123 protein-coding genes (2 of these 123 cut by a window edge) are annotated in these 115,343 nt (G+C 41.3%); 37 read left to right on the forward strand and 86 right to left on the reverse strand.

Annotation, left to right across the window (positions count from 1 at the left end; all coding sequences use genetic code 11):
• From mutS to WMO43_RS07200, 29 genes are all read left to right on the forward strand, one after another.
• Positions 1–1,101, forward strand: the final stretch of a protein-coding gene (mutS, locus tag WMO43_RS07060; RefSeq protein WP_353530791.1) for a DNA mismatch repair protein MutS. 1,530 nt of this gene lie to the left of the window's left edge; 1,101 of the gene's 2,631 nt are visible here — the last part of the coding sequence; its start codon lies off the left edge, out of view; it ends in the stop codon at positions 1,099–1,101.
• 95 nt (positions 1,102–1,196) lie between these two features.
• Positions 1,197–3,086 (forward strand): DNA mismatch repair endonuclease MutL, encoded by a 1,890-nt coding sequence (gene mutL, locus WMO43_RS07065; protein ID WP_353530708.1) that lies wholly within the window; start codon positions 1,197–1,199, stop codon positions 3,084–3,086.
• Complete coding sequence (gene miaA / locus WMO43_RS07070; RefSeq protein ID WP_353530709.1) at positions 3,086–4,039, forward strand: tRNA (adenosine(37)-N6)-dimethylallyltransferase MiaA; 954 nt, start codon at positions 3,086–3,088, stop codon at positions 4,037–4,039. Before mutL ends, miaA begins: the two co-directional genes overlap by 1 nt.
• Positions 4,036–5,352 (forward strand): methionine gamma-lyase family protein, encoded by a 1,317-nt coding sequence (locus WMO43_RS07075; RefSeq protein ID WP_353530710.1) that lies wholly within the window; start codon positions 4,036–4,038, stop codon positions 5,350–5,352. The genes miaA and WMO43_RS07075 overlap by 4 nt, the downstream gene beginning before the upstream one ends.
• Before the next feature lie 71 nt (positions 5,353–5,423).
• Positions 5,424–6,113, forward strand: coding sequence for a RadC family protein (gene radC, locus WMO43_RS07080; RefSeq protein WP_177962429.1), 690 nt, complete (start codon positions 5,424–5,426; stop codon positions 6,111–6,113).
• Positions 6,114–6,132: 19 nt separating this feature from the next.
• Positions 6,133–7,146, forward strand: coding sequence for a rod shape-determining protein (locus WMO43_RS07085; RefSeq protein WP_177962430.1), 1,014 nt, complete (start codon positions 6,133–6,135; stop codon positions 7,144–7,146).
• 8 nt (positions 7,147–7,154) lie between these two features.
• Positions 7,155–8,030 (forward strand): rod shape-determining protein MreC, encoded by an 876-nt coding sequence (gene mreC, locus WMO43_RS07090; protein ID WP_177962431.1) that lies wholly within the window; start codon positions 7,155–7,157, stop codon positions 8,028–8,030.
• Positions 8,031–8,032: 2 nt separating this feature from the next.
• The gene (gene mreD, locus WMO43_RS07095; RefSeq protein ID WP_177962432.1) at positions 8,033–8,551 is read left to right on the forward strand and encodes a rod shape-determining protein MreD; all 519 of its coding nucleotides are present in this window, start codon (positions 8,033–8,035) and stop codon (positions 8,549–8,551) included.
• Positions 8,544–11,390 carry a penicillin-binding transpeptidase domain-containing protein gene (locus tag WMO43_RS07100; RefSeq protein ID WP_353530711.1) on the forward strand — a complete coding sequence of 949 codons (2,847 nt, stop codon included), beginning with the start codon at positions 8,544–8,546 and terminating at the stop codon, positions 11,388–11,390. The genes mreD and WMO43_RS07100 overlap by 8 nt, the downstream gene beginning before the upstream one ends.
• Positions 11,391–11,409: 19 nt before the next feature.
• A complete protein-coding gene (locus WMO43_RS07105) occupies positions 11,410–12,090 on the forward strand; it encodes a septum site-determining protein MinC (protein ID WP_177962633.1) in 681 nt (226 codons plus the stop codon).
• 12 nt (positions 12,091–12,102) lie between these two features.
• Entirely contained in the window at positions 12,103–12,891 is a 789-nt protein-coding gene (gene minD / locus WMO43_RS07110; RefSeq protein WP_177962634.1) for a septum site-determining protein MinD, read from the forward strand.
• Positions 12,892–12,900: 9 nt separating this feature from the next.
• Complete coding sequence (minE, locus tag WMO43_RS07115; protein ID WP_177962635.1) at positions 12,901–13,176, forward strand: cell division topological specificity factor MinE; 276 nt, start codon at positions 12,901–12,903, stop codon at positions 13,174–13,176.
• Positions 13,177–13,183: 7 nt separating this feature from the next.
• The gene (locus tag WMO43_RS07120) at positions 13,184–14,308 is read left to right on the forward strand and encodes an FtsW/RodA/SpoVE family cell cycle protein (protein ID WP_353530712.1); all 1,125 of its coding nucleotides are present in this window, start codon (positions 13,184–13,186) and stop codon (positions 14,306–14,308) included.
• Positions 14,305–14,700, forward strand: coding sequence for a methylglyoxal synthase (locus WMO43_RS07125; RefSeq protein ID WP_177962637.1), 396 nt, complete (start codon positions 14,305–14,307; stop codon positions 14,698–14,700). Before WMO43_RS07120 ends, WMO43_RS07125 begins: the two co-directional genes overlap by 4 nt.
• Positions 14,684–15,673 carry a D-alanyl-D-alanine carboxypeptidase family protein gene (locus tag WMO43_RS07130; RefSeq protein WP_353530713.1) on the forward strand — a complete coding sequence of 330 codons (990 nt, stop codon included), beginning with the start codon at positions 14,684–14,686 and terminating at the stop codon, positions 15,671–15,673. Before WMO43_RS07125 ends, WMO43_RS07130 begins: the two co-directional genes overlap by 17 nt.
• Before the next feature lie 126 nt (positions 15,674–15,799).
• Positions 15,800–16,219, forward strand: coding sequence for a twitching motility protein PilT (locus tag WMO43_RS07135; RefSeq protein ID WP_353530714.1), 420 nt, complete (start codon positions 15,800–15,802; stop codon positions 16,217–16,219).
• A 180-nt stretch (positions 16,220–16,399) separates the two neighbouring features.
• Positions 16,400–17,767 (forward strand): biotin/lipoyl attachment domain-containing protein, encoded by a 1,368-nt coding sequence (locus WMO43_RS07140; protein WP_353530715.1) that lies wholly within the window; start codon positions 16,400–16,402, stop codon positions 17,765–17,767.
• Between the two features lie 15 nt (positions 17,768–17,782).
• The gene (locus tag WMO43_RS07145) at positions 17,783–18,481 is read left to right on the forward strand and encodes a YggS family pyridoxal phosphate-dependent enzyme (RefSeq protein ID WP_353530716.1); all 699 of its coding nucleotides are present in this window, start codon (positions 17,783–17,785) and stop codon (positions 18,479–18,481) included.
• Positions 18,482–18,496: 15 nt separating this feature from the next.
• Entirely contained in the window at positions 18,497–19,021 is a 525-nt protein-coding gene (locus WMO43_RS07150) for a cell division protein SepF (protein ID WP_177963346.1), read from the forward strand.
• A gap of 3 nt (positions 19,022–19,024) precedes the next feature.
• Positions 19,025–19,249 (forward strand): hypothetical protein, encoded by a 225-nt coding sequence (locus WMO43_RS07155; RefSeq protein WP_353530717.1) that lies wholly within the window; start codon positions 19,025–19,027, stop codon positions 19,247–19,249.
• 24 nt (positions 19,250–19,273) lie between these two features.
• Positions 19,274–19,777, forward strand: a complete 504-nt coding sequence (locus tag WMO43_RS07160) for a YlmH/Sll1252 family protein (RefSeq protein WP_353530792.1) — start codon at positions 19,274–19,276, stop codon at positions 19,775–19,777.
• An 11-nt stretch (positions 19,778–19,788) separates the two neighbouring features.
• Entirely contained in the window at positions 19,789–20,904 is a 1,116-nt protein-coding gene (aroB, locus tag WMO43_RS07165; protein WP_353530718.1) for a 3-dehydroquinate synthase, read from the forward strand.
• Positions 20,905–20,925: 21 nt separating this feature from the next.
• Entirely contained in the window at positions 20,926–21,477 is a 552-nt protein-coding gene (gene lspA, locus WMO43_RS07170) for a signal peptidase II (RefSeq protein WP_353530719.1), read from the forward strand.
• Positions 21,478–21,507: 30 nt separating this feature from the next.
• Positions 21,508–22,419 carry an RluA family pseudouridine synthase gene (locus WMO43_RS07175; protein WP_177963342.1) on the forward strand — a complete coding sequence of 304 codons (912 nt, stop codon included), beginning with the start codon at positions 21,508–21,510 and terminating at the stop codon, positions 22,417–22,419.
• Between the two features lie 106 nt (positions 22,420–22,525).
• Positions 22,526–23,155, forward strand: coding sequence for a cytidylate kinase-like family protein (locus WMO43_RS07180; protein WP_353530720.1), 630 nt, complete (start codon positions 22,526–22,528; stop codon positions 23,153–23,155).
• A 246-nt stretch (positions 23,156–23,401) separates the two neighbouring features.
• On the forward strand, positions 23,402–24,076 hold the full coding sequence (locus WMO43_RS07185; protein WP_353530721.1) for a TnsA endonuclease N-terminal domain-containing protein: 675 nt from the start codon (positions 23,402–23,404) through the stop codon (positions 24,074–24,076).
• Complete coding sequence (locus WMO43_RS07190) at positions 24,061–25,962, forward strand: TnsB C-terminal domain-containing protein (RefSeq protein ID WP_353530722.1); 1,902 nt, start codon at positions 24,061–24,063, stop codon at positions 25,960–25,962. The genes WMO43_RS07185 and WMO43_RS07190 overlap by 16 nt, the downstream gene beginning before the upstream one ends.
• The gene (locus WMO43_RS07195; protein WP_353530723.1) at positions 25,959–26,924 is read left to right on the forward strand and encodes an ATP-binding protein; all 966 of its coding nucleotides are present in this window, start codon (positions 25,959–25,961) and stop codon (positions 26,922–26,924) included. The genes WMO43_RS07190 and WMO43_RS07195 overlap by 4 nt, the downstream gene beginning before the upstream one ends.
• A gap of 13 nt (positions 26,925–26,937) precedes the next feature.
• Complete coding sequence (locus WMO43_RS07200; RefSeq protein WP_353530724.1) at positions 26,938–28,275, forward strand: hypothetical protein; 1,338 nt, start codon at positions 26,938–26,940, stop codon at positions 28,273–28,275.
• A gap of 350 nt (positions 28,276–28,625) precedes the next feature.
• Here the strand turns inward: WMO43_RS07200 and WMO43_RS07205 are convergent, their stop codons facing one another.
• Entirely contained in the window at positions 28,626–29,393 is a 768-nt protein-coding gene (locus tag WMO43_RS07205; protein ID WP_353530725.1) for a prepilin-type N-terminal cleavage/methylation domain-containing protein, read from the reverse strand.
• Positions 29,394–29,419: 26 nt separating this feature from the next.
• On the reverse strand, positions 29,420–29,869 hold the full coding sequence (dtd, locus tag WMO43_RS07210) for a D-aminoacyl-tRNA deacylase (protein ID WP_353530726.1): 450 nt from the start codon (positions 29,867–29,869) through the stop codon (positions 29,420–29,422).
• A gap of 99 nt (positions 29,870–29,968) precedes the next feature.
• Here dtd and WMO43_RS07215 point away from each other — a divergent pair, with 99 nt between their 5' ends.
• Together WMO43_RS07215 and WMO43_RS07220 are read left to right on the forward strand one after the other, a co-directional pair.
• Positions 29,969–30,700 (forward strand): tRNA 2-thiocytidine biosynthesis TtcA family protein, encoded by a 732-nt coding sequence (locus WMO43_RS07215; RefSeq protein ID WP_353530727.1) that lies wholly within the window; start codon positions 29,969–29,971, stop codon positions 30,698–30,700.
• A complete protein-coding gene (locus WMO43_RS07220) occupies positions 30,697–31,755 on the forward strand; it encodes a tyrosine-type recombinase/integrase (protein WP_353530728.1) in 1,059 nt (352 codons plus the stop codon). The genes WMO43_RS07215 and WMO43_RS07220 overlap by 4 nt, the downstream gene beginning before the upstream one ends.
• Positions 31,756–31,758: 3 nt before the next feature.
• Here the strand turns inward: WMO43_RS07220 and WMO43_RS07225 are convergent, their stop codons facing one another.
• Together WMO43_RS07225 and yneA are read right to left on the reverse strand one after the other, a co-directional pair.
• Positions 31,759–32,499 carry a lysophospholipid acyltransferase family protein gene (locus WMO43_RS07225; protein WP_353530729.1) on the reverse strand — a complete coding sequence of 247 codons (741 nt, stop codon included), beginning with the start codon at positions 32,497–32,499 and terminating at the stop codon, positions 31,759–31,761.
• A gap of 158 nt (positions 32,500–32,657) precedes the next feature.
• Positions 32,658–32,987 (reverse strand): cell division suppressor protein YneA, encoded by a 330-nt coding sequence (gene yneA / locus WMO43_RS07230; RefSeq protein WP_177963904.1) that lies wholly within the window; start codon positions 32,985–32,987, stop codon positions 32,658–32,660.
• A gap of 186 nt (positions 32,988–33,173) precedes the next feature.
• Here yneA and lexA point away from each other — a divergent pair, with 186 nt between their 5' ends.
• Positions 33,174–33,791, forward strand: a complete 618-nt coding sequence (gene lexA, locus WMO43_RS07235; protein ID WP_177963905.1) for a transcriptional repressor LexA — start codon at positions 33,174–33,176, stop codon at positions 33,789–33,791.
• A 141-nt stretch (positions 33,792–33,932) separates the two neighbouring features.
• Here the strand turns inward: lexA and WMO43_RS07240 are convergent, their stop codons facing one another.
• The 28 genes from WMO43_RS07240 to WMO43_RS07375 form a co-directional block, all read right to left on the reverse strand.
• Positions 33,933–35,156 (reverse strand): hypothetical protein, encoded by a 1,224-nt coding sequence (locus tag WMO43_RS07240; RefSeq protein WP_353530730.1) that lies wholly within the window; start codon positions 35,154–35,156, stop codon positions 33,933–33,935.
• A gap of 24 nt (positions 35,157–35,180) precedes the next feature.
• Complete coding sequence (locus WMO43_RS07245; RefSeq protein WP_353530731.1) at positions 35,181–35,681, reverse strand: RNA polymerase sigma factor; 501 nt, start codon at positions 35,679–35,681, stop codon at positions 35,181–35,183.
• A 144-nt stretch (positions 35,682–35,825) separates the two neighbouring features.
• The gene (gene rsfS, locus WMO43_RS07250; RefSeq protein ID WP_353530732.1) at positions 35,826–36,176 is read right to left on the reverse strand and encodes a ribosome silencing factor; all 351 of its coding nucleotides are present in this window, start codon (positions 36,174–36,176) and stop codon (positions 35,826–35,828) included.
• Between the two features lie 15 nt (positions 36,177–36,191).
• Entirely contained in the window at positions 36,192–36,770 is a 579-nt protein-coding gene (yqeK, locus tag WMO43_RS07255; RefSeq protein WP_177962565.1) for a bis(5'-nucleosyl)-tetraphosphatase (symmetrical) YqeK, read from the reverse strand.
• A 9-nt stretch (positions 36,771–36,779) separates the two neighbouring features.
• The gene (gene nadD, locus WMO43_RS07260) at positions 36,780–37,403 is read right to left on the reverse strand and encodes a nicotinate-nucleotide adenylyltransferase (protein ID WP_177962564.1); all 624 of its coding nucleotides are present in this window, start codon (positions 37,401–37,403) and stop codon (positions 36,780–36,782) included.
• Positions 37,404–37,412: 9 nt separating this feature from the next.
• A complete protein-coding gene (yhbY, locus tag WMO43_RS07265; protein ID WP_353530733.1) occupies positions 37,413–37,703 on the reverse strand; it encodes a ribosome assembly RNA-binding protein YhbY in 291 nt (96 codons plus the stop codon).
• Between the two features lie 10 nt (positions 37,704–37,713).
• Entirely contained in the window at positions 37,714–38,997 is a 1,284-nt protein-coding gene (obgE, locus tag WMO43_RS07270) for a GTPase ObgE (RefSeq protein ID WP_353530734.1), read from the reverse strand.
• Positions 38,998–39,071: 74 nt separating this feature from the next.
• Entirely contained in the window at positions 39,072–39,359 is a 288-nt protein-coding gene (rpmA, locus tag WMO43_RS07275) for a 50S ribosomal protein L27 (protein WP_177962561.1), read from the reverse strand.
• Between the two features lie 3 nt (positions 39,360–39,362).
• Entirely contained in the window at positions 39,363–39,692 is a 330-nt protein-coding gene (locus WMO43_RS07280) for a ribosomal-processing cysteine protease Prp (RefSeq protein WP_177962560.1), read from the reverse strand.
• A gap of 12 nt (positions 39,693–39,704) precedes the next feature.
• The gene (rplU, locus tag WMO43_RS07285) at positions 39,705–40,013 is read right to left on the reverse strand and encodes a 50S ribosomal protein L21 (protein WP_177962559.1); all 309 of its coding nucleotides are present in this window, start codon (positions 40,011–40,013) and stop codon (positions 39,705–39,707) included.
• A 201-nt stretch (positions 40,014–40,214) separates the two neighbouring features.
• On the reverse strand, positions 40,215–41,720 hold the full coding sequence (locus WMO43_RS07290; RefSeq protein ID WP_353530735.1) for a methyl-accepting chemotaxis protein: 1,506 nt from the start codon (positions 41,718–41,720) through the stop codon (positions 40,215–40,217).
• Positions 41,721–41,798: 78 nt separating this feature from the next.
• Complete coding sequence (locus WMO43_RS07295) at positions 41,799–42,065, reverse strand: hypothetical protein (RefSeq protein ID WP_353530736.1); 267 nt, start codon at positions 42,063–42,065, stop codon at positions 41,799–41,801.
• Entirely contained in the window at positions 42,055–43,269 is a 1,215-nt protein-coding gene (locus WMO43_RS07300; RefSeq protein ID WP_353530737.1) for a ribonuclease E/G, read from the reverse strand. The genes WMO43_RS07295 and WMO43_RS07300 overlap by 11 nt, the downstream gene beginning before the upstream one ends.
• A complete protein-coding gene (locus WMO43_RS07305; RefSeq protein WP_353530738.1) occupies positions 43,262–43,981 on the reverse strand; it encodes a TIGR03936 family radical SAM-associated protein in 720 nt (239 codons plus the stop codon). Before WMO43_RS07305 ends, WMO43_RS07300 begins: the two co-directional genes overlap by 8 nt.
• Positions 43,971–45,830: a TIGR03960 family B12-binding radical SAM protein gene (locus WMO43_RS07310; RefSeq protein WP_353530739.1), complete on the reverse strand. Its 1,860-nt coding sequence runs from the start codon at positions 45,828–45,830 to the stop codon at positions 43,971–43,973. Before WMO43_RS07310 ends, WMO43_RS07305 begins: the two co-directional genes overlap by 11 nt.
• 48 nt (positions 45,831–45,878) lie before the next feature.
• Complete coding sequence (hisIE, locus tag WMO43_RS07315) at positions 45,879–47,162, reverse strand: bifunctional phosphoribosyl-AMP cyclohydrolase/phosphoribosyl-ATP diphosphatase HisIE (protein WP_353530740.1); 1,284 nt, start codon at positions 47,160–47,162, stop codon at positions 45,879–45,881.
• A 2-nt stretch (positions 47,163–47,164) separates the two neighbouring features.
• The gene (hisB, locus tag WMO43_RS07320; protein ID WP_177963025.1) at positions 47,165–47,758 is read right to left on the reverse strand and encodes an imidazoleglycerol-phosphate dehydratase HisB; all 594 of its coding nucleotides are present in this window, start codon (positions 47,756–47,758) and stop codon (positions 47,165–47,167) included.
• A 14-nt stretch (positions 47,759–47,772) separates the two neighbouring features.
• On the reverse strand, positions 47,773–49,065 hold the full coding sequence (hisD, locus tag WMO43_RS07325) for a histidinol dehydrogenase (protein ID WP_353530741.1): 1,293 nt from the start codon (positions 49,063–49,065) through the stop codon (positions 47,773–47,775).
• 1 nt (position 49,066) lies between these two features.
• The gene (gene hisG, locus WMO43_RS07330) at positions 49,067–49,717 is read right to left on the reverse strand and encodes an ATP phosphoribosyltransferase (RefSeq protein WP_353530793.1); all 651 of its coding nucleotides are present in this window, start codon (positions 49,715–49,717) and stop codon (positions 49,067–49,069) included.
• 11 nt (positions 49,718–49,728) lie between these two features.
• Entirely contained in the window at positions 49,729–50,922 is a 1,194-nt protein-coding gene (hisZ, locus tag WMO43_RS07335; RefSeq protein ID WP_353530742.1) for an ATP phosphoribosyltransferase regulatory subunit, read from the reverse strand.
• A 109-nt stretch (positions 50,923–51,031) separates the two neighbouring features.
• On the reverse strand, positions 51,032–51,565 hold the full coding sequence (locus WMO43_RS07340) for a Holliday junction resolvase RecU (protein WP_353530743.1): 534 nt from the start codon (positions 51,563–51,565) through the stop codon (positions 51,032–51,034).
• The gene (locus WMO43_RS07345) at positions 51,565–52,209 is read right to left on the reverse strand and encodes a histidine phosphatase family protein (RefSeq protein WP_353530744.1); all 645 of its coding nucleotides are present in this window, start codon (positions 52,207–52,209) and stop codon (positions 51,565–51,567) included. Before WMO43_RS07345 ends, WMO43_RS07340 begins: the two co-directional genes overlap by 1 nt.
• Before the next feature lie 12 nt (positions 52,210–52,221).
• Positions 52,222–53,187, reverse strand: coding sequence for an RluA family pseudouridine synthase (locus tag WMO43_RS07350; protein ID WP_353530745.1), 966 nt, complete (start codon positions 53,185–53,187; stop codon positions 52,222–52,224).
• Positions 53,184–55,118 (reverse strand): YgiQ family radical SAM protein, encoded by a 1,935-nt coding sequence (locus WMO43_RS07355; RefSeq protein WP_353530746.1) that lies wholly within the window; start codon positions 55,116–55,118, stop codon positions 53,184–53,186. Before WMO43_RS07355 ends, WMO43_RS07350 begins: the two co-directional genes overlap by 4 nt.
• Positions 55,115–55,795, reverse strand: a complete 681-nt coding sequence (locus WMO43_RS07360) for an HAD family hydrolase (protein WP_353530747.1) — start codon at positions 55,793–55,795, stop codon at positions 55,115–55,117. Before WMO43_RS07360 ends, WMO43_RS07355 begins: the two co-directional genes overlap by 4 nt.
• Before the next feature lie 10 nt (positions 55,796–55,805).
• Complete coding sequence (locus WMO43_RS07365; protein ID WP_353530748.1) at positions 55,806–56,522, reverse strand: pseudouridine synthase; 717 nt, start codon at positions 56,520–56,522, stop codon at positions 55,806–55,808.
• Positions 56,523–56,529: 7 nt separating this feature from the next.
• Positions 56,530–57,168, reverse strand: a complete 639-nt coding sequence (locus tag WMO43_RS07370) for a M23 family metallopeptidase (RefSeq protein ID WP_353530749.1) — start codon at positions 57,166–57,168, stop codon at positions 56,530–56,532.
• Positions 57,169–57,171: 3 nt separating this feature from the next.
• Positions 57,172–58,620: an aminoacyl-histidine dipeptidase gene (locus WMO43_RS07375; RefSeq protein WP_353530750.1), complete on the reverse strand. Its 1,449-nt coding sequence runs from the start codon at positions 58,618–58,620 to the stop codon at positions 57,172–57,174.
• Between the two features lie 98 nt (positions 58,621–58,718).
• On the opposite strand from WMO43_RS07375, the gene WMO43_RS07380 reads away from it, so the two are divergent.
• A complete protein-coding gene (locus WMO43_RS07380; RefSeq protein ID WP_353530751.1) occupies positions 58,719–59,591 on the forward strand; it encodes a nucleoside recognition domain-containing protein in 873 nt (290 codons plus the stop codon).
• 12 nt (positions 59,592–59,603) lie between these two features.
• Here the strand turns inward: WMO43_RS07380 and WMO43_RS07385 are convergent, their stop codons facing one another.
• Genes WMO43_RS07385 through WMO43_RS07425 form a run of 9 tightly spaced genes read right to left on the reverse strand, consistent with a single transcriptional unit; the run spans position 59,604 to position 65,499 of the window.
• Positions 59,604–60,242, reverse strand: a complete 639-nt coding sequence (locus tag WMO43_RS07385) for an ATPase (protein WP_353530752.1) — start codon at positions 60,240–60,242, stop codon at positions 59,604–59,606.
• Between the two features lie 11 nt (positions 60,243–60,253).
• Positions 60,254–60,739, reverse strand: coding sequence for a pantetheine-phosphate adenylyltransferase (gene coaD, locus WMO43_RS07390; RefSeq protein WP_177963115.1), 486 nt, complete (start codon positions 60,737–60,739; stop codon positions 60,254–60,256).
• Position 60,740: 1 nt separating this feature from the next.
• Entirely contained in the window at positions 60,741–61,307 is a 567-nt protein-coding gene (rsmD, locus tag WMO43_RS07395; RefSeq protein WP_353530753.1) for a 16S rRNA (guanine(966)-N(2))-methyltransferase RsmD, read from the reverse strand.
• Positions 61,304–61,792, reverse strand: a complete 489-nt coding sequence (locus WMO43_RS07400; protein ID WP_353530754.1) for a CinA family protein — start codon at positions 61,790–61,792, stop codon at positions 61,304–61,306. The genes rsmD and WMO43_RS07400 overlap by 4 nt, the downstream gene beginning before the upstream one ends.
• A gap of 34 nt (positions 61,793–61,826) precedes the next feature.
• Positions 61,827–62,369, reverse strand: a complete 543-nt coding sequence (gene pgsA, locus WMO43_RS07405; protein WP_177963112.1) for a CDP-diacylglycerol--glycerol-3-phosphate 3-phosphatidyltransferase — start codon at positions 62,367–62,369, stop codon at positions 61,827–61,829.
• Positions 62,366–63,688, reverse strand: coding sequence for a 30S ribosomal protein S12 methylthiotransferase RimO (rimO, locus tag WMO43_RS07410; protein ID WP_353530755.1), 1,323 nt, complete (start codon positions 63,686–63,688; stop codon positions 62,366–62,368). Before rimO ends, pgsA begins: the two co-directional genes overlap by 4 nt.
• Positions 63,688–63,942 (reverse strand): DNA-directed RNA polymerase subunit omega, encoded by a 255-nt coding sequence (gene rpoZ / locus WMO43_RS07415; protein ID WP_177963110.1) that lies wholly within the window; start codon positions 63,940–63,942, stop codon positions 63,688–63,690. Before rpoZ ends, rimO begins: the two co-directional genes overlap by 1 nt.
• 2 nt (positions 63,943–63,944) lie before the next feature.
• On the reverse strand, positions 63,945–64,586 hold the full coding sequence (gene gmk, locus WMO43_RS07420; protein ID WP_353530756.1) for a guanylate kinase: 642 nt from the start codon (positions 64,584–64,586) through the stop codon (positions 63,945–63,947).
• Positions 64,587–64,620: 34 nt separating this feature from the next.
• Complete coding sequence (locus WMO43_RS07425) at positions 64,621–65,499, reverse strand: YicC/YloC family endoribonuclease (protein ID WP_353530757.1); 879 nt, start codon at positions 65,497–65,499, stop codon at positions 64,621–64,623.
• 159 nt (positions 65,500–65,658) lie between these two features.
• Here WMO43_RS07425 and WMO43_RS07430 point away from each other — a divergent pair, with 159 nt between their 5' ends.
• Positions 65,659–67,398 carry an Rqc2 family fibronectin-binding protein gene (locus tag WMO43_RS07430; RefSeq protein ID WP_353530758.1) on the forward strand — a complete coding sequence of 580 codons (1,740 nt, stop codon included), beginning with the start codon at positions 65,659–65,661 and terminating at the stop codon, positions 67,396–67,398.
• Between the two features lie 82 nt (positions 67,399–67,480).
• Here WMO43_RS07430 and WMO43_RS07435 read toward each other — a convergent pair whose 3' ends face one another.
• The 4 genes from WMO43_RS07435 to WMO43_RS07450 all read right to left on the reverse strand — a co-directional run bounded on the left by WMO43_RS07435 (position 67,481) and on the right by WMO43_RS07450 (position 71,938).
• Positions 67,481–67,681: an alpha/beta-type small acid-soluble spore protein gene (locus tag WMO43_RS07435; RefSeq protein WP_177962545.1), complete on the reverse strand. Its 201-nt coding sequence runs from the start codon at positions 67,679–67,681 to the stop codon at positions 67,481–67,483.
• Positions 67,682–67,811: 130 nt separating this feature from the next.
• On the reverse strand, positions 67,812–69,866 hold the full coding sequence (gene recG / locus WMO43_RS07440) for an ATP-dependent DNA helicase RecG (protein ID WP_353530759.1): 2,055 nt from the start codon (positions 69,864–69,866) through the stop codon (positions 67,812–67,814).
• 7 nt (positions 69,867–69,873) lie between these two features.
• A complete protein-coding gene (locus tag WMO43_RS07445; protein ID WP_177962547.1) occupies positions 69,874–71,565 on the reverse strand; it encodes a DAK2 domain-containing protein in 1,692 nt (563 codons plus the stop codon).
• Between the two features lie 13 nt (positions 71,566–71,578).
• On the reverse strand, positions 71,579–71,938 hold the full coding sequence (locus WMO43_RS07450; RefSeq protein ID WP_177962548.1) for an Asp23/Gls24 family envelope stress response protein: 360 nt from the start codon (positions 71,936–71,938) through the stop codon (positions 71,579–71,581).
• A gap of 213 nt (positions 71,939–72,151) precedes the next feature.
• On the opposite strand from WMO43_RS07450, the gene rpmB reads away from it, so the two are divergent.
• Complete coding sequence (rpmB, locus tag WMO43_RS07455) at positions 72,152–72,337, forward strand: 50S ribosomal protein L28 (RefSeq protein WP_177962549.1); 186 nt, start codon at positions 72,152–72,154, stop codon at positions 72,335–72,337.
• A gap of 87 nt (positions 72,338–72,424) precedes the next feature.
• On the opposite strand, the gene WMO43_RS07460 is transcribed toward rpmB, so the two are convergent.
• From WMO43_RS07460 to WMO43_RS07550, 19 genes are all read right to left on the reverse strand, one after another.
• Positions 72,425–72,565, reverse strand: a complete 141-nt coding sequence (locus WMO43_RS07460) for a hypothetical protein (protein WP_177962550.1) — start codon at positions 72,563–72,565, stop codon at positions 72,425–72,427.
• A 93-nt stretch (positions 72,566–72,658) separates the two neighbouring features.
• Complete coding sequence (locus WMO43_RS07465) at positions 72,659–73,075, reverse strand: GerW family sporulation protein (protein WP_177962551.1); 417 nt, start codon at positions 73,073–73,075, stop codon at positions 72,659–72,661.
• A 10-nt stretch (positions 73,076–73,085) separates the two neighbouring features.
• Positions 73,086–74,030, reverse strand: a complete 945-nt coding sequence (locus tag WMO43_RS07470; protein WP_353530760.1) for a DUF2953 domain-containing protein — start codon at positions 74,028–74,030, stop codon at positions 73,086–73,088.
• Complete coding sequence (locus WMO43_RS07475; protein ID WP_177962401.1) at positions 74,027–74,362, reverse strand: hypothetical protein; 336 nt, start codon at positions 74,360–74,362, stop codon at positions 74,027–74,029. The genes WMO43_RS07470 and WMO43_RS07475 overlap by 4 nt, the downstream gene beginning before the upstream one ends.
• A 63-nt stretch (positions 74,363–74,425) precedes the next feature.
• The gene (locus tag WMO43_RS07480) at positions 74,426–74,878 is read right to left on the reverse strand and encodes an NUDIX hydrolase (protein ID WP_353530761.1); all 453 of its coding nucleotides are present in this window, start codon (positions 74,876–74,878) and stop codon (positions 74,426–74,428) included.
• Between the two features lie 79 nt (positions 74,879–74,957).
• The gene (locus WMO43_RS07485; protein WP_496113291.1) at positions 74,958–76,439 is read right to left on the reverse strand and encodes a peptidoglycan D,D-transpeptidase FtsI family protein; all 1,482 of its coding nucleotides are present in this window, start codon (positions 76,437–76,439) and stop codon (positions 74,958–74,960) included.
• Positions 76,360–77,823, reverse strand: a complete 1,464-nt coding sequence (locus WMO43_RS07490) for an FtsW/RodA/SpoVE family cell cycle protein (RefSeq protein WP_177962403.1) — start codon at positions 77,821–77,823, stop codon at positions 76,360–76,362. Before WMO43_RS07490 ends, WMO43_RS07485 begins: the two co-directional genes overlap by 80 nt.
• A gap of 9 nt (positions 77,824–77,832) precedes the next feature.
• A complete protein-coding gene (locus WMO43_RS07495) occupies positions 77,833–80,046 on the reverse strand; it encodes a peptidase U32 family protein (RefSeq protein ID WP_353530762.1) in 2,214 nt (737 codons plus the stop codon).
• The gene (locus WMO43_RS07500; protein WP_177962405.1) at positions 80,043–80,501 is read right to left on the reverse strand and encodes a cell division protein ZapA; all 459 of its coding nucleotides are present in this window, start codon (positions 80,499–80,501) and stop codon (positions 80,043–80,045) included. Before WMO43_RS07500 ends, WMO43_RS07495 begins: the two co-directional genes overlap by 4 nt.
• 74 nt (positions 80,502–80,575) lie before the next feature.
• Positions 80,576–81,571 carry a Holliday junction branch migration DNA helicase RuvB gene (gene ruvB, locus WMO43_RS07505; protein ID WP_177962406.1) on the reverse strand — a complete coding sequence of 332 codons (996 nt, stop codon included), beginning with the start codon at positions 81,569–81,571 and terminating at the stop codon, positions 80,576–80,578.
• Between the two features lie 26 nt (positions 81,572–81,597).
• On the reverse strand, positions 81,598–82,212 hold the full coding sequence (ruvA, locus tag WMO43_RS07510) for a Holliday junction branch migration protein RuvA (protein WP_353530763.1): 615 nt from the start codon (positions 82,210–82,212) through the stop codon (positions 81,598–81,600).
• Between the two features lie 19 nt (positions 82,213–82,231).
• The gene (locus WMO43_RS07515; RefSeq protein ID WP_353530764.1) at positions 82,232–82,726 is read right to left on the reverse strand and encodes a Gx transporter family protein; all 495 of its coding nucleotides are present in this window, start codon (positions 82,724–82,726) and stop codon (positions 82,232–82,234) included.
• Positions 82,727–82,735: 9 nt separating this feature from the next.
• Positions 82,736–83,125 carry a NusG domain II-containing protein gene (locus WMO43_RS07520; protein ID WP_353530765.1) on the reverse strand — a complete coding sequence of 130 codons (390 nt, stop codon included), beginning with the start codon at positions 83,123–83,125 and terminating at the stop codon, positions 82,736–82,738.
• Between the two features lie 3 nt (positions 83,126–83,128).
• A complete protein-coding gene (gene miaB, locus WMO43_RS07525) occupies positions 83,129–84,583 on the reverse strand; it encodes a tRNA (N6-isopentenyl adenosine(37)-C2)-methylthiotransferase MiaB (RefSeq protein ID WP_177962410.1) in 1,455 nt (484 codons plus the stop codon).
• Positions 84,584–84,655: 72 nt separating this feature from the next.
• Positions 84,656–85,906 carry a glutamate-5-semialdehyde dehydrogenase gene (locus WMO43_RS07530; protein WP_353530766.1) on the reverse strand — a complete coding sequence of 417 codons (1,251 nt, stop codon included), beginning with the start codon at positions 85,904–85,906 and terminating at the stop codon, positions 84,656–84,658.
• A gap of 16 nt (positions 85,907–85,922) precedes the next feature.
• Positions 85,923–86,495 (reverse strand): 5-formyltetrahydrofolate cyclo-ligase, encoded by a 573-nt coding sequence (locus WMO43_RS07535; RefSeq protein WP_353530767.1) that lies wholly within the window; start codon positions 86,493–86,495, stop codon positions 85,923–85,925.
• Positions 86,461–86,682 carry a DUF896 domain-containing protein gene (locus tag WMO43_RS07540; protein WP_353530768.1) on the reverse strand — a complete coding sequence of 74 codons (222 nt, stop codon included), beginning with the start codon at positions 86,680–86,682 and terminating at the stop codon, positions 86,461–86,463. Before WMO43_RS07540 ends, WMO43_RS07535 begins: the two co-directional genes overlap by 35 nt.
• A 12-nt stretch (positions 86,683–86,694) precedes the next feature.
• Positions 86,695–87,540 (reverse strand): glutamate 5-kinase, encoded by an 846-nt coding sequence (proB, locus tag WMO43_RS07545; protein ID WP_353530769.1) that lies wholly within the window; start codon positions 87,538–87,540, stop codon positions 86,695–86,697.
• A 701-nt stretch (positions 87,541–88,241) separates the two neighbouring features.
• Positions 88,242–89,225 (reverse strand): RpnC/YadD family protein, encoded by a 984-nt coding sequence (locus WMO43_RS07550; RefSeq protein WP_353530770.1) that lies wholly within the window; start codon positions 89,223–89,225, stop codon positions 88,242–88,244.
• 862 nt (positions 89,226–90,087) lie between these two features.
• On the opposite strand from WMO43_RS07550, the gene WMO43_RS07555 reads away from it, so the two are divergent.
• Positions 90,088–91,083: an FAD:protein FMN transferase gene (locus tag WMO43_RS07555; RefSeq protein ID WP_353530771.1), complete on the forward strand. Its 996-nt coding sequence runs from the start codon at positions 90,088–90,090 to the stop codon at positions 91,081–91,083.
• On the opposite strand, the gene WMO43_RS07560 is transcribed toward WMO43_RS07555, so the two are convergent.
• The 7 genes from WMO43_RS07560 to rsxC all read right to left on the reverse strand — a co-directional run bounded on the left by WMO43_RS07560 (position 91,080) and on the right by rsxC (position 97,530).
• Positions 91,080–92,471 (reverse strand): MATE family efflux transporter, encoded by a 1,392-nt coding sequence (locus WMO43_RS07560; RefSeq protein ID WP_177963351.1) that lies wholly within the window; start codon positions 92,469–92,471, stop codon positions 91,080–91,082. The genes WMO43_RS07555 and WMO43_RS07560 overlap by 4 nt on opposite strands.
• Before the next feature lie 102 nt (positions 92,472–92,573).
• On the reverse strand, positions 92,574–93,365 hold the full coding sequence (locus WMO43_RS07565) for an RnfABCDGE type electron transport complex subunit B (RefSeq protein WP_353530772.1): 792 nt from the start codon (positions 93,363–93,365) through the stop codon (positions 92,574–92,576).
• Positions 93,366–93,377: 12 nt separating this feature from the next.
• Complete coding sequence (gene rsxA / locus WMO43_RS07570) at positions 93,378–93,953, reverse strand: electron transport complex subunit RsxA (protein WP_353530773.1); 576 nt, start codon at positions 93,951–93,953, stop codon at positions 93,378–93,380.
• Positions 93,954–94,643, reverse strand: a complete 690-nt coding sequence (rsxE, locus tag WMO43_RS07575; protein ID WP_177963354.1) for an electron transport complex subunit RsxE — start codon at positions 94,641–94,643, stop codon at positions 93,954–93,956.
• Positions 94,644–94,645: 2 nt separating this feature from the next.
• The gene (locus tag WMO43_RS07580; RefSeq protein WP_177963355.1) at positions 94,646–95,257 is read right to left on the reverse strand and encodes an RnfABCDGE type electron transport complex subunit G; all 612 of its coding nucleotides are present in this window, start codon (positions 95,255–95,257) and stop codon (positions 94,646–94,648) included.
• The gene (locus WMO43_RS07585) at positions 95,250–96,191 is read right to left on the reverse strand and encodes an RnfABCDGE type electron transport complex subunit D (protein ID WP_177963356.1); all 942 of its coding nucleotides are present in this window, start codon (positions 96,189–96,191) and stop codon (positions 95,250–95,252) included. The genes WMO43_RS07580 and WMO43_RS07585 overlap by 8 nt, the downstream gene beginning before the upstream one ends.
• Positions 96,192–96,207: 16 nt before the next feature.
• Entirely contained in the window at positions 96,208–97,530 is a 1,323-nt protein-coding gene (gene rsxC, locus WMO43_RS07590) for an electron transport complex subunit RsxC (protein ID WP_353530774.1), read from the reverse strand.
• A 223-nt stretch (positions 97,531–97,753) separates the two neighbouring features.
• Between rsxC and WMO43_RS07595 the strand changes: the two genes are divergently transcribed.
• Complete coding sequence (locus tag WMO43_RS07595) at positions 97,754–98,854, forward strand: ribonuclease H-like domain-containing protein (RefSeq protein WP_353530775.1); 1,101 nt, start codon at positions 97,754–97,756, stop codon at positions 98,852–98,854.
• A 161-nt stretch (positions 98,855–99,015) separates the two neighbouring features.
• Here the strand turns inward: WMO43_RS07595 and WMO43_RS07600 are convergent, their stop codons facing one another.
• The 15 genes from WMO43_RS07600 to scpB all read right to left on the reverse strand — a co-directional run.
• Positions 99,016–99,792: a CheR family methyltransferase gene (locus WMO43_RS07600; protein WP_353530776.1), complete on the reverse strand. Its 777-nt coding sequence runs from the start codon at positions 99,790–99,792 to the stop codon at positions 99,016–99,018.
• 16 nt (positions 99,793–99,808) lie between these two features.
• A complete protein-coding gene (gene rpsA, locus WMO43_RS07605) occupies positions 99,809–100,939 on the reverse strand; it encodes a 30S ribosomal protein S1 (protein WP_177963360.1) in 1,131 nt (376 codons plus the stop codon).
• On the reverse strand, positions 100,920–101,771 hold the full coding sequence (gene ispH / locus WMO43_RS07610; RefSeq protein ID WP_353530777.1) for a 4-hydroxy-3-methylbut-2-enyl diphosphate reductase: 852 nt from the start codon (positions 101,769–101,771) through the stop codon (positions 100,920–100,922). The genes rpsA and ispH overlap by 20 nt, the downstream gene beginning before the upstream one ends.
• The gene (gene cmk / locus WMO43_RS07615; RefSeq protein ID WP_177963362.1) at positions 101,768–102,439 is read right to left on the reverse strand and encodes a (d)CMP kinase; all 672 of its coding nucleotides are present in this window, start codon (positions 102,437–102,439) and stop codon (positions 101,768–101,770) included. Before cmk ends, ispH begins: the two co-directional genes overlap by 4 nt.
• Before the next feature lie 139 nt (positions 102,440–102,578).
• A complete protein-coding gene (locus WMO43_RS07620; protein WP_353530778.1) occupies positions 102,579–103,811 on the reverse strand; it encodes a BaiN/RdsA family NAD(P)/FAD-dependent oxidoreductase in 1,233 nt (410 codons plus the stop codon).
• Positions 103,804–104,730 (reverse strand): MurR/RpiR family transcriptional regulator, encoded by a 927-nt coding sequence (locus WMO43_RS07625; protein ID WP_353530779.1) that lies wholly within the window; start codon positions 104,728–104,730, stop codon positions 103,804–103,806. The genes WMO43_RS07620 and WMO43_RS07625 overlap by 8 nt, the downstream gene beginning before the upstream one ends.
• A 140-nt stretch (positions 104,731–104,870) precedes the next feature.
• Complete coding sequence (locus tag WMO43_RS07630; protein WP_177963365.1) at positions 104,871–106,289, reverse strand: oxaloacetate decarboxylase subunit alpha; 1,419 nt, start codon at positions 106,287–106,289, stop codon at positions 104,871–104,873.
• Between the two features lie 12 nt (positions 106,290–106,301).
• Entirely contained in the window at positions 106,302–107,450 is a 1,149-nt protein-coding gene (locus WMO43_RS07635; RefSeq protein WP_177963366.1) for a sodium ion-translocating decarboxylase subunit beta, read from the reverse strand.
• Between the two features lie 20 nt (positions 107,451–107,470).
• The gene (locus WMO43_RS07640) at positions 107,471–107,827 is read right to left on the reverse strand and encodes a biotin/lipoyl-containing protein (RefSeq protein WP_177963367.1); all 357 of its coding nucleotides are present in this window, start codon (positions 107,825–107,827) and stop codon (positions 107,471–107,473) included.
• 24 nt (positions 107,828–107,851) lie between these two features.
• Positions 107,852–108,556: an OadG family protein gene (locus tag WMO43_RS07645; protein ID WP_353530780.1), complete on the reverse strand. Its 705-nt coding sequence runs from the start codon at positions 108,554–108,556 to the stop codon at positions 107,852–107,854.
• A 13-nt stretch (positions 108,557–108,569) separates the two neighbouring features.
• Positions 108,570–110,006: an acyl-CoA carboxylase subunit beta gene (locus WMO43_RS07650; RefSeq protein WP_177963369.1), complete on the reverse strand. Its 1,437-nt coding sequence runs from the start codon at positions 110,004–110,006 to the stop codon at positions 108,570–108,572.
• Between the two features lie 141 nt (positions 110,007–110,147).
• The gene (locus WMO43_RS07655; RefSeq protein WP_353530781.1) at positions 110,148–111,344 is read right to left on the reverse strand and encodes a D-alanyl-D-alanine carboxypeptidase family protein; all 1,197 of its coding nucleotides are present in this window, start codon (positions 111,342–111,344) and stop codon (positions 110,148–110,150) included.
• 32 nt (positions 111,345–111,376) lie between these two features.
• Positions 111,377–113,095 (reverse strand): NADH-dependent [FeFe] hydrogenase, group A6, encoded by a 1,719-nt coding sequence (locus WMO43_RS07660; RefSeq protein ID WP_353530782.1) that lies wholly within the window; start codon positions 113,093–113,095, stop codon positions 111,377–111,379.
• On the reverse strand, positions 113,089–114,933 hold the full coding sequence (locus WMO43_RS07665) for an NAD(P)-binding protein (protein WP_353530783.1): 1,845 nt from the start codon (positions 114,931–114,933) through the stop codon (positions 113,089–113,091). The genes WMO43_RS07660 and WMO43_RS07665 overlap by 7 nt, the downstream gene beginning before the upstream one ends.
• Before the next feature lie 65 nt (positions 114,934–114,998).
• Positions 114,999–115,343 carry the 3' portion of an SMC-Scp complex subunit ScpB gene (scpB, locus tag WMO43_RS07670; RefSeq protein WP_177963372.1) on the reverse strand. It continues 216 nt past the right edge of the window, so the window shows 345 of its 561 coding nt (coding positions 217–561); the start codon falls outside the window, past its right edge; it ends in the stop codon at positions 114,999–115,001.

The following is a 115,343-nucleotide window of genomic DNA, read 5'->3' on the forward strand; positions in this document are numbered from 1 at the left end:
ATCTTAGGTGCGGAGGATAAACTGGTACAGTTAGAATATGAGCTGTTCCGTGAGCTGCGCGAGCAGATCGCAAAAAATGTGGTCCGTATCCAGAAAACAGCAAAGGCATTGGCAAAGATCGATGTGTTTGCCTCCTTGGCACTGATTTCCGAACAGAACCACTACTGCCGTCCGTCATTAAACCAGAATGGCAGGATCGATATTAAAAACGGCAGACATCCGGTGGTAGAAAAGATGATAAACAATGATATGTTTATTGCAAATGACACCTACTTAGACAATCAAAAGAACCGTATTTCCGTTATTACAGGACCGAATATGGCAGGAAAATCCACTTATATGCGTCAGACGGCATTGATCGTTTTAATGGCACAGATTGGATGTTTCGTGCCGGCGGAAACAGCGGATATCGGCATTGTAGACAGGATTTTTACAAGGGTCGGGGCATCGGATGATTTAGCATCCGGTCAGAGTACCTTTATGGTGGAAATGACGGAGGTTGCAAATATTTTACGAAATGCAACCGGCAACAGCCTGCTGATCTTAGATGAGATCGGGCGTGGAACGTCTACCTTTGACGGACTCAGTATTGCCTGGGCGGTCGTAGAGCATATCAGCAATCCAAAACTCTTAGGTGCTAAGACACTGTTTGCAACGCATTACCACGAATTGACAGAGTTAGAAGGAAAGTTAGACAACGTCAACAATTACTGCATCGCAGTCAAGGAAAAAGGCGATGATATCGTATTTTTACGAAAAATCGTCAAAGGCGGGGCAGACAAAAGCTATGGTATCCAGGTTGCAAAATTAGCAGGAGTGCCGGATTCTGTCATTGAGCGGGCAAAAGAGATTGCCGAAGAACTTGGTAGACATGATATCGTAGATTTTACGGAAATATTGAGCAATAAAAAGAACTCAGCAACAAAGAAAAAGAAGGAACATTTAGATGAGGTGGACTTAACACAGATGTCCCTTTTTGACGCTGTCAATGACAATGATATTATAGAAGAATTAAAAGAGATTGACGTTGGAAACCTTACGCCGATCGAAGCATTGAACAAATTATATGAATTACAGAATAAGATCAAAAACCGCTGGTAAGAGTGAAAGATGCTGTTTTTTTACATCGGACGAAGAAAAGACGATCCATATAAGTTTGTGAAAAAGATAACGAAGAAGAACAGAAAGGAGTCAGCATGCCGGGAATACATTTATTAGAGCAGTCAACCATTGATAAAATTGCGGCAGGAGAGGTTGTAGAGCGGCCGTCTTCCGTAGTCAAGGAACTGGTGGAAAATGCCATTGATGCAGGGGCTACGGCAGTCACTGTTGAGATCAAAGATGGAGGAATTTCATTCATCCGTATTACCGATAACGGATGCGGTATTTCCAAAGAAGAAATACCGATGGCGTTTTTGCGCCATTCTACCAGTAAGATCAAAACCGTAGAAGATCTTTTGCATGTTACCTCATTAGGATTCCGCGGAGAGGCACTTTCGAGTATTGCGGCAGTTTCACAGGTGGAACTGATCACAAAACCGGCAGATGCCCTGACCGGAAGCCGTTATCTGATCGAAGGCTCAAAAGAGGTGAAGTTAGAAGAAATCGGTGCGCCGAACGGAACGACCTTTTTAGTACGCAATCTCTTCTATAACACACCGGCAAGACAGAAATTCTTAAAATCAGCACAGACCGAAGCCTCTTATATCAGCGATTTTATGGAGCGGTTAGCATTATCCAGACCGGATATCTCCTTTCAGTTCATATCCAATAACCAGCCAAAGCTAAATACTGCAGGAAACGGCAACTTAAAAGATGTCATTTATCGGATCTACGGCAGGGATATTGCGATGAACCTTTTAGAAGTCCATACGGAATGTGAATTTATGAAAGTGGACGGATTTATCGGAAAACCCGTGATATCGAGAGGAAACCGTAATTTTGAGAGTTACTTTATCAATCAAAGATATATCAAAAGCAGTCTGGTGGCAAAGGGCATTGAGGATGCCTATAAACTGCATCTGATGCAGCATCAATATCCATTTACCGTCTTACATCTGACCATGGACGGAACGCTTTTAGATGTCAATGTCCATCCGTCGAAGATGGAACTTCGGTTTTCCGATGGAAAAGGAGTCTATGAATTCCTATATGAGAGCTTGAAAGAAGCATTAGAGCATAAAGAGTTCATACCGGAGGTCAGTGTGGAAGATCAGGATTCGTTAAAAAAATCACAAACTACCACACAACCAAGGGTAAAAGCACCGGAACCATTTGAAACCAAACGTGTCGAAAAAGAACAGAATAGATCAGAACAAAGCAAGGAAAATAATAAGGACAGAATACTGCCAGAACAGGAAAAGAACCTCCCAGAGCAAACGAAAGCCATCCCGGATGAAAACCCTGACAAAGAAATGGCTGCAATAGAGAATCTCCCCCTGACCGGGGAACAGCTTACTCTGCGTGAAATGCCGGAATATGGCGGACAGTTCTTAACACAGGAGGCGAAAGCAAAGCACCGGATCATCGGACAGGTGTTTGATACCTACTGGCTGGTACAGTTTGAAGACAAGCTGTTTATCATCGACCAGCATGCAGCCCATGAAAAAGTCCTGTTTGAACGAACCATGGCAAGCCTTGAAAAGAAAGAATATACTTCCCAGCAGCTTTCCCCGCCAATGGTAGTGAGCCTGAATATGCGGGAAGAACAACTGTTAAAAAAATATCTTTCCGAATTTGAGCGTCTCGGTTATGAGATCGAATCCTTTGGCGGCAAAGAATATGCAGTCTGTGCCGTACCGGGTAATCTGTATTATTTAAACCAGCAGCAGCTTTTTATCGAGATGTTAGATAACTTAAATGAAGAGAGCGGTGCAAAGACCAGTGATGCGATCATTGAAAAGATCGCAACGATGTCCTGTAAAGCGGCAGTCAAAGGAAACCAGCATCTGCAAAAAGCAGAGATGGAGCATCTGATCGAGGAACTGCTGACCTGTGAGAATCCTTATCAATGCCCACACGGAAGACCAACGATCATATCCATGAGCCGTTATGAGTTAGAAAAGAAATTTAAGAGGATAGTGTAATGGAGACAGAAAAGAAACCATTGATCATACTGACAGGTCCTACCGCCGTTGGAAAAACCGACTTGTCGATCGCATTGGCAAAAGCCGTAAACGGAGCAGTGATCTCAGCGGATTCCATGCAGGTTTACCGCTACATGGATATCGGTTCGGCAAAAATCAGCAAAAAAGGAATGCAGGGCGTACCTCATTATCTGGTAGATGAGTTCATGCCGGATGAGGAATTCAACGTAGTAAAATTTCAGGAATATGCCAAACGCTATCTGAAAGAAATCTATGAAAAAGGCCAGATTCCGATCTTAGTCGGCGGTACGGGATTCTATATCCAGGCAGTGTTATACGATATTGATTTTACCAGTGAAAGAGAAGATACGGCATATCGGGAGCAGTTAGAGCAGCTTGCAAAAGAACATGGAGCAGAATATCTGCATCAGATGTTAGAAAAAGTCGATGCAGCATCGGCAAAAGCCATTCATCCGAACAATGTAAAGCGTGTGATCCGGGCATTGGAGTTTTATGAAAAAACAGGACGGACAATATCTTCCCACAACGAGCAGGAAAGAGAAAAAGAAAGTCCCTACAATGCGGCATATTTTGTATTAAATGATGACCGGAATGAAATCTATAGACGTATTGATCAGCGTGTGGATCAGATGATGCAGGCGGGACTTATCGAAGAGGTCAGACGATTAAAAGACAGGGGCTACACCAAAGACATGGTATCCATGCAGGGATTGGGATATAAAGAAATCTTAGATTATTTAGACGGAAATACCACCTTAGAAGAAGCAGTATATATCTTAAAACGGGACACCCGCCATTTTGCAAAACGCCAGCTTACCTGGTTTCGCAGAGAGCGTGAGGTGATCTGGGTAGAAAAAGAAAAATTTTCACATGATAACGAAAAAATACTGGACTTTATGAAAAAAGAACTAACGGAAAGAGGAATATTATGAGCATTCAAAATGAGGCAGAAACAATCATCACACAGCAATACCTAAAAATGGGGATCCAAAAAGAAGTCTATGATTTTGGACATTCGATAGAAGCAGGCTTAAAAGAACGGTTTGAACAGATCGATAAAATGGCAGAGTACAATCAGTTAAAAGTCATCCACGCCATGCAGAAAAACAAAGTCAGTGCGGAGTGTTTTAATCAGTCCAGCGGTTATGGCTATAATGATTTAGGACGTGATACCTTAGAGAAAGTCTATGCAGATGTATTTTGTGCCGAGGATGCGTTGGTACGCCCGCAGATCACCTGTGGAACACATGCATTGGCATTGGCACTGATGTCAAATCTGCGTCCGGGAGATGAGTTGCTTTCACCGGTGGGAAAACCTTACGATACATTAGAAGAAGTCATCGGGATACGTCCATCGAAAGGCTCACTGGCAGAATACGGAATCTCTTACCGACAGGTGGATTTATTAGAGGATGGTAGCTTTGACTTTGAAAATATCAAAAAAGCGATCAATGACAAGACAAAGTTAGTGACGATACAGCGTTCAAAGGGATATCAGACCAGACCGACACTTTCCGTAGACAGGATCGGGGAACTGATCGCTTTTGTCAAAAAAATAAAGCCGGATGTCATCTGTATGGTGGACAACTGTTACGGAGAATTTGTAGAAGAAAAAGAACCGATCGAGGTAGGGGCAGATATGATCGTCGGTTCTCTGATCAAAAATCCGGGCGGCGGACTTGCACCGATCGGCGGCTACATTGCCGGAAAGCGGGAGTGTGTGGAAAATGCAGCTTACCGACTGACCTCTCCGGGACTTGGAAAAGAGGTAGGAGCTTCCTTAGGAGTCATCCAGTCCTTTTATCAGGGCTTGTTTCAGGCACCGGTGGTTACGGCAGGCGCATTAAAGGGAGCTATTTTTGCGGCAAATATCTATGAAAAACTCGGATTTAACGTAGTTCCGAATGGAAAGGAATCCAGACATGATATCATTCAGGCAGTTACATTGAACTCGCCGGAGGCACTCTGTGCATTCTGCGAAGGAATCCAGACGGCGGCACCGGTCGATTCCTATGTTACACCGGAACCGTGGGATATGCCGGGCTATGATGCACAGGTCATTATGGCAGCAGGAGCTTTTGTGCAGGGATCTTCCATTGAACTGAGTGCCGACGGACCGCTAAAACCACCTTATGCAGTCTACTTCCAGGGAGGACTGACCTGGTACCATGCAAAACTTGGAATTCTTTGGTCTTTACAAAAACTTTATGAACGAAACCTTGTAGACAAGAGCAGGATGTGCTAATATATTCTGTGTGTAATTTTTACGGAGGAAGTTTACATAAATTGCCACGTTGAGAGAGCGGAAAGGAATTTATGACAAAACATGAGACTGTAAAAGAATTGCCGGATACGGAACAACCATATGAGAAATGTTACACGCGGGGAGCGGAATATCTCTCCGATGCGGAACTGCTTGCCGTTATCCTAAGAACCGGGACAAATGGTATAAGATCCATAGAACTTGCTCAGAATATTTTAAAGATCCATGATAAGGGGCTTTTAGGACTGTATGACCTGAGTAAAGAGGAACTGTTACAGATACCGGGGATCGGAAAGGTCAAAGCGATACAGTTAAAATGTATTGCAGAACTGAGCAAGCGGATCAGCCGTCTTTCCTTACGGGAGGGGGTAACATTAGAATGTGCGGAGTCCGTAGCGAACTACTATATGGAACAGCTCCGACATGAGACGAAAGAGGTTTTGTTAGTCAGTCTTTTTACCGGAAAGGGGAGACTGATCACAGAACAGGTGGTTTCCGTTGGAAGCATCAACAGTTCCGTTGTTTCGCCAAGAGAGATTTTTTATACGGCAATCATTCATAATGCAGCATATCTGATATTGCTGCACAACCACCCAAGTGGTGATCCGACGCCAAGTGAACAGGATTTCAAGGTCACAGAGCATTTAAAGATCTGTGGCAAGTATATGGACATCCAGCTTGCGGATCACATCATTATTGGAGACAATCAATATTACAGCTTTCGAGAAAACGGACGATTATAAGTCAAAAGGGAGAAATACAATGAGCAATACATTCGGAATTGATTTAGGCACCTGCAATGTCAAGGTTTTTTGCAAGGCAACAGGAAAGGTCCTGAACGAAAAAAATACTATCGCGATTGTGAACAAAAATCAGATGTATGCATATGGAGATCAGGCATATGCCATGTATGAAAAAGCACCGGAGAACATCAATGTAACATTTCCGGTAATCAATGGTGTTATCGCAGACTATGCAAACATGCAGACGATGATTTTTGAATTTTTAGAAAAATATTCCAAGGGAAAGGTGCGTGGAGCAGAGTTTGTCGTTGCCGTACCAACTGATATTACAGAGGTCGAGAAAAAGGCATTTTTTGACATCTTTGCAAAGAGCAAGGTAAAACCAAAAGGCGTGCTTCTCTGTGAGAAACCACTTGCAGATGCCGTTGGATTGGGAATTGATGTCAACGAGCCGACCGGTGTCATGGTTGTGGATATCGGAGCAGATACAACAGAGATTTCCGTCATGTCATTAGGCGGACTGGTACTGAGCGACCTGCTTCATTTTGGAGGAAACCGGATTGATGAATCCATTATTTCCCATCTGAAACGTACCTACAGTCTGGTGATCGGACAAAAGACAGCAATGACCTTAAAAGAGAAGTTAGGCTATGGCGTACCGGGTGCAGAAGACAGCATGGTGATCGTCGGAAGAGACTTAGTCAGCGGACTTCCGGTGGAGAGAGAGATTTCAACCGAGATTGTCTACGAGGCGATCAAAGATAACCTGAACTCTATCTGCAACTCCATTAAGATGATCTTAGAAAAGACGCCGCCGGAGCTTGCAAAAGATATTATCCATTCCGGAATTTATATTACGGGTGGAAGCTCTAAAATACATAGACTTGATGAACTGTTTACGGAAATCACCGGAATCAAGGTCAACTGTGCCGAAAATCCGGAGGAGACGGTAGTTCAGGGTCTGAATAAAATTGTTTCAGATGAAAAATATAAACGTCTGACCTTTACAATGAAAACAAAGATTTATAAATAGAGGCATTTATGAAGCGTAAAAAGAACAAAAATTCTTTTCCTGCAAGATATCTGCTGTTAGTCCTTTGCGGAATCTGCCTGATCGTCATGTTTTTAGCATATTCCGTGGGCGGTACTTCCGGCGGACCGTTAAATTCCGTGGCAAGTTATATTTTTGTTCCAATGCAGAAGGGAATCAATTCGGTAGGTACATTTTTTTCGAATAAATCTGACCGTTTTCAGACCTTAGAATCTGTGATGGACGAGAATACAAAGCTGAAAGAGCAGGTAGAAAAGCTGTCCACAGAGTTAAATACCGTCAAGTTAGAGCAGTACGAGTTAGAAGATTTGCGGGAATTGTATAAACTGGATCAAAAATATCCAAATTATAAAAAAGTTGCGGCAAATGTCATCGGAAAAGACAGTGGCAACTGGTTTAACGTCTTTTTGATCGACAAGGGAAAAAAAGACGGAATTGAAAAAGATATGAACGTTATGGCAGGAAACGGTTTAGTCGGAATTGTCATAGATGTAGGACCGCATTATGCAAAGGTGCGTTCGATTATTGACGATACCAGCAAAGTCAGCGGAATGGTGTTATCGACTTCCGGTAACTGTATTGTAAACGGTGATCTGCAGGCGATGAATGACAACTGTGAGATTACCTTTAAGAATCTGAAGGATGCAGATGACAAGGTGAAAAAAGGTGACCAGGTGGTAACTTCTTATGTCAGTGATAAGTTCTTACAGGGAATCTTGATCGGTTATGTAAGTGAGACCGAAATGGATTCTAACAATATCACCAAATCAGGAACGATTACTCCGGCAGCCGATTTTGAACATTTGCGTGAGGTGCTCGTCATCTTAGATAAGAAGACGGACGCAACTTCAGATACGGAGAAATAAGGATGAGAAGAAAAATTTCAGTCATACTGATCGTAGTTATATGTTTTCTGCTGCAAAGTACACTGTTTTCAGCATTGTCCTTTGCATCAATATCACCCAATCTTCTGATCGTAGTGGTTTCTTCCTTTGGTTTTATGCGTGGAAGAAAAGAGGGAATGTGGATCGGACTTTTTTGCGGAGTATTAATGGATATCTTCTTTGGGGAGATTCCGGGATTTTATACTCTGCTATATCTGTTGATCGGGTATGTGAACGGAATGTTTCGGAAAGTTTTTTATCCGGATGATATCAAGCTTCCGATGATCCTGATTTTAGGAAGTGACTTCGTATTGAATTTAGCAATTTATCTGCTTCGTTTCCTTCCAAGAAAAAAGATCCATTTCGGGTACTATCTGTTCCATATCATGATACCGGAGATGGTCTATACTTTAGTAATTACAATCGCACTTTATTTTATAATACTGAAGATCAACAGACACCTCGAAACAATTGAAAAAAGGAGTGCAGCAAAATTTGTTTGATAAGATAAAAGAAGTCTTTGCAAATATATTAAAATCCAGAATTTTAGTATTGACGATCATCATGTGCATTTTGTCATTCCTGTTGCTTTGGCGGGTGTTTAACCTGCAGATTATCAATGGTCAGGAGTATTTAGACAATTATACCTTAAAAATTGAAAAAACGAGGGATTTAGCAAGCACACGAGGCAATATCTATGACAAAAACGGAAAACTCTTAGCATACAATGAACTTGCTTATGCCATTACTTTAGAGGATAACGGAGTCTACAACTCCAGAGCGGAACGAAATAAGGCACTGAACAAGGAACTCTATCGTCTGTTAAAAGTTTTAGATAAGAATAAAGACCAGATCAGGAATGATTTTTACATCAGTTATTCCGAACGGGATGGCTATCAGTATACGGTTTCCGGTACGACATTAAAACGATTTCTTGCTGACATTTACGACCACAAATCGACAGATGATCTCAAGTATAATAAGACCTTAGGATACAACGAAGCCGAGGCAACGCCGGAACAGGTCATGGAGTATCTGTCCTCTGATAAGCGTTATGGTATTTCAGACAAGTACAGTGCTTATAACCGTTACCGGATCCTAGTCCTGCGCTATGCCATTGCACAGAACAGCTATCAGAAATTTGTCCTTACGGTCTTAGCAACCGGTGTCAGTGACGAGACGGTAGCATGGGTCAGTGAGAATTCCGATACCCTGCAGGGAATGTCTGTCAATGAAGAGACTGTCCGTAAATATAATGATAGTAAATATTTTGCACATATCATTGGCTATACCGGACAGATTTCCGTAGATGAATATAAGGAACTGTCGAAAAAAGATAAATCCTATTCCCTTACCGATGTGGTGGGAAAATCAGGAATTGAGCAGGTCATGGACAAAGAACTGCAAGGCGAAAAGGGCTATGAAAAGATCAGCGTAGACAACCTTGGAAAAGTGGTAGATGTAATTAAACGCAAAGAACCGACGGCGGGAAATGATGTCTATTTGTCCATTGATGCGGATTTAACGAAAGCGGTTTATGATCTGTTAGAGCAGGAGATCGCAGGAATCGTATACTCGAAGATTGAAAATATCAAAGAGTACCATTCCACCGGTTCGGCATCCGATATCAAGATTCCGATCGATGATGTATATTTTGCATTTATCAATAACGGAATGATCGACACTTCGCATTTTACGGAGGATGATGCAAGCGATACAGAGCGTACCGTATACAGTGCATATACCTCAAAGGAAAGCTCAGTACTTTCAAGAATGGACAGTCTGCTTTCCGGCAGTGCCAATACACCGTTTGGCGAACTCGGCGAGGAAGATCAGGATTATATCACAGAGCTGATCAAACGCCTGAAATCCAATGGCGTACTCGACAACAGTGCGATTGATACATCAGATGGAACTTATGTAAACTGGAAAGAGGGAAAGATTTCCTTGAATGAATATCTGAATTATGCAATTTCTAAAAGCTGGATCGATATCAGTAAATTTACCGTAGAAGAAAAATATTCAGATTCCGAAGAAATTTTCCAGTCGCTTACTGCTTATATCTTAGACGACTTAAAAGAGGATTATAATTTCAGTAAAATTGTCTATAAGTACATGATCCGCCAGAATATGATCAGTGGCACACAGCTTTGCCTGATCCTCTATGATCAGGGCGTACTTGAAAAGGACGAGGCACAGATTGCGGCGTTAAGCAACGGTTCTGCGAGTGCATACAATTTTGTCAGAGAGAAGATCAAGAGTCTTGAGATCACTCCGGCGCAGCTTGCATTAGACCCATGCTCCGGTTCCTGTGTTGTTACAAATGTTAAGACAGGAGAATTGTTAGCACTGGTTTCCTATCCGGGCTATGACAATAACCGTTTGGCAAATTCCGTAGACAGTGAGTATTACAGCTCGTTAAGCAATAATCTGTCCCTGCCGCTTTATAATCATGCAACACAGCAAAAGACGGCACCTGGTTCTACCTTTAAAATGGTCAGTGCGGTTGCAGGTCTGACGGAAGGAGTTATTTCCATTGGGGAGCATATTACGGATAAAGGACAGTTTGACCGTTTTGCAAACGGACCAAAATGTTGGATCTATCCAAGTTCCCATGGAAGCATCAATGTATCAGAAGCGATCCGGGATTCATGTAACTATTATTTTTCCGAGGTTGGTTACCGCTTAAGTTTACAGGGCGGCACCTATAACGAAGAAAAAGGTTTAGAAAAGATTAAAGAATATGCATCGCTGTTTGGATTAGATTCCAATACCGGAATCGAGATACCGGAGAGCAAACCGGAGATCGCAACCGAATATCCGGTTACGGCAGCATTTGGACAGAGTAATCATAACTTTACAACGTCAGAACTGGCCCGTTATGTAACAACGGTTGCAAATTCGGGAACACTTTATAAAGAAACACTGTTGAAAAAGGTCTGTGACCCGGATGGAAAGACGATCAAAGAGTATGGACCTACCGTAGAAAACCAGTTGAGTGAAGTTTCCGGTTCTACATGGGATGCTGTTCATTCCGGTATGAGAATGGTGATTTCCACACTGGATGCATTTAACGGAATGGGCGTAGAGGTAGCCGGAAAGACCGGTACTGCCCAGCAGGTACAGACACGTCCAAACCATGCGTTGTTTGTAGGATATGCACCATATGCAGATCCGGAGGTATCCATTGCAACGCGTATTGCGTATGGTTATACTTCCCATAATGCAGCAGATGTTTCAGCACAGATTTTGAAATACTATTTCAAACTTGCAAGCGAAGAAGAGCTGTTAGACGGAACCGCAGAAGATGTGGGAAACTCTGCAAACGCCGTTACCGATTAACAGTATGAGGAGGGATTGCATGGAACAACAGGTGATCTTAAAAAGTAACCGTTATGGCATCAATCTGATTCTCAATGAGAATCTGCCCTTTGAAGAGTTACTGGATGCAATTATTTTAAAGTTTCATGAGTCAGATAAGTTTTTTAAAAATGCCAGTATCGCGATCACTTTTTCCGGCAGACACCTGTCTACGGAAGAGGAGATACGTATCATAGATGCCATCACGGAACAGACGAGTATCCATATTATCTGTGTGTTAGACAGTGATGAACAAAAAGAACTGGATACGCAAGCACAGATTGAAGAATTTTTAAGGCGTCAGGAGGAAAGCACCGGACAGTTTTATAAAGGGACACTTCGTTCCGGACAGGTCTTAGAGTGTGAATCCAGTGTCGTGATCGTCGGAGATGTGAATCCGGGGGCAAAGATCGTAGCAAGGGGAAACATTGTGGTCTTAGGAAGTTTAGACGGCAATGCCTATGCCGGAGCAGCTGGAAATTCGGAATCATTTGTGGCAGCGCTGCATATGAATCCGATTCAGATAAAAATTGCCGATGTCATTGGCAGAAGCGAAGATAAGAGTCCGTTAGAGAGATTACGCGGACGGAAAAAACAGTTAGAACCTCAGGTAGCATACATAAAAGAGGAAGCCATTTGTATTGATGTCATGAAGAATGGAATGTTTGAAAACTTTTATTAAGCGGAGGTTATAATGGGTGAAGTAATCGTAATAACATCAGGAAAAGGCGGTGTGGGCAAGACAACAACGACTGCTAACATCGGAACAGGTTTGGCACAGATGGATAAAAAGGTCATATTGATCGATACGGACATTGGTCTTAGGAACTTAGATGTTGTTATGGGATTGGAAAACAGGATCGTCTATAATCTGGTAGATGTGATCGAAGGAAACTGTCGTTTAAAGCAGGCAGTCATCAGGGATCGGAAATATCCGAACCTCTATCTGATACCTTCAGCACAGACGAAGGACAAGACAGCCGTCAATCCGGAACAGATGAAAAAACTCACCGAAGAACTGAAAGATGAATTTGATTACATATTGCTGGACTGCCCCGCAGGAATTGAGCAGGGATTTTTAAATGCGATCGCGGGTGCGACAAGAGCAATAGTAGTGACTACTCCGGAAGTCTCAGCAATCCGGGATGCAGACCGTGTGGTCGGACTTTTAGAAGCAGCCGAGATGGAACAGATCGAACTGGTGGTAAACCGTATCAGGATCGATATGGTCAAACGGGGCGACATGATGTCGTTAGAAGATGTCTGTGAAGTATTAGCGATCGAGCTTCTAGGAGCAGTGCCGGACGATGAAGCCATTGTTGTTTCTACAAACCGGGGCGAACCGTTAGTTGGAAGCAGTGCAATGGCAGGTATCGCATACAGTAATATATGCAAAAGAATTTTAGGATATGACGTGCCTCTTATGACTTTTGAAAATAAAACAGGATTTTTTTCAAAAGTATCAGGTTTATTTAGAAGATAGGAGGCAGGCATGGGAATCTGGGATTTATGGAACAGGAAGAGTTCCAAAGATTTTGCGAAGGACAGGTTAAAGCTGTTGTTAGTCTCTGACCGGGCAGGCTGTTCTTCAGAAGTAATGGAACTGATGAAAAACGATATTATCTCTGTGATATCAAAATACATGGAGATTGATGAAGAGGAACTGGATATACAGATTACAAAGACGGAGTCGGAGGACCATCGGGGAATGATCCCTGTCATGGTGGCAAATATTCCAATCCGTGATATCAAGCATAAAGGAAATTAAAGGCGTTATGTTAAAACAGTACAAACTCAAAGATTATGATTTTCGTCTGGTCGCCTATGTGGTGGTGTTGACCATCATCGGAATACTGGTGATCGGAAGTGCAAACAGCTCGGTACAGGGGAAACAGATCCTTGGTCTGGTCTTAGGACTGATCACCATGGTGGTGGTCTCGCTGATGGACTATGAGTTTCTTCTGCGGTTTTCGTGGATATTTTATTTTATTAATATAGTCCTTTTGACACTGGTATTGATTATGGGTGACAAATCAAAAGGTGCTACCCGTTGGGTGGAGATCGCGGGAATCCGCTTTCAGCCGTCAGAGTTAGGTAAGATTCTTTTGATCCTGTTTTTTGCATATTTCTTTGCAAAATATCAGGAGAGTGTCAATCGTCCGAAGGTTCTGATCGGTTCTTTTATCTTAGCGGGAATTCCACTGGCACTGATAAAAAAAGAGCCGGATCTGTCCACAACGATCGTGACAGCACTGATCTTTCTTGTACTGTTATTTATGGCAGGACTCAGCTACAAATTTATTGCGACAGTCCTTGCTGTTTCCGTTCCTTCGGCAGCAATCTTTTTAGCGTTGATCCTGCAGCCGGATCAGAAGATTTTAAGGGGTTATCAGTATAAAAGGATCATGGGATGGCTTCAGCCGGAAAAATATGCAGATGATGCTTACCAGCAGCAGAACTCCATTATGGCGATCGGTTCCGGGCAGTTGTTGGGAAAAGGACTCTATAATACCGATGTCAATTCCGTAAAAAACGGTAATTTTATTTCAGAACCACAGACAGACTTCATTTTTGCGGTAGTTGGAGAGGAAATGGGCTTTTTAGGAAGTGTATTGATCATAATTTTACTCTTACTAATTACCATAGAATGTATTATAATAGCTAAAAGGGCAAAAGATTTATCGGGAAGACTGCTTTGCTGTGGAGTCGCAGCATTGATTGGATTTCAGAGTTTTGTAAACATCTGTGTAGTAACCGGACTGATGCCAAATACCGGTCTTCCACTTCCTTTTGTAAGCTATGGACTGACTTCTTTAGTATCATCATTTATTGGTATCGGGTTAGTCTTAAATGTCGGGTTACAACCTAGAAAATATGGATCGGGGGAACGTACTTCATGAATATTGGGCTGATCGCACATGATGCAAAGAAAAAACTGATGCAGAATTTCTGCATCGCATACAGGGGGATTTTATGTAAAAATGATCTGTATGCCACGGGAACGACAGGACGTCTGATCGAAGAAGTGACAAATATAAACATTCACAAGTATTTAGCGGGACATTTAGGCGGTGTCCAGCAGTTAGGGGCGCAGATATCAGCAAACGAGATCGATCTGGTGATCTTCTTAAGAGATCCGTTGACAAAAAAAGCACACGAACCGGATGTTGCCCTGATAGCACAGCTTTGTGATGAACATAATATTCCGTTAGCAACAAACCTTGCGACAGCGGAGCTTTTGATCAGAGCCTTAGAGCGAGGAGATTTAGACTGGCGTGAAATGTATAAGTAAAAGAAAAAAAGCAGCTGCACTGCTTGGAGTATTTGTCATCGGACTTACCGGCTGCACCTCAAAAGAAGTTGTATTGGAAAATGCCTATGATGTCTGTGACACATCTGCAAAATACGGCATCACGGAAAATGGGGCATCCCAGTCGGCAGAATTCTTTGCAAGGGATTTAGTCGTAACCGAGGATGAGAACCTTGGTTTAGAAAAGACAACCGAACGTGTGGCAGAGGCGGCAGGCGTATTTTTGACTTCCAAAAAAGAAGCCGTATATAAAAAGAATATTTTTGAAAAACTTTATCCGGCGAGCACGACAAAAATACTGACCGCATATGTTGCCTTAAAAAACGGCAATTTAGACGATGTAGTAACCGTCAGTGCCAATGCAGCGAATCAGGCGAGTGATTCTTCGGTCTGTGAATTAAAAGAGGGGGATAAGATCACCTTAAGAGACCTCTTATATGGTCTGATGCTTCGCAGCGGAAATGATGCGGCAGTTGCGATCGCTGAGCATATCAGTGGAAGTTCAGAAGAATTTGTGGTGTTGATGAATGCGGAGGCAAAAGCATTAGGTGCGACCGGTTCGCATTTTGTAACACCGAACGGACTGCATGATGAGGAACACTATTCTACCGTATATGATATGTACCTGTTTATGAATGCTGCGGTGAAAAATGAAACATTCTTAGAAATCATTAAAAGCAGCCGTTATACAGCAAATTATACGGACGCTGCCGGAAATCCGGTAACGAAAGAATGGGACAGCACAAATAAATACTTAATGGGAACAGAACCGATGCCGGAAGGAGTGACGGTCATTGGAGGAAAAACCGGCACGACCGGAGAAGCGAAGTACTGTCTGGTGCAATATAATGAGAACACAGCAAAAGAACCGGTGATCTCGATTGTCCTGAAAGCAGACAGCCGTGATAATATGTATCTTTTAATGAGTGAAATGTTAAAGAATTTTGCGAATTAATGTTGTATTTTCCGACGCGATATATTATAATTATTTTAAGAAAAATCATCGTTGATTTTTGAATTGTATGAAATTTTCTGGGAATCAGGATGATTTTTAAAATTTATTGGTTCGGGAGGAAATGCCATGGTAGAGATTATAGCTGGAGAAAAGGGTAAGGGTAAGACAAAACATCTGTTAGACAGAGTCAACGGAGCAGTTCCTGGTTCTAATGGAAATATCGTATATCTGGACAAGAGCCAGAAACACATGTACGAGTTGAGCAACAAAGTTCGCCTCATCAATGTGAAAGATTATCCGATTGAGGACTGCGATGAATTTATCGGATTTATCTGTGGAATCATTTCACAGGATCACGATTTAGAAGAATTGTACTTAGATAGTTTTCTTACCATTGCGAACATAAAAGACGATGAGTTTGAGCATGCCGTTGAAAAACTGGATTCTATCAGTGAAAAGTATGGAGTGAAAATGACACTCAGCGTTTCAATGAACGAAGCAGATTTTCCGGAAAAAGCGAAATCAAAAATCGTTATTTCTCTTTAATGAGTAAACCGTGAATTTATAATCGCCTTAAGGGTGCAAAGGTCATCCTTAAGGCAATTTTTATGGCTGTGACATGGCATTTACCGGCTTAAGATTTTATAAGTTTTACTTCAAAAATATTGTGAAAAAAGGGGCTTGATGGTACAATATTTTTTGAAGTAATTTTAGAAAGGCAGCAGCATGAAAAAAAAGAACAAAAAAGTTGTCAGATACAGAAAACCACTCCACATCAACATCGGAGTGATCGTATTTGGCATTATTTTGATATATCTGGTATTTAATCTTTTTTTCTATTTTACAAAAAAACATATTTCTGTCTATGAGGTCAATCAGGGAACGATTGCAACCAATCATACATATCGCGGGTTGATCTTAAGAAGTGAAGAGATTGTCGGCTCTGCCGGTGAGGGCGAAGTGACTTATTTTCTAAAGGATGCTTCTAAAGCCGGAACGAAGACTCCTGTTTACAGTTTAGACAGTACAGGCAGCGTATTAGAAAAAATGGATGATGAGAAAAAGGACGGGGATTTATTTACAAAGGACAATTATTTAGAATTAGAGAATACGGTGCAGTCTTATACCGGAAGCTATGACAGTCAGAATTTTTACAGTGTCTATGCATTTAAAGATGAAATGGAAGCAAATATGATGGAGATCCGGAATGTCAATGCACTGAATGCTATTAAGGAAAAGACAGATACTTCCTCGCTGCAAATGCAAAATGCCATCAAGCCGGGCGTAGTGGTATATTATACGGATGGTTATGAAAATGTCAAGACCGACACCTTGACAGAGGCATCTTTTGATGAGAACCAGTACAAAAAAGTGAATTTGAAAGACCAGACGACGGTCGGAAAGAATGTTCCGGTTTATAAACTGATCACTGATGAGAACTGGAATGTTATATTTAAGATATCTAAGGATTTAGCAGAAAAATTAAAGGACGATAATACGGTGGAGGTACTGTTTAAAGATGATGGGAATACAATCTGGGCGTATTATGACATTTTGACCATTGATAAAGAACCTTATCTGAACCTGAAACTCCGTACCTCGATGATCCGGTTTGCAAACCAGCGGTTTATTGATATTGAGCTACTTTTAGATGATGCAAAAGGATTAAAGATCCCAAATTCGGCGATTACTACCAAAAAATTCTTTACCGTTCCAAAGGAATATTTTGTAAAGGGAAAAGGCTCAAATAAAGAGGGTCTGATCGTTACGGGAAAGGACAAGAATACGACTTATATTACACCGGAGATTTTTTACGAAAAAGACGGTATGTACTATATTGATGATGAGAATGTAACGTCCGGAACAGTGATACAGAAGAGTGATTCGAATGAAACCTATACGATTCGTCAGACTGCAAAGCTGAAAGGCGTTTACAATATTAACAAGGGGTATGCGGTGTTTAAGCAGATCGACATACTCTATCAGAATGAAGAATATGCCATTTTAAAGCAGGGAACCGATTACGGTGTTGCCCTGTATGACCATATTGCCTTAAAGGGAAATACGGTAAAAGAGAATGATCTGATTCATTAAAGGAGTGATTTAAAAATGCTAAAAGAAAACTTAGAAGAAGTAGAAGAAAAAATTGCCAAAGCGTGTGAGCGTGCAGGTAGAGCACGAGAGGAAGTAACCCTGATCGCGGTCAGCAAGACAAAACCGGTAGAGATGTTACAGGAGATCTACGATGAGGGAATCCGTGATTTTGGCGAAAATAAAGTACAGGAACTGACAGAAAAATATGAAGTTATGCCAAAAGACATGAAATGGCATATGATTGGACATCTGCAAAGAAATAAAGTAAAATATATTGTGGACAAGGTAACACTGATCCACTCCGTGGACAGTCTGCGTTTAGCAGAGACGATCAGCAGGGAGGCAGAAAAAAAAGGCGTTACGGTTCCGATTTTAATCGAGGTCAATATTGCAGGGGAAGAGACAAAATTTGGACTGTCCTCTAAGGAAGAAGTCATTTCTCTGAGCGAACAGATCGCCGCATTACCGAATCTGTCTGTCAAGGGACTGATGACGGTGGCACCGCCGGCCAAAGATCCGGAGGAAAACCGCCCGTTTTTCCGTGAAATCAGGCAATTATCTGTTGACATAACAAATAAAAACATTGATAATGTAAGTATGGAAATCCTGTCAATGGGAATGACAAATGATTACACCGTAGCCATTGAAGAAGGTGCTACCATGGTCCGGGTTGGAACCGGGATCTTTGGAGCAAGAGACTACAGTAAAAAATAAGTTAGGAGAAGAGACATGGGAGTTTTAGATAAATTTTTAGATGTGATGAAATTAAATCCGGATGATGATGACGATTTCTATGATGATGATTTTCTTGACGATGAAGAAGACGAAGAACCGGTAAGAAAATCCGTATTCCGTAAGAAATCAGACGATGATGTGGATGATATGTTCAATGATCAGAAGGATCGTACTTCTAAGACAACACCGAAGCTGACACCGATCCGTGGTGGAAAGAAAAGCCCGCATAGCAATATGGAGGTCTGCGTGATCAAACCGACTTCGGTAGATGACGCAAGAGAGATTACAGAGACCTTGTTAGATAACCGGACCGTGGTACTCAATGTAGAGGGCTTAGATGTCGATATTGCACAGAGAATCATTGATTTTTCTTCCGGTTCCTGCTTTGCGATCAGCGGAAACCTGCAGAAGATTTCTAACTATATCTTTATTATTACACCACCGGGTGTAGAAATTTCAGGAGATTTTTTGAATCTGATGGATACGTTTGATTCATCATCGATTCAGACTGACTTTTAAGCAATGGGAAATGAACAGGATTTATTACAAAAACGTTTTATAGATTTATCCAAACAGGCAAACAGAAAGGGAATCGTTATTTATAGCGATTTCCTTAATTTGAGTGAACAGAATCTTCTTTCCGTGACAAAAGGAAAGCTAGAGACCTCTTATGAATTGTCCGGAGGACACGAATATGCGGAAAGAAAGATCGCGGCATTCTTGCCGGTCGATTTAGGCTATGAATAGGAATATCCGCTGATCTGTTTAAAAATCCGGCCGGCATATCCGAAATTTGCGGATACACTGACACACAGGGATGTCCTTGGTGCAGTGATGAATTTAGGATTAGAGCGGGCGAAAATAGGAGATATCCTCTGTCAAAAGAACGATTACTATCTGTTTTGTAAAGAAAATATGGCAGATTATCTTACCGAGTCACTTCAAAAGATCAAACATACACTTGTCACGGTGAATGAGGTGGATTCCCCACAGGACAGTATCCAACCGGAATTTATTGAAAAAAGCGGGATTATCAGCTCGAATCGTCTTGACAGCATTGTGGCATGTCTGATCGGCTGTTCTAGGAACGAAGCCGTAAAATTGATCCAGAGCGGTAAGGTCTATGCCAATGGATTAGAGATTCTGCACAATACTTATACCTGTAAGGAGGGGGATGTCCTTTCCGTGCGTTCCCATGGAAAATATATCTTTGATTCCTTAGCGGGTGAGACAAAAAAGGGTAGACAAAAAATTAAATATAGAATATATAGTTAGGAGAAACACTTATGAAACAAGGAGAAAACAGACTTTCGGTGTCATATGACGGGGAATGGATCTATGATATCGTCTTAGAATCCTCTTATGGACAACTTTTAGATGCACTTGCTCCGGTTTTGAAAGGCCGAAATGAAAAAAATGTCAAAATATGTATTGTAACGGATTCGAACGTGGCAAAAATACACAAAAATGAAGTTGAAGAAATCTTAAAATCCGGATATTCCACTGTAAAAACCTTTGTTTTTGAATCTGGAGAAGCAAATAAAAACCTGAACACAATCGAAAAGTTATATGAATATTTAATAATTAACCATTTTGAACGCAATGATTTGCTGATCGCACTCGGTGGCGGAGTTGTCGGTGACATGACCGGATTTGTGGCAGCGACCTATTTAAGAGGGATTGATTTTGTCCAGATACCGACAACACTCTTAGCACAGGTGGACAGCAGCATCGGCGGAAAGACCGGTGTGGACTTTGCACAGTATAAAAATATGGTGGGAGCGTTTAACCAGCCCAAATTAGTCTATATGAATTTGGATGTTTTAAAGACACTTCCAAAGGAACAGTTTGCTTCCGGTATGGCAGAAGCATTAAAATCCGGTCTGATCAGGGATCAGGAATATTTTATATATCTGTGTGATGAAATAAAGGCGATCCAAAGTCTGGAGCAGGAGGCAATCTTACGCACGGTATCAGGAAGCTGTAAGATCAAACGGGAAGTGGTGCAGAATGATCCGAAAGAAAAAGGAGAACGTGCACTGTTAAACTTCGGACATACGATCGGACATGCTATCGAGAAATTATCGGACTTTACCTTATATCATGGAGAGTGTGTAGCACTTGGAATGGTTGCAGCCGCTTATATTTCCTTTAAATCAGGGAATATTTCTAAGGAAGATTTAGAAAAGATTGAGCATATTATTTCCGCTTATAATCTTCCTATACGGCTTAAAACAGCAAAAATGAGTGCTGATGATGTCTTAGCTGCAACGAAGTCAGATAAGAAAATGGAGGATGGACGCGTAAAATTTGTTTTATTGCATGCGATCGGCGATGCCTATATCAGCAGAGAAGTGTCCGATGAGATGTTATCAGACGGAATCCGGTATGTGCTGCAGTAAAAAGAAAGGAACTATGGAACGATGAGTCAAAATACAGGAAAGAAATCGTTGGGATTTCATTTGATTTTCTGGTTAGGAAGCGTCTGTTTACTGCTTTTAGACCAGTGGACGAAATATTTAGCCTGCATCCATTTAAAAGACCGGATTCCGGTATCTGTGATAGAGGATGTATTTTGTCTGCAATATTTAGAAAACCGGGGAGCTGCCTTTGGGATTTTGCAGGGGCAAAAAGTCTTTTTTGTTCTGATCACATTGGTGTTTTTGTTCCTTGTATTCTGGATCTATCATTGTCTGCCGGCAGATCGACGTTTTTATCCGGTCTATGTTACAATGATGCTTTTATTGTCCGGTGCGGTTGGAAATTTTATTGATCGTATTTTTAGGAATTATGTGGTGGATTTTTTCTATTTTGAACTGATCAATTTCCCGATCTTTAATGTGGCAGATATTTATGTGACTTGCGGAGCGGCACTGTTCTTTATCGTGTTTATTTTTGTATACAAAGAAGAAGATGTGAATGAGATGAGCAGATTGCTCTTTCCGTGGAAGAAGAAAGATAAAAACGGAAAATAAGAAATAACCTGTTAAGAGGATTGGAATTTTATGGAAAAACATTGTTTTACAGCAGATATAGAGCATGAAGATCAAAGGATTGACCGTTATCTGACAGAAATGCTGCCGGAACAGTCACGTTCCTTTTTTCAGAAGCTGATCAGGGATGGCTTTGTAATAGTAAACCATATAATTGTAAAGGTTAACTATCGGCTAAAGACCGGAGATGTTATAGAAATTGACATTCCGGATGCCGTACCAACCGAAATTGTACCGGAAAACATCCCATTAGATATTCTTTACGAAGACGATGATCTGTTAATTGTTAACAAGCCGAAGGGAATGGTTGTCCATCCGGCTGTCGGACATTCTACGGGAACTTTGGTAAATGCGATCATGTATCATTGTCAGGGAAATTTATCGGGAATCAATGGCGAGATCCGTCCGGGCATTGTACACCGTATCGATAAGGATACGACGGGTTCTCTGATCATTTGTAAAAACGATGAGGCACATCGTAATATTGCAGAGCAGATCAAGGAACATTCTGTGACCAGACGTTATGTGGGTGTCGTAGCCGGTACGTTTTCAGAAGAAAGCGGTACGGTGGAAGGTGCGATCGGAAGGCATCCGAATGACCGCAAGAGAATGACGATCAATGAAAAAAACGGAAAACCTGCAGTAACTCATTACCGTGTCCTTCAGACCTTAAAAGGCGCTTCTTTTATGGAATTTGAGTTAGAGACCGGACGCACACATCAGATCCGCGTCCATATGGCAAGTATTTCCCATCCGCTGCTGGGCGATACGGTTTATGGCAACTCAAAAAATCCGTACAAGTTGCAGGGACAGGCATTACATGCGCGGACCATCGGATTTATTCATCCGACTACCGGCGAATATATCGAAGTGTCTGCACCAATTCCGGAATATATGACAGAACTTGTGCGTAAATTGAGTTGAAAATTCTGATTATTTCCGAAAAAACTATACAAATATCGTAAAATAGTATATAATACTCTTAGAAAAAGGAACGTTTCCTTTGAACGAAAAGAAGGGTGGGATGGCTATGAGTAACTTTGTAATTACCATTGGTCGTGAATTTGGAAGTAACGGAAAGAAAATCGGCGAAGAGGTTGCAAAGCGGCTTGGAATCAAATGCTATGATAAGGAATTATTATCATTAGCAGCAAAAGACAGTGGATTTTGTGAAGAAATCCTAGAAAGTAATGATGAAAAGCCGACGCGCAGCTTTTTATATTCTTTGGTTATGGATACTTATTCCATGAATCATTATTCTACAGCACCGTTTTTGGATATGCCTTTAAATCAGAAAGTCTTTTTAGCACAATATGAGGCAATCCAGAAAATTGCCGGCAGGGAATCCTGTGTCATTGTTGGACGCTGTGCAGATTATGCTCTTCATAATCATGAAAAATGCCTGAATGTATTTATCCATGCAGATAAAGATGTCCGCATTGAAGAGGTGTGCAAACGAATGGATATCTCCGTAAATAAAGCAAAAGACATGATCCAGAAACAGGATAAACAACGTGCAAGTTATTACAACTATTACAGCAATAAAAAATGGGGAGATTCCAGAAACTATCATCTGACTTTAGACAGCTCCGTGCTTGGTATTGATGGCTGTGTAGATATGATCTTAGCATGCAGAGAAAAAATGTTAGAGAAAAAATAACAATAAAGCATACGGTATAACGCTTTGAAAAACTGATGTTTTTTAGATATTGTACGTTGGTAAATAAATCAAAATATAGTTTTAGGAAAAAGTCGATTTTTATCGGCTTTTTTCTTACTTATTTTAATCTAATTTTCAAATAAGTGCAATAAACATTTGTAAATAATTCAAAATTAAAATATAATTAGCATATAGTTCAAAATTAAATACATATTTTGCAAATAATTCAAAATGAGAGGATATGAGATGGAATTCACGAAACCAATAGCTATGCAGAGGAGTACACATTATGGAAATAATTATTTTTCTGTTTATAGTAATAAAATAAAACGAGTAGTTCACCTTTTTTCTAATTTAGAATATTACAATTTTCTTACATTAGAAACCAATCCACAAGTAGAAACTTTTTGTGAGCAACCTCTAAAAATTGAAATTATACAAGACAATAAAATTAAACATGCCATATTTGATATGTGGGTACGGTATTCTAATGGAAGAGAGGAATTGCAGGAAGTAAAGTATTCGTCTGAATTGGTTGGAGAAACCAAGCAAGCTGTTCGTTCACAAGAACAAATTCGTAGAGAGGAAACATGGTGTAAAGAAAATTCTATAGAATTTGTAATTCGTACGGAAAAAGATATTATAGAAGGACGGTTCTTTTTAAATAACTTAAGTATTATTGCTTCAAGGGTACGACGTTATATACCGACCGAAGACATGTATTATAATCCATCCATTATAGAAATACTATCAAAAAATGGCTCTTTAACCATAGGAGAATTAATTTCAAATAAATTACTACCAATTGGAAATGAGCTTAATCACATATGTTATTTATACAGTGCAGGAATTATAACGATGAATATTGCTGAAAGACCACTTGATAATAAAATGGGGGTGTCGTTATGCCAGAAAAAATAAATTTGTCTGCATTAAGAGAGAAGAGAGATACATGGTCTGAACTAAATTTAGAAGTAATGGACGAGGATGTTAAAAGCAAATATCTACAAAGAAAAAAGGCTGTAGATTTATATATTGATGGAATGTCCCCATCCAAAGTATCAGAACAAACAGGAATATCATCAGGAGAAGTCATTAGATTAGTTCATAGATGCTCTGATTTAAACAAAAGTGGGAATATGGCAGGATATAAAGCACTTTTACCTAATAATCGTACATCTGATATATTGGGGAAATTTAATAAACTATTCTTGGAATATCCAACATTGGAATCTTTTGTGCTTGGGAATTATTTTGGGGACAAACATTATACATTAGAGCATAATATGAATATAAGATCCTTACATACTAAATTCAGGGAAGAATGTATTAGATTAGGAATTCAGGATTATGAATATCCGTTATGCCTTAAAGATAATGGCTATGATGCACTTTATAGATATCTAAAGAGAAAAGAAAAAGAAATGCAGCAATTAGCGATAAAAAGAGCAACCAAAACCAGTCAGCAACATTTTGCAATTACTAGTTACGGAGAATCATATAATATTAATCCAATTGCTCCTTATAATATTGTGCAACTCGATGGTCATAAGATAGATATGATTTATTCAGTAGAAGTAGAAAATGAACATGGTGAAGTTATAAGGATGCCGGCAACACGAGCGTGGCTTATTACAGTCATGGATGTTGCTACAAGAGCAATCATAGGATATGCAATGTCTCCTTATGAGAATTATAATCAACACGATGTATTGCAGGCTATTTATAATGCAATTAAACCACATAAAAAAATAAACTTTTCGCATGAATCTTTAAAATATCCTGAAAACGATGGATTTCCTTCGTTATGTATTCCAGAAACAAAATGGGCTGCATTTGATGTGATTATGCTTGATAATGCTAAATCACACCTTGCTCAAAATGTTATATATAAGTTAAACGAAGGAATAAAATGTGTTACTAATTTTGGATCGGTAGCAACACCAGAGACTAGAGGTATTGTAGAAAGATTTTTTAGGACTTTAGAGATGGGGGGATTCCATCGCCTCCCGGGGACAACTGGCAGTCATATATATGATAATAAAAGAAATAATCCTGAAAAAGAAGCCGTAAAATATGAAATTTCTTATAATGATATTTGTGAACTTGTAGAATATTTGATAGCTGAATACAACAATAGTGCACATTCTAAATTAGAAAATCAAACACCACTACAAGTAATGGCTAGGCGCATACATGCAGGAATGCAACCATATATAGTCCCTGTGTCTCAAAGACAAACTATTGAAAAATTAACATACTTTACTGAAGAGAGAATATTGAGAGGTGGATATAAAACAGGTACAAGACCATATTTATCTTATTTGGGTGTACGTTATCATGCGGTTGACGTTCAAATTCCTATGCAATATGTAGGAAAGAAAGTATATATTGAGGTTAATCCAGAGGATGTAAGCCATGTTAAACTTTATGATACACAAGGTATTTTCTTGGCAGATATGATTGCTACTGGTGAATGGGGAAAACGACCACATTCTATAAAAACACATAAAGCTGCATTAAAAAGAAAGAGTAAAAATCTTGACAATAATTCTTTATTTACACCTCATCTTACAGAGTTTGAAGAAGACTTGCGAAAGAATGCAAAAAACAGCAGACGTGATCGAACATTTGCAAACATTATGCAAAAAGAAAATTGTGAAAAAAAAGAAGAAGTTAAAAGGATGAACTCCAATAAAGTTAAAAATAGCAAGCGCTCTAATACTCATAATGAATATTCAAAAGAAGAAATGGCGTTAATCGATTCCATGTCAATTGAAGAAGCGTATAGGAAAGGACTTATTTGAAGAACAGTAATAATATAACACAGAATTTTGATATAACTGAATTAGAACGATATTTGGGTTCAATTAAATATACCATTCCAACCAAATCTATTATGGATTTACAACATAAAGTGGAAGAATGGATATCCATGAATGACTGTGGTGCTATAATATATGGTGAATCTCGTACAGGAAAAACAAGAGCTATCCGGTATATTTCTACTCATCTAAAAGAGAAATATGGAACACAATTACCAATTTATACATTATGTGCAACAGATCATATTTCAACACAAAAGACCTTTTACTCAAGTTTATTAACGGCTATTGGTCATGAAGATGCCCATAAAGGAACTGCTGTACAAATGCGTCAACGTATAGTAAATCGTATTATAGTAAATGCCCTGGATACAAAGTACCGGAGAGCAATTCTGTTTGTTGATGAAGCCTATTTGCTTCACGACAAAGAGTACTTATGGCTTATTGATATATATAATGAGCTTAATCTGAATGATATTTTGTTTACTGTGTTTTTATTTGGAACTAGGGAATTAAAGGAACAGAAAACCGGTTATATACGAGCTGGGAAAAAACAGATTGTTCTTCGCTTTATGGTAAATGAATTTGAATTTATGGGAATTACATGTAAAAAAGATGCAGCGATTTGCTTGTCTAGTATGGACAAACCGTTTAAAATCTTCGGATATGATCAAAGTATTATTCTGTCAAAATTATTTTTTCCAGAGGCATATAAAGATGGACTAAAATTATATAGTTATGTCGAAGAATTGTGGAAAGCATTTGAAGTTGTAAAACAACAAAATAATATACAGACAGATCAGATCCTTATGAAACATTTTATGGACACGATCATATATTGCTTTAGGCAATATGGTGCATATAATAAACAATTATATGCACCAACTACAGAAGAATGGATTGCAAGCATTATAGGCAGCGGATTTGTTATATCTCAAATTTGATAGGAGATTAGTTGTGAAAGAACCTACATATACTTGGAAAACAGAATATATTCTTCCATATGAATCTTATTGGAGTATACGAGCGAAATTTTGCTATTTAAATGCAGAGAAATATTCGAATTTCTCAAAAATTAATAGAGATAAAAAAATCATAAAAACTCCGTCAGTGTTTGAATGTATTCCTAAAAGTCTAAAACCATTTTATATTCAGAGAACTTTTGAAAGAAAAGTATATATATGTCCAATATGTATAATAAATGGTTATCATTCTATTTTTCATCAATGGAATATATTTAAAAACTGTTTTATTCATTTGAAAACAACTTTAATAAAAACTGACTATGAGTTTCAATATCCCAAATATGATTCTGGCAGACAGGATTTTTATGAACAGCAGAGTAATGTTACTGTAGAAACAATAGTTCAGAATCATAATATCCGCAAAAAGATTCTGAAAGCAGTTAAACCACTTTCAGAAGTGAACAGTAAATATTCTGTGTTTGATTTCACAGATGGAATAAGTAGCTGTAATGGCTATTATGATAGTGTGAAAAAATTTATATTAAAAAACATTTTTCAAATTTCAGTAGAGTCATCGAAAAAGTGTATTTTGGCAATTAAAAAAGAAAATATTTTAGATGAAACGTCAAAACTTTTGTATTTAACATATTGTGAAGTATGGAACTATTTCTTTTTATACAATAAAAACCATGAAATGGTTACAAGCAACACCTTAGATGAATATACTTCTAAATCCTTATGTTATGTCGACAATAAAGCATTATATACTACATACCCAACAGTGGATGCAACAGCACTATGCATGAAAAATATTGTGTATAAATTTATAGATCATAAATGTGGCAATTTAGACATGTTTTATGATTATTGTAGTGAATTGTGGCGCAATCCCTCTAGCAGACAATTACGTACCTATTCTCATAAAGAAATTTATGCTGGAATATTAAGTATATATGCAATGACGGGCATAAATGATCCGGCATATTTTTTAGAATTATGGGATAAATGGAAAACTCGAGAATTTTATTGCCAATTTTCACTTAATATATTAAGTGATTTACATAAAGTTACAAATTGGTATCATACATATGAAAATTCAGGATTATTAGTTTTGAAATCTTATATTTTATCATTTACAATTCTACAGGATCTATTTTATACTTTAAATCAATATATTTTATATAAAATAGACGCAGGGGAGATTGATCTAATGGATGAAAATATTTTACATAGAAACCATAAAATAAAAGCCCCACAATACATTATTGAAGAAGATGAAAAGCATATTGTCAAAATTTACCGTTTTATACCTGAAGATACAGAGACATAGGATTATATAATTTGTATTTATTTGAAATTAAAACTATATTTTAATTTTTAACTATTTGCAAAATAGTATTTTAATTTTAAAATAGTTACCAATAATTTTATCCTAATTTTGAAATATTTACCAATGATCGCACCTTGATTTTGAAGTATTTACCAATTAAATAACTATAACATTGGGTTAGAGCACCTGCTATATGGCGAATTTTGAGAAAAATACCAACCATATTTTGATTTATTTACCAACGTACAGATATAACGTTTTGCCGTATGCTTATTTATTTTTACCACAAACTATTCGTTAAACTATTGTTTTGCGAATAGATGCATGCCACTTAGAACCGGTTACGCCCTTTACTTCGGAATCTTATACCATACATTAGATCCGGTATTCGGATTTGGTGCCCAGGTACCTTCCGGACCGTCACCGGAGTTATATACATAATAGGAATCCTTGTATTTTACAAGGTCACCGCGTTTGATACCTGAAATACGTTCATCATCGTCAGTCATTTCATAGATTTTTCCGGTCAGTTTCTCTGTAGATGTCCAAGGATATACTTCACCGCCAGGTCCGGATGCGGCACGTTCTCTGGTTAAAGTTAAATCCTTTGTGATCACATAATAAGAACCTTCATATTCAAAAATACCGCTTGGATGATAGAGAATTTCTTCGTAATTATCTTTAAAATCCTCTGACTTTGGCCATACACCGGAATTAATAGCAAGATCTGTACCCGGAAAAGTTTTTCCGGAATCCTTGTTGCCATTGTCCGTATCAGAAGGTGCTCCATGCACACTGCATACAATCTGGTTGATGCCGTCTCCGTTTGCTTCCCACGAATAAGTTCCCTTCGATGGGCAGAGTTTTCTGTTTTTATAGTTTTCCATTAATTTGTTATAAGCTTCTTTTAAAGAATCATAAGTGCCATCCGCATATTTGGCGTTCATTTCTTTATAAAGGCGGTCACGGTTTTCAAGGCAGACTGCAGCTCTTGCTTCTTTTAGATGTTTCACATAAGCGGCAGCTAAAAATCCGGCAAGAATTGCCAGGATGGCAATTACAATAATCAATTCTACTAAGGAAAACCCCTGATTATTTTTGACTTTTTTGTGTTTCATTGTCTCTTCATCTCCTAAAATTTTTTCTAAAACAGCTCTTCTGAATCTAACATAATGGTAAACGGTCCGTCATTCACTAAAGAAACCTTCATATCAGCTCCGAAAATACCGGTCTGCACGTTGGACACGGACTGTCTGGTCTGTTCAATGATGTATTCATATAGCTGGTTGGCATGCTCCGGTTTTCCTGCCCGGACAAAGGAAGGACGATTTCCTTTCTTACAATTAGCATAAAGTGTAAACTGTGAAACTAATAAAAGGCTTCCTTCAACATCGGATAAAGACAAATTAGTTTTATGATTTTCATCTTCAAATATGCGAAGCCCTAACATCTTTTTTATCATACGGTCTGCAATCTGCGTATCATCGGTGTCACTGATACCGATCAATACCAAAAAACCTTTTTCAATGGCACCGGTGACATTTCCATCTACCTGCACGGATGCTTCATCTACACATTGTATTAAAAAACGCATTTTGTACACTCCTGTTCTTCTGTTTTCCTAACCTATCACCATAGCAATTATACAAGATTTATAGTATAATGTCACTAGATTTTTTTGGAGGCAGTATGCATGAAGTTACAACAGTTACTGAGTTATACACGAAAAGCCGTGGATGATTATCAAATGATTGAGGAAGGGGATAAAATTGCCATCGGTGTTTCTGGGGGAAAAGACAGTCTGACACTGCTCTATGCACTGAAAGGCTTGCAGCGATTTTATCCAAAGCATTTTGAACTGACTGCTGTTACGGTAAATCTCGGATTTGAAGGCTTTGATCTTACAGCAGTAAAACAACTTTGTGAGGAGCTTGAAGTACCATATCATGTGATTGATACGGAAATTGAGGATATCATCTTTCGGGTTCGTAAAGAGGCTCATCCGTGTTCCTTATGTGCAAAGATGAGAAAAGGTGCTCTGAATACAGCGGTAAAAGAATTAGGCTGTAATAAAGTTGCCTATGCACACCATCGTGACGATATCATTGAGACGATGATGCTCTCTCTTCTCTTTGAAGGAAGGTTCTATGCATTCTCCCCTAAGACCTTTTTAGACCGTATGCAGTTGACGGTCATTCGTCCTATGATGTATGTTCCGGAGGTCGATGTTATTGGATTCCGCAATAAATATCAGCTTCCGGTTGCAAAAAATCCATGTCCGGCAGACGGTGCTACCAAACGGGAATATGCAAAGCAACTGGTGCGGCAGTTAAATATAGATCATCCCGGTGTTAAAGACCGTATGTTTCATGCCATTGTGACCGGTAATATGGAAGGCTGGCCACTGAAAGGAGAAACACGATGAAAGAAAAGGCATATCATGAGAAAGTCAATAACCGGAACGAGGTTCACTTAAGGGAACTTTGTGCGAAGTTACCGGTTTTTTGTAAGCAATTTTTTATTGGAATTGAATCAACAACTTCTTCCAGAACCAGAATTGCCTATGCATACGATTTAGGGGTTTTTTTTGAGTATATTCATGAAACCAATCCGATTTATCAGAAAATGGAAATTACCCATTTTCCATTGCAGATACTTGATGAATTAAAGCCTATGGATATTGAAGAATATCTGATGTATCTGAAATATTATGTAAAGGATGGGATGGAACACTCTAATGATGAACAGAGTCTGAAAAGAAAACTATCTTCTTTAAAGAGTTTTTATAACTATTATTACCGCAATGAACTGATTACACAGAATCCGGCTTCTATTGTAAAAATGCCAAAGCTGCATGAAAAGAATATTGTAAGGCTGGACGTGGATGAAGTGGCAATCCTCTTAGATGAGGTAGAATCCGGTGAAAAGCTGACAAAACGCCAGCAGGCATACCATGAAAAGACCAAGGTACGGGATTTGGCAATTCTGACTTTAATGCTGGGGACAGGTATTCGTGTTTCCGAGTGTGTGGGACTGGATATGGATGATGTGGACTTTAAAAACAACGGGATCAAGATACACCGAAAAGGCGGCAAGGAAGTCATTGTCTATTTTGGCGAGGAAGTCTGTGAGGCTCTTTTAAATTACATGGAAGAACGGGAAAATCTTACTCCGGTGGAGGGACATGCAAATGCTCTCTTCTTATCGATGCAGAACAAACGTATTTCCGTACGTTCCGTGGAGAATTTGGTAAAAAAATATTCAAAACTTGTTACCAATTTAAAGAATATCACACCGCATAAATTAAGAAGTACCTATGGTACGAACCTTTATCGGGAAACCGGGGATATTTATCTAGTGGCAGATGTGCTAGGCCATAAAGATGTCAATACAACGAAAAAGCACTATGCTGCCCTAGAGGATGAAAGACGAAGAACGGCAGCAAAATATGTACGGTTAAGAGAAAAACGTGAGGATTGATCATTAATCCTCACGTTTTTTTGCACTCTCTCCCGTTGTCTTCTCTTCTATCACAGCTTCAATACGACTTTTTACCAAAGCTGCAATCTCAAATGTATTCATTCCCTGATATTCTTCATAGGGAATTGGTTCTAAAAAATGTACCTGTGTTGTCACTTTTCCAAATCCAAAGCTGTTAAACACCTTGTACGAATCAATCAATGCAACCGGAACGATCGGTACCTTTGCACGGACTGCCGATTTAAAGCTGCCGGCTTTGAAATCTTCTACCGTATTCCGGTTATGATCGTAACCACCTTCCGGGAAAAGTATAAAACGTTTTCCTTTTGCAGCTTCTTCTGAAATTTCTAAAATAATCTTCATTGCCTGACGGACATCTTTGATGTCCATGCGTTTTCCGCATAAAAGATCTACAAATTCTTTTACCAATAATCCATTGGATTTATTGCGATCCATTACTAAGGAACATGTAGCTGCATGAGAGGCAATAATCCCTAAAGCGTCATACTTTCCCTGATGATTCGGGTACATGATATATCCGCCCTCTTTTGGCAGATTCTCTGCACCGGTATAAACTGTGGAAATACGACCGGAACGCTGCATCAGATGAATCATATGAGTTACCATCTGATAACGCTGCTCTTCTGAATATTTTTCCGGATGCTGTGCCATATACCGCATTTTTGGAATCATATATGGTGCACGGAATACATTCATCATAATTACATAAATAAATCGAAACATCTCTTCTATTCTCCCAAACTTATCTAAACTATTATACCCGTAAAAGTTCTAAAATTCAACAGATTCTACAATAGACAGATGGGATTTTTTCTCAATACCTTCTGATAAGGTTGCTCATGAGATTGGAATATATTATTTTTAGACAGGTATTAGCAGTCTTAAAGGTATTCCGCTGAATAATAAGGGATCACTAACTGGGTTCCTTCGTGGATGCGATTCTCATCGATCTGATTTAACTGCTTTACTTCTGTAATAAATTCCCGCTTGTTCTGATACTGATCATCCATGTAGGCATCTGCCAGTGTCCAGAGCGTATCTCCGTCCTCTACGGTAACCGTTGTATAATATTTATAAATAGGATGGTCAGCGGATGCCTGTGAGCGTCTGGCATCACTCCAGGAGCTTCCGAGTAAAACGCCTCCTAAGATAATTAACAGTGTAAGAATGGCGATAATTGTTCTGATTGATAATAAATGTTTCATCTTCATTTGTGTAACCTCCCATAATCCAAACATATGTTGCAAACGTTCGTTCTTTTTCTATAATATACCATCCGAACAATTGTTTGTCAAGAAAAATCCGAACATATTTTCGGAATGTTTGTTTGCTTTTTGTACTGTTCTGTGATACAATGAAAAAAACAAAGAATTTAAGAATATTTGGAGGGTATTTGTATGGCATACGGAAAGATCAGTGCGAAACAACAGGAAATTTTAGAATATATCAAAGATGAGATTTTACATAAAGGTTATCCGCCGGCAGTCCGCGAGATCTGTCAGGCAGTGAATTTAAAATCCACTTCTTCTGTCCACTCTCATTTAGAGACTTTAGAAAAGAACGGTTATATCCGCAGGGACCCTACAAAACCGCGTGCGATTGAGATCATGGATGATACCTTTAACCTGAACCGGCGTGAGATGGTCAATGTTCCGATCCTCGGTAATGTTGCTGCAGGGGAACCGCTTTTTGCAGAGGAGAATATTGAGGACTATTTCCCGATCCCTGCGGAGATGGTACCAAATTCAGAAGTATTTATGCTTCATGTGCGCGGCGAAAGTATGATCAATGTTGGTATTTTAGATGGAGATAATGTATTAGTACAGCAGCAAAGCACTGCAAAAGACGGAGAAATGGTGGTTGCACTGGTGGAAGATTCCGCAACGGTAAAGACCTTTTATAAGGAAGACGGTTATATCCGTCTGCAGCCGGAAAATGATACCATGGAACCGATCATTGTTCCGGATTGCCAGATTTTAGGAAAGGTGTTTGGTATCTTCCGTTTTCTGCGATAAGTATCAAAAAACAGCCGATATACAAGTGATTGTTTTTATATCGGCTGTTCCCTCATTTAATTATCTCATATAGAATAAACCACTTATGATATATAAGATGATTTGATCAATCTGATTTCTGGCAGTGCCTGCACATGATGATTAGTCAGTATCACGATTCTCACTTACATTTTCCACGGACTCTGTAACAGTATCCTCTATTTCTTTAAGCTGTTTCCGACACTGCTTATCTAATGAGATTGCTCTCATGATCCGGTTCTGATCCTCCGGTGAGAACATGGAAATAATCTTGGATATATTACTGAGCTGGTCACGGTTAAAGACGAACTCACCGCCGCCCGAAAGCGGAACACGGATACAGTTATCTAAGTTACTACAGTTACCGAGCATCAGACGGTTATTATCAAAATCACATTGTAAAATTATACCGTTATATTCGATGACACCATCCTCATTTGCTAAGGAGCTGTAAGGTGCCTGTTTCCCTTCGATCCGATTCATAAGATGTGAACCCCGGACTGCCGGAGCAGGCTCTAAAACAGAGTCTTCGTCAGAGGTGCTCTCTGAGGAAGAGGTCAGATCTTCAAAAAGTCTTGCAATCTGTTCTGCGGTAATGCTGTTTGTAATATCAGAACGATGTTCTAAGGTCTGAGCTTTACTCTCTTCTGCATCTAAACGCTGTTCTTCGCGTACCTGTTCCATGGTATCATCAATGTATTCCATAAGACGCTTCCAGTCTTTGACAGAGATTTCAGAACCACCGGTCTGATACTTCGGATCACCGTTTTTAATACGATCCTCAATAAAATGGTAAAAATCAGTGATGGCTTCCTCGATACTTTTGTTCATATAAGAGTTAGATGAATCTAACTCTTCAAAAAACGGTTTCTCTCCGGCAAGTGATCTTTTGGCGAGCTCCCAGCTTTCTAATGCCATCTGCTCAATTGGATCTTCTGTATCAGAGGTTAACTGCAGCGGATCTACTTCATAGGCGCTGACACTGCCATCCTCGGATTTCTTTTCAATATAAACCTTGTGCCGGGTTACGGAGACCTGTGCTTTTAAAGTATAACCGCTTTCTACAAAAGTTTTGACATGGTCTGCTTCGTCATAGCTGATATGGCGGGCACTGCACTCTACCGTTGCCTGAATAGAGAGTTTGCCGCTGCTATGTAAAAGAATGGATGTAGAAAGGCAGTTTGTGCGGGAAGTTTCCTCTAAGACCGGATCGGATACATCTCCGGTATCTTTTGAGTTATAACGATTTAAAAAAGCCTGTTCTGTGGAAAGTTTTGAGGTTTGCTGTTCTTTATTTCCCTGCATTTTGTCATAAAAACAGGAACTGCTGATTCTGTTTAATGTCATTCGTACTCACTCCATTTCTGCAATTTATTGGCTGCGTTTGTGTTCAGATAGATCTAATAATTTTTTTACCTGTTCTCTTCCACGTTTCAGATTGGTTTTAACTGTATTTTCCGGAATATGTAACAGTGCGGCAATCTCTTTGATGGAATAGTCCTCATAATAGAAAAGATAGAGAGGTCTTCGATAGCTTTCCTTTAACTCTAACACTGCCCAGAGTGTATCATCCGATTCCACATGCGGAACTTTGAAGTAAGCCTTTTCCGATTCCGGGATATGCTCAAATCCAATCGTGCTGTTGTTCCACTTGTTCTTCTGGTAATCCTTACATTGATTGATGGTAATACGGATCAGCCATGCCTTTTCATGTTCTGTGCTTTCAAATGCCGGCTGATAAAGCAATAGCTTTAAAAATACATCCTGTACGATATCATCGGCATCCGCATGGGATTTCAATTCCGAAAAGGCAATGCGAAATACAAGGGCATAATAGTTTTTAAAATAGTTTTCAAACTGTGTTTTTTCCATAGGTACCTGTCTCTTCTCTTTTCCTTATCTGATAATAATACGAATGAAAGGGGGAAAAAGTTTCAAAAAAAGCCGGCATACTGAACTTTTTTGTTCAGACAGCCGGACTTTTAAAAATGTATGAAAATGATAGATATTGGCTGATTAAAGCTGGTTCACATCAATCTGTTTTCCATCCGTCCACATACGCTCTAGATTATAGAACAGACGGTCTTCTTTAGAAAAGATGTGTACGATAATATCATTATAATCCATCAGGATCCATGTGGAGTTCTGATTCCCTTCTACCTGTTTGGTATGATATCCGGCTTTGTAGAGCTCTTCATCTACTGCATCGCGCATAGCGGCGAGCTGATTTGCGTTAGTTCCGTTTGCGATCACAAAAAAATCTGCAATCGTTGAGATCTCACGGATATCGATCACGCGGATATCTTCCGCTTTTTTATCTTCTAATGCCTTCGCAGCGATTTTTACCATTTCTGCTGACTGGTTCATGCTATTCCTCCTGTTTTAAGATTCTTTGGTTGACGCATAGTATTCATAGGTTTTCTGCGTCATGGAATCGATCTGTTTATCACTTTTCTTTAAATACTCTAAGGTATCATATAAAATACCCTCCATTGCCTGATTCAAGTCCCAGAAAGCAATCTTACGAACATATTCTAAGTTCGGCTGGCTGTCACGGTTTGGTTCAATATAATCGGCAACAAAAAGGATCTTATCTAAGGTACTCATTCCCGGCTCTCCGGTGGTATGCACATAGATGGCATGCAGTACTTCATCATCCATAACCCCGTATTTTTCTCTTGCGATATAAGCACCGAGTTTTGCATGCAGTAAAGATGGATTTTCACGCTCTACGTCACTTACGATAATGCCGTATTTTTTGCAAAGCTCTAATTTTTCATCGTTTGGAATTGCTTTGGCACAGTCATGCAACAGTCCTGCTAAGATCGCCTGATGCATCATCACACCGTAGCGCATGGCAAGGCTTGCTGCCGTATACATGACACCGATGGTGTGTTCATAGCGTTTTTCATCTAATTCTTCTTTTAACTGCATCTGAATATTTGTAAAAATTTCATTCATAGTTTTGTCCTATCCTTCTGTATTCTGTTTTTGGGAGTATAAACGGTGTATTAAGATATAGTCTTCTACGGCTTTTGGAACCTTTCCGGAAATACTGTTCCCCATTCGGATATCTTTTCGGATCTGCGTGGAGGAAATGTCTGTTGGAGGAATTTTTAAAAGAGAAAAATCTCCCTGGTATTCCAAAGAAAGCTCATCTGCGATCTGCTTGACATCCTCATCGCCTAATTCATCCCGCATAGCTGCTAAGATATGGCATTTAGAAGCGATCACCTCCGCATGTGACCATTTCCGAAAATCCGCAAGGGAATCGGCTCCCATCAGGAAATAAAATTCCGTATCAGGTTCTTCTGCCTTTAATTCATTTATGGTCAGATAGGTATAACTTAACCCGCCTTTTTGAATTTCTCTGTCTGTAACCGTATAATTGGGATGTCCCTGAATCGCTAATTTTACCATATCTAAACGGCTTTTGGCATCTAACATCTCACTGCTGTCCTTGTGTGGCGGACAATAGTTGGGGATAAAGAGTATTTCGTCCAGACCGTATTCTTTCCATGCACATTCGGCAATCTCTAGATGTCCGACGTGGATGGGGTTAAAAGAACCTCCCATAATCCCTGTTTTTTTCATGTGAACCTCTTATTTTGGTAATTCAATTTTTGGATCTTTTTTGGATGGACGGTAAAAAATCATTTTCTTTCCGATCACCTGAACGACTTCAGAATGCGTCCGTTCTCCAATTGCCTCTGCAATGATGCGCGGGTCATCAATACAGTTTCTCAGTACCGATACCTTTACCAATTCTCTTTTTTCCAGTGCTTCGTCGATCGCAGTCACGATCTCCGGAGTCAGGCTTGCCTTTCCCACCTGAAAAATAGGATTCATAGTGCTTGCAAGGCTTTTTAAATAAGCTCGTTGTTTACTGTTCATATCTTTTCCTCTATTTATAATAATCAAATTCCAGTCCGTACATACGCACGGTATCGCCTTCTTCAATTCCTAATTTTTCTAATTCCTTTAAAATTCCCTGCTGTTTTAAGAATTTCTGGAAGAATAAAAATCCTTTTTCCGAATCAATGTTCGTATATCCTAACATTTTTTCGATGCTTGGACCTTCTACGACATAGACTTCATCCTCTTCGTCAAAGACTACCGTGTATGGTTCTTCGTCTTCCTGACAGAGTTCCGGGAAGAATTCCTGTTCAAACACGATCGTATCCTGCGGACATTCTGCTAAGAGTGCCTTTACTGCAAATAACAGTTCTTTCACACCTTTTCCGCTGACCGCAGAGATCGGATAGACTTCGATGCCTTCCGGTTCAAAGGTTTTACGGAGATTTTCGATGATCTCATTTTCGCCTTCATAAATGGCATCGATCTTATTCGCAGCAATGACCTGCGGTTTTTCTAACAATTTCGGGTTATATGCCTCTAATTCACGATTGATCGCAAGGATGTCTTCGATTGGATCGCGTCCTTCTACGGAAGCTGCATCTACCATATGGATCATGACTTTGGTACGCTCGATATGGCGAAGGAATTCATGACCAAGTCCGACTCCCTCGGAAGCACCTTCAATGAGTCCCGGAATATCTGCAATGACAAATCCACCGTCTTCCATATCTACAACACCGAGATTTGGATTTAAGGTTGTAAAGTGATAGTTGGCGATCTTTGGCTGTGCATTGGTCACTCTTGCTAAAAATGTGGATTTTCCGACATTTGGAAATCCTACTAAACCGACATCCGCAATGACTTTCAGCTCTAAACGTACTTCTATTTCAATGCCTTCCTGTCCCGGTTTTGCATATTTTGGTGCCTGCATCGTTGAGGTTGCATAGTGCTGGTTTCCAAGTCCGCCGTTACCGCCCCGTAAGACGATCTGTCTTTGGTTGTCGCCGGACATGTCTGCAATGACTTTGTCGCTTTCGGCATCCCGGATGATCGTACCCTCCGGAACTTTTAAGATCAGATCGGCACCCTTTTTTCCATGGCAGTTTCGCTTACCGCCCTCTTCGCCGTTCTCCGCAGCGAATTTTCTGCGGTGCCGGTAATCAGACAGCGTATTCATACCCTTGTCTACCACAAAGATGATATCTCCGCCTTTTCCTCCGTCGCCACCGTCCGGTCCGCCGTTTGGCACATATTTTTCACGGCGGAAAGAGACATGTCCATCTCCGCCTTTTCCTGATTTTATGATAATTTTTGCACGGTCTGCAAACATAATTTTTTACCTCATTTTTCAATAAATGACAAAATAGACCCGGCTATACAGTCGGGTCTACTAACTATCCATGATTATTTGCTCTCAACCGGATATACGGAAGCCTGTTTCTTATCTCTTCCTTTTCTCTCGAATCTTAAGATTCCATCTGCTAAAGCGAATAATGTATCATCGCCACCGATACCTACGTTTGTACCAGGATGAATTCTGGTTCCACGCTGTCTGTATAAAATGTTACCGGCTTTTACAAACTGACCGTCTGCTCTTTTTGCACCTAATCTCTTGGATTCGGAATCTCTACCGTTCTTTGTAGAACCCATTCCTTTTTTATGAGCAAAAAACTGAAGGTTCATTGTTAACATATCTTACACCTCCTCGAAGTCTAATGTAATAAATTCATTACCGTATTGATTCATAATTTCCTGTAAGCCAAGTGTCATTGACTGTATGAGTAAAAAGCTGTCATGTTCTGACGGTTTTTCTAATCGGAAAACAATCTGACCGCTCTCTTCATCGGTATCGATTGAAAAGGCTTCTTCTGTCAGGTTGCCGATGGAATTAATGGTATTGATGACCAGTGCAGATACACCGGCACACACCACATCTTCCCCTGCATTGGCATAGCCTGCATGTCCGATACAGTCAAATCCTGTATACAGGTTGTTCTGATTTCTGTAAACTGTAATCTCGATCATAAGATTTCAGGCTTAAGCGTTGATCTTTTCAATCTTAACTTTTGTATACGCCTGTCTGTGACCATTTTTCTTATGGTAACCGGTTTTTCTCTTATATTTGTAAACGATAACTTTCTTTCCTCTTCCGTTCTCAACTACAGAAGCTGTTACGCTTGCTCCGTCAACGAATGGACTTCCGACTTTCATCTCATTATCGCTTACTGCTAAAACCTGGTCAAATGTAACTGTCTCTCCAGCTTCAACACCAAGTTTTTCAACATTAATGATATCGCCTTCGGAAACTTTGTACTGTTTACCACCTGTTGCAATAATTGCGTACATAAGGCACCTCCTATTTATCATTACTCGCCAGTTTTGGTGCTGCAAACGCAGACTTAGAACCTCGCTGTGCGGCATACTCAATTATCATAGCATAAGCAGGATATTACGTCAACTGTTTTTCTACAATTTTCAATACCGAATTTCCAAGGTAACTTTCCAATACCTTTCCTGTTTTTTTCGGTTCTGCTCCAAACAGAAAATCTAAGAAAGATACTGGTCTAAACCTCCGGTTGTCGTTTCGATCAGTTCAATGGCATCCTTGGTACTCTTTGCAAGCTCTAAATTGTGCTCGCTTAAGCCGTTTGCCTGCTCTGCACTTGCGGTTACCTGCTCTGTGGTTGCAGATAACTGTGATATGTTTTCTACGATCTGGTTATTAGAATCCGCTAACTTTTCAATCCTTGCACTGATCTCCTGGATATCTTCGATCAGACCGGAAATATTGGTATCCATTTTTTCAAAACTCTGTGCAGCATCTAAGATCATCGTACTCTGGCTGTCTGCCGCCTTGACGGATTCATCAATAATGGTAACGACTTCTTCGGCGTTTTCATTCAGTTCCTGAATGATCTTTGAAATCTCTTCGGTGGACTGTCTCGTCTGTTCCGATAATTCACGGATTTGATCTGCGACAACGGCAAATCCTCTGCCGGCTTCTCCTGCTCTTGCACTCTCGATCGAGGCATTTAAGGCTAAGAGGTTTGTCTGGCTTGAAATACTAAAGATCATACCGGTAATTTCTTCCACTGCCTTTGTACGCGTCTGTAATCCGGCCATGGAAGTGTTGACTTTTTCGTTCGTCTGTGTGATCCGTTCGGCCTGTGTCTGAAGATCTTTGACAATTTTAATACTGTTTTTTAAATCCCGGTCGGAATCCATAGCAGCATCTACGGCATTCTTGGAGTGTTCCACGGTTTCGTCAATGGCTTCCTGTATCGTCTGCGTCATCGTGCTCTGTTCGTAGATATTTTCTGCTGTGACACTTGCAGCATCTGAAATCTCTTTCATGCTGTGAGCCACGGTTTCCGTAGACTCTACCAGTCCGTCCACCATGTCATTGCTCTTTGACGTTTCACTGCGGACCGTTTTAGAAATGTTCAGGATACTGTCTAACATAGAAGTCTGGGTCTTTTGCTGTTCTTCTATGGAAACAAGGGCATGGGTGTTAAACAGTTCTGCGATCGTGCCTACCCGGATGATCGTATAGAAGGCCATAAAGAACATGATCATGGTGCATGCCAGTTCAAAACCGTTATCTAACAGGTGTCTCTGACAGCGGATGATCACACCGACCACATAATCAAAGCTGAAGATTCCTGCCGCGATATAAATTAATTTTTTGTCAAAATATGCAATAAAAGTTGCCAGCAGTCCAAGTAAAGTGAACGTTAAGAATTCACTGCGGGCATCAAAGACCATCATCAGATAGATGATACTGTATTCTAAGGTCATGATGATCTTATACTGTTCCCAGGATGGTCTGACTTTAAAACAGATGACATTTGCTATGATCGCAGCCACAATGATACCGCATTTTACAATGGTTTCTACCTTTCCGGCGTTGCCCCGTGTCATCTGCAGGATCAGATAAGCTGCCATTTCTAAATATAAAACAGCAAATCCCATGGTCAAAAACGTATTCATTTTTATGTTCCGCTGTTCCTTATTGTTATAACGGAATTTCATTTTTTCATTTGTATCAGGCATAATATCACTCCTTCAGTTATACTTAAATGATCATATCTTTAATATTATTTTAACAAGTTTAAGGATAGAGGTCAACCGCTATTCCTCAGGGGAATCCTTGAATTTGCTGCATAAAATGTCGCCCACACACCAGATTGCTCCTGCTGCAGAAAGGGAAAAGACAAAAGCAACCACATTTTTTACAAATTGCAGGCTGGTAATGCTCAGATTTCCCGCAAGAAGTTCCTGTATCGTCGCATAGAGATTATGGATTCCCATCGTCCATACTCCTATATAAAGTGCATAATAAATGCCGGCAAGCTTAAAAAGACATGCCAGAAGTTTTTTTGGAAATTTACTTTTCATCAGAGACATCTCCTTGTAATTGTTCTTTTAGGCTTTTCTGTACTTTTTTCCTTGTTAATTCTACCAATCCTAAGCGTGTAATGTCAACCAGTGTGGCGGGAACTTTGTCTTTTTTTAAGTCCATCCGCAGGATATGCATTAACTCTTCCCGGTGTTCTTTTTCTTTCATATCAATAAAATCAATGATACAGATGCCGGAAATATTCCTTAAAATAAGCTGTCTTGCTATCTCATGGGCTGCTTCAACGTTCACGGAAAAGACCAGTTCCTCTCTGGCTTTCTTTTTGATGTTTTTTCCGCTGTTCACATCAATGACCGTCAATGCTTCGGTCGGGTCAATGACTAAATAGGCACCGGACGGCAGCCAGACCTGTCTGTGTAATGCCCGTTCCAGTTCATGTGTCAGACTGTAAAGTGCAAAAAGGGATACCTGTGTATCGGTATAAAGGTGTAGTTTTTCAGCCTCTTTCGTATCTTGAAGGTGTTGTAAAAGCACTTCATGTACACTGGGAATATCAGTCGTGATCTTTTGCACTTCCGTGAGATTACGGTTTTTTAAAAATTGCAGATAAAAAGGCGGGGCTTCCCGCAACCGTGTAAAAGCAGTCCGGTGCATTGCCCCTTGCAGGCAGGCGTGACACTGCTTTGTTAACATTTCTAATTCCTTTAAAATCTCTTCATCGGAAGCATCTTTTGCGGCGGTACGCACGACGATCCCAAAGGTATCGGTGATCTGATCTTTTAACAATGCCTGCAAACGTTCCCGCTCTGTCGCATGCAGTTTTTTAGAAATACCCAAAAGATGGTTTCCGGTCGTCAGTATCAGGTATTTCCCGGAAAAGTTCAGATTTGCAGAGACCGAAGCAGGTTTGTTCTTTTGCTTTTCTCTGGTTACTTCCACGAGAAGTTCATCACCGATGCATAAGTCTTTTTTTCCGTTCTTTTTCGTAAAAACAGCATTTTTTGCTTCTTCTAAGGGCAAAAAACAGGAGACACCCTTTGCAATATCCACAAAGGCTGCCTGAATGTTTTGTGCAATATTTTCTACTTTTGCGATGTAGATATTTCCAAGGATCGAGGACTTTGAGACGGCTTCTGCCTGAATCTGCGTCATGCGCTTTTCATCAAAGGCCGCCGCAATCCAAAATTCCTGCCCCCATCCTTCTTTTAAAGGTGCTTTCGTAATGATGATCCGCTCAGACAATGTTCTCTCCAAGGGCATCCAGCGGGATGAAATCACCCTGCTCATTTTTGGTATAGGTCTCTAATTTATGGATCTGCATTGCTTCAGGATGATAGGTCAGTCCCGCTGATTCAAACATGGAAGCAAGCACTAACTCCGGTTTGATATTGTCCACACTTCCGGTACAGACCTTTAAGTAGAATACCGGTGCAGCGTTTCGGTTTTGAACCTGAAAGTCATAGATCAATGGCTTTAAGTCCATTTCACGTTCACTCTTTTTTGTCTTTTTGACGATCAGGATTTCGGACTGTTTTTCGTAGAAATTCCGATAGATCTCCGTAAATTCTGCAACCGATCTTGGAATTTCATAACCTTCTTTATAGAAGATCTCATAGTCTGCTGCCGCAACTAAAGACATGGATTTTTTCGCGGTATCCGGTAATGCAACGTAAGAGGTCACTTCCACGCCTTCGACCATGGCTTCGTTTAAGATCTTTAAGGATTCTGCCGTTGACTTCGTAGAAAGTACCTCAATGTCAAAATATTCTCCGTCACTGGTGATCCCGACACCAAGCGGTGCAGCAAAGGACATGATCATATGAGGGTTAAAGCCTTCGGAATACTTCATGTCGATGCCGGCACGTTTTAGTGCCTTTTGAAAATAACGCATCATATCCAGATGTCCGACAAATTTTAAGGCACCATATTTTCGGAATTTAATTCTAATTTTCATAGCAGACACCTCGTTTATATTTTCTTGCACCACAGCCGGAACAGCGTTCTCTGCAGTTCGGGGTGACGACCTCGGATCGTGCCGTTTCCCACTCGCGGATCAAAAATTCTTTGGTCACGCCGGCATCGATGAAATCCCAAGGGAACAGCTCGTCGGTTTCTCTTGGGCGGATCGTATAAAAATCAGGATCAATGCCGCAGTCCTCAAAAATCTGCATCCATTTCTCATTGTCAAAGTATTCGCCCCAGGCATCAAAAATACAGCCTTCTTCATAGGCTTTTAAAATAGCCTTGCTGAGACGGCGGTCACCTCTTGCAAAAATACCCTCTAATACGGTAACATCTGCCTGATGCCAGTTATACTTGATACTCTTGCGGTTCAACTGATCTTTTACGGTATCGTTGACGATTTTGGCACGATTTAAGAATTCCTCTTTGGTACACATCGGTGACCACTGGAACGGTGTAAACGGTTTTGGCACAAAGAAAGAAGTGCTGACCGTAATCTGGCATTTTCCGTTTCTTTGATCTTTTGGGATCTCATAATAGCGGACAGCGATCCTGTTTGCAAGTTCTGCAATGGCTTTCATATCATCGACCTGTTCTGTCGGAAGTCCAAGCATAAAGTAAAGTTTTACCTTGTTCCAGCCACCTTCAAAGGCAAGTCCGCATCCATGTAGGATAATCTCTTCGTTCAAACCTTTGTTAATGACATCACGAAGTCTCTGGGAGCCTGCCTCCGGTGCAAACGTCAGACTGCTCTTTTTAATATCCTGTACTTTTCCCATAACGTCTAAGGAAAATGCATCTACACGCAGAGACGGAAGGGAAATATTCACATGTTCCTTTCCATGATGTTCGATCAGGTAGTTGATCAGATCCTCTAATTCCCGATAATCACTGGTACTTAAAGAGCTTAAGGAAATCTCTTCATACCCGGTATTCTTTAACATGATGTCTGCCTGACGTTTCAGACGCTCTACATCTTTTTCACGGAGCGGACGATAGATCATACCCGCCTGACAAAAACGGCAGCCGCGGATACAGCCACGCTGTACCTCTAATACGACACGGTCCTGTGTCACTTTCAAAAACGGTACGACCGGTTTGTCCGGATAGACGCTGGCAGTCAGTTCCGTTACTACCTGTTTTTCGATTTTTTTGGGGATATCGTCATATACCGGTTCCATAGAGGCTAACGTTCCATCTTCTTTATAGCTGACTTCATAGAGTGACGGAACATAGATTCCCGGTATCTTTGCCGCCTGATGCAAAAAGGCTTCTCTCGAGGCATCTCCTTTTTTCCACTCTTTATACAGATCTAATAAAGCATCATAGCTTGTTTCACCTTCGCCAATATAGAATAAATCAAAAAAGTCTGCCAAAGGCTCCGGATTGTAGGTACATGGTCCTCCGCCAATGACAAACGGCATATCCCGTTCACGCTCTTTTGCTAAAAGTGGGATCTGTGCTAGATCTAAGATCTGTAAGATATTGGTATAACACATTTCATATTGGATGGTGATCCCGATAAAGTCAAAATGCGTCAGTGGTTCCTGTGATTCGAGTCCGAACAGCGGAATATGCTGCTCTTTCATGATCTGATGCAGATCCGGCCACGGGGAATAGACTCTCTCGCAGTATACATCTTCTCTCCGGTTAAACATATCATAAAGGATCTGGATGCCTAAATGTGACATTCCAATCTCATAGACATCCGGAAAGCACATGGCAAAACGGATGTCTACGTCCTCAGGATTCTTTACGACACTGTTTAACTCATGCCCGATGTATCGGACGGGCTTGTCTATTTTCATTAAAATTTCATCACTTAATGCTAATTTTCTCATATTTTTCCTATCATATGTTCTATGCTGCATACGGTTGCTGACATGGCTCTACCGCTGTGCCAATTCCTGTGTGATTTCCTCCCAGGTCACACCCTTTTCTACCATTAATACCATGACATGATAGAGAAAATCTGAAATCTCGTATTTGATTTCTTCCGGGTCCGGGTTTTTTGCGGCAATCACAATTTCCGTACACTCTTCACCCACTTTTTTCAGAATTTTGTCAATCCCTTTGTCAAAAAGATAGTTGGTGTAAGAACCTTCTTTTGGATTATTTTTGCGGTCTTCAATAATATTATAAACCGTTTCAAATACTTTTAATGGATTTTTTTCAATATACTCTTTCTTGACGATCTCATTGAAAAAGCAGCTAGGATTGCCGGTATGGCAGGCAACCCCTACCTGTGACACTTTTGCAAGTATCGTATCAAAGTCACAGTCGGCTGTTAATTCTTTCACATACTGAATATGTCCGGAAGTCTCACCCTTCATCCAAAGTTCCTGACGGCTTCGGCTGTAGTAGGTCATTTTTCCACAGTTGATCGTAGCGTGGAACGCTTCTTCGTTCATATAAGCACACATTAACACATCGTTGGTCGTATAATCCTGTACAATGACCGGGATCAGACCGTCCGAATTTTTCTTTAAGTTCTCCCAACTGATCGCAGGGTCAAAATTATCCATCTTGATGCCATTACGGGACAGCTCTGTCTTTAACTTCATAATGTCTGTCTCTAAATCATTGATGAACTCTCCACAGATACCACGCACATTGTCTCTTTTTAAGAGTGTGGTCAATTTATCCATATCCAGCTCGTTCTGCTCAACCAAATAGATGATGTCGGTCAGATTTTCTACGGAATCTAAGATTTCCTGATTCATAACCAGAATCTCATGTACACTCTCCTGAAGTTCTTTCTGATGTTTAAAGATGTAATCCACATTCTTTAAGGAGATGATGATCTTTTCCTTACCGAAACGTTTGCTCGCCTCCATCGCAAGCTGGGCGGTAGAAGGTTTTGAACCATTTAAAATAACTTCCTTACATCCGGCATAGATCAGTTTCTTGACATCCTCTAAGCGGTTAATGTTACCTCCTGCACAAAGCGGAATCTCTAACAGACGGTTTAACTCTTTGATGGTATGGATATTCAGTTCGTGCTCCTCATCTTCCGTAGAAAGGTCATAGATCAGGATCTTATCAATGCCGCTGTCATTATACAATTTGATCAGGTTCTTTGTGTCTTCAAGTTCCTCTAAATTATCAATGCTTTTGACTGCCTTTCCGTTTTTTAAATATAAGGTTGCAACCAGATTTTTATATTCTCTCATTTTTACAGACTGCCTTTCGTAGATAGTATATCATGAATCCGCGGGTCCGTCGTGACCGCTTCATCTAATGCTTTCGCAAATGCCTTGAATAATGCCTCAATGATATGATGGCTGTTTGTGCCGGATAATACCTTCATATGCAGATTCATGCCGGCGGTATAGGATATGGCATAGAAAAATTCACGCACCATCTCCGTATCAAATTCTCCTACGCGTGGTGTATCAAAAGTTCCATCAAAGGAAAAATAAGGTCTTCCCGATAAATCCAAGGCACAGAGGACAAGTGTTTCATCCATTGGCAGGATACAGCTTCCGTAGCGGCGGATGCCTTCTTTTTTGCCTAAGGCATTCTTGATCGCCGTTCCAAGGACAATTCCGGTATCTTCGATCGTATGATGGGAATCTACATGAAGGTCCCCTTTTACCTGAAGTTTCAGGTCAAAAAAACCATGCCTTGAAAATCCCTCTAACATATGGTCAAAAAAACCGATCCCGGTATCCACCTCATAGACACCGCTTCCGTCAATATTCAGATCTAATTGAATGTCCGTCTCTTTCGTCTTTCGGACTTCACTTGAAGTTCGTGCTGTATTCATCCGGGTATTCCTCCTTAATCCTCAAATCTTACTTTAATCGAATTTGCGTGTGCCGTCAACTGTTCACATTCCGCAAACTGTACAATATCCTTATAAACAGGCTCTAATGCCTCTTTTGAATAAGAAATGATACTGGATTTCTTAATGAAGTCATCTACGCTTAACGGAGAGAAAAATTTAGCGGTTCCGTTGGTTGGCAGTACATGGTTTGGACCTGCAAAGTAATCGCCTAACGGCTCCGAGCTGTATTCTCCTAAGAAAATAGCACCGGCATTGCGGATCTTCGTCATAACTTCGTATGGATTTTTCATCACGATCTCAAGGTGCTCGGAAGCAATCTCGTTTGCGGTCTGGATCGCCTCTGCGTCATCCTTTGCCACTAAAATATAACCATACTGGTCTAAAGACTTCTGGATGATCTCTTTTCTTGAAAGCTGTTTTACAAATGCATCGATCTCTTTAGAGACTTCTTCTGCTAAAGTTTTGCTTGTGGTCACAAGGATCGCAGATGCCATTTCATCATGCTCTGCCTGTGATAACAGGTCTGCGGCAACAAAACGCGGATTGGCAGTCTCATCTGCTAAGACTAAGATCTCACTCGGTCCTGCGATCGAATCAATGCTGACATGACCAAATACGGCTTTTTTTGCAAGTGCTACATAGATGTTTCCCGGTCCTACGATCTTATCTACTTTAGGGATGCTTTCGGTTCCAAAAGCAAGTGCTGCGATTGCCTGTGCACCACCCACTTTATAAATGCGGTCTACACCGGCTTCTTTTGCGGCAACTAAGGTAGAAGCACAGATTTTACCGTCTTTTCCCGGAGGGGTGGTCATAATGATCTCATCCACGCCTGCTACTTTTGCCGGCATGACGTTCATCAGTACACTGGATGGATAGACTGCCTTGCCACCCGGTACATAGACACCGACTCTCTGTAATGGCGTTACTTTCTGACCTAAGAGGATGCCGTTTTCTTCCGAATCAAACCAACTGTACTGTCTTTGTTTTTCGTGATAGGTACGGATGTTGACCAATGCTTTTTTGATGACCTCTAACAGCTTTGCATCAACATTTTCATAGGCTTCTTTGATTTCCGCATCGGTGACTAAAATGGTATCGGCACTGATGTCGGCACCGTCAAAACGTCTGGTATAGTCAAATAATGCAGCGTCTTTTTTTGCCCGTACATTTTCTATGATCTCGGCTACCTGGCTTTCAAATTTGCCATAACTGTTCGGACTACGCTTTAAAAGATTTTCTAAGATATCTGTTTTACTTTCTTCTGTTAACGTTAAGATCTTCATCTTAAACCTCCTGACTGCTCAATACGGACTTTAAGTCGGTAATCAGCTTTGTAATACGTTCATTTTCCATCTTCATGCTGACCTGGTTGACCACCATTCTTGCAGATAACGGTATGACTTCTTCTAAGACAGAAAGTCCGTTTTCCCTTAAAGTAGAACCGGTCTCTACAATGTCTACGATCACTTCGGAAAGTCCGACGATCGGGGCTAACTCGATCGAGCCGTTTAACTTGATGATCTCCACGGTCTGATGCTTTTTATTATAAAAATAATCCTTTGCGATCTTCGGATATTTGGTTGCAACACGAATCTGTTCCCGGTGCTTTAACAGTTCTTCGGCTTCTTTTGGTCCGCAGACACACATTTTACATTTTCCAAAGCCTAAGTCTAAGACTTCGTAGATGTTGCGTCCTTCTTCTAAGATCGTGTCTTTTCCGACAATTCCAATGTCCGCGGCACCGTATTCCACATAGGTGGGAACATCCGGCCCTTTGGCTAAGAAGAAACGCAGCTTATATTCTTCATTGACAAAAATCAGCTTTCTGGTCTTTTTGTCCTTCATCTCTTCACAAGTAATGCCTATTTTTTCAAAGGTTTCTAAGGTCTGGTTTGCTAATCTGCCTTTCCCTAAAGCAAACGTTAAATATCTCATATCTTCCATTTTTATTCTCCGTCCATATATGTAATCTTTGTCATTCCGGTTCTGCCGGCATATGCCTGATAGTCCTCTTTGCTCTTGGTCTCATCCATACATAACAATTCTATCAAAGCTCCGTTTTTTCTCAATTCCTGTGCCTTTAGGATGGCTTCTTTTTGAAGCTGTTTCGGATAAAGCAAAAGCTGATAGTCTTTGTCTGTTGTTATTTCTGTCTTTTGTCTCTGGATAGCGGCTAAAAGCTGGTCGGAGGCAATGGCGAAACCAATGGCAGGTGCATCCTTGCCAAAATACTTTAAGAGTTTATCATAACGTCCGCCCTTTACAATCGGTTCTCCCGTTCCGAAGGTATAGCCGGAAAAAATAATACCGGTATAATAATGGTAGTCGCTGAGCGCACCAAGTTCATAGGAAATATAACGTTCTGCCTGATAGAGTTTTAACACTTCATGCAGATCCTTTAAGTAAGCTAAAGCAGAAGCACTCTTTTGATATGGTGCTGCTTTTTTCTGAATCTTATCAAACTGCTTTGGACTGTCATAAAAACCGCCTAAGAGGGTAAAAAGTTCCTTTAAGTCTTCGGCAATCTCCAGTGTACCGATGAACTCCTCCACACCGAAAAAATTCTTGTTAGAGATCAGTTCCCGCAGTTCCTCTTCCTGTTCTTCATTTAGTCCTGCTTCTTCCATCAGTCCTTTTAAAAATCCGGCATGACCGATACTGATCTGAAATTTTTCCAAGCCTGCCTTTTTCAGACATTCGACTGCCATCGCAAGGATTTCTGCATCTGCTTCGATCGAGTCATCTCCGATCAGCTCTGCACCAAGCTGTGTGGATTCCTTTAATCTGCCCTGATAACTGTTATTATTGATAAAAATATTTCCGGCATAGCAGAGTCGGATCGGCATAGTTTCCTCGCCAAAATACATTGCGGCTGCTCTTGCGATGGATGGAGTCATATCCGGACGCAGTACTAAAGTATTTCCTTCACGGTCAAAAAACTTATATAAATCTTTGGATGGGATGGTGCCGATCTCCCGATTGAATACATCAAAAAACTCAAACGTCGGAGTCTGGATCGTATGATAACCGAAACTTAAAAACGTCTGGTGGAGTTCCTGCTCTATGCGCTGTTTTTTATCGCATTCTCCGTTGTAGATATCGCGGACACCTTCCGGTGTATGTAATAATTCTCTTCTCATGCTTTTTTCCTCCGACACTTTATTGTGGTAACGTGCTACCTTGATAATATATTAAACTTGATTTATTATATGTTACATTAGAAAAAAAGTCAATCCCTGCTTCTTACGTTTATTCCCGAATTTCTAAGTCTTTTTGGATACCGTCTAAATACGGAACTAAGATCACGCCTTTTCCTTTTAAAAAGAAGTCTTTTTCTAATTCCTCATAGCGAAAACTTTTCCGTCCGCCTGTCTCCATACGATTCCAGAATTCCATGAGCTTTTGATGACGCAGATAATAGAATTCATCTTTGTGCGTAAAGGAAATCAAAAGGAAGGAGATACCGCCCTGTTTTTCAAAATCCTCCATAAACTGCACCTGATGCGGATGAATATTGGCAAGCGGAAAGGTATCTGTATGACATTCTTTGGCATCAAAACAGACCGGAATCCCCTGTACGGCACCGATATAGTCTACGGTACTCTTCTGGTCAAAATAAGCAAGGGTAATGTGTCTGGTTGCCTTGTCGATATTGATCGGTGTGATCGGTGTCGGTACTTTCTGGATCAGGGCAAGTCCGTGTTCGGCATATTTTTCATTGGTCCGGTTGATAAATTCTTCTAAGGTTGAACCTCTTAAACCTCTTGAATTCCAAGTTGGCATTACAGGATTCCTTTCGCGGCAATATCACCTTCGTAATAAATTTTTTCCATATAGGCGAGGTTAAATTTTCCGTCTTTTAAGGTCACTAAATTCATACAGCAGTTTGGTTGATGAATCTCCCAGTAACGGTCAATATCCCAACCTAAGACGTTGAGTAATAAAGCACGGATCAATGCTCCGTGGCAGACGACCAGTACATTTTCATAAGTATGCTCTAACGGTCGCAGTTCGTCTTCTAAGAAATCTTTGGCCCTTGCCATAATATGTTCATAGCTTTCGGCTCCGTCTTTTGCCTGATATTTCGATGGAATGTTAAAACAGTATTTCAGATTCTGATTTTCCGGTTTTTCATTAATATCTTTTATCAGCATACCTTCTGCTTTTCCAAAATTCATCTCAATGATCCGGTCATCAATGACGATTTCGGTTGTATGTGTACCACGGACGATCTCAGCCGTTTTACGGGCTCTTGATAGCGGACTTGCATAAATAATATCAAATTGAAGTCCCTCTTTTTCGATGCCGTCCCTTGTGATCTTAGCTAATTCAATGCCGTATTCATTTAACGGAATATCGGTACTTCCCTGGATTCTTCCTGCTTTGTTTCCGTTGGTTTCTCCATGTCTTAAGATATAAATATTCATGTTCTCCACCTCTTATTTTTCTCTGCCTGTCTTTTGACATTCTAAGGCACGTTCAAATTCTTTCGGGGCATCTGCCTGTATCTTGGTCCCATCGGCTAAAAACAGGCGGTATGCATGTAATAACTGATGTGTCACACCTGCATTTTTTAAAAATTCCCGGTTAAGCCTCGGATTTCCGTATTTGGTATCGCCAATAACAGGGTGACCAATCGATGCTAAGTGTGCACGGATCTGATGGCTTCTTCCGGTGATCAGATGAACTTCAAGTAAAGTTACCTGACCAACGAGCTTTAAGGGACGATATTCGGTAATGATCGGCTTTGCATCATTAGAAGGCTCAGAAAGTATGGTGACCTGATTGTTTTTCTCATCCTTTTTTAAAAAACCTTCGATCCGTCTTGGCTTGGAAATATGCCCTGCGACGATCGCAAGATAATATTTTTCCATACTGCGTTCCCGAAAGGCTTTGCTCATCTGCTGCAATCCATTCAGGGTCTTTCCTGCAACTAAGATTCCCGATGTGTTGCGGTCTAACCGGTTGCAGACCGATGGTTTAAACGTATGCAGGCTCTCTCTTGTTATTGTACCACTTTCTAAAAGATATTGTAATATATATTCATTTGCGGAAATATCTTCTTTTTTCGCTTTTTGGGAAAGCATTCCCGCCGGTTTGTTGATGGCAAGGATATCGTGATCCTCATAGACGATTTCTAGTGAAATATGCGGAACGGAAACAACCGGATCTTTCGTCTGTTGTTTTCCTGCAAATTTTTCAAAAGTCTCATCCGAAAGGAATAATTTTACCGAATCTCCGGCAGTTAATTTCTCATTTCCAGTTGCTTTTTTGCCGTTTAAGACAATATTCTTTTTTCGGAGCATCTTATAATAAAAGCTGGCAGGAGCCTCTTTTAAGAGTTTGCCTAGGAATTTATCCAGACGTTGTCCGGCTTCATTTTCGTTGATCACAATTTCTTTCATGCTTCTCTTGCCTGCTTTCCGTTTTTCTTTTTATGGACATTTCGAATAGTCTTTTTCTGCTGCGGTTTTTGCTTTTGCGATTTCTGCTGTTTTTTGGCGGAAGCACCCTTTTGTGTGGATGATGAAGACTGGATATTTCTCGGACGGATCAGACATTTTTTGTCAAATCCGATCAGATCCGTTCTGCCTGCCTTATGGAGTGCCTCCGATACCAGTTCGTAATTCTTTGGATTCCGATACTGGATCAATGCCCGCTGCATGGCTTTTTCGTGTGGGTTCACTGCCGTATAGACCGGTTCCATGGTCCGCGGGTCTACTCCGGTATAATACATGCAGGTAGACAGCGTGGAAGGTGTCGGATAAAAATCCTGTACCTGTTCCGGCATATATCCGAAATCCCGTAAAAATTCTGCTAATTCCACGGCTTCTTTTAAGGTAGAACCCGGATGCGAGGACATCAGATAAGGTACTAAGAACTGCTTTCGCCCGATCTTTTCGTTCATCTTCTGATAGGACTGCACAAAACGGCGGTAAACACTGTTTTCCGGTTTTCCCATATATTTTAAAACAGCATCCGAAATATGCTCCGGGGCAACCTTAAGCTGTCCTGAAACATGATATTCACACAATTCTTTCAAAAAGCTCTGGTCTTTATCGGCAAGCAGGTAGTCAAAACGGATACCGGAGCGGATAAAGACTTTTTTTACCCCCGGAAGTGCTCTTAACTGTTTTAAAAGTGCCCGGTAATCTCTGTGGTCTGCGATCAGATTGTCGCAGGGTTTTGGAAAGAGACACTGTTTGTTTGGGCATGCTCCGTGTTTGAGCTGTTTTTTACAGGCAGGTGCCCTGAAATTCGCTGTCGGACCACCGACATCGTGAATATATCCCTTAAAGTCGGGTTCCTTCGTAAGCATTTTTGCTTCTTCGATAATGGATTCATGGCTTCGTACCTGAATGATCCTGCCCTGATGAAAGGTTAAGGCACAAAAACTGCACCCTCCAAAACAGCCACGGTTGCTGACGAGACTGAATTTCACTTCACTGATCGCAGGCACACCGCCTGCTTTTTCATAGGAAGGATGATAAGTGCGCATATAGGGAAGTGCATAGACATCATCCATTTCTTCGATCGTCAGCGGCTTAGACGGTGGATTTTGTACCACAAAGGTTTTATAGTCATAGCTTTCCGCTAAACGCTTTCCCGAAAACGGGTCGGTATTTTGATATTGCACATAAAAACTTTTGGCATAATTCTTTTTATCTGCTTTCAGTTCTGAATAGTCTGGCAGAAAAATCGCATCATAAATATCTTCTTTTTTTCTTGTTTTATAAACAGTTCCATCAATAAATGTAATATCACGAACCAAAAGCCCACTGTTTAGGGCATCTGCCACTTCTACAATGCTTCTCTCTCCCATTCCGTATAAGAGCAGATCCGCACCGGAATCTAATAAAATGGAACGTTTTAAGGAATCTGACCAGTAATCATAGTGGGCAAGCCTGCGCAGACTCGCTTCAATCCCGCCAATGATGATCGGTGTTTTTTTATAATTGCGTCGGATCAGATTACAATAAGTAATGGTGGCATAGTCCGGCCGCTTTCCCATGACTCCGCCCGGTGTATAGGCATCTGTGGAACGTCGCTTTTTAGAAACGGTATAGTGGTTGACCATAGAGTCCATATTTCCGGCGGCAACCAAAAAGCCGAGTCTTGGTTCGCCTAAAATAGAAATACTGTGATCATCTTTCCAGTCCGGCTGTGAAATGATCCCAACGGTATATCCATGTGCTTCCAGTACCCGGCTGATGATGGCATGTCCAAAGGATGGATGGTCAACATAGGCATCGCCGATCACATAGACGAAATCCAGTTGCTGAATACCACGCTCATCCATATCTTTTTTACAAATGGGTAAAAATTTATTTTTCATGTCAGATCCTCATAGGTGCCATTTAAAATTTCCTCATAGGAAGTAATGTAATAATCAGAAAGTTCTTTTTTTAATGGATTCTGCTCGGTGGAAAATTCATCTTCTACGCCACAGACTTTCATGCCGGCACTGATCGCTGCCCGCATTCCGTTTGGAATATCCTCAAAGACCATGCAGTGCTCCGGGGCAACATTAAAATGTTCTGCTACCATCAGATAGATGTCCGGTGCGGGTTTCCCATTCGGGACTTCATCGGACGTTAAGATATAATCAATATCCTCTAAAATATCATGTGCCTTTAGACAGGCTCTGGTCAGTTCATAGGAATTGCTGGTTCCGATGCCGACACGGATTTCTTTTTCTTTTAATAAGTCTAAGAACTGCTTCGCTCCCGGTTTTAACGGCACTTCTTTGCAGTATTTTTCATAAGCCATGCCGTTCCAGATCTTCATCAGTTCCTGTGGAGTATCCTTTAAGTTGAACCGCTTGATAAAATAGTCGGCAGTCTGCGCAAAGCTGATACCTTCTATCTCATATTTCAGATTTTCCGGCATTTCTAAACCGCGTGCGGTTAAAAATTCAATATCAATGGATTCCCACATCCACATGGAATCTACTAATGTTCCGTCTAGGTCAAAAATGACTGCCCGGATATTTTCTAACATATTTTTACTCATTGTTTTTCCTCTATATTGTTCTGTTTTTCAGTGCAGATAATTCTTCTGTGGTAAGTGCCCGGTAGCTTCCGGGAGTCAGGGTTTCATCTAATTGTAACGTTCCCATAGAAAGCCGTTTTAAAAAAAGAACCTGTTTTCCGACCGCTTCAAACATCCGCTTGACCTGATGATATTTCCCTTCTGTGATGCTGACACGGATTTCTGAAATATCATCCGATTTTTCAATAACAAGGGTTGCAGGAAGTGTCGGTTTCTCTTCTTTGATATCTAATCCAAGGGAAAAGCGCTGGACATCTTCCCTCGTAACTCTTCCCTGTACCTTTGCAAAATAGGTCTTTGTCACATGCTTTTTCGGGCTTAGAAGCTCATGGGCTAATGTTCCGTCATTTGTGATCAGCAAGAGTCCTTCCGTGTCAAGATCCAGCCTGCCGACCGGAAACAGGTTATAGCCCTTTGGATTTTCAATAAAAGAAAGGACGGTCGGATACAGATTGTCTTTGACTGCCGAAACACAGCCGCCCGGTTTGTTTAACATATAATAGACATAGGGTTCATAGGCAACCGTTTTTCCCTGATAACAGACGGTATCTTTTGTTATGTCAACCTTTGCTTCGGGCTTGCTTATCGGCATGCCATTGACGCTGACCTGTTTTTTTCGTATGATGTTTTTTACCTCCGAACGGGTTCCAATGCCCATATCGGCTAAATATTTGTCCAGTCGGATCATAATACTCCTAGAATGTAAGTGTTCTTTTTTTGTTTTCTAATTTCTGTAAAACCTGATAGGGATTGATGGCATATTCTTTTCCGTTTTTATCATTTAGATAAATGCCAAAATGAAGATGCACATCAAAATTTCCCGTGGTTCCTTCTATCTCACTATAGCCGGTATCTCCCATAAAGCCAATGACTTCCCCGGCACGAATCTGCTCTCCGATTTGGTATTCTTTCATATAATCGGACAAGTGTGCATAGTAATAATAGACACCGGTTTTACTGCGTATGCCAAGCCGCCATCCGCCCTGGGGCAGCCAGCCGATCTTTTCTAAGGTACCGTCACAGACACTGACTACCGGATACACGCCCCTGTGGTTGTAGGATGCCATGATGTCACATCCTTCATGTCCTCTTTTTCCACCGTAGGTACGCTCCATCATAAAGCTGTCTCCGTAAGCGACCGTCTTGCGTTCATCCCATTTTGACTCCGCTACCGGAAAATAGGATACTTCTTTTTTGATCGTATGGTAAGGGTCTTTGTATTCCGTAACAGTTCCCTTTTCTTTAGAAATCTGCAATATCTTCTGTACGCCTGCACTGTCAGCTGCAACAAGGCAGATAAACAGCAGGATCACTGCAAATTTTCGATACCACATAAATTATTTTGCTCTTTTCAAAAACTCTAAAATGAATTTCCATACACGTTCGGTAGATGAGATCGAAAGTCTCTCTTTTGGTGTATGAATGTCAAAGTTATCCGGTCCGAATGAAACACAGTCCAGATTTTCAATCTTTTCGGAGAGGATTCCACACTCTAAGCCGGCATGGATTGCCTCGATCTTTGGTTCTTTCTGATATAAATCCCGGTAAACATCTAAAACCAGTTCACGGACTTTAGAATCTTTTTTGTATTCCCATGCAGGATAATTACCGGTAAAGGTGACCGTACCGCCTAAGAATTCAGATAAATAGGAAAGACGATCCATCACTTCTTCTTTTCTGCTCTTGACGCTGCTTCTTACGGAAAATGATACGGAGAATTCTTCCTCTGTCATTTTCATAATTCCGGCATTGAGTGAAGTCTCAGGAAGTCCCGGAATCTCCATATTCATATGCTGAATGCCGTTTGGCATATTCCGCAGGAAGAAAAGGATTCTTGACTGGGAACGGTAACCAAGCACCTGTGTCTTTTTTGTACCGAGTTTTTCGGATTTTAATACGATATCAGGATCACTTGCCTGATATTCTTTTTGCAGCGTACGGTTTAGTGCGAAAACTGCATCTTCTAACTTCTTCTCATCCTCCGGAGTGACTAAGATATCACAGATGCACTCTCTTGGAATGGCATTGTCTTTAAGGCCACCGTTCAATGCACAGATGCCCATTTCTAATGTATCATCTAAATGTTTTAAAATTCTTCCGATCTCTACAATGGCATTGGCACGTTCCTTATCAATCTCACCACCGGAATGACCGCCCATTAATCCGGTCAGGGTCAGACGATATTGTAAGCCCTCTGCTTCATCAAAGACTAACGGAAAACTGCACTCTGCCGTCACTCCGCCCGCACAGCTTGTTAAAAATATTCCTTCTACATCAGAGTCAATATTTAATACCTGATGTCCTTTTAACATGGAAAGGTCAATTTTTTCTGCACCTAACATGCCGACTTCCTCATCTACGGTAAAGACGCACTCTAAACGTGGATGTGCAATTTCATCAGAATCTAAGATGGCTAAGGCATAAGCAATGGCAATGCCGTCATCGCCGCCTAAGGTTGTTCCTTTTGCCTTTACGAATTCACCGTCTATAAAAAGACGCAGTCCTTCGTTTTCAAAGTCGATCTCCGTGTCGTTTTCTTTTTCGCAGACCATATCTAAATGTCCCTGAAGGATGATTGGTTCTGCACTCTCATATCCTGCGGTAGCTTCTTTGATAATGACCACATTATTATATGCATCCTGATAAGCCTCTAATTCCCGTTCTTTTGCAAAGTTCATGCAATAGTCACTGATGGCTTTTGTATGATAGGAACCGTGTGGGATTCCTGCAAGTTCCTCAAAATAATAAAATACTTTTTGTGGCTGCACATTTTCTAATACTCTCATATTCTTACCTCCTGAATTCATATCTTTCTTAATTTTTAATATATTTAACTATGAAAAAATCATACCTTATACTCTTACTTATCTTCATATTGTGTTACATGTTAATAGACCCCGTGCATGGAATGGAAGGTGTAAAAAATGGTCTTTTACTCTGGTATGACCGCATTTTACCGGCATTACTGCCATTTTCCATTATTTCCTATATTCTGGTGGCATCGGATAATCTGTCTTTTTTCAGCAGAATCTTGCATCCTGTGATCAAAAAACTCATTCCTGTATCGCCGGACGGTGTCTATCCGCTGTTAGCGGGATTTTTATTTGGCTTCCCGTTAGGAAGTAAAATCATCGGTCAGTTATCCGAAAACGGACAACTAAGATCATCGGAAGCACAGATCCTGCTCTCTGTCTGTAACAACATCAGTCCGGTCTTTATTACCGGCTATATGGTACACCAGTGTATCGGATGTGATGCATATATGCTACCTGCGATCCTGTGCATTTATCTGCCGCCGCTTTTTTTTGCAGCTATCCGGCTGCGGTTTTTAAAAGGAACGGCTTCTGATAAAAAAAATGAGGCATCAAGATCTCAAATTACCTTTAAAATCATTGATGCCGGAATTATGAACGGTTTTGAAACCCTGCTCAAACTATGCGGTTACATTGTGATTTTTTCTATTCTATGCAAACCGCTTTCACTATTAAAAAACAGTATTCCCTTTGTCAGCCTGTTATTTGGCAGTATCTTAGAAGTTACAAACGGTATCTCCTGTATTGCCGGGTATGGCTTTTCTAAAGAAGCAATGTTCTTACTCTGTACCACCTGTACCTCTTTTGGAGGAATCTGTGGTATTGCCCAGACCAGTTCAATGATCTCAGACACGAACCTGTCTATGTCTGTTTATATCAGGGATAAACTGTTCTTTTCCGTTATGACGTTCGGATGTGCTCTCTGTTACCTTTATCTATTATAATGATAACAGCGTCTACTGTAACAGATCTGCACTTACATCGATTTCCGGCAACTCCTCTGTGGACTGTTCTGCCGGCTGCTCTTTTGCTCCCTGCTCTTTGCTGTGTTCAATCTGTTCAGGAACAAGCTCTGCACGGTTAGCTGTAACAATATCTAAAAAGCCCTGCAAAGCACCGATCAGGCTTTCACTTCTGGCTTTGGAAGTCTCGATCGCACCTGTCAGGCTTGCTTCTAAATTCTTGAGCATATCATCGGTATAGGCAATGGCACTCATACGGATATTATTTGCATCATTTGTGGCATTGTCTAAGATATCCTGTGCCTGCTTTGTTGCGATCATAACAACCTCATTTGCCTGCGCATATGCCTGCTGCATGATCTGATGCTCGCTGACTAATTCATCCGTCTTAATCTGTGCCTGAGCAATAATTGCCTCTGCCTTTGCTTTGGCATCCGCTAAAATCGCCTCCTGATTGCTGATAATCTTCTGATAACGCTTGATCTCTTCCGGAGTCTTCATACGAAGTTCTGTTAAAAGTTCGTCAATCTCATCACGATTCACAACGATCTTACTGCTGGAAAAATTATGAGGTTTACAATTGTCAATGTATTCTTCAATCTCATCAATGATCTGTTCAATCTTACTGCTCATGGTTTCACCCCTTATTTTTTGATATTATACTTCTCATAAATCCTATCCACAAACTGTTCCGGAACAAACTTAGAAATGTCGCCGCCATAGGAAGCAAACTCTTTCACGATCGTGGAACTCAGATAGGAATACTGTAGATTCGTTGTTAAGAATATCGTCTCAATATCGGTATTCTCGATATGATTTGTCTGGGCAATCTGCAATTCATATTCAAAATCCGTTACGGCACGCAGTCCGCGGACAATGATACTTGCATCGATTTCCCGCATATAATCAACTAAAAGTCCATCAAAAGAAGTAACCTCTACGTTCGGTAAATCTTTTGTTAACTCTTTTAACATACTAACACGTTCCTCAACCGAAAACAATGATTTTTTTGCACTATTGTTTAAAACGCCGACAATCAGCTTGTCCACAATTTTAGAAGAACGCAGGATTATGTCTACATGTCCGTTAGTAACCGGATCAAAGCTGCCCGGATATATTGCTCTTTTCATATCAGTCCTCTTTCTGACCTGCCCGTTTTAAAAACAGATGCATATTGGTCTTGTATTTTTTCAGTTTCTCTACGGTAAAACCAAGCTCATGTACATAGTCAAATGTTGTCCGGTCTGACATCTCTACAATGATCAGGCTGTCTTCATCGATCAGCTTTGACGTTGCAAGATAGATCAGCACTTCTTTTTCTAATTCCTTGCCATAAGGCGGGTCCATAAATACAATATCAAAATATTTGCGTCCCTCTAACTGACACAGTGCCGTCAGCACATCGGTCCTCATCAGTGTGGATTCCTCGGTAAACTTTGTAAAACGGATGTTTTCCTCGATACAGTCTGCCGCTTTTTTATTATTTTCCACAAATACGGCTTCATTCGCGCCACGACTTAATGCTTCAAGTCCGATGGCTCCGCTTCCTGCAAACAGATCTAAAAAAGAAGCTCTTGGAACATCCATCTGGATGATGTTAAACAAAGTCTCTTTGATACGGTCTGTGGTTGGTCTGGTGTCTTTTCCTTCAATCGTTTTCAGTGGAAGGCTTCTTGCCGTTCCTGCTATGATCCTCATAGTATCTTCTCCTCTGTCAGCATTTTTTCTAAGAGTGAAAATGCTGCTGCTACTGCCTGCTGTCGTATTTCGGTGCGGCTGCCGCATCCGAGCATATGGTGTGTCAAAACGCTGTCATTGTAACAGCAGCCAAGATATACGTCTCCTACCGGATGCTCCTTCGTACCGCCGTCCGGTCCTGCAACGCCTGTGGATGAAAGGGCAATCGTGGTATGAGCCGTTCTTGCGGCACCCGTAGCCATCTCGGCAGCGGTCTGGCTGCTGACTACCCCATGATCGGAAATGGTTTTGGGGGCAACCCCTAACAGTCGTTCCTTTGCATCATTGGAATAGGTAACATATCCCTCGTGAAAAATCTCAGATACGCCCGGAATATCCACGATCGCAGATGCGATCAGCCCACCGGTACAGGATTCCGCAGTTGTAATCGTTAATTTTTTGTCAATCAAAAATTCTACTATCTCTTCTATGGATTTATTCATCATTGCCGTTCTGATTTATTTTTTATTTTAGTTCCTGTTATTTCTGCTCTTTTAATACCTGCTTATTTTTTGCAATGTAGTCGATCAGGGAAACGACCGTTAAGATTAATGCAATATAGGTCAGTGCTGTTGCAAGCATCTGGAAGTAGCGGTTCTGGAAATCCAAGATCAGCGCGATGATCATAAGCATCTGGAAAGTGGTCTTAAATTTGCCCCAGTAACTTGCGGCAATGACGATACCGTTATCCGATGCCACTAAACGGAATCCGCTGATGATAAACTCTCTTGCAATAATAACAATAACGATCCATGCTGCTAACCGGTCGATCTCCACAAGACAGATCATGGCAGAGCATACTAAGAGTTTATCTGCTAACGGGTCCATAAATTTCCCGAAATTTGTCACAAGATTGTATTTTCTTGCAATTTTTCCATCTGCCATATCGGTCAGACTTGCCACGATAAAAATGGCGGTTGCAATGTATTTTCCATATTCCGGAAAATATGGTGCAAGTAAAAAGAATACAAAAAATGGAATTAATATTACTCGAAATATCGTCAGTTTATTTGGTAAATTCATGCAATCTCTCCTATCAAATCGTATTCATAAGCTCCGGTTACCCTTACCTTTACAAAATCACCACTCATCAGCGTTTCATCCGTATCGATAAAAATGTAACCGTCGATATCCGGTGCGTCCCGGTAAGTTCTTCCCACATAGGTGTTTTCACCGGAAACCTGACCTTCAATCATACAATAGAGTTCCCTGCCAATCATCCGCTCGTTGGCATCTATAATAACTTCTTCCTGAAGTTCCATGACTTCCTGCTGCCATTGCTTCTTCTGTTCTTCATCTACCTGATCGTCAAAAGCTGCTGCCGGAGTATCTTCCTCCGGAGAATAAGTAAATGCACCAAGGCGGTCAAATTCCATCTCATTGATAAAATACATCAGTGATTCATGTTCTTTTTCCGTCTCTCCCGGGAAGCCACAGATCAGTGTGGTACGGAGTGCGATATCCGGGATATCTGTTCGAAGCTTTGTGACAATACTGCGTAAATCCGCCTGTGAAGTTCTTCTTCCCATGCGTTTTAAGATCATATCATCGGCATGCTGGATCGGCAGATCTAAGTAGTGGCAGACTTTCTCGTTGCGTTTTATGGAAGCGATCAATTTATCGTCAATCTCTTCCGGATAACAGTAAAGGATCCTGATCCAGTAGATTCCTTCTATTTTATTCAGTTCATCTAAAAGTCTGTACAGAGATTTCTCTCCATACAGGTCGATACCGTAAAGAGTGGTCTCCTGTGCAACCAAGATCAGTTCCTTTACGCCCTGTGCCGCTAACTCTCTTGCAGATTCCACTAATTCTTCGATCGGGATACTGCGGTACTCGCCACGGATTTTTGGGATAATGCAGTAAGTACAATGCTTGTTGCAGCCTTCTGCGATTTTTAAATGGGCATAATGTCCTCCCGTGGTCAGGGAACGTTTTGCGGAAACGGCTGGAAGTCCCTCTAATGTCTTAAAATTCTCATAATGACTGCCGCCTAAAACATTTTTTACGGCTTCTGCAATGGCATCGTAAGAATTCGTTCCAAGGATGGCATCCACCTGCGGGATCTCTTTTTCGATTTCTTCCTGATAACGCTGTGCTAAACATCCTGTTACGATCAGCGCTTTGCAGTTCCCGGATTCGCGGTACTCTGCCATTTCTAAAATGGTATTAATGCTTTCTTCTTTGGCATCGTTGATAAAACAACAGGTGTTGATCACAATGATATCTGCCTCCTGCTCATCATCCGTAAAGGCATAGCCCTCATTGCCAAGGATACCAAGCATATACTCCGTATCTACGAGATTCTTATCACATCCGAGAGATACAAACAGAATTTTCATTATACTTCCTCTTCTTCCTCGTTGTCATCTCCGATAATCTTTACTTTTCCTTCGTATAACTCCTGCACTGCAGTAGAAAGCGGTTTCTTTCCGGCTGCTCCTTCTACTAACGGCTCATCTCCTGCGATGATCTGTCTTGCACGTTTCGAAGCGGCGATTACGATGGAATAACGGCTGTTAACAACCGGTTCCTCTCCAAACTCCACACCACTGTTCATTACTTTCATTAAGTCTACATAAGATGGATGTATCATAGTTATTCTCCTTTCAAAAATCCCTTTAATTCTTCACGCATCTGTGTAATCGCTTTTTCATTTCTTGCAATCGTAAGATGCTCGTTTCTTATCATCTGGTGTACTTCTTCGACACAGATGTCTAAATCATCATTGATGACTAAATAGTCATAATTTTCAATGCCCTCGGCTTCTTCGCATGCACGGCTTAAACGCTTGTTGATGATCTCCATATCCTCTGTGCCCCTGCCGATCAGCCGTTCTTTTAAGATTTCGGCGGATGGCGGTGTTACAAAAAGAAGCAAGGTCTGCGGGAACTGTTTTTTGACTTTTAAAGCGCCCTGTATCTCAATTTCTAAGATGACATCTTTGCCGTCAGCTAACTGCTTTTCCACATAGGCTTTTGGTGTGCCGTAATAGTTGTCAACATACTGTGCATATTCAAGCAGTTCGCCGTCTGTGATCATCTGCTCAAATTCTTTGGTTTCTTTAAAAAAATATTCTACGCCGTCTGTTTCGCCTTCTCTTGGCTGTCTTGTCGTTGCCGAAATGGAAAGTGCGTATTGCTCAGGATACTTTTTTAAAAGTTCTTTCATAATCGTTCCCTTTCCTGAGCCGGAAAAGCCGGAAACGACAACTAATATTCCTTTTTTTTCTAAATTCATCGTATTTTCCTCTTCAAATATCGGTTATGTAAAGCTATTCAATGTTCTGAATCTGTTCTCTGACCTTCTCAATGTTCGTCTTCAGTTCAATACCGGTATCTGAAATGGCAAGGTCGTTTGCTTTGGATAAGATCGTATTTGCCTCGCGGTTCATCTCCTGGGCAATAAAATCTAATTTTCTTCCAATGCTGCCGCCTTCTTCTAAGGCATCCTTGGTACCCTGGATATGGCTTTTTAAGCGTACGGTCTCTTCGTCTACACAGATCTTATCTGCATAGATCGTAACCTCTGCCGCAATCCTGCCGTCATCGATCTGCGTATCTTCTAACAGCTCTTTGACCTTAGCTTCGAGCCTGCTGCGGTAATCACTGAGGATCTGTGGGGAACGCTCCTCGATAAAATCTACGTTCTTTAACATTTCATCGAGTTTTTCCACTAAATCTTTCTTTAAATTCTCTCCCTCAGTGATCCTCGATGCAACAAACTGTTCGCATGCCTGTCTGAGTGCTTTTTCTAAAACGCTCCACAGTTCTTTTTCATCGACATCCTGTTCTTCCATCGTGAACACTTCCGGATATTTGGACAATTTGCCGACGGTAATATCGTTTTGCAGATCAAACTGTTCTGCCATGGCGTTCAGATGTGTTAAGTATTCTCGGGCAATCTCTTCGTTATACTTCAAAGCTACATTGTTCTCGTTGTAGTCTTCGTAAGTGATAAAGACATCGACCTTGCCCCTTTGCATGTATTCTTTTAGGAGATTACGGATGGTACTTTCAAAAAAGCCCAATTTCTTTGGCATCTTGATATTGACATCAAAGTACCGGTGGTTGACGGATTTGATCTCAACCGTAAACTTCCGGTTTTCCTCCATAACCTCTGCCCGGCCAAAACCGGTCATACTTTTGATCATAAAAGCCTCCTGTCTGATTTCTTCTGTGCATCTCTCTATCCGTCTTGCGATACCTGTATGCATAGATACTTTATTATATACAAAAATGAAGGGTTCGTCAAATATTCTTGACTTTTTTCCTGTCAACAATTAGGCTAGGAAGGAAGGAGGTATGACACCATGGCATTTGACGGTATTACCATCGCAAATATTGTATATGATTTAAACCGGACCATTTTAAACGGACGCATTGCAAAGATCGCACAGCCGGAAAAGGATGAGCTGATCTTAACGATCAAGGGAGGAAACGTCGGACAGGCACGTCTTCTGCTCTCCGCTTCCGCATCTCTTCCGTTAATATATCTGACAGACACAAATAAACCAAGTCCGATGAATGCACCGAATTTTTGTATGCTTTTACGCAAACATATTGCAAACGGACGGATCACGAAGATTTTCCAACCGGAAATGGAGCGTATTGTACGCTTTGAGATAGAGCATTTAGATGATTTAGGGGATTTATGTAAAAAATCTCTGATCATTGAGGTAATGGGAAAACACAGTAACATTATTTTCTGTGATGAAAATGACAAGATCATCGACAGTATCAAACATATTTCCGCGCAGGTCAGTTCTGTGCGTGAGGTGCTGCCGGGCAGGGAGTATTTCATTCCAAAGACCAGTGAAAAATTCAATCCGCTGACGGAAAACCGTGAACATTTTCTTTTTGAGATCATGGAAAAACCAACAACTATCCGAAAGGCAATCTATTCCTCTTATACGGGGATCAGTCCGTTAGCAGCCGGAGAAATCTGCTATCGCGCATCTTTAGATGCCGATGCATCGACTTCTGCCCTGTCGGAAGATGAAAAACTGCATCTGTCGAATAATTTCTTCTGGTATATGGAAGATGTAAAAGAAGGGAATTTTACACCGAATATTGTGATGCGCGGCAAAGAGCCGGTGGAATATTCGGCATTTTTGTTAAAACAGTACGCAGATTTAGAGACAATTTCCTACGATTCCATCTCACAGGTGCTTGAACAGTTCTATGCGGCAAAAAATGTTTACACTCACATGCGGCAAAAATCCGCAGATCTACGAAGGATCGTAACCACTGCCCTAGAGCGCAGCCGGAAAAAATATGATCTGCAGTTAAAGCAGTTAAAAGATACGGAAAAACGCAAAAAATATAAAGTCTACGGCGAACTGCTCAATACTTATGGCTATACCGCCCCGGAAGGAGCAAAAAGCCTAGAGGCATTGAATTATTATACCAATGAGATGATCACGATCCCATTAGACAGCGATCTGTCGGCTTTAGAGAATGCAAAAAAATATTTTGACCGCTATAACAAATTAAAACGTACCTATCAGGCACTCAGCAGCCTGATCGAAGAAACCAAAATGGAGATCATCCATTTAGATTCCATTGCAACGTCTTTAGATATTGCAACGAGTGAAAGCGACCTCTCCCAGATCAAGGAAGAATTGACGGAAAGCGGCTATATTAAAAAGCACAGCACGAAAAAACAGAAATCTGCTAAAAGTAAACCGTTCCACTATGTATCTTCCAATGGATATGATATCTATGTCGGAAAAAATAATTATCAGAATGATGAACTGACTTTTAAGATGGCAACCGGAAATGACTGGTGGTTCCACGCAAAGGAAATGCCGGGTTCCCATGTCATTGTAAAAACGAATGGCGACGAACTGCCGGATCAGACTTTTGAAGAAGCCGGACGGCTGGCTGCCTATTATTCTAAGGGAAAAGAAGCCGGAAAGGTAGAGATTGACTATCTGCAAAAGAAAAACGTTAAAAAGCCAAACGGTGCGGCACCGGGATTTGTGGTTTATTACACGAACTACTCAATGGTCAGTGAAGCTGATATTGCAGGAATCCAACAAATAGATTAGCGAACATGACGAAAGCCCGGATTCTCCATCCGGGCCTTTTCGCCTTTACTGATTCTTCATTTTCCTGTTGTGTCGGGTATGCTTATTTGTCAGCCATCTGGCGTTCCTGAGCCTCGATCATTTTTTTGACCATATATCCGCCTACGGAACCATTCTGCTTAGAAGTAAGGTTACCGTTGTAACCATCAGATAACGGTACTCCTAACTCGCTTGCTACCTCATACTTAAAACGGTTCATTGCGCTTTTTGCTTCCGGTACACTTGTGGTATTAGAACGTGCCATAATCATTTCCCCCTTTTACTTTTGTAAGCTGTAACTTGTTTGTTACAATGCTAGTATATGTGGTTTCGGGTTTTCTAGACTTACAAATGTATGGGAAAACTGTTAATTTTAGTTAGATTTTTTTATACTATTAGAGATTTAGTTGTTCGAACAATTGTTCGCCGTAGGTTTCCATGTGTTGTTTTAATGCCCGGTGTTCTTCTTTTGATAGTTCTGGGTCTTTGTCTAAGAGAGCGTTTACGTCTTCTGCGGCTTCCTGCAACAGCCCTGCATCTGCAAAGATATCTCCGACGGCAAATTCCATTTCACCACTTTGGCGTACACCAAAGAAATCTCCCTGACCACGCAGTTTTAAATCCTCTCTGGCTATGTAAAATCCATCATTGGAACGATTTAAAATGTCTAATCGTTTTTTGGATTCTTTGGATTCGGAGGTATTCATCATGATACAGTAGGACTGGAGATCGGAGCGTCCGACTCTTCCGCGGAGCTGATGCAGCTGGGCCAGTCCGAAACGTTGTGCATCCTCGATCAGCATGACCGTGGCATTCGGGACATTGACTCCGACTTCGATTACGGTAGTGGAAACTAACACATCAGTATCGTGATTTAAAAATTCTTCCATGATCCGGTTTTTCTCTGCCGGTTTCATTTTTCCGTGCAGGCAGGCAATCCGTACATCCGGAAGTTCTGCTTTTAATAATTTCGTATAGTCTGTGACATTTTCTGCTTCGGTATTCTCACTCTCTTCCACTAACGGACAGATGACATATGCCTGATGTCCGTCTTTTACCTGTTTTTCTATAAATTCATAGGCTTTTGGGCGAAATTCCGTACCGACTACACAATTCTTGATCGGGAGCCGTTTTGCCGGAACTTCGTCAATTACAGAAATATCCAAATCTCCATATAAGATAATGGCGAGTGTTCTTGGGATCGGTGTGGCACTCATCACTAAAATATGCGGTTTTTCTCCCTTTTTTCCAAGTGTTTCCCGCTGTCTGACACCAAAGCGGTGCTGTTCATCCGTGATGACAAGTGCAAGATTTTCATAGACGGCGCGTTCCTGGATCAAAGCATGTGTTCCGACGATCAGTGCGTTTGGATATAGTAACATCCTTTCGTAGGCATCCCTTTTCTGCTTTGCCGTCATGGAGCCGGTCAGCAGGATCACCGGAAAGTCTAAGTCATAGTCCAGGCACATCTGTGTAAAATTCTCATAGTGCTGTCTTGCAAGTACCTCTGTCGGTGCCATGATGGCAGACTGGTAGCCATTGGATGCCGCATCGATCATGGCTAAAAATGCAACGATGGTCTTACCGGAACCGACATCTCCCTGGATCAGCCGCTGCATCACATAATCTCCACGCATTTCGTTATGAATGCAGTCGATCGTCCGCTTTTGCGCACCGGTTAACGGATAAGGCAGTTTGGAAATGATCTGTTCTACGATTCCGTTTTCTTCAAAGGTAAACTGATTTTTTGCGGTAACACGCTGCTCTTTTGACATCTGCATCATCAGGATAAATTCAAAAAAATCCTGATATGCCAGACGGTTTCTCGCATTTTTCAAAGCATACGCACTGTCCGGAAAATGCATCTGCCTTACAGCCTGTCCATATTCACAAAAATCATGTATTTTTCTCAGTTTTTCCGGTAAAAAATCATCCAGCAGACAGATGGATTCTAATGCCTGTTTTTCCATCTTACGCACAAGATTGTTTGTCAGTCCTTTCGTCAATACATAGACCGGCTGAAGACTGTCGGAAAGCTCCTGATACTGTGTGATCGTATAGATCTTTGGCTGTTCCATGATCAGCTGGTTTTTACGTTTTTTCACAATTCCGTAAAATACATACTGCATGCCCGGTTTTAACGTGTTTTTTAAATAAGGCATTCGAAACCAGATCAGAGAAAGGATTTTTTCCCTGCCTTCGATCTGTGTGCTCGTGACTGCTATTCTTCCGTTACGACGGACTAAGGGTGTCTTTTTGATCCTGCCAAGGACTGCGATTACGGTTCCTTCGGATATTTCATCGACACTTTTTGGCTGCTCAAATTTATGATATTCGCGTGGAAAATGAAGGAGTATATCACGCACGGTGTATACTCCTAAGTTTTGAAACAATGTTTCTGTTTTTTCTCCGACGCCTTTTAATTCTCGAATCTGCGAATCTAAGTTCATCGTTTGTTTACTCCACGGAAATTACATAATAGTAAACCGGCTGTCCGCCATAATTTACTTCTACATCTAAATCAGGATAAAGTTCACCAAGTTCAGCGCCTACTTTTTCGGCTTCTTCTTCGGTAATCTCATCGCCATAGTAGAGGCTGATCAATGCTGAGTCCTCATCTACTAATTTAGAAAGCATTTCTTTTAAGGTCTCATCACGGTCTTTGCCGACAGAAATAATACCACTGTCGCCGATTCCCATATAGTCCCCACGCTTGATCTCTTTTTCGTTGATGATCGTATCACGCACGGCATAAGTAACCTGACCGCTCTTTACGTTCTCAATCTCTGCTTTCATGGCAGCTTCGTTTTCCTGCGGTGTATTCTCAGGAATATAGTTGATCAGTGCGGCAATTCCCTGCGGTACGGTCTTTGTCGGGATGACAATGACATGTTTCTCTTTTACTAAGGTTGCTGCCTGATTTGCTGCTAAAATGATATTCTTGTTATTCGGAAGGATGAAAATGGATTTTGCATGAACTTTTTCAATCGCCTCTAATATATCTTCGGTGCTTGGGTTCATGGTCTGACCACCTTCGATGATCTCATCGACACCGAGGCTTCTGAAAATCTCATTGATCCCTTCTCCGATGGACACAGAAATAAACGCCATGTCTTTTTCTTCGACAGGTCCTTCCTGTTCTGCCTGTTTTTTGGCTTCTTCCTCTTCTTCTTTTTGCTGCTGCGCAAGTTTTTCAGCATCTTTGATCAGTTTTTCCTGATGCTCCTCACGCATATTATCAATTTTCATTCTGCTCAGTGCACCATACGTCAACGCTCTCTGGATTGCAAGACCAGGGTCATTCGTATGTACATGAACCTTGGTAATCTCGTCATCTGCTACGACTACGATAGAATCTCCGATCGACTCTAAATAGGATTTGAAATCACGTTCCTGTTTGTCAGTCATCGGCTTGTTCAGCATAATGATAAATTCTGTACAATAACCAAATTTGATATCTGCTTCTGCCTGTGGTGTGATCTTTGTCACGGTTCCTGCGGATGCAGCACCTTCGATCGTATAATCAATTTCTTTGCCAAGAAGTGCATCATTTGCACCTTTTAACACTTCCACTAAGCCCTGTCCGCCGGAATCTACCACACCGGCCTGTTTTAAGACCGGAAGCATATCCGGAGTCTTTTGCAGCATGCGGTCCGCTTCTTTGATGACCTCACTGACAAAATATACCAGATCATCGGTCTCTTCTGCTAACTCTAATGCTCTGTGGGCTCCTGCTTTTGCAACCGTTAAAATGGTTCCTTCTTTTGGCTTCATAACTGCCTTGTATGCAGTATCGACTGCCTTTTGCAAAGCCTCACTTAAGATCATGACATCAATTTCATCGTATTCTGCGACACCTTTGGTAAATCCGCGCAAAAGCTGGGATAAGATAACACCGGAGTTACCGCGCGCACCACGCAGGGAACCGGAAGAGATGGCCTTACATAAGGATTTCATGTCAGGATTGTCTAATGCACTGACCTCTCTTGCGGCAGACATGATCGTCATGCTCATATTTGTACCGGTATCACCATCAGGGACCGGAAATACATTCAATTCATTGATCCATTCTTTTTTTGCTTCTAAATTCTTTGCACCAGCTAAAAACATCTTTGCTACTTGGGAAGCATCTATTGTACTGATTTCCAACTGTTTACCCTCCTTAATCAATCACACGGACGCCCTCAACAAAAATGTTGATCTTATCAATCTGCATTCCGGTAAACTCTTCTACTTTGTATTTTACGGTTTCCATCAGATTTTCAGAAATCGTAAGAATGCTTACACCGTAAGCCACTATCATATGAAAATCAATGGTAATCTTATTATCTTCATCCAGTGTGACATTAATACCATGATTTAAGTAATCCTTTTTCAACAGCTTTACAAGACCATCCTTCATATTGACAGCTGCCATTCCAACAATACCGAAACATTCAACTGCCACGGAGCCTGCATATGTTGCAATTACGTCCGTATCAATGACGATTCTTCCAAGCTGGGTATTCATCGTTCCCTTCATCTATTTACCTCCATATCATGTTTGCACACATATACTGCACATATATATTCTAGGTTATTATAACTGTTTTTATAGTAAAAGAAAACCTTTCTTTTTGTTTTTTATAATTTTTTTAATTTTTCCTTGCATTATACGACGCCATCTGCTAGAATATGATTGTTGTGGGTTCACTATATAATGTGAATCTAGTAATGTACGAGGAGGTGCAACGTCATGGCAAAATGTGCAGTATGTGGAAAAGCCGCTCACTTCGGTAACAATGTGAGCCATTCTCATAGAAAATCTAATAGAATGTGGAAATCAAACATCAAATCTGTTAAGTGTAAAGTAAACGGTACACCAAAGAGATTATATGTATGTACTTCTTGTTTGAGATCCGGAAAAGTTGAAAGAGCTTAGTTATTAGCTTGATAAAACTTTTATCTTTGATGAAGAAACGAATAAAAAGACTGTCCTATTTCATAGGGCGGTCTTTTTTGTGGTACTTCACCGGCAGCAAAACAGGTTGTAGCCGATGATCAGACACAGGAAAACAAGGATAAATCCGATGATCTCATTTCCGATCAGGAGTATCAAAATCATACCCAGAGAACAACAGAACAGCCCAAAACCACAAACACGTTTCATAAGCACACACCAACAGGGAGCATATATTATGATTAATATATGCTCCCTGCTTTTAAAATGTTACGCTTCTGTTCTGTTTTGTACTTATTCTTCTTATTCTTCAGACGGATTGACTGCATCGGTTAAGATGTCTTCCATCTCTTTTGCTGCTTTTTTCTCACCTTCGCTTGGCTCTTTATCTTTGGATGTAAATTTGTTTACAAAATCAGGAACCATATCTAAGACTTTTGTGATTCCGTCCTGATTTTTGACATTGACTAATTTCGTGGTACCATTCTGGATGACCAGTACAGCGCTTGGAGTGATCTTTCCTCCCATACCGCCACCGCCGTTGTTCTTCTTTTCATCGGAAAATGCTCCTGCTCCGACACCAAAAGACACGTCTACTAACGGAAGAATGATCGTATCACCGATGTGTACCGCATCTCCTACAACGGTCTTAGTTGTAATAAAGCTGTCCATTCCCTTAAATAATGATGCTACTGTTGAGCTGAAACTGTTGTCTGCCATAGTTACCCTCCTATTTGAATTTTTGCATTAATTTTCTTAAATCTTTATCTCTATATACCCGGATAAAAATGCCGAGCAGATGAAATACCTGAAAATGACCGTTTACCCGGAAGTTTCCCTGGATATAGAACCTGTCCGAGGTAAAATCCGGAACCACATGGATGCCTTTTTTATAAAAAAGAGGCATAATACTGAGTACTCCGGTCAGCTCTCCGGTTGTTGCAGGATCTCCTGTCGAATAAGAAAGCTGCGCCTTTCCACGCCTTGGTCCGATGTGATGAAGCAGCGTCTTTAACTCTTTAAAAATATGACTTACCGCATTTTTATTAGTTTCATCCGATACTTCCTTTTTTATGTTGGAAAAATTCTCTTTTAATGAAAGAATGAATTTTTTAATCTTTTGAATCCATGTTTTAATCATATGCCATGGACGAAACTTTGGCAAGGACTTTTTCTTTGAAAAATCCGAGTCTGTAAAGTTCTCATCTGCTGTGGTATAGGACTTGTCCGTAGCGGATGAGGATAAAAGTTCTGCTGTCTGGATCGATGCAGAATCGTCATCAACGGTTAACCCGTCATGCTCTTCCACTTCATCTTCAAAACCCGTATTTACGGTATCCTGTTCTTCCGGTGTTGTATGTTTTTGCGTCCGCTTCTTTGATCTGCGTTGTTTTTTAGCTTTGCGCGCTGCTTTTTCTTCTGCCGGATAAAGGACTTTTTTGAATCCTAAAATCGAAAGCCGGACAGATATCTTTTTTCCTTCGGCCAAAAACTTTACCCGGATAAAAAACAGGCACGATAATCGTCCGCTGATCTCATTTTTTTCTTGAAAATCACCCTCTACCCGGTAACAGATCGGAAGAAATACGATCAATAGCACTAATGCAAGCAAGATCGCAAGCAGGATTCCAAGGATGATCCCGATGATCTTCAATATAGATAGGAATATACTCATCGTTCTTTTTGATTCTCCTTACGTTTTTCCTTTAAATATTGCTTTACATTTGTGCTGCCAAGTGAATTCATGGTTTCTACAACAATGGTCGCTGCCATGGTAACAGCTTCTTCATATCCCTTTGCGATGCCTACGATCACAAGATTTTTTTTCGGATAATACCGTTGCATCAGCTCTTTGGTACTGATGATCTCTAACAGACTGTCATTGTTCTGTGGCAGGCTGATCACATACATATGCAGCATTCCGGCATTGTGCGTGATTTTCCACTTGATCTTATCTGCTTTTTTTTCAATGTTTTCCGATAGATATAAATCGTCATACCAAATCATGAATATCCCTCACGGTGCTGTTTCTGTGTGAAAAAAGCAGTTCTTAACAAACTGCTTTTTCTCTTAGTAATATTTGCGATTTCCCCATAAGTTGCTCTTTTTCAAATCCACATACTCATTGTAAGCCCGCTCTAAAATCTGCTTTTCATTGGCAAATTTTAACAGATGGTAGGCCTCATGGAATTTGTAATAGCCGGAATCCACAAAATATTCTTCTCGTTGTGGTTTACTGTAATAACTGTCCGCCATCATCAGATACCAGTGGACACTTTTTTCCACCGTGTTATCCGGTATCGTGAAAGTGTATTGGCTCTTTCCAACGTATTTAATGATGTTTGCCGCTACGCCGGTCTCTTCTAATACTTCTCGTGCTGCAGTATCCTTATACTCTTCTCCGGGTTCTACGGTTCCTTTCGGTAAAACCCATCCTTCGTACTTGTTCTTATAATTCTTATACAAGACCAGTATCTTTCCACGAAATATTACCACACCACCACAACTTGTTGCCTGTATCATTGCAATCCCTCCTGATGTGGTTGTTCACTTATCCTTAGTATAACCTTTTTTTAGTAAAGTTGCAACAAAAGCCGAAGATTTACTGTGCATAATATGCATCAAATACCTGTTTGGCGATCGGAGCCGCAATTTTTCCACCGGTTCCGGCTTCTTCTGCAATGACAGCGATCGCAATATCCGGTTTACCGGAGTCTGCTTTAGTTGCAAATCCCGTAAACCAGGCATGGCTGTCACGCTTGCTGTTAATCTCGGCAGAACCGGTTTTACCATACGCTGTATAGCTCTGTCCCTTCAAAGCGCTTGCGGTTCCGCTCTCTACAACCTCCTGCATATACTCGCGGATGGTCTGTGCCTGTTCCTTGCTCAAAAGTTTTCCATATTCCGCTGCCTCAAACTGTTTGACTAAAGTGCCGTCTTTGTTCTGTGTATGGTCAATGACATAAGGGGTCATCAATACTCCGTCATTTGCGATCGCAGCACTGATCAGCATCATATGATAAGGGGAAACCAGTGTCTTTCCCTGTCCGATGGCTGTCTGCATCGTTTCTCCGGTACCGGAAGAAGCATCTAAGGAAAAACTGCTCTTTTTCGTGTCTAAATCTCCCGGAAGTTTTTGATTAAACAGCATTTTTTTACAGAACTTCCGAAAAGCCGCCTTATCCAAGCTCAGTCCGATATTAGAAAATGAGGTATTACAGGAATTTTTAAAAGAAGCCTTTAAATCCTCACTTCCATGTACTTCCCCGCCAAAGCAGTGAATCTCTGAATTATCCACATTCAGTTTTCCGTTACATTGAAAGGAGTATTCATTATAATTGCTGTTTTCATTCATATATTCTAAAGTAGTTAAAATCTTAAAAGTAGAACCCGGCGGGTATTGTCCCTGTGTCGCACGGTTGACTAAAACAGAGCTTTCGGAATCGCCTGATATTGCTTCCCAGTTTGCCGCTACCTCATTCGGGTCAAAATCCGGCTTAGAAACCATAGCTAAGATCCTTCCGGTCGAAGGCTCCATGACCACCACTGCTCCATCGTGTTCTCCAAGTGCATCATAGGCTGCCTGCTGTAAGCTGACATTTAATGTGGTTACCACATCGTCTCCCTTATTCTTTTCCCCACGGATCTCATTGACAATACGTTCTAAGAAAAAGCTGTTTGAGCGTAAAAGGTTGAAGTTTGCAGCAGATTCCACACCTAATTTGCCGTGGGTGGAATAGCCGACCACATGGGCAAACAGGTTCCGGTACGGATAGGTTCTGGTCTCTTTTCCCTCGGCATCCACGTTACTCTCTGCAAGTATCTCACCGCCGGAACCCATAATTTTTCCACGGACAGTACTGCTCGAAAACGAATCCTGTCTTGCATTGTAAGGCGAATTGATAAAATCCTCGCTCTTTACCGTTTCAAAATAGGCAAAGTATCCCATTAAGGCGATAAAGATACCTAAAAACGCATAGGTAATGACCACGAACTCCCGGTTTCTAGTCGAGGTCTTCGATGTCCTGGTCGAATCCGGTTTTTTTGCGTCCGTTTCCGGAAGTTGGTCTTGCAGCCGGTTCAGGTTTTCGTTGTGGTTCCCGTTTTGTTCGTTTTTCTTTAACGTTAACTTTCTTTTTCTTCTTTCCTTCATGTTGTTTCATTCCTTCTTCATCCTGTCTTAAAATATAAAGACCCTGGATGATTGCAAAAATAATCGTGGTACTGAGCAGGGAGCTTCCGCCATAGCTGACAAGTGGCAGTGTTACACCGGTAGACGGTATAAATTTTGTCACACCGCCGATGGTTAAGAACACCTGAAATCCGTAGACGGTTCCAAGTCCCAACGCGATCAGCTTATAGAACTGATCTTTGATCTGCATCGCTATATTTAAAAACATCAGGTAACAGCTGACACAGACTAAGAGCAGACAGAGTGCAAAGACACCGCCAAGCTCTTCGGAAATTGCTGCAAAGACAAAATCCTGCTCTACGACCGGGATCTTATCCGGCATTCCCTGATATAGTCCCATTCCAAACCAGCCGCCGGTTCCGATGGCAAATAGTGACTGACAGATCTGATAGCCTTCTTTGTCAATGACACCTAACGGATTCTTCCATGCAACGACACGCACACGGACATGGTTAAATAATTTGTATGCCACTAATGATGCAAGCGCCCCGGTTCCAAGTCCGGCTAAGGCATAGGATGGTTTTCTGGTTGCTACATACAGCATGACTAAATAGACTACAAAAAAGATCAGTGCCGCACCTAAATCTTTGGATAATACTAAGATCACAACATGGAGTGCCGCGACGATCGTGGTTTTTACAACCTGTGCAAATTCTGTAGATTCATAGAACATCGAGGCTACAAAGAATACAAAGAGAATTTTGATAAATTCCGATGGCTGGATACTGATCCCGCCAAAGGAAAAGGATAATTTTGCTCCATAACTCCTTGCACCGAGTACCGCAACTACGCTTAAGAGTGCAAGTCCGACTCCTGCGTAAACCCAGGTCAATTTGTGAAAAAACTTCAATTTGTGGATAATAAACGGTACTAAGAGTGTGATCCCGATGGCTGCAACGGCGATCTCACACTGCTTCATTGCCTTGTCAAAATCCAGTCTGGTCAGAATAATAAAACCGATGGCTAAGAGCATACACATATTATTGACGACCAGTCTGGAGGCTTTTCGATAGAATACTTTATAACAGAGCTGGATGATCACAAGTAAGATCAACTGTACTAAATACAACCCAATGACCTTCAAATCCAAAGTCGATGCATAAATAACTAAAAACGCATCTAAATGAATCAGGTAGATCAAGGATGCCTGACTGTTAAATATTCGGTTTTGCCGTTCCGGTGAACGTCTGCGAAATACCGCAAAACATTGGTAAGTATAGATCGCAAGTAATACGATCATCAGATATTTCGAGACTTCAATAATTAAATGTACCATAACTTTCCCTTACTCTACACCTCGTTTCATATGTCCGTTGGTGTAGTCTTTCCAATCATTTTGTTCCCATTTTCCCTTTTGTATATATATTTTCTCAAAAAAAGATAATATTTTTTCTGTTTCTTTCACAGATTCGGTGGTAAACTGCATCCTTAAGGATTTCGGATGGATACTTTCCACCTCCTGCCGCATGCCAAACAGTGCTAACGGACTGCTGTTATAAAGAATGTTATAACAATCCGTGCAGTAGTTTCTGACCGCAAAATGTTTTCCGTAGCGGTCTTTTAAGTAACAGAGACTTTCTTTTTTCTGACACTTTTTAAGGCTCTTAAAAATACAGCCGGCACTGACCATTAACGGCAGATATCCATAGATTAACAGTTCGCTGTTAGAGCAGTCTCTGTGACGGAGTTCTTTGTAATTTAATTCCAAAGGTACCGTGTTCCTACAGATACCGCTTTGGGCAAATGCCTCCTGGGTGCGGTTTGAATAGGTATACAGATCATGGTCTGCCATGACTGTTCCTGTATAGGCATGTCTTTGTAAAAAGCCGATCTCTTCATAATTTTTCACGATGATTCCATCAAATGGGATGGTAAAGACCGTATCATAAAGTCTTTCATACCGTTGTCTGGTATGTTCCCTAAAGATTACAGGCAGTATGAAACAGGCTTCTTTTCCGACTGCCGTAATACTCTGATATGCTTTTTGTAAATCCGCTGTATCTTCTGTCCGCAAAAAAGTATCCGCATCTAAACAAATGCGTGTGACATAATCTGTCTTACAGACACAGGCAAGCTGTTCTGTGGTCTGCACGGACACCGTTGTAGAAAAATCTGCTGTGTGGATGTCTGCTGTCCTGACATTTCTTGTACCAATGTCTGATTTATGGGATTCCGGTTTTACTGCCATTCCGATCCTTCCGGTATCTGCGAGCAGTTTTTCTTCTAATGCATGAAGTGCATCCCTTCGTAACGCATTGAGCTGCCCGATCGGAACGAAAATATCATCATCCATTTCTATTTCTAAGGATTCAAAAACAAAGGATGTATTTCCGGTCTTTTGCATTTTTTCGGATACGGTATTTTTATCCAGCGGCTTCTTTTGTGCGGCTTCTACCGGTTCACCAAAGATCTGCACTTCTGCTTCTCCGGTGCCTACCGATAGTGTAGCATTTTTTCCGCAAAAGAGCTTTAAGTTTCCCTTAATTTTTCTTTGAAGATCTTTTTGTAAATAGGTTTTCCGTATGGTTTCGTGCAGTTTTTCGTCGGTTTTAGTATGATTTGGCTTTGAAAAGGTAATCATATCCGAACCGTTATGTCTGGTATAGTATCCGGTTGTAAATCCACTGCGGCTGCCAAGGGATTCTAATTTTTTCTCATCGTTTTTATCTACATGAAAGGCTTCGCGTCCATATTGTTCATAGAGGTCGATATATTTACGATAAATGGAGGTCACACCTGCCGCATATTCAGCCTGCTTCATCCTGCCTTCGATTTTAAAAGAGTCAATCCCGCATTCTGCTAACTGTGGGATCATACCGATGGTACAGAGGTCTTTCGGGCTCAAAATGTGGGTCGCCTCTCTAGTCAGACGTTCTCCCGCTGCATTTAAAACTTCATATGGAAGCCGGCAGGGCTGCGCACATCTTCCACGGTTGCCGCTGCGTCCTCCTAGCATACTGCTTAAGAGACATTCGCCGGAATAGCAATAACAGAGCGCTCCATGTACAAAGCTCTCGATTTCGACACCTGTATCTGATTTTATTTTTTGGATCTCTTCAAAGGATAATTCCCTTGCAGTTACAATCCTTGAAGCACCCTGTTTTTGTAAAAATGCTGCTCCGTCAGTTCCGGTTACCGTCATCTGGGTACTTGCATGGATGGAAAGTTGTGGAAATGCTTCACGGATAAACGTCAGTACACCAAAATCCTGTACAATGACAGCGTCTAGTCCCTGTTCGTAGTATGGAAGCAGATAGTCAAAAAGCTGCTCTTCCATTTCACGTTCTTTGAGCAGTGTATTGACCGTCAGATAGACTTTTCTGTTATGAATATGAGCATAGTCAATGGATTCTAACAGTTCCTCTTTAGAAAAATTATCGGCATAAGCTCTTGCACCAAAAGCAGGGCCGCCGACATATACCGCATCTGCGCCTGCCCCGATGACTGCTTTTAAAATTGGATAGGCTCCCGCAGGAGACAATAACTCTATAGCTTTCAAGTGGTTTCCTTTTCTTCTTTTTTATCCGTCTTTGCGGAGGTTACTTTCCCTAGCAGGGAATCTTCTAATGCAGCCTCTAATTTGGTTTTATTTAATAATAATTCCTTGTTTTCGGCTTCTAATTCTTCAATCCTTTGCGTATTTGTTTCCGTCTGCACCTGATTCGAGATCAGATCGTGTTTCAGATTGTAGATCTCACGCTCTTTTGCTTCTAAATCCAGTTCTAATTTTTCGACCTGTGCTTTTGCTTTGAAATAGTCATCCGCAATATTTAATTCTGTCAGGATTGCCCTCATATCCGGTGTCAGATGTTTAAAGGAATCCAATTCCTCCGCTTCGGAAATTTTCGTATTTATATAGGAGGCGATTTTTTGCAGATACTCTTCACTTTCAAATCCGCTTAATGTATATACTTTTCCTCCAATTACAACTTCTGCATTCGTCTTTGCTGACATTGTTCTCTCCCATCGACCATATCTATGTATTTTTCTCACGCATCTACTATATGTAGTACATTATACTTGTTTTCCTATGGTTTCGCAATACCAAAATGATGATAGGCAAAATCCGTTGCCACACGCCCTTTTGGTGTTCGGTTAATAAATCCGTTTTTCACAAGATATGGCTCATAGACATCTTCGATCGTGCCGGAATCTTCGCCGATCGCTGCCGCAAGTGTATCTAAACCGACCGGACCGCCGTTGAATTTTTCTATGATCGTATAGAGGATATTGCGGTCGTTTGTATCCAGTCCGAGTTTGTCTACCTCTAACAGATCCAGTGCAAAGGCTGCAACTTCTTCATTGATCTTTCCATCGTATTTGACTTCCGCAAAATCACGGACTCTTTTCAACAGGCGGTTGGCAAGTCTTGGTGTTCCACGGGAACGTCTGGCTAATTCCAAAGCGCCTTTTTCATCAATTTCAACACCTAAGATAATGGCGGAATGCCGGATGATCACTTTTAATTCTTCCGGCGTATAAAATTCTAAATGATGTACGACACCGAATCGGTCTCTTAACGGTGCGGAAAGCAGTCCTGCCCTTGTGGTCGCACCGACTAAGGTAAATTTCGGAAGGTCAAGACGTATGGAACGTGCCGAGGCGCCTTTTCCCATCATAATGTCAATGGCATAGTCCTCCATTGCCGGATACAGTACTTCTTCCACCTGCCGGTTCAGACGATGGATCTCGTCCACGAACAATAAATCGCCCTCCTGCAGATTGCTTAAGATTGCAGCCATCTCTCCCGGTTTTGCGATTGCCGGACCGGAGGTTACCTTCATATGGACACCCATTTCGTTTGCGATGATCCCTGCTAAGGTGGTCTTTCCAAGTCCCGGAGGTCCATAGAACAACACATGGTCTAAGGATTCCCCGCGGTTTTTAGCCGCCTCAATATAGACCTTCAGATTTTCCTTTGCTTTTTCCTGTCCGATATATTCCGATAAAGTCTGCGGACGCAAGCTCTTTTCAATTTTTAAATCTTCTTCCTGAATCTGGGTGGATATGACCCGTTTTTCCATGAGTAACTCTCCTTTTTATGCGAAGTTTATAAAAATGCCATCTGTTTTAATGCCATTTTTAATACATCCTCTACCTGATCGTCCGGTGAAATTTCAATGCCCTGCAATACTTTTAAGGCTTCACTTTGGGAGTAACCCAAAGAAGTTAATGCAAGAATTGCTTCATTTTTTACACCTACAGCCGGGTTTAACTCTGCTTTTTGTGCCTGATTTGCAAGTTTTTGTTCAAAAGCATCTTCTAAGCTCAATTTATCCTTTAACTCGATGATCACACGCTGGGCGGTCTTTGCACCGACTCCCGGAGCCTTTGCAATGGCTTTTGCATCGTCTCCTAAGATGGCAAAACGCAGATCATCGGTTGATAATACGGAAAGGATAGAAAGTGCTCCCTTGGGTCCGATGCCACTGACTCCGATGAGCATTTTAAAGATCCGCACATCTTCTTTGGTCAGAAATCCGTAGAGTAAAATAGCATCTTCACGCACATAGTGATAGGTGTAGATTTTTACCTCTTCACCGACGGACGGAAGGTAATCAAATACCTGTCCCGGAACGGCTATCTCATAGCCGATGCCCTGATTTTCTACGATGATCGCATCTTCTGTGATTTCTGCAAGGATTCCTTTGATATATGCATACATAATGTATTCCTCTTTCTGTTTAAAAATCAATCCGCTGTTTCAGTCTCAGGATGACTTCCTGTGCCACAATGCCGATCATAATTCCGGTAATGATCCCGGCTATGATAAGTACGGAAGCATAGTAAAGGATGTTATAATTTTCTACTACAAGTGCTGCAACGAACAGTTGTCCGATGTTGTGGCTGATCCCGCCTGCGGCACTGATAGAGATGACGTGCAGTCCGGTATATCTTTTCAGCAGATACATGATAAGAAAGCTCAATATCCCGCCTGCAAGGCTGTAGAGGATGCTGAACATATTGCCGAACATAAATCCCGCTAAAACAATCCGCAGTAAAGAAACCAGCAACGCTTCTTTCGCACCGATACAATAGAGCATCATCACTACCACGATGTTGGTAAGCCCTAACTTTACACCTGGGATTCCGAAATAGAATGGTATCAGACTTTCAATATAGCTGCATATCAATGCCAATGCCAAAAATAACCCTAAATATGCGGTCTTTTTATTCATAGTACTCCTTTACTGCACAACAGCATCGTAATCTTTTTTCGTGTTTCCGGTGACTTCTGCTACTACTTTATTTGGCAGACATACGATGGTCTGATTTTTTTTTGAAATCGCCTGCTGGTGGACACAGAGCTGATCCGGGCAATCGGCGGTAAGCATTTTTGCCTTTCCGTCTGAAATCTTTAAGATATTTGTGGTTTTATCCCCTGCTTTAATATCGATGGTCTGCTCTTTTTCTAAATCATAAGTTCCGTAGACTTTGCCGTCAACCGTCACTGTTACCATAGCACCTGTTTCTTTTTGAAAATAGTTCGTAAAGAAAAAGATGAGAATGGCGATGATCAGAAGCAGTCCGATAAAAACAGCATCCTTTTTTCCAAAACGCTTTTTTGTGTGATCCATGTCCTATCTGCCTTCTGCTAAAGTGCCAAGATAATAAAAACCTTTACATTCATCTAAGGAAACATTTACAATCTTTCCGATCAGATCCGCACCACCCGGTACATGGACAACGGAATTATTGCTCAGTCTTCCGGTAACAAGATGTTCATCCTGTGCGTTGATCTCTTCAATCAGAACTTTTTGTACCGTTCCCTGTAATGCACCGGCTTTTTGACTTCCGATCTCCTGGACGACATGTAGCAACCGGTCAAAACGGTCTTTTACCACCTCTGGCGACACCTGATCTTCTTTTGTCGCCGCCGGAGTTCCGGTACGTTTTGAATAAATAAAGGTAAATGCACTGTCATACTGCACTTCTTTTACAACTTCCATGGTTTCTAGGAAATCTTCCTCTGTCTCACCCGGAAATCCGACAATGATATCTGTCGTAAGTGCAATATCAGGAACTGCCGCACGAATTTTCTTTACCAGTTCTAGATACTGCTCTTTCGTATAATGACGGTTCATCTCTTTTAAGATGCGGCTGCTGCCGGATTGTAACGGAAGATGCAAGTGTTTGCAGATTTTTTTCGATTTTCCTAACACTTCTATCAATTCATCGGATAGATCCTTTGGATGCGAAGTCATAAAACGGATCCGCTCTAAACCGTCGATTTTTTCTACTTCTTCTAACAACTGTGCAAACGTCATCGGATGCTCTAAGTTCTTGCCATAGGAATTGACATTCTGCCCTAAGAGCATGACTTCTACGACACCGTCTGCTACAAGCCGTTCGATCTCACGGATAATGTCTTTTGGATCGCGGCTGCGCTCTCTTCCACGCACATATGGAACAATACAATAGCTGCAGAAATTGTTGCATCCGAACATGATATTGACACCGGATTTGAATGTATATTTACGTTCTACCGGTAAATCCTCTACGATTTTGTCGGTGTCTTTCCAGATGTCAACGATCATTCCTTTGGATTCAAATGCAGCTACGATCAATTCTGCAAATTTATAGATGTTATGCGTTCCAAATACCAGATCCACAAAACGATAGCTTGTCCGTATCTTTTCTACAACTTCCGGCTCCTGCATCATGCATCCACAAAGCCCGATCATCATATCCGGATTCTTTTTTTTCTGGCTGTGCAGGTATCCTAAGCGGCCATAGACTTTGTTATTGGCATTTTCACGAACGGTACAGGTATTATAGATCACAAAATCCGCATCTTCAGTCTCTTTTTTTACATATCCGATCTGTTCTAATATCCCGATTAATTTTTCGGAATCCCTCGCATTCATCTGACATCCAAAGGTATTGACGCAAAATGTAAGAGGCCGTCCCTTTTTCCGGCTTTTTTCCTGCACATACTGTCTTGCCTTTGCTATATAGTAATACTGCCGGTCCGGTTCTTCCTGTGGTGGATTCTGTGTTAAATCAATGTTATCAAAATCTATATTTTCGTACATGTGTTACAGTTTTACCTTTCTGATTTCTAATCGTTTGCGATTTTCTGATTTCCTGTGTTCTTTAGAGGTTCTCTATGGACGGATCTGTCCGTTACCATAGATGATGTATTTGGTGCTGGTCAGTGCTTCTAATCCCATCGGACCTCTGGCATGAAGTTTCTGGGTGCTGATTCCGATCTCGGCACCAAACCCAAACTCAAATCCATCTGTAAAACGGGTGGATGCATTGACGTAAACTGCCGCGGCATCGACTTCGTCTAGGAATTTTTCTGCATTTGTGTAGTTCTCGGTAATGATAGCTTCGGAGTGTCCTGTGTTGTAACGTTTGATATGAGTAATCGCCTCAGCCGTTGATTTTACAGTCTTTATGGATAAAATATAATCCAGATATTCTTTTCCCCAGTCTTCGTCTGATGCCGGGATGATGTCACTGCATGCTTCCTGACTTGCCTTATCGCCACGCATCTCAACATTTTTCTCCTTCAGACGCTCTGCTAATTTCGGAAGCAGTGCATCCTTGATATTTTCATGGACAACTAAGGACTCACAGGCATTGCAGACTCCGATCCGCTGTGTCTTTGCGTTGAAGATGATGTTGACCGCCATGTCTAAATCTGCACTCTCATCTACATAGATATGGCAGTTGCCGGTTCCTGTCTCGATTACCGGTACGGTTGCATTTTCTACAACGGCACGGATCAGTCCGGCTCCACCGCGTGGGATCAAAACATCTACATATCCGTTCATTTTCATAAATTCTGTCGTGGTCTCTCTGGAGGTATCTTCGATCAATGCGATGGCATTCTCATCTACACCACACTCCGCTAACGTACGTCGGATACTGGCAACGATTGCGATATTTGAGTGGAGCGCATCACTTCCTCCTTTTAAGATCACTGCATTTCCGGTTTTAAAACAGAGTCCGAAGGCATCTGCCGTTACATTTGGACGTGCTTCATAGATAATGCCGACAACGCCAAGTGGTACACGTTTTTGACCGATCCTAAGACCATTTGGACGTTTTTTCATGGAAAGGACTTCACCGATTGGGTCATCTAAAGCGGCTACCTGTTCTAATCCTTCTGCCATCTGCTCAATACGTTTTTCAGTTAATAAGAGACGGTCTAAGAGTCCTTCCGGCATTCCGTTCGCTTTTCCTGCCTCCATGTCCTTTGCATTTTCGGCGATCAGTGTCTTTGCATCTTTGATCAGATTCTTTGCAACACAATTTAATACTTCATTTTTCTTATTGGTTTCAAGAAGTGCCATTTTTCCGGCAGCTTCTTTTGCCTTTATGCCAATTTCCATTAATTCTGCTTTCATAGTGTTTCTCCTCTCTTCATGATTTTGTGGTTTTTATCGTTCTATCCGGTGTTACGATCCATTGCAGGGGAATATCAGTAACTTCTGTTGGAATATGATCTACAATCTGAAATTCATATGCAATTCCAACTTTTAGTAATCTGGGATGTCTTTCAAAATATCGGTCATAATATCCTGCTCCATGTCCGATGCGCCCGCCATCTATAGAAAAACCGACTCCGGGGGTCAGGCAAATAGCATCTTCCCAACAGACTTTTTGTTCACCGATAGGTTCCATGACTCCAAATTGTCCTTTTCGCACCTCATTTAAATCCTGTATTTCATAAAAATCCATGTTGTCACCGTCTGTTTTAGGTAGTGCGACACGTCTGCCGGTATCTAACAGCCATTGTATCAGAGGAAGCAGAGACAATTCTGTTCCCAACGGATAATACGCGTAAAAATATCCCCTGTTTTGCAGTTCTTCCCAGGTTGTCAACTGTCCCTTTGTATTGGTTGACAATTCCTTGCACAGGTTTTCGGGAAGTTCTTCCCGTTTTTGTAACAGTTCTTTTCTAATTTGCGCCTTTGTTACCATATTTTTTACCAAGGTTTACAATACTTCCATCTGCTTCTTTGACATCGATATTATTTAACTGTGCCCTCAAATTGCTTCTGACCGATGCGATATACTCTTTTCGAAGGAGTGCCTGCTCCTTTTTCTCTGCTTCAGTCAATCCTTCTGCCTTGGATTTGTGATAGAGTGCATTGATCCTGTCTATTTTTTTCTGATCCATAAATCCTCCTAATTAACCCATATTTTCTTCTATAAAATCAGGTATGTAAAAATCTTCATCTTTGTTGGATAAAAAGACGGTTCCTATAAAGTCGTCTTCAAATATTTTATGCAGGACACCGACATCTTTCGCATTGGCAATGATCATATCCGCACCGGAATAGGATGCAATTCTTGCTGCATTCAGCTTTGTTGCCATTCCTCCGGTACCGACATCGCTTCCGGTGGTATCTTTTGCCATATTCAGGTATTTTTCATCCAGTTTTTCCACCGTCTCGATCAGTTCCGCATTCGGGTTTGTATGCGGGTCATCGGTAAACAGTCCGTCGATGTCTGACAAAAGAACTAACAGATCGGCACCGATCAGGGATGCAACAATGGCAGATAAGGTGTCATTGTCACCGAATTGGATCTCATAGGTGCTGACGGTATCATTTTCATTGACGATCGGGATGACACCGAGACGGAACAGCTCTTCAAAGGTGTTTTCCGCATTTTTTCTGGATACATTATCTATCATGGTCTTTTTGGTCATTAATACCTGACCACAGGTCTGGTGATACTCACTGAATAATTTCTGATATGTCATCATCAGACTTGCCTGTCCGACTGCCGCGCATGCCTGCTTAACGGCGATTCTTTTGGGACGTTTTTTGATCCCCATCATTTTTCTTCCTACGGAAATAGCACCGGAACTTACCAGGCACACATCAATATCCTGATTTCTCAGATCACATAATTCCCGCACCAGACGCTCTAATTTGATAAAATCCAGATTTCCTGTCTTTGGATGCGTCAGTGAGGATGATCCGATCTTTACAACAACTCTTTTTTTATTTTTGAAACGGTTCTTTTTCATTTTTTATTCTTAACTCCTCTTATGTGATACACAATTATATATTTTATCATAGTTTGTGAAAAAAAACTATACTTGTTGTAGGGGAGTTTTGTGGTGTAATGCATTTTTTATGTGATCGTGCTGTCCTCGGCTATCCCCGCAGACATGCTGCGTTTCCTGTTCGCCGCACACGCCTTTTCGCCCATGCTTTGTGTAACTCGCCCTATGGGCTCAAACAGACACAAAACATGAGCGGCAGTGTGCTCCTCACGACGGAAGCCTCGAGACTGTCTGTGAGAATAGCCGAGGACAGCGATACAGCATAGAAAATCTTGAAATAATGTAATGAAAAAAATGACATTTTGGTAGATCATCTAGTGACTTCAAATAACATTCACCTAATAAAATGCTGAGTTATTTGGGGTACGGATCTGTTGTCGTGTTTTGGTTACTATAAAATAAGGTTCTAAAACAAAAGATGCTGCTCATTTGAGCAACACCTTTTGCTTATATCCTCGTTATACACTCACTTTCCTTGTGAATTTTTTTTAAGAACCTGAATTTTCTTCATTCCTTTCGAAAGTATATACCCCAGTGAGATTTCACCAATGATGGAGTGTTTCTTTTATGCTATGGAGATGAAACTCGGAAGCATTGGTGAAATCTTACTGTGCAATACAAAAATCTTTATATAAATAGTATGAGTAATATGATTCATTTACTTACATTTTCGATATAAACTCATCTATAGATTCTGCCTTTGCTGCCTGTTTTAACCAACCGTTCAGGATTTTAATATCTTTTTCATTACAGACTTTTTTGCGGATTTCTTCCGGTATCGTGCCGATATCTTTTAATAATTCTAAGATAGCATCTGCTTTTCCGGCTGAAAAACCCTCCTCTCTTCCCTCTTCTATGCCTTTTTCAATCCCTTGCTCAATCCCCTTTTCCAGACCTTCCTGAAGTCCTTTCTCATATTCATCTTTCCGGACAATCTCAAAGACTGCTTCCTCATCATATTCAAAAATACTCATTTCCACCGCCTCTTTCCTGTTTCGAAGCAGAAACTCCCGCAGGATTCCTTCGTGGATACACTCTGTCACCGCTTTGTCCACTGCCTCTTCTACATTCTTCATATTCTTTGCATAAGTTCGTACTTTCTTCACATAAATCGCATACTCCTTTAAGGTCTGGCATTGTTCTAATAACTTTTTATTCTTTCCGAGGTTGATATTTAGCATGGTTACCACTAATTCTAAATCCGGATCGTCCATCGATTTTTGAAACGCATCTGACAACCTTAAATATTTCTTTTCTGCCTGTTCCTCCGAACCATTGTAGAATACTAGAAATCTCGGTGTCGGGATTTTGATGAGTGTGTTGCGATACAGATCCCTGTGATCAACCTGTCCCTGCAGTTCCTTTGCGATATAAAACAAATCCCGTAATGGCATATTTGGAGAATAAGTGGACTGATGCTCATAAAGGTTCAAATAGGAATCCATAATAAATGCCAGATCATTTTTCATGTTCATGTAGATGGCATTTTCTAAGGTTACAATCTCTAGTTCTTCTGCGTTTGTGTAAGATGTTCCGTTGACTGCATTATAAAGACTTAACAGCTCTTTCTTTTCACGGAATATCATGCGGAACAGTCTGTCCTTGTGGTTTCTTGCAACATGGATTTCATTTGGGGTTTCTGTCATAGTATTACCTCCTGTGTGAAATTGTCTTGCAGGAGTTCTTATCCTTATTTTCTCGAAAACTCCTGCTGTTCATAATGTTGGAAAAGCATGAATTTTCTGATCTGAATAAGATTTGTAATAGACTACGGCAGAATTGCCGCCTTATATAAGAAAATATGCTTTGAGAGTATTATAGCATGGTGGGAAAAGTGTTACAACCGAGTTTGAATGCAATTGTGAGTATTTTTTCTTTATACGCTGGTGTTATCCTCGGCTATCCCCGCAGACATGCTGCGTTTCCTGTTCGCCGCCATGCCTTTTTGCTCATGTTTTGTGTAACTCGCCCTACGGACTTAGACAGACACAAAACATGAGCGGCAGTGTGCTCCTCGCGACGGAAGCCTCGCAACTGTTTGTGGGAATAGCCGAGGACAGCGGTACGGCATAGAAAATCCTAAAATAACTTATAAAAAGAATTGTATTTGTGAAATTATTCAATATTTTAAAAATATTAAACAAATTGACAATACTATGTAAATAACATCCAATACCACATCTAATCTGCATCACTCTACTTGTAATATCCGCCCAAAAATCTCAACGTAGAACAACTTCCTTCCCGAACCGCATTAGACAACGTGTATCCCAGCGAGCACCCGACGATTATGAAAAGTTTCTTTTTGTGCTATGGAGATGAAACTCCCGGAAGCGTAGAGCCCTCTGGCGAACACGCTTCCTGTTTTGAAGGAGGTTCAGCGGAATGTTTAACACAAGGAAACTTGCAATAATCGTCGGAAGCTCGCTGAACACAGACTTTTTCATGCACATATGTTATAATACGAAGTAAATATCGAAAACAGATTTTAGATTAAGGAGACTTCTGATGAAAAAATATCTGACTATTTTTGTATGCTTACTGAGTGCACTCTTTTTTGCTGCCTGCCAAAAACAGGATACCTCTGTGTCTAAAACGGGTTTCTATTTTGATACTGTCATAAAAGTCACTCTTTACGACGCGGATGCCGAACCAGAATTAGAGTCCTGTTTTGCTCTTGCAGACAAGTATGAAAAACTTTTAAGTGCCACGAAAAAAGGCAGTGATATCTGGAATATCAACCATGCAAAAGGAAAACCGGTAGTAGTCTCAAAAGAAACTATTTCCATGCTTCAAAAAGCCATTGATTACAGCGAGCTTTCCGATGGTGCCTTTGATATCACGATCGGCGAACTCTCTTCTCTTTGGGATTTTGGTGAAAATAAGGATACTGTTCCGTCTCAAAAAGACATTAATGCCGCACTTCCTACCGTGGACTATCATAATATTGAGATATCAGACAATACCGTAACCTTAAAAAATCCGAAAACACAGATCGACCTTGGTGGGATTGCAAAAGGCTACATTGCAGATCAGATGAAGGCACAACTTCGTTCAGATGGCATTACCGAGGGGATCATTAATCTTGGCGGCAATGTGTTAACCGTTGGTCCGAAAAAATCCGGCGATACTTATAAGATCGGCATACAAAAACCATTCGATGATTCTGGTTCTCCGATCGCATCTGTTGATATTACTGATGCTTCTCTTGTATCTTCCGGGGTCTATGAACGGTATTTTGAAAAAGACGGTAAACGCTACCATCATATTTTAAACCCAAAAACCGGGTATCCTTATGAGAATGGCCTACTTGGTGTTACCATTATTACGGATTCGTCTGTTGATGCCGATGCACTCAGTACCACCTGTTTTGCACTCGGCTTAGAAGATGGGATGAAACTGATTGAAAATACAAAAGGAGCCGAAGCCGTATTCATTACTGAAGATTTTACACTTCATAAGTCCTCCGGCATCGGCTCTGAGATTCCATTCCATGAAAATTAACTGTTTGCTGCTTTGATGGTCATATTGTTCAGCCATACGCCTTTTTTTACCAGCACATAGCCGATGATACATTTTACAATTTCCATCATCTGCACTAAGAAATATACAAGGATCACATTCCAGTCTGTATAATTGATGAGCAAAATAGCTGCCGGAATGTCTACAACCCAGATATAGAAGCTGTCGAATAAAAAGGTAACGATCGTCTTTCCGCCGGAACGCAGAGTAAAATAGGTTGAATTCATAAATGCGTTCAATGGCATACAGACTGCCAGCACCCGGATGATCCATGCCGCAATATATTTGACATCATCACTGGTATTATAGATCTGCGGAAAGAATGGAGATACAATGATCATTAAAATGGCAACACCCAAACAGCTTGCCACAGAAAAGAAGATCAGTTTTCTATCGGTATCCACTGCTTCTTCCATCTTTCCTGCTCCTAAAAGCTGTCCTAGAATGATTCCGATCGCACTTCCCATTGCGATATAGACAATACTGAACATATTGGATAATGTCGTTGCGATATTAATCCCTGCAACCACCACCAGTCCCCTCGAGGAATAACAGCGTACCAGCATTGCCATTCCGCCTGCCCATAACGTCTCGTTTAACAGCAGCGGGGTTCCTTTTTTGATAACTTCCTTTACTAAATCCATCGGCACATGGAAAGAACGGTACACACCGCGTATAAACGGTTTTTCTGCCGTATGACTGTGCGCCCACGCCATGACAACCGCCACTTCTGCGATTCGTGCGATCACGGTTGCTATCGCTGCTCCGCGTACCCCAAGTTCCGGAAATCCGAATTTTCCAAAGATCAGACTGTAATCTAACAGCAGATTTGCAAAAAAAGCAACGATTCCTGCTTTCATCGGGACAATCGTTTCTCCGGTCTCACGCAGGGTCCCACTGTATGTTTGCGTCAGTGCAAACGGGATCAGACATCCCATCATAATATGCAAATATTCCCTTGCATATTCAAATGTCAATGCCGCATCATTCCCCTGTGCATCTCCTTTTAAAAACATCCGGATCAGATCATCTCCGAAGATTCCAAATACCAGAAACCAGATACCAACTAAGACAGCAACCACCATTAATTTCAGACGAAGCGTGTGACGTACCCCTTCTTCATCTCCGCTGCCATAGTATTGTGCCGTAAAAATTCCAACGCCGGACACTCCACCAAAGATACAGAGATTGAATACCGTTATGAGCTGATTGACAATAGCAACTCCGGACATCTGGTTTGTTCCAACCTGTCCGACCATGATGTTGTCTAACAGATTGACAAAGTTCGTAATCCCATTCTGTACCATGATCGGTACTGCAACAAGCAGCACCATCTTATAAAATGCTTTATCTCCTATAAATTTTTTCATTTCTGTTCCTTTCTTATGTGTATATACAAAAACACTGCAGTGAAGCTGTTTACAATGTAAAGAATCACACTACAGTGTCATTTATAAGAGATTTTGTTTTTCTTAAAGAATTACATGTTTCGGACACTTTGTAGCACATGCACCACACTCTACACAGAGATCTTTGTTGATATGTGCAACGTTATCTTCTACATGGATCGCATCGTGTTCACAGGTCTTCTCACACAGGCGGCAGGCAATACAGCCTTCTGCACATGCGTCCATAACCTTCTTTCCTTTATCGTGAGAACTACACTGAACAAAGTGTTTGCCCTCATAAGGAACGAATTCGATCAATTCTTTCGGACAGGCAGCGATACATTTACCACATGCTTTACATAATTCTTTATCGACAACGGCAATTCCGTCAATGATCTGAATTGCACCAAACGGACATGCTTTTACACAACTTCCAAATCCCAGACAGCCATAATTACATGACTTAGGACCGCCATTTGGAACATATGCCATTGCCGCACAATCCTCTACTCCTGTATATACATAATCTTTCCTTGCTTTTTCACAGTTGCCTGCACATTTGACAAAGGCAACCTGACGGGCGCTTTCAGATGCTTCTACGCCCATGATCTTTCCGATCTTTTCTGCGACAGGGCTGCCTCCGACCGGACACTGTCCAACAGGGGCTTCTCCCTTTACGATCGCGGCTGCAAGACCGGAACATCCTGCATAACCACATCCACCGCAGTTATTTCCCGGAAGAACCTCTAAAATAGCTTCTTCACGTTCATCTACTTCTACTTTAAATTTTTCTCCGAAGATTCCAAGAATAAAACCGATCAGGATACCGGTTCCACCTACAGCAAGACCGGAGATAATAATTGCACTTACACTCATATCCATTCCCTCCTAAATCATGCCTGAGAAGCCCATAAAGGCGATAGACATCAATGCTGCTGTGATCAGGACGATCGCAGTTCCCTGAAAACGTTTCGGAATATCGTTATATTCAATTTTCTCACGGATTCCGGCCATAATAACGATCGCGATAAAGAATCCGACGGATGTTGCCAGTCCATTTACCACACCCTGTAAGATTGTATAGGATTTTGTAACGTTATTTAATGCTACACCTAATACGGCACAGTTGGTTGTGATCAGAGGCAGGTAGACACCGAGCGCCTGATATAACGATGGAATGGATTTTTTCAAGAACATCTCTACTAACTGCACTAACGCTGCAATGACTAAAATAAATACGATTGTCTGCAAATACTGGACATTGAGCGGTGTCAGGATATATTTGTAAATAAGACCCGTAACAAAAGAGGACAGGGTAATAACAAAGATTACCGCTCCGCCCATTCCGGCAGCTGTCTCTGTTTTTTTAGATACTCCAAGGAATGCACAGATTCCTAAGAACTGGCTGAGTACGACATTGTTGACAATGGCAGCACCCACTGCAATAATTAATAATTCTTTCATTTATCTGCCCTCCTCTTTTCCGGTATCCGCTGTCTCTTCCGGTAATTTTCCGGTACACATAGACAGATGGTCACAACCTTTACAGTCTCCGGTAAGACAACCGCTTGGAGCAGCTAAAGGTTTTCCCTTTTTCTCCATTGCTTCACGAACACAGTTCATACCGGCAACTAAAAATGCCAGAACTAAGAATGCTCCCGGAGCCATGATGAAAATTGTGATTCCAAGTGTTGCACCTAAAATCTGACGGATAAAACCGATACATACCAGACCGATCGTAAAACCAAGACCCATTCCAAGTCCGTCAAATGCAGATGGAATGACCGGATTTTTGGATGCATAGCTCTCTGCTCTTCCAAGGATGATACAGTTTACAACGATCAGCGGGATATACACACCTAAGGATTCCGATAAGGAAGGTGTATACGCCTGCATGATAAACTGCACGACAGTAACAAGGGATGCTACAATTACAATGTAAGCCGGCATACGAACGCCATTTGGAATGACCTTACGAAATGCGGAGATCAACAGGTTTGACATTACTAAAACCACAGTTGTTGAAAGTCCCATTCCAAGTCCGTTGATCGCAGAAGATGTAACTGCCAATGTCGGACACATACCTAACATCAGTACGAAGGTCGGATTTTCTTTGATAATACCATTGTATAATCTTTCAACATTTCTGTTCATGCTTAATTACCTCCCTGTAAGACCGTCTGAAAATATACCAGTGAAGCATTGACTGCATTGGTTACGGCTCTTGATGAAATGGTTGCGCCTGTTACGGCTTCGATCTCATTGTCCGCAGATGGTGCTGTCTTTACAACGGTATATGACGATTCTGATTTATTTTCAAACTGAGAGTAAAATGCTTTTTCCTGTACTAACATACCAAGTCCCGGTGTCTCACTGATGGATGTAATGGAATATCCGTTCAATGTGCCATCGTTGCGGATTCCGACAGAAAGTGTGATATCTGACTGGCTTCCTTCATGGGATGTTACGGAAATTACATATCCAAGCACTTCACCTGATTTATCTAATGCTGTGTTTACAGATAAGATCTCATCATTGGCATAATCGCTCTTAGCGATGATATCCTCTGCTTTTTTTGCATCAAAATCCTTATATTCTTCAAAGGAATCAGCATCCTTAAATACATTCCGGTAGGACTCCTGTTCTGCTTCATAATTTACTTTTGCAATAGGACCCTTTGTGATTTCATTGACCACACCGAGGATCAGGCCTAAAACAAGGGTAAAGGCAGTTAAGATCATTGCATCTTTGACAATCTTTTTATTCATGCTTCTTTCCCTCCTTTTTCACGCCAAACGCTTTCGGGATCGTATGCTTTTCAATGATCGGCACTAAGAGGTTGCCTAAGATGATTGCAAACGATACACCTTCTGCATTTGCACCGAACAGGCGGAATAATCCGGTCAGGATACCCAACAGGATACCATAGATGATCTTTCCGCTTGGTGTGATCGGTGATGTGACATAATCGGTTGCCATGAAAAATGCTCCAAGCATCAGACCGCCTCCGCAAAGCTGTGCGGCAATATAGTTCACATCAAATCCTTTTCCACTAAAGATCAGTAAAAATACAACAAAGGTGATCAGATAACTTCCCGGGATGCGAAGGTCAATGACACCCATCAGGATCAGGAAAACAGCTCCAATCAAAAGTGCAATGACGGAGGTCTCTCCGATCGTTCCTGCGGTTGTTCCAAGGAACATCTTCATAGTATCTACGCTCTCGCCGTTTCTCATCAGGGCTAACGGAGTTGCTCCGGTAACACCGTCATAGGTAAAACTTGTCATGGTGCTTGCAAAAGATACAAGCAGGAAACAACGTGCTCCAAGTGCCGGGTTCATAAAGTTCTGACCCAGTCCTCCGAATAACATCTTGACAATGACGATTGCGAACACGCTTCCAAGTACTGCCTGCCAGATTGGAAGGGTATATGGAAGGTTCAATGCTAATAATAATCCGGTTAACACGGCACTGAAGTCTGTTATCGTACTCTTTTTATGTACAATCTTTTCAAAAATCCATTCTGATGCCACACAGGTTGCGATACAGACTGCAATCAATAACAAAGCCCGCAGCCCGAAGTTGTACACACCAAAGATACTTGCCGGCAGTAATGCGATAATGACATAGAGCATGATTTTTGCCGAGGTATCTTTCGCACGGATGTGCGGCGAAGATGATATATTATATAACTCACTCACAGTTCTACACCTCTTTCTATTGTTTCTTTCTTCTCTCTGCTAAGATCTGTTTTTTCATGGTCTTGATATATTGTGCTAACGGACGTTTTGCAGGACATATATAACTGCAGCTTCCACATTCAATACACTCCATACCATTCCATTTTTCAAAACTTTCCGAATCATGGAACTGTGACATTTTTGCAAGTCGAGATGGAACGATCTGCTCCGGACAGACAGATACGCAACGTCCACAGTTGATACATGCTGTCACTTCACTTGCTGAAACATCATCTTTTTTAAAGCACAGCAGGGAGGATGACGTCTTTGTTGTCGGAATCTCCAGACTAAAGACTGCAAATCCCATCATCGGTCCACCGGAGATCATCTTTTCCGGATCTTCCTTAAATCCGCCTGCTTCTTCTAAAATTTCCGCATAGCTCATACCGATACAGTATTCAAAATTGCCCGGATTTGCAACAGCGTCACCTGTTACGGTAAAGATTCTGTCCATTACCGGTTTCCCTTCTTTGACTGCACGGTTGATCGCTACTAAAGTCTCCACGTTATCTACAATACATCCTGCATCAGCCGGAAGCATCTTAGAATTGATTGCACGTCCGGTGGTTGCATAGATCAACTGACGCTCACCACCCTGTGGATACTTTGTCTTTAATGGCATTACTTCTATGCGTTCCTCATCCTTTGTCAGCTCTTTCAACTTCTGGATACAATCCGGTTTGTTGTCTTCCACACCGAGGATTCCCTTCGCATGGTCAAACAGACGCAGGACGATTTTCATACCGCCGATCAGTTCTTCCGGATTCTCTAACATTCTCCGGTAATCTGCAGTCAGATATGGCTCACACTCTGCACAGTTTGCAATAATAAATTCAATCTTATCAGGCTCCTTTGGTGAGAGCTTTACATGTGTCGGGAATCCGGCACCTCCCATACCTACTACGCCTGCTTCTTTTACTTTTTCAATAATCTGCTCTTTAGAAAGACTTGCAACATCTTCCACACCATGGAAATCTGTTTCTTTCATCTCTCCATCATTTTCAATAATGATAGAATTTACCAGATCACCGGTCGCTACATGTCTTGGCTCGATTGCCTTTACCGTACCGGATACGGATGCGAAAACCGGTGCAGACACAAATCCGCCTGCTTCTGCAATCTTTTGTCCTCTTAAGACCGTATCACCTACTGCAACAATTGGTGATGCCGGTGCTCCGATGTGCTGAGACAATGGATAGACCAGAATTTCTTTGGGTTTGATTCTTCGTATCGGCTGATCCTTTGCGAGATCTTTGCCATCGTAGGGATGGACTCCGCCTTTAAATGTCGAAATACCCATTTTGTTCCCCTCTTTCCTAAGTTATTTTTTGTGTCGTTGTACTGATCCCCTCTCATACAACTTTCCGCTATATTATACCATATACCCATAATTCTACAACCGTTTTCCCTGCAAAATTCATGTTAATTTTCCTTGCACAGAGAAAAATACACGAAAAAAATATTTGTAAAAGAAACAGAATATGGTAGAATATTTCCATGATAAACAGGAGGAAAGAAAAACGATGCAGACCTGGCACAAAGAGTTAAATTTTGACAATACCAATTCCCTTACAAATGCTTTATTTGCAGAGGATTCTGTATTTTTTGATATTGAAACCACCGGATTTTCTCCGGTAAATACTTCGCTATATCTGATCGGCTGTGCCAGAAGAAAGGGAAACCTCATCTGTATCGATCAGTTTTTCGCCGACACACCGGACGAAGAACGTCTGATCCTATCTGCTTTTTTAGAATTGTTAAAACCATACCGGACACTGATCACTTTTAACGGACTTGGATTCGACATTCCTTATCTGACTGCAAAATGCCAGACCTATGGGATGCCTGCTCCGTTTTTAGAGTTTTCAAATTTGGATATTTTCCGTGCTCTTTCGAAATTCAAAAAGATTTTCAAACTGCCGAATTTAAAGCAAAAGACCGTAGAAAAATTCTTAGGGATCGGCAGGGAGGATCTCTATTCCGGCGGCGATCTGATCAACGTCTATCATCAGTATGTTGCCACGCAGGAGGAAGAGGCACGTTATCTTTTACAGATTCACAACTATGAAGATGTCTTAGGCATGATCGATCTGCTTCCGATCCTCTCCTATCCTCAGATTTTTCAGGGAGCTTTTACGGTAGATTCCATTGTAAAAAATCTCTATGAGGACTATCAGAGCATTACCAAGAACGAATGTATCATCACATTAAAGAACCAGTATCCGGTGCCAAAACGTATCTCCTATGGATTTGATCAATTTTATCTGACCAGCTATCAGGATACCACGAAGCTGAGTATCAAAATCTACAGTGGTGAGTTGAAATATTTCTATCCGAATTATAAGGATTACTACTATCTGCCGGAGGAGGATACTGCTATTCATAAAAGTGTTGCCTTTTATGTAGACAAGAATTACCGGACGAAAGCCAAAGCAGCTACCTGTTACAGCAAAAAGACCGGCTGTTTCCTGCCCCAGCATCAGGTTGTGGTCTCTCCTTATTTTAAATTAGAATACCATGATAAGATCACTTATTTTGAATTGACGGATGAATTCATTGACAATGAGACGGATGTGAAAGCCTATGTGATGCATGTGTTATCACTGCTGTTGATGGCAAAGTAAATCTTCTTAAAATATTTTACACTAAATAACATATAAAATCTTTTTTAAGAAAATTTAAGTGAGATAGTTATATAAAACTTAATAATTTAGAAATATTTACTTAGAAATTTGAGAACTTAGAAAAAACCTCAGGCTACCATACCAGTGCCTGAGGTTTTGTATTACCTCCCTTTTTCAAAGAAAAAGGATTTGTTTCTTCTGAAGTTAAGTTCTTTATAATTGGTAATCTGCTCCGTACTGCCAATGAATAACAGTCCGTCATTTACCAATGACCGGTTAAACTTCCGGTAAATCTCATCTTTCGCTTCTTCCGTGAAATAAATCACAACATTTCTGCACACGATCAGGTGGCAGTCAGACGGATACGTATCTTTGAGCAAGTCATGTTCACGAAATTCTACACATTTTTTAATCTGGTCAGAAATCTGATATGAAGAACCTACCTGTTTGAAGTATTTCTTCTTAAAGTCATCCGGCACAGAAGCAATGCTCTTTTCGTTATAAATGCCAAGTCTTGCTTTATCTAAGACCTGCTTGTCTATGTCTGTTGCTATAATATGAATATTTTCTAACGGAAGATGTCTTGACAATGCCATAACCAGTGAATATGGTTCATCGCCTGTGGAACAGGCAGCACTCCAAATCTTCAATCTCTTTCCAAACTTCTGGATCAGTGCCGGGAACAGTTCTTTTTCTAAAACTGTCCATTGTTCCGGATTCCGGTAAAACTCTGATACATTAATGGTTAAGAAATTGATAAATTGTTCGAATTTTTCCTTATCACTTTTGATCAGTCTGACATAGTCATCATAAGAAGTCTTGTTGTTCTTTGTGATCAATGTGTCAATCCGACGTCTCATCTGCTTTTCTTTATAAGCATTCAGATCAATCGTTGTCAAATTGTAAACATCTTTTTTAAACTTCTCGTAACCTTCCATTCACTATCTCCGGATTTTATTCTGCGTCTAACTCACTTGCTACCGCATCAATATCTACGTCTGCTACGTCAGCATCGTCTTCTTCCTGCTGTGGCTGTGCCTGTAATGCTTTGATGCTTAAGCTGATCTTTTTCTCTTCTTCATTGAAGTCAACGATCTTTGCTTCGATTTCCTGTCCAACGCTTAATACGTCAGATGGTTTCTCTACATGCTCAGAAGAGATCTGGGATACATGAAGTAATGCATCTACGCCAGGATCTAATTCTACGAATGCACCAAAGTCTGTCATTCTTGCAACAACACCTTTTACAACATTGCCTACTGCATATTTCTCAGCAGCGTTGTTCCAAGGATTCTGATCCTCAAATTTCATGGATAATGCAATCTTGTTTCCGTTGATGTCTTTGATAAATGTCTTTACAACATCACCGACTTTGAATACTTTCTTTGGATTCTCAACTCTGCCCCAGGAAATCTCTGAGATATGAAGCAGTCCGTCTGCTCCGCCTAAGTCGATAAATGCACCAAAGTCTGTTACATTCTTAACAGTTCCTTCTACAACATCGCCAACTTTGATTCTTGCAAATAATTCTTTCTGCATCTCCTCTTTCTTAGCGAGTAAAAGCTGTTTTCTGTCACCGATAATTCTTCTGCGGCGAGGATTGAACTCTGTAATTACAAATTCGATTTCCTGTCCGTCATACTTTGTCAGATCTTTTTCGTATACATCAGATACTAAACTTGCAGGGATGAATACTCTGGTCTCGTCTACGACTACGCTTAAACCACCTGCTAATACCTGTGCTACTTTTGCTGTTAATACTTCCTGATTCTCAAATGCTTCTTCTAATCTCTTGTTGCCTTTTTCTGCTGCAAGGCGTTTGTAAGAAAGGAGTACCTGTCCTTCGCCGTCGTTTACTTTTACGACTTTGGCTTCCATGGTGTCGCCCACGGATACTACAGTTGTCAGATCTACGTTTGGTTCATTTGTGTACTCGTTTCTGGTAATAATACCGTCTGACTTGTAACCAATATTCAGGATGATCTCATCCGGTTTCACATCGATAACTGTACCTTCGACTACCTCCCCATTTCTTATTGTTTTTAATGATTCTTCTAGCATTTGTTCAAAACTCATTTCTGACATTCTTTTGAACCTCCTCAATAATATTATTTGGGGTGGATGCCCCTGCGGTAATACCTACGTTATCAATGGATTTCAGTTTGGTTAAATCCAAGTCATCTAGTGTCTGTATATAGTAAGTATTTTCACATTCCATTTTACATATTTCAAATAACTTCTGCGTATTAGAACTGCTTCTGCCACCGATGACAATCATGGCTTCTGCTTCCTTTGCAATGGCACGGGCTTCTGTCTGCCGCTCCTCCGTTGCATTACAGATTGTATTTAAAACAATTATATCATAACCTTTTTTGCAAATAATTTCAACTAATTCTTGAAATTTCTTGTAGTTAAATGTCGTTTGTGATACAATACATACCTTTTGTTTTCCATCTATGGCAAAATTTTCTGCTTCTTCTCTGTTCTGAATGACGGTTCGGTTCTTAGGTCCACACCATCCTTTGATACCTTCTACCTCCGGATGCTTATCATTTCCGATGATGACGATATGCTCTCCCGCCTTCGCATGTTCCTCCACGATCCTGTGGATCTTTAAAACAAAAGGACAGGTGGCATCGACAATTTTTAAATCCTGTTTTTTCAAAAAATCATAGACTTCTTTTGCCACACCATGGGAACGGATCACGACAGTCCCTTCGGGAATATCCTGAAATTCTTCCAGTCTGTTTATTACTTTTACGCCTTTGTTTTCTAAATCCTTTACTACTTCTTCATTGTGGATGATCGGTCCGTAAGTATACACTCTCCCTTTTTTTGCTTCCTCATAGACTTTGTTCACTGCCCGCTTGACTCCAAAACAAAAGCCCGCACTTTTCGCTAAGGTTACCTGTCTCATGCGTTACACACATCCTCATATAATTTTTTGATCGCTGCAACGACCTCTTCAATGCTCATATTGGAGGAATCCACCAGTGTGGCATCCTCTGCCTGACGAAGCGGAGAATTTTCGCGGTGCATATCCTGATAATCCCGCTGTTCAATGTCTGCTTCTATTTTTTCTAAATTACATTCCTGTCCTTTTTCTGACAGCTCGTCATAACGTCTTTTTGCTCTCGTAGCCACGCTTGCCGTTAAATATACTTTGACCTGTGCATCCGGAAGTACGACGGTTCCAATGTCTCTTCCGTCCATGACAACGTCTGCCTTTTTTGCAAGCTGCTGCTGTAATTCGACTAATTTTTTCCGCACCTGTCCGTATCCACTGGTTTTAGATGCCATGTTGCCGACTTCTTCTTTGCGGATCTCACCACTGACATTTTCACCGTTTAAAAATACCTGCTGTTCGCCGTTCTCATATTGGATCGTGATCTCTACGTTCTCACTGGCACGGCTGATCGCCTGCTCGTCCTCATTAGAGATATTGCTCCGTAAAAAATAGAGTGCCATGGCACGGTACATTGCTCCGGTATCTACATAGACAAAGCCTAATTCTTTTGCGATCTTCTTTGCAATGGTACTTTTTCCGGCGCCTGCCGGTCCATCAATTGCGATATTAAAACTCATGCTTGTTTCCTCACTTCCTGCTCCAATTTTTTATTTCTATCTTTCTATGACGTTGTACTCTTTTCTTCCTATAAGTTTATGATACTACGATTTTACGACTCTATTATTTTTGTTAATTTCTACGATTTCATGCCTCATCCTATTTCTCTACGGAACTGCCTGCTAAATATCCGGTTGACCATGCGATCTGTAAGTTGAATCCACCGGTATAGGCATCCACATCAATAACCTCTCCGGCAAAGTAGAGTCCCTTCACTAATTTTGACTGCATCGTGGATGGGTCGATATTCTTGACGGCAACTCCGCCTCTGGTAATGATTGCTTCGTTATAATCACGAAGACCGGTCAGTGTCATTGGAAAATGCTTGATACAATTTACTAACCTTCTGCGCTCTTCTTTCGTGATCTCGTTGATCTTTTTCTCCGGCGTGATCCCGCTCAATGAGACCATGACCGATATCATTTTGGCCGGAAGCAGACCGGAAAGTACATTTTTAAACTGTCGGTTTTTATTTTCTTCAAAGTCCCTTAAGATCCGGGCATCTAGTTTTTCTTCCGATAATGCCGGCTTTAAATCAATCTCCATGGCAAGTTCTTTTTTTCGGATCTTGTCATTTACGACACTGCTTGCACTTAAGATCAAAGGTCCGCTGACTCCAAAATGGGTAAACAGCATTTCCCCAAATTCTTCAAACAATACTTTTTTTCCGTCTTTGATCTTTACTTCTACATTTTTTAAAGACAGTCCCTGCATCTGCATACAGTAGTCTTCTTTTACGGTCATAGGAACTAAAGATGGGGACAATGGTGCGATCGTGTGTCCGCTCTTTTTTGCAAAACGGTATCCGTCTCCGGTAGAACCTGTTGTCTGATAGGAATATCCTCCGGTTGCTATGATGACTGCATCTGCCGGACAAGTTGTCCCATTGGATGTCTTTACACCACGGACTTTTCCCTCTTCTATCTCAAGATGTTCTGCCTTTGTATGGAGTCTTACGGTAACTCCTTTATTTTTTAAAGTCCGCTGCAGGGTTGCAATGACATCCGAGGAATGATCCGATACCGGAAATACCCGGTTGCCACGTTCTGTTTTTGTTGGCATTCCATGCTCTTCAAAAAAATCTATAACACGGAAATTGTCATAGCCATAGATGGCGCTATACAAAAATTTTGCATTCCTTGGTATGTTTTCAAAGATTTCCGATGTCTCACAGGCATTTGTCAGATTGCATCTGCCTTTTCCCGTGATATATATTTTTTTACCCAGTTTTTCATTTTGTTCTAATATCGTAACCTGATGCCCTGCATCCACTGCTCCGAGTGCTGCAAACATTCCTGCCGCACCGCCGCCGATGATGATGACTTTACTCATTTTTTTCTCCTAATCTGGTATATCGCATTTTCATGGAATCATCAATATAGTTGATCTCGTCATTTTCATAGACCTGATATTCATCCCAGATATCTTCTAACATTTCAAGCGTATTGACTACTTCGCCCTGTTTTTTCATGCAGAGTGCAACGATCAATGCATTGATGACAGAAAGCGGTGCCACGAGTGAATCTACGATGGATGCCATATCACTCTTTGCGATCAGATTACAGGAGGAATACAGATTCATCGGTGAATGTACGCTGTCTGTAAGCGTGATCACTTTTGCACTCCGGTTGTTTGCAAATTCCATTGCCTTTAGAGTACGCATGGAATATCTCGGAAAACTGATCCCGATGATCACATCGTCCTTGCTGATACGCACCATCTGTTCAAACAGCTCACTCGAACTGTTCGTAGACAGCAGACGTACATCGTCAAACATCATATTTAAATAAAATGCAAAAAATCCTGCAAGCGGTGCACAACTGCGGATACCCACAATATATATCCGTTTTGCATTTAAGATCGTCTCTACTGCCATATCAAAGGCGTTCGGATCTATCATCTCTATCGATTCTTTGATCCTTTCCGCGTCTGACTGGAGAACAGATTCTAAGATTTTTGACTGACTGATCCGTCCATAAGCCACCTCCATCCGCTGTACGGAATTGAGCTTATTGCGCACCAGTTCCTCTAATGCTTTTTGAAAATCCGGATATCCCTTATATCCGAGATGTGTTGCAAAACGCACAACCGTTGATTCACTGACTCCGACCACCTCGCCTAATTTGGCTGCCGTTAGAAAAACTGCCTTATCATAATTATCTGTGATATAACTTGCAAGAAGTTTTTGTCCTTTGCTCAGTGTGCTGTACGCTTCATTGATCCGATTACTTAAATCGTTACTATTCCCCATAAGAAAACCGCCTTATCTCTATTGTAGACAGGATCATTTTGCTATGATCCTTCAAAAATTTTGTTATAACCCAAAAAGGTGCCTTGGCTCTCGCCAAAACACCTTTTATTTTAATTCATTTTCTCATTTTTTACAATAGCTTATACAGGATATGCTCCATTTTTTGTATCAGCAATATTCTGATCTACTTTTGTCTGCTGAGCCTCACGATATTTAAAGAAGTCTGTAGCCACCTGTGGGAATAATGCATAGGTAAGGACATCCTCATCCTGCTGTTTCCACTGTTTCATCTCTGCCTCTAATTTATCTAATTCAGGCTCTAAGAGATCTGCCGGACGGCAGGTAATTGCATTCTTCTTCTCTTCGCCAAGTACTTTGTCTACGATTTCCGGATTGAATGGTTTTACAGTCTGTCCGTATTTTCCTAAAAGTACGTCTTTTGTCTCTTTGGTTGCAACTTTGTAACGCTCGCCCATTAATACGTTAAATACAGCCTGTGTACCAACAATCTGGGAAGATGGTGTTACAAGTGGTGGCTCACCAAGGTCTTTACGAACGCGTGGTACTTCTGCAAGTACTTCTTCGTATTTATCTTCTTTACCCTGCTCTTTTAACTGGGAGATCAGGTTGGATAACATACCACCCGGTACCTGATATAACAGAGTCTTGATGTTTACGCCTAATACCTTTGGATTCATCAGTCCGCTCTCTAATGCTTCTTCTCTCATCGGACGGAAGTAATCAGCAATCTCAGCTAATTTTGTCTGATCTAATCCTGTATCAAATTCTGTACCCTTGAATGCTTCTACCATAACCTCTGTTGCAGGCTGGGATGTTCCTAATGCAAATGGAGAGATTGCGGTATCGATGATGTCGCATCCTGCTTCTACTGCTTTCATGTAAGTCATGGAAGCTACACCGGATGTATAGTGTGTATGAAGCTCGATTGGGAGTGAAGTTGCATCTTTTAATGCCTGTACTAACTCAGTTGCCTTTGTAGGTACTAAAAGTCCTGCCATATCCTTGATACATAAGGAATCAGCTCCCATATCCTCTACTCTCTTTGCCATATCCATCCAGTAATCTAAGGTATATGCATCTCCTAAGGTGTAGGAAAGTGCTACCTGTGCATGGCCTTTTTCTTTGTTACATGCTGTAACAGCGGTCTGTAAGTTACGGATATCATTTAAACAATCGAAGATACGGATGATGTCGATTCCGTTTGCGATAGATTTCTGTACGAAATACTCTACCACATCATCTGCGTATGGACGGTATCCTAAGATGTTCTGTCCACGGAATAACATCTGTAATTTTGTATTTTTAAATCCATCTCTTAATTTTCTAAGACGATCCCATGGATCTTCTTTTAAGAAACGGAGAGATGCATCAAATGTTGCACCACCCCAGCACTCTACTGCATGATAACCAACCTGATCCATTTTATCTACGATCGGGAGCATCTGCTCAGTAGTCATTCTGGTTGCGATCAAAGACTGATGTGCATCACGCAGGACAGTCTCTGTAATTTTTAATGGTTTTTTGGTCACTTCTGCCATGATTTTCTCCTCCTATATTCCAAAGATTGCCATAAATACACCGGCAGCTACTGCTGTACCGATAACTCCGGCAACGTTTGGTCCCATTGCATGCATAAGTAAAAAGTTCGTCGGGTCCTCTTCTGCTCCAACCTTCTGGGATACACGAGCAGCCATAGGTACTGCAGATACACCGGCAGAACCGATCAATGGATTGATCTTACCTTTTGTAACCCAGCATAATACTTTACCGAAAAGTACACCTGCTGCTGTACCAAATACGAAAGCTACAAGTCCGAGAATTACAATCTTAATGGTTGTAATATTTAAGAATGCCTCTGCACTTGTGGTAGCTCCTACGGAAGTACCAAGTAAGATAACTACGATATACATCAATGCGTTAGATGCAGTATCTGTTAACTGACGTACTACTCCGGACTCACGGAACAGGTTACCTAACATCAGCATACCAACTAACGGTGCTGTGGTAGGAAGGATTAAACATACAATTGTAGTAACGATAACAGGGAATAAGATTCTCTCTAATTTAGAAACCGGTCTTAAATTCTCCATTTTGATCGCACGTTCTTTTTTCGTTGTGAATAATTTCATAACAGGTGGCTGAATGATCGGCACTAATGCCATATAGGAATATGCTGCCACCGCAATTGGTCCTAACAGACCTGTCTGTCCAAGTTTTCCTGCAAGGAAAATGGAAGTCGGACCGTCGGCTCCACCGATGATGGATACTGCGGCTGCTGACTTATCATTGAATCCCATCAGGATTGCAAGGAAGTAAGCTGAGAAAATACCGAACTGTGCTGCTGCTCCGAGCAGGAAACTGATCGGATTCGCGATCAGCGGTCCAAAGTCTGTCATTGCTCCGACTCCGAGGAAAATCAGAGACGGTAATATTGACCACTCATCTAAGATATAAAAATAGTGTAACAAACCACCTACGCCGTTACTTGCCTCTTCCGGGCTGATAATGATATCCGGATAGATATTTACCAGCAACATACCAAATGCGATCGGAACTAACAGTAATGGCTCATATTCTTTCTTGATTGCCAGAAACAGGAATAAAAATGCTACGGCAATCATAACAAAGTTGCCCCATGTCAGATTCAAAAATGCTGTCTGGTGCAGGAGGTTTGACATTGTTTCTCCTACGTAACTCATAATTAATCCTCCTGGCTTTCTTAATTCATGGTTGCAAGTAATGCACCTGCTTCAATATGATCTCCAACTGCAACTTCAATGCTTGCAACAGTTCCGTCCTGTGGTGCAACAACCGGAGTCTCCATTTTCATTACCTCTAATACTAAGATCGCATCGCCTCTCTTAACGGCTGTGCCAGGTTCTGCCTCAATTTTGAATACTTTTCCGGCTGCACCTGCTTCAATCTTAACACTTCCTGCGCCTGCTGCCGGAGCTGCTGCCGGTGCTGCTGCTGCTGGAGCGGCTTTTCTTGGAGCTGCTGTAGGTGCTGCTGCTCCTGTTTCTTCTACAGTAACATCATAAACATTTCCATTTACGGTAATTGTATAGCTTTTCATCTTAATTTCCTCCTAAATTTGCGATTAATATCTTCTCTTGATGGAACGCACTACAAAATCATCTGTAGATGTTCCTGTGGATGCTGCAATTGCTGCAGCGATAACAGCGATCAGTTCTGTGTTATCCTGCTGTTCTGCCGGAATATCCTGTACTGTCTCTTTTACAGCATTTTCGGTCTGTCCTGCTTTTTTCTTGCTTTCAAGATATGGGAAGATCTTGAAGCAGGAAATAACTAAGCTGATTAAGATCAATACTGCAAATACAGTTCCCATTCCCATGAGTGTATTCATACCGGCCTTGCTCATCTTTTCACCAAGTGAGTAAACCTTATCAATTGTTACATCTTCCACTTCCATAGAATAGTAAGTGTATACATAAGTCAAAATTACTTCACGTTTTTCAAACTCAATGGTCTGTTCACATGTCAGTGTCTTTCCTGATTTTGTAATTTTGAAATCACCGAGTTCTACATAAGAACCAACACCGGAAGTAGCATCCTCCCATCTGGTAACGATGTTCTTTGTCATTTCGTCATCACTGGCTTCGTACACAGTCTTCTGCTCATCAGTCATATTTACCAATGTAGCAACGGTATTCTGTGTCACCTGTTTTAACTGGTCATATGTATAGCCATTGTAATCGACAGACTTAGGATCCGTTTTTCCGCATGCTGTAAGTCCGAGTATCATCAGACACACACTTACCATCAGCAATATTTTCTTCTTCATAAACTTCACCTTTCTATTTCGCTCCGTGTTTTTTCATCGGCCCTTCTACTTTTTTTGTAAATAACATCTCAAATCCTGCGATTAAGTATTTTCTTGTATCTGCAGGGTTGATGATCAGATCAATATATCCTCTTCTTGCAGCATTTTCCACATTTGACTGTAATGCTTCATATTCTTTTGCCTTTTCGTCCAAGACATCTGCGGAAGCATCTGCATACATGATCTTAGCTGCCGATTTTGCATCCATCATGCCGACTTTTGCATCCGGCCATGCATAGACTAAATCTGCTCCAAGAGATTTTGAGTTCATCATTACATAAGAACTTCCGAATGCATCTCCTGTAATGAAGTTAATCTTTGCAGTTGTTGCATTGGCAAATGCGTATGTCATACGGGCAAGTGCCTTTGGAAGACGTTTTTCAGAACATGAAGTCGCTTTAAATCCTGTTGTATTTGTCATGGAAAGTACCGGGATATCAAATGCGTCACAGTACTGGATAAAGTCTGCTGCTTTTTCGCATCCCTGTGCGGTTAATGCTGCTTCAAATTCCTCTGTCCTGTTTCCGTTTTCATCATGCATTACGGTAGCGTTTGCTACTGCACCAACGGTAATTCCGTTTAATTTGATGAATCCTGTTACCATATCTTTTGCATAACCTTTCTTTGTCTCTACAAAGTTATGGTCATCTGCAATTTCAGAAAGGAAGTATCTTGGATCACCTTTCATGGATTCCATGCTCTCACATGCACGGTTTAAATCGTCCGTACACTCGTCCACACGTCCGCTCTCCTCGTTGCATCCCGGAAGAATGGTTACTAATTCGCGGATCTCAGCAAGGATCTCATCCTCTGTTCCGGCTGCATCTACAACACCTGTGTTTGCTGCCTGGAAGTCAGCTTTTGCTGTATCGCATTTCGATACGTTGTTGTCTGCAATGGCATCCGGAGAGTTTACGAAAAGTCTTCCTTTTTCTGTCTCCATGTAAGTGAAGTCACATAATGCGGATGCAACGGCAAGTCCACCTCCACAGCTGCCGAATACGGCACTGATCTGTGGTACAACACCGGAAGCTGCTGTCTGTTTTGCATAAATCTGACCCATTCCTTCCAATGCATCTACAGATTCCTGTAAACGGACACCCGCACAGTCTAAAAGACCAATGACCGGTGCACCCATCTTCATTGCCATGTCATAAACAGAAGCAATTTTCTTTGCGTGCATTTCACCGATTGTTCCACCTAACACGGAAGCGTCCTGGCTGTATACAAATACCAGGTTTTCATCGATTAATCCGTGACCGACAATTACTCCGTCAGAAGGAGTCTTATCTGCAGTCAGATTAAAATCTGTGCTTCGTGCAGTTACGAGAGAACCAAGCTCTACAAAACTGTTCTCATCCAGTAACTTGGCAATTCGTTGCATTGCTAAGCTATTCTTTGTGCTACTCATTTATTAGCCCTCCATCTATGTATTGAAAATTTTTAAAAAATTTCGCTATGCTAATTGTATTACTTTTAATACAATATTTCAATAGTAATTTGTTAAATTTTTCACTAATTTGAATAGACATTTTTTCCAATCTGACGAATTTTAAAACAGAAACTTTTCTAAGACGCACTGCAGATACCACCGTGGCGTTCTTGCGGATACATTTTCCATCGCAACGATCGGATAAGATACTGCTTTTTCCTCTCCGATATAGTACTCTGCTTTTCCGATCACCGTTCCTTTTTTGACCGGTGCCTGCAATACTTTCTTTGTCGTGCATTTTACGGTCACTTTTTCTTCCTTGTCTTTTAAAACCCGAAGATCCTTTCCTTTTACCCGAACCGGCATCAGAATCTCTTTGTCAGGATCATAGGAGTTGTCAGCGGCGTTTATGACAGGGACCGTCTCTAATTCTTGTTTGGCTTTGACTTTTACCTTTTCATAATGCTCTAAACCGTATTCCATGAGCTTTCTGGTATCTGCCCATTTATAGCTTTTGTTATTCGGCCAGCCGCAGGCAAGCAGTGATACCACAAATGTCCGCTCCCCTCTTTTTAAGGCTCCGACGTAGCAATAGCCTGCATCCGCGGTAAATCCGGTCTTTCCGGACAGTGCGCCATCCATCATCTGTAAAAAAGCATTGTGATTATTACAGGTAAAATTCCGGCTTCTCTCTACATTCTGAAAACTATGCTGTTTTGTCTGTGTAATTTTTAAAAACGTATCGTTTTTGATACAGTAGCTCATGATCGTTGCAAGATCTTTTGCCGTGGTTCCATGAGAACCTGTTTCATCTTTTGCGTCTAATCCGTTTGGCGTGATAAAATGTGTATGTTCACATCCTAACTCTTTCGCCTTTTCGTTCATCATCTCTGCAAATTTCTCCACACTCCCGCCAACATGCTCGGCGATCGCAACTGCAGAATCGTTATGTGATTCTAACATCAGCGAATAGAGCAGGTCTTTTAATAAGAAGGTGTCTTTGGTTGTCATTCCAAGATGGACTTTTGGCATAGACGCGGCATGTTGACTGACGGTTACCGTCTCGTCTAACCTGCCGCTTTCAATTGCCAGAATGCATGTCATGATCTTTGTGGTGCTGGCATTTGCTAAAAACTGTTCTTCTTCTTTGCCGTAGAGGACTCTGCCGCTGTCTGCATCCATTAAGACGGCAGACTTGGCATAGAGTCCAAGACTATCCTGATGTTCTTTTGCAAAAACCTCTAACACCACACTTGTTAAGATCAGACTGATGCATAGAACGATGATCATCGTTTGCTTGAATGGATTTTTTTTCACTTAACTCATTCTTTCCGTACCGTTTCCATTTACTATATGCCAAGAGAATGGTCGGTATGTAACAACTCGTGCGATTTATGAGACAGTGGTTTTTCTAAAAAGCTGCGATACAATTCCTGTACTGCCGGATTCTCATGGGAAAAACGGATCTCGTTTTCTGCATCCAGTTCATAGAGGACATCTCCACGCTCTTTTGCCAGTTCTAAATTGTCATGGATCGGCTGGCCACCGCCGCCGGCACATCCGCCCGGACACGCCATGACTTCTACAAAGTCATATTCTGCCTCGCCTTTTTTGATCCTCTCGATCAAACGTCTGGTATTGCCAAGACCACTGACTACGGCAGCTCTTACTTTTGTGCCTGCGATCTCTACCTCGGCTTCCCGGACTCCATCCTGTCCGCGGACAACTTTAAATGCATCCGGTGCAGGATTTTCTCCTGTTAAGAAGTAGTAGGCACTCCGAAGTGCCGCCTCCATAACACCGCCGGTCGCACCAAAGATAACAGCAGCTCCGCTTCCGCATCCCAATGGTTCATCAAACTCCTCTTCTTTTAAATGCTCTAACTGAATATGCTCTGCACGGATCAGACGTCCTACCTCTCTCGTGGTGATAACAGAATCCACGTCCGGTCCGGTTCCCGTCACATCCATACACGCCATCTGGCTTTCGTATTTTTTCGCTGTACATGGCATGATCGACAGACAGTAGATTTCTTCCGGCTCCACACCTAACTGCTGTGCATAGTAGGTTTTTGCAATTGCTCCAAACATCTGCTGCGGGGATTTTGCAGTGGAAAGATTCGGCAGCAACTCCGGATATTCATATTTTACAAAGCGTACCCAGCCCGGACAGCAGGACGTAAACATCGGGAATTTGTATTTGTCTTTATTTTTCAGTCTTTCGATGAACTCATTTGCTTCTTCCATGATCGTTAAATCCGCAGTAAAGTTCGTATCAAACACATAGTCGATCCCGGTTCTTCGAAGGGCTGCTACTAACCGTTTGACCGTTGCATCTTCCCGTTTTAAACCAAACCGTTCGCCCCAGGCTGCACGGACTGCCGGTGCAATCTGTGCCACAACAACTTTTTTCTTATCTGCAATGGCATAAACCAGTTCATTTAGATCATCGCGTTCTCTTAAAGCTCCAACCGGACAGTGCGTGATACACTGGCCGCATAATGCACAGTTGATGTCTTCTATGGACATTCCTTCCCTTAATCCTACATTGGTGCGTTTTCCGGTATTGATGATATCCCAGACTTTCATTCCCTGGATCTTATCGCAGACCTGTACACAACGCATGCATTTGATACATTTTTTTGCATCACGTATCAGCGGAAAATCCATGTCCCATTCCTGCTCCTCATACTCTTCTTTAAAAGGAACATTTAAGATATCTAAATCATTTGCTAATTTTTGCAGGGAACAGTTACCGCTTCGGACACAGGTAGCACAGCGATAGTCATGCTGGGATAAGATCAGTCCGACATTGGTACGTCTTGCATTCATGACACGTTTGCTGTTCGTATAGATCTCCATGCCTTCTTCTACTGCGGTATTACAGGCAGCTACTAACGCATCTTTTCCTTTGATCTCTACGATGCAGACACGGCAGGCACCAATTTCGTTTAAATCCTTCAAAAAACAAAGGGTCGGTATCTTGATCCCTACGGATGCTGCTGCATTTAAAATTGTTGTACCTTTTTCTACATTTACTTCCTGATTATCTATCCATAATTTTACCATATGCTCTCTCTGCCTCCTCTGAACACTCCACATCCAAATTTATCACAACGTAAACATCTTGCTGATTCCTGTCTTGCTTCTTCAAGACTCATGGAGTATTCCACTCCTTCAAAGTCTTTTTTACGTTCACAAGCTTCTCTGTCTGTCAGATGGATCCGTCCACTCTGCAACTTGTCGCTAAGATTTGGCTGTGGAATCTCCACATCTGTTGACATTTCGTGATGGAAGCCAAGATATTCATCGATATTTGCTGCCGCTGCTTTACCTGCCGCAATGGCACGAATGACCGTGGATGGTCCTGAAACACAGTCTCCACCGGAAAAGATTCCTTCCTCTCCCGGCACTGCCCCAAATTCATCTGCCACAATACGGTGGCGTTTTACCGGTACGTTGGATTCTTCAAAATGTGCAGAATCGATTTCCTGTCCGATTGCAACTAAAATGACATCACAGCCTAACCGTTCTTCCGGTTTTTTTGCTCTGTTCGGACTTGGTCTTCCGGCACTGTCATACAGACCACTGATTTGCGGTTGTGTCCAGAGTGCAGCAACATTCCCTTTCTCATCTGCTTCTACGCGTTTCGGTGCCTGTAATGTCAAAAGCTCAATTCCTTCTGCGATGGCTCCTTCGATTTCTGCTTCTAACGCTGTCATATCTTTTTGCCGTCTGCGATATACAATGCTGACTTTTTCTGCATGGCAGCGCATTGCGGTTCTGGCACAGTCCATCGCCACATTTCCTCCGCCGACTACAACAACTCTTTTTCCTCTGAAATCAGGATACTTTCCATAGCCGATATCTCTCAGCATATCTACTGCTGAAATGACACCCTTACTGTCCGCACCTTCTACCTCAAATTTTTTATCGGTATGAGCACCGATTGCGATGTAAACTGCATCATACTCCTGTTTTAATTCATCATAAGTGATATCCTTACCAATTTCGATATTGCATCGTAAATCCACACCGGTAGATAAAATTGCATCGATATCTTCCTGCAGACGTTCTCTTGGAAAACGATAACTCGGTATTCCGTAACGAAGCATTCCTCCCGGCTGCTCTTTTTCCTCAAATACCACCGTCTGATGTCCCATAAGCTGTAAGAAATAGGCAGCAGTCAATCCGCTTGGACCTGCACCGATAATGGCAATTTTCTTTCCTGTAGCCTCGGCACATTTTGGTACCTCGACCTGATCTGCCCTTGCATGGTCTACTGCAAAACGTTTCAGTCCCCGGATATTGACCGAGCTGTCGATCATATTTCTGCGGCATCTTGCTTCACATGGATGCTCACAGATCAATGCACATGCGGTCGGGAATGGATTATCCTTGCGGATGAGTTTTACTGCATCCTGATACCTTCCCATTCCTACCAGTGCTACATAACCCGGAATATCTACCTTCGCCGGGCAGAGCGTGATACATGGTATCGGCTGTTCAAACGATGCCGTACACCGTTTATTATGGATATGAGACAGGTAATCCTCTTTGAACCCCTCTAATCCGACTAATACCATCCTTGCAGATTCAAAACCTATGGCACAGTCTGCGGTCACCTGAATATTCCTTGCTGTTTCCTTTATGAGATGTAAAGTCTCTAATGTTGCTCTGTTGTTCAACACATCCTCTAAAAGATTTTCTAACTGTCCAAGCCCTACACGGCATGGCACACATTTTCCACAAGTCTGCGCATGACAGACCTTTAAGAAAGAAAGCTGCATATCTACCGGACATACTCCCGGAGGACTTGCGACAATGCGCTGCTCAAATTCCTGCATCAGACGTTCTGTTGTTGTGTCTTCACGCTTTGGTGCTCCTGCTGTTAATCTTCTCTCCATGTGTTACCTCCCTTTAATTTGTGAATTTTTTATCAAAAAAGGACAGACACGTTTGTGTCTGTCCTTTAGATATCCATTTTCATCTGCATTTCTTCTTCTGCTTCCCGCTTGAAGTTCTCTAACTGATCCTGATTTAAGATCGGCAGTTCCTCAATGGAAGAAACTCCAAATGTTCTTAAAAACTCTTCTGTTGTCCCGAATAAGAGCGGCCGCCCCGGCGCATCCAGTCTTCCTAATTCACACACCAGATTGTAATCTACCAGTCGGCTGACTGCGTGGGAACAGGAGACTCCCCGGATTTTTTCTATCTCTGCTCTTGTGATCGGTTGTTTATATGCGATAATTGAAAGCGTCTCTAGCAATACATCTGTCAATGCGTAATGCTTTGGCTGCTTTGCTACTTTTATCAG

The organism is Maccoyibacter intestinihominis, assembly GCF_040096355.1.
Classification (GTDB): domain Bacteria; phylum Bacillota; class Clostridia; order Lachnospirales; family Lachnospiraceae; genus Maccoyibacter; species Maccoyibacter intestinihominis.

What these genes read in the sequence shown, in the direction of transcription:
- mutL (WP_353530708.1), top strand. Translation starts at nt 1,197, where the DNA reads ATGCCGGGAATACATTTATTAGAGCAGTCAACCATTGATAAAATTGCG.
- miaA (WP_353530709.1), top strand. Translation starts at nt 3,086, where the DNA reads ATGGAGACAGAAAAGAAACCATTGATCATACTGACAGGTCCTACCGCC.
- WMO43_RS07075 (WP_353530710.1), top strand. Translation starts at nt 4,036, where the DNA reads ATGAGCATTCAAAATGAGGCAGAAACAATCATCACACAGCAATACCTA.
- radC (WP_177962429.1), top strand. Translation starts at nt 5,424, where the DNA reads ATGACAAAACATGAGACTGTAAAAGAATTGCCGGATACGGAACAACCA.
- WMO43_RS07085 (WP_177962430.1), top strand. Translation starts at nt 6,133, where the DNA reads ATGAGCAATACATTCGGAATTGATTTAGGCACCTGCAATGTCAAGGTT.
- mreC (WP_177962431.1), top strand. Translation starts at nt 7,155, where the DNA reads ATGAAGCGTAAAAAGAACAAAAATTCTTTTCCTGCAAGATATCTGCTG.
- mreD (WP_177962432.1), top strand. Translation starts at nt 8,033, where the DNA reads ATGAGAAGAAAAATTTCAGTCATACTGATCGTAGTTATATGTTTTCTG.
- WMO43_RS07105 (WP_177962633.1), top strand. Translation starts at nt 11,410, where the DNA reads ATGGAACAACAGGTGATCTTAAAAAGTAACCGTTATGGCATCAATCTG.
- minD (WP_177962634.1), top strand. Translation starts at nt 12,103, where the DNA reads ATGGGTGAAGTAATCGTAATAACATCAGGAAAAGGCGGTGTGGGCAAG.
- minE (WP_177962635.1), top strand. Translation starts at nt 12,901, where the DNA reads ATGGGAATCTGGGATTTATGGAACAGGAAGAGTTCCAAAGATTTTGCG.
- WMO43_RS07120 (WP_353530712.1), top strand. Translation starts at nt 13,184, where the DNA reads ATGTTAAAACAGTACAAACTCAAAGATTATGATTTTCGTCTGGTCGCC.
- WMO43_RS07125 (WP_177962637.1), top strand. Translation starts at nt 14,305, where the DNA reads ATGAATATTGGGCTGATCGCACATGATGCAAAGAAAAAACTGATGCAG.
- WMO43_RS07135 (WP_353530714.1), top strand. Translation starts at nt 15,800, where the DNA reads ATGGTAGAGATTATAGCTGGAGAAAAGGGTAAGGGTAAGACAAAACAT.
- WMO43_RS07140 (WP_353530715.1), top strand. Translation starts at nt 16,400, where the DNA reads ATGAAAAAAAAGAACAAAAAAGTTGTCAGATACAGAAAACCACTCCAC.
- WMO43_RS07145 (WP_353530716.1), top strand. Translation starts at nt 17,783, where the DNA reads ATGCTAAAAGAAAACTTAGAAGAAGTAGAAGAAAAAATTGCCAAAGCG.
- WMO43_RS07150 (WP_177963346.1), top strand. Translation starts at nt 18,497, where the DNA reads ATGGGAGTTTTAGATAAATTTTTAGATGTGATGAAATTAAATCCGGAT.
- WMO43_RS07155 (WP_353530717.1), top strand. Translation starts at nt 19,025, where the DNA reads ATGGGAAATGAACAGGATTTATTACAAAAACGTTTTATAGATTTATCC.
- aroB (WP_353530718.1), top strand. Translation starts at nt 19,789, where the DNA reads ATGAAACAAGGAGAAAACAGACTTTCGGTGTCATATGACGGGGAATGG.
- lspA (WP_353530719.1), top strand. Translation starts at nt 20,926, where the DNA reads ATGAGTCAAAATACAGGAAAGAAATCGTTGGGATTTCATTTGATTTTC.
- WMO43_RS07175 (WP_177963342.1), top strand. Translation starts at nt 21,508, where the DNA reads ATGGAAAAACATTGTTTTACAGCAGATATAGAGCATGAAGATCAAAGG.
- WMO43_RS07180 (WP_353530720.1), top strand. Translation starts at nt 22,526, where the DNA reads ATGAGTAACTTTGTAATTACCATTGGTCGTGAATTTGGAAGTAACGGA.
- WMO43_RS07185 (WP_353530721.1), top strand. Translation starts at nt 23,402, where the DNA reads ATGGAATTCACGAAACCAATAGCTATGCAGAGGAGTACACATTATGGA.
- WMO43_RS07190 (WP_353530722.1), top strand. Translation starts at nt 24,061, where the DNA reads ATGCCAGAAAAAATAAATTTGTCTGCATTAAGAGAGAAGAGAGATACA.
- WMO43_RS07205 (WP_353530725.1), bottom strand. Translation starts at nt 29,393, where the DNA reads ATGAAACACAAAAAAGTCAAAAATAATCAGGGGTTTTCCTTAGTAGAA.
- dtd (WP_353530726.1), bottom strand. Translation starts at nt 29,869, where the DNA reads ATGCGTTTTTTAATACAATGTGTAGATGAAGCATCCGTGCAGGTAGAT.
- WMO43_RS07215 (WP_353530727.1), top strand. Translation starts at nt 29,969, where the DNA reads ATGAAGTTACAACAGTTACTGAGTTATACACGAAAAGCCGTGGATGAT.
- WMO43_RS07220 (WP_353530728.1), top strand. Translation starts at nt 30,697, where the DNA reads ATGAAAGAAAAGGCATATCATGAGAAAGTCAATAACCGGAACGAGGTT.
- WMO43_RS07225 (WP_353530729.1), bottom strand. Translation starts at nt 32,499, where the DNA reads ATGTTTCGATTTATTTATGTAATTATGATGAATGTATTCCGTGCACCA.
- yneA (WP_177963904.1), bottom strand. Translation starts at nt 32,987, where the DNA reads ATGAAGATGAAACATTTATTATCAATCAGAACAATTATCGCCATTCTT.
- lexA (WP_177963905.1), top strand. Translation starts at nt 33,174, where the DNA reads ATGGCATACGGAAAGATCAGTGCGAAACAACAGGAAATTTTAGAATAT.
- WMO43_RS07240 (WP_353530730.1), bottom strand. Translation starts at nt 35,156, where the DNA reads ATGACATTAAACAGAATCAGCAGTTCCTGTTTTTATGACAAAATGCAG.
- WMO43_RS07245 (WP_353530731.1), bottom strand. Translation starts at nt 35,681, where the DNA reads ATGGAAAAAACACAGTTTGAAAACTATTTTAAAAACTATTATGCCCTT.
- rsfS (WP_353530732.1), bottom strand. Translation starts at nt 36,176, where the DNA reads ATGAACCAGTCAGCAGAAATGGTAAAAATCGCTGCGAAGGCATTAGAA.
- yqeK (WP_177962565.1), bottom strand. Translation starts at nt 36,770, where the DNA reads ATGAATGAAATTTTTACAAATATTCAGATGCAGTTAAAAGAAGAATTA.
- nadD (WP_177962564.1), bottom strand. Translation starts at nt 37,403, where the DNA reads ATGAAAAAAACAGGGATTATGGGAGGTTCTTTTAACCCCATCCACGTC.
- yhbY (WP_353530733.1), bottom strand. Translation starts at nt 37,703, where the DNA reads ATGAACAGTAAACAACGAGCTTATTTAAAAAGCCTTGCAAGCACTATG.
- obgE (WP_353530734.1), bottom strand. Translation starts at nt 38,997, where the DNA reads ATGTTTGCAGACCGTGCAAAAATTATCATAAAATCAGGAAAAGGCGGA.
- rpmA (WP_177962561.1), bottom strand. Translation starts at nt 39,359, where the DNA reads ATGTTAACAATGAACCTTCAGTTTTTTGCTCATAAAAAAGGAATGGGT.
- WMO43_RS07280 (WP_177962560.1), bottom strand. Translation starts at nt 39,692, where the DNA reads ATGATCGAGATTACAGTTTACAGAAATCAGAACAACCTGTATACAGGA.
- rplU (WP_177962559.1), bottom strand. Translation starts at nt 40,013, where the DNA reads ATGTACGCAATTATTGCAACAGGTGGTAAACAGTACAAAGTTTCCGAA.
- WMO43_RS07290 (WP_353530735.1), bottom strand. Translation starts at nt 41,720, where the DNA reads ATGCCTGATACAAATGAAAAAATGAAATTCCGTTATAACAATAAGGAA.
- WMO43_RS07295 (WP_353530736.1), bottom strand. Translation starts at nt 42,065, where the DNA reads ATGAAAAGTAAATTTCCAAAAAAACTTCTGGCATGTCTTTTTAAGCTT.
- WMO43_RS07305 (WP_353530738.1), bottom strand. Translation starts at nt 43,981, where the DNA reads ATGAAAATTAGAATTAAATTCCGAAAATATGGTGCCTTAAAATTTGTC.
- WMO43_RS07310 (WP_353530739.1), bottom strand. Translation starts at nt 45,830, where the DNA reads ATGAGAAAATTAGCATTAAGTGATGAAATTTTAATGAAAATAGACAAG.
- hisIE (WP_353530740.1), bottom strand. Translation starts at nt 47,162, where the DNA reads ATGAGAGAATATAAAAATCTGGTTGCAACCTTATATTTAAAAAACGGA.
- hisB (WP_177963025.1), bottom strand. Translation starts at nt 47,758, where the DNA reads ATGAATACAGCACGAACTTCAAGTGAAGTCCGAAAGACGAAAGAGACG.
- hisD (WP_353530741.1), bottom strand. Translation starts at nt 49,065, where the DNA reads ATGAAGATCTTAACGTTAACAGAAGAAAGTAAAACAGATATCTTAGAA.
- hisG (WP_353530793.1), bottom strand. Translation starts at nt 49,717, where the DNA reads ATGAGATATTTAACGTTTGCTTTAGGGAAAGGCAGATTAGCAAACCAG.
- hisZ (WP_353530742.1), bottom strand. Translation starts at nt 50,922, where the DNA reads ATGAGAAGAGAATTATTACATACACCGGAAGGTGTCCGCGATATCTAC.
- WMO43_RS07340 (WP_353530743.1), bottom strand. Translation starts at nt 51,565, where the DNA reads ATGCCAACTTGGAATTCAAGAGGTTTAAGAGGTTCAACCTTAGAAGAA.
- WMO43_RS07345 (WP_353530744.1), bottom strand. Translation starts at nt 52,209, where the DNA reads ATGAATATTTATATCTTAAGACATGGAGAAACCAACGGAAACAAAGCA.
- WMO43_RS07350 (WP_353530745.1), bottom strand. Translation starts at nt 53,187, where the DNA reads ATGAAAGAAATTGTGATCAACGAAAATGAAGCCGGACAACGTCTGGAT.
- WMO43_RS07355 (WP_353530746.1), bottom strand. Translation starts at nt 55,118, where the DNA reads ATGAAAAATAAATTTTTACCCATTTGTAAAAAAGATATGGATGAGCGT.
- WMO43_RS07360 (WP_353530747.1), bottom strand. Translation starts at nt 55,795, where the DNA reads ATGAGTAAAAATATGTTAGAAAATATCCGGGCAGTCATTTTTGACCTA.
- WMO43_RS07365 (WP_353530748.1), bottom strand. Translation starts at nt 56,522, where the DNA reads ATGATCCGACTGGACAAATATTTAGCCGATATGGGCATTGGAACCCGT.
- WMO43_RS07370 (WP_353530749.1), bottom strand. Translation starts at nt 57,168, where the DNA reads ATGTGGTATCGAAAATTTGCAGTGATCCTGCTGTTTATCTGCCTTGTT.
- WMO43_RS07375 (WP_353530750.1), bottom strand. Translation starts at nt 58,620, where the DNA reads ATGAGAGTATTAGAAAATGTGCAGCCACAAAAAGTATTTTATTATTTT.
- WMO43_RS07380 (WP_353530751.1), top strand. Translation starts at nt 58,719, where the DNA reads ATGTTAATAGACCCCGTGCATGGAATGGAAGGTGTAAAAAATGGTCTT.
- WMO43_RS07385 (WP_353530752.1), bottom strand. Translation starts at nt 60,242, where the DNA reads ATGAGCAGTAAGATTGAACAGATCATTGATGAGATTGAAGAATACATT.
- coaD (WP_177963115.1), bottom strand. Translation starts at nt 60,739, where the DNA reads ATGAAAAGAGCAATATATCCGGGCAGCTTTGATCCGGTTACTAACGGA.
- rsmD (WP_353530753.1), bottom strand. Translation starts at nt 61,307, where the DNA reads ATGAGGATCATAGCAGGAACGGCAAGAAGCCTTCCACTGAAAACGATT.
- WMO43_RS07400 (WP_353530754.1), bottom strand. Translation starts at nt 61,792, where the DNA reads ATGATGAATAAATCCATAGAAGAGATAGTAGAATTTTTGATTGACAAA.
- pgsA (WP_177963112.1), bottom strand. Translation starts at nt 62,369, where the DNA reads ATGAATTTACCAAATAAACTGACGATATTTCGAGTAATATTAATTCCA.
- rimO (WP_353530755.1), bottom strand. Translation starts at nt 63,688, where the DNA reads ATGAAAATTCTGTTTGTATCTCTCGGATGTGATAAGAATCTCGTAGAT.
- rpoZ (WP_177963110.1), bottom strand. Translation starts at nt 63,942, where the DNA reads ATGATACATCCATCTTATGTAGACTTAATGAAAGTAATGAACAGTGGT.
- gmk (WP_353530756.1), bottom strand. Translation starts at nt 64,586, where the DNA reads ATGAATTTAGAAAAAAAAGGAATATTAGTTGTCGTTTCCGGCTTTTCC.
- WMO43_RS07425 (WP_353530757.1), bottom strand. Translation starts at nt 65,499, where the DNA reads ATGATCAAAAGTATGACCGGTTTTGGCCGGGCAGAGGTTATGGAGGAA.
- WMO43_RS07430 (WP_353530758.1), top strand. Translation starts at nt 65,659, where the DNA reads ATGGCATTTGACGGTATTACCATCGCAAATATTGTATATGATTTAAAC.
- WMO43_RS07435 (WP_177962545.1), bottom strand. Translation starts at nt 67,681, where the DNA reads ATGGCACGTTCTAATACCACAAGTGTACCGGAAGCAAAAAGCGCAATG.
- recG (WP_353530759.1), bottom strand. Translation starts at nt 69,866, where the DNA reads ATGAACTTAGATTCGCAGATTCGAGAATTAAAAGGCGTCGGAGAAAAA.
- WMO43_RS07450 (WP_177962548.1), bottom strand. Translation starts at nt 71,938, where the DNA reads ATGAAGGGAACGATGAATACCCAGCTTGGAAGAATCGTCATTGATACG.
- rpmB (WP_177962549.1), top strand. Translation starts at nt 72,152, where the DNA reads ATGGCAAAATGTGCAGTATGTGGAAAAGCCGCTCACTTCGGTAACAAT.
- WMO43_RS07460 (WP_177962550.1), bottom strand. Translation starts at nt 72,565, where the DNA reads ATGAAACGTGTTTGTGGTTTTGGGCTGTTCTGTTGTTCTCTGGGTATG.
- WMO43_RS07465 (WP_177962551.1), bottom strand. Translation starts at nt 73,075, where the DNA reads ATGGCAGACAACAGTTTCAGCTCAACAGTAGCATCATTATTTAAGGGA.
- WMO43_RS07470 (WP_353530760.1), bottom strand. Translation starts at nt 74,030, where the DNA reads ATGAGTATATTCCTATCTATATTGAAGATCATCGGGATCATCCTTGGA.
- WMO43_RS07475 (WP_177962401.1), bottom strand. Translation starts at nt 74,362, where the DNA reads ATGATTTGGTATGACGATTTATATCTATCGGAAAACATTGAAAAAAAA.
- WMO43_RS07480 (WP_353530761.1), bottom strand. Translation starts at nt 74,878, where the DNA reads ATGATACAGGCAACAAGTTGTGGTGGTGTGGTAATATTTCGTGGAAAG.
- WMO43_RS07490 (WP_177962403.1), bottom strand. Translation starts at nt 77,823, where the DNA reads ATGGTACATTTAATTATTGAAGTCTCGAAATATCTGATGATCGTATTA.
- WMO43_RS07500 (WP_177962405.1), bottom strand. Translation starts at nt 80,501, where the DNA reads ATGTCAGCAAAGACGAATGCAGAAGTTGTAATTGGAGGAAAAGTATAT.
- ruvB (WP_177962406.1), bottom strand. Translation starts at nt 81,571, where the DNA reads ATGGAAAAACGGGTCATATCCACCCAGATTCAGGAAGAAGATTTAAAA.
- ruvA (WP_353530763.1), bottom strand. Translation starts at nt 82,212, where the DNA reads ATGTATGCATATATCAAAGGAATCCTTGCAGAAATCACAGAAGATGCG.
- WMO43_RS07515 (WP_353530764.1), bottom strand. Translation starts at nt 82,726, where the DNA reads ATGAATAAAAAGACCGCATATTTAGGGTTATTTTTGGCATTGGCATTG.
- WMO43_RS07520 (WP_353530765.1), bottom strand. Translation starts at nt 83,125, where the DNA reads ATGGATCACACAAAAAAGCGTTTTGGAAAAAAGGATGCTGTTTTTATC.
- miaB (WP_177962410.1), bottom strand. Translation starts at nt 84,583, where the DNA reads ATGTACGAAAATATAGATTTTGATAACATTGATTTAACACAGAATCCA.
- WMO43_RS07530 (WP_353530766.1), bottom strand. Translation starts at nt 85,906, where the DNA reads ATGAAAGCAGAATTAATGGAAATTGGCATAAAGGCAAAAGAAGCTGCC.
- WMO43_RS07540 (WP_353530768.1), bottom strand. Translation starts at nt 86,682, where the DNA reads ATGGATCAGAAAAAAATAGACAGGATCAATGCACTCTATCACAAATCC.
- proB (WP_353530769.1), bottom strand. Translation starts at nt 87,540, where the DNA reads ATGAAAAAGAACCGTTTCAAAAATAAAAAAAGAGTTGTTGTAAAGATC.
- WMO43_RS07550 (WP_353530770.1), bottom strand. Translation starts at nt 89,225, where the DNA reads ATGACAGAAACCCCAAATGAAATCCATGTTGCAAGAAACCACAAGGAC.
- WMO43_RS07555 (WP_353530771.1), top strand. Translation starts at nt 90,088, where the DNA reads ATGAAAAAATATCTGACTATTTTTGTATGCTTACTGAGTGCACTCTTT.
- WMO43_RS07560 (WP_177963351.1), bottom strand. Translation starts at nt 92,471, where the DNA reads ATGAAAAAATTTATAGGAGATAAAGCATTTTATAAGATGGTGCTGCTT.
- WMO43_RS07565 (WP_353530772.1), bottom strand. Translation starts at nt 93,365, where the DNA reads ATGAGTGTAAGTGCAATTATTATCTCCGGTCTTGCTGTAGGTGGAACC.
- rsxA (WP_353530773.1), bottom strand. Translation starts at nt 93,953, where the DNA reads ATGAAAGAATTATTAATTATTGCAGTGGGTGCTGCCATTGTCAACAAT.
- rsxE (WP_177963354.1), bottom strand. Translation starts at nt 94,643, where the DNA reads ATGAACAGAAATGTTGAAAGATTATACAATGGTATTATCAAAGAAAAT.
- WMO43_RS07580 (WP_177963355.1), bottom strand. Translation starts at nt 95,257, where the DNA reads ATGAATAAAAAGATTGTCAAAGATGCAATGATCTTAACTGCCTTTACC.
- rsxC (WP_353530774.1), bottom strand. Translation starts at nt 97,530, where the DNA reads ATGGGTATTTCGACATTTAAAGGCGGAGTCCATCCCTACGATGGCAAA.
- WMO43_RS07595 (WP_353530775.1), top strand. Translation starts at nt 97,754, where the DNA reads ATGCAGACCTGGCACAAAGAGTTAAATTTTGACAATACCAATTCCCTT.
- WMO43_RS07600 (WP_353530776.1), bottom strand. Translation starts at nt 99,792, where the DNA reads ATGGAAGGTTACGAGAAGTTTAAAAAAGATGTTTACAATTTGACAACG.
- rpsA (WP_177963360.1), bottom strand. Translation starts at nt 100,939, where the DNA reads ATGTCAGAAATGAGTTTTGAACAAATGCTAGAAGAATCATTAAAAACA.
- ispH (WP_353530777.1), bottom strand. Translation starts at nt 101,771, where the DNA reads ATGAGACAGGTAACCTTAGCGAAAAGTGCGGGCTTTTGTTTTGGAGTC.
- cmk (WP_177963362.1), bottom strand. Translation starts at nt 102,439, where the DNA reads ATGAGTTTTAATATCGCAATTGATGGACCGGCAGGCGCCGGAAAAAGT.
- WMO43_RS07620 (WP_353530778.1), bottom strand. Translation starts at nt 103,811, where the DNA reads ATGAGTAAAGTCATCATCATCGGCGGCGGTGCGGCAGGAATGTTTGCA.
- WMO43_RS07625 (WP_353530779.1), bottom strand. Translation starts at nt 104,730, where the DNA reads ATGGGGAATAGTAACGATTTAAGTAATCGGATCAATGAAGCGTACAGC.
- WMO43_RS07630 (WP_177963365.1), bottom strand. Translation starts at nt 106,289, where the DNA reads ATGGCAGAAGTGACCAAAAAACCATTAAAAATTACAGAGACTGTCCTG.
- WMO43_RS07635 (WP_177963366.1), bottom strand. Translation starts at nt 107,450, where the DNA reads ATGAGTTACGTAGGAGAAACAATGTCAAACCTCCTGCACCAGACAGCA.
- WMO43_RS07640 (WP_177963367.1), bottom strand. Translation starts at nt 107,827, where the DNA reads ATGAAAAGCTATACAATTACCGTAAATGGAAATGTTTATGATGTTACT.
- WMO43_RS07645 (WP_353530780.1), bottom strand. Translation starts at nt 108,556, where the DNA reads ATGAAGAAGAAAATATTGCTGATGGTAAGTGTGTGTCTGATGATACTC.
- WMO43_RS07650 (WP_177963369.1), bottom strand. Translation starts at nt 110,006, where the DNA reads ATGAGTAGCACAAAGAATAGCTTAGCAATGCAACGAATTGCCAAGTTA.
- WMO43_RS07660 (WP_353530782.1), bottom strand. Translation starts at nt 113,095, where the DNA reads ATGGTAAAATTATGGATAGATAATCAGGAAGTAAATGTAGAAAAAGGT.
- WMO43_RS07665 (WP_353530783.1), bottom strand. Translation starts at nt 114,933, where the DNA reads ATGGAGAGAAGATTAACAGCAGGAGCACCAAAGCGTGAAGACACAACA.